General features: G+C 72.3%; 102 protein-coding genes, 2 tRNA genes, 1 other RNA gene and 1 pseudogene. 69 read left to right on the forward strand and 37 right to left on the reverse strand.

The genetic code is table 11. From position 1 onward, the window contains the following. Positions 1 to 50: 50 nt before the first annotated feature. On the reverse strand, positions 51 to 725 hold the full coding sequence (locus HUN59_RS07185; protein WP_174777949.1) for an NAD(P)H-binding protein: 675 nt from the start codon (positions 723 to 725) through the stop codon (positions 51 to 53). 36 nt (positions 726 to 761) lie between these two features. Here HUN59_RS07185 and ffs point away from each other — a divergent pair. From ffs to HUN59_RS07250, 13 genes are all read left to right on the forward strand, one after another. Beyond that, positions 762 to 858: signal recognition particle sRNA small type (gene ffs / locus HUN59_RS07190), an RNA gene on the forward strand. An 84-nt stretch (positions 859 to 942) separates the two neighbouring features. Further along, a complete protein-coding gene (locus HUN59_RS07195; protein ID WP_174777950.1) occupies positions 943 to 3,717 on the forward strand; it encodes a DNA polymerase III subunit gamma and tau in 2,775 nt (924 codons plus the stop codon). Further along, complete coding sequence (gene recR / locus HUN59_RS07200; RefSeq protein WP_058743291.1) at positions 3,717 to 4,316, forward strand: recombination mediator RecR; 600 nt, start codon at positions 3,717 to 3,719, stop codon at positions 4,314 to 4,316. The genes HUN59_RS07195 and recR overlap by 1 nt, the downstream gene beginning before the upstream one ends. Before the next feature lie 166 nt (positions 4,317 to 4,482). Then, entirely contained in the window at positions 4,483 to 5,748 is a 1,266-nt protein-coding gene (locus tag HUN59_RS07205; RefSeq protein ID WP_058743290.1) for an aspartate kinase, read from the forward strand. Positions 5,749 to 5,779: 31 nt separating this feature from the next. Next, a complete protein-coding gene (locus tag HUN59_RS07210) occupies positions 5,780 to 6,829 on the forward strand; it encodes an aspartate-semialdehyde dehydrogenase (RefSeq protein ID WP_174777951.1) in 1,050 nt (349 codons plus the stop codon). A gap of 112 nt (positions 6,830 to 6,941) precedes the next feature. Then, positions 6,942 to 8,429, forward strand: a complete 1,488-nt coding sequence (locus tag HUN59_RS07215; RefSeq protein WP_174777952.1) for a malate:quinone oxidoreductase — start codon at positions 6,942 to 6,944, stop codon at positions 8,427 to 8,429. Positions 8,430 to 8,480: 51 nt separating this feature from the next. Then, a complete protein-coding gene (locus HUN59_RS07220; protein WP_174777953.1) occupies positions 8,481 to 9,629 on the forward strand; it encodes an Rv2578c family radical SAM protein in 1,149 nt (382 codons plus the stop codon). 106 nt (positions 9,630 to 9,735) lie between these two features. Further along, positions 9,736 to 10,674, forward strand: a complete 939-nt coding sequence (locus HUN59_RS07225; RefSeq protein ID WP_217483629.1) for a hypothetical protein — start codon at positions 9,736 to 9,738, stop codon at positions 10,672 to 10,674. After that, positions 10,625 to 11,041 (forward strand): sensor histidine kinase, encoded by a 417-nt coding sequence (locus HUN59_RS07230; RefSeq protein ID WP_174777970.1) that lies wholly within the window; start codon positions 10,625 to 10,627, stop codon positions 11,039 to 11,041. The genes HUN59_RS07225 and HUN59_RS07230 overlap by 50 nt, the downstream gene beginning before the upstream one ends. Beyond that, positions 11,038 to 12,237, forward strand: coding sequence for a hypothetical protein (locus tag HUN59_RS07235; protein WP_174777955.1), 1,200 nt, complete (start codon positions 11,038 to 11,040; stop codon positions 12,235 to 12,237). The genes HUN59_RS07230 and HUN59_RS07235 overlap by 4 nt, the downstream gene beginning before the upstream one ends. Beyond that, a complete protein-coding gene (locus tag HUN59_RS07240) occupies positions 12,224 to 12,925 on the forward strand; it encodes a response regulator transcription factor (protein WP_229666641.1) in 702 nt (233 codons plus the stop codon). The genes HUN59_RS07235 and HUN59_RS07240 overlap by 14 nt, the downstream gene beginning before the upstream one ends. After that, positions 12,925 to 13,551 carry a thymidine kinase gene (locus HUN59_RS07245; protein ID WP_174777956.1) on the forward strand — a complete coding sequence of 209 codons (627 nt, stop codon included), beginning with the start codon at positions 12,925 to 12,927 and terminating at the stop codon, positions 13,549 to 13,551. Before HUN59_RS07240 ends, HUN59_RS07245 begins: the two co-directional genes overlap by 1 nt. A gap of 91 nt (positions 13,552 to 13,642) precedes the next feature. Then, positions 13,643 to 14,686 carry an LLM class flavin-dependent oxidoreductase gene (locus HUN59_RS07250; RefSeq protein ID WP_141862216.1) on the forward strand — a complete coding sequence of 348 codons (1,044 nt, stop codon included), beginning with the start codon at positions 13,643 to 13,645 and terminating at the stop codon, positions 14,684 to 14,686. Between the two features lie 148 nt (positions 14,687 to 14,834). On the opposite strand, the gene HUN59_RS07255 is transcribed toward HUN59_RS07250, so the two are convergent. The 5 genes from HUN59_RS07255 to HUN59_RS07275 all read right to left on the reverse strand — a co-directional run bounded on the left by HUN59_RS07255 (position 14,835) and on the right by HUN59_RS07275 (position 20,379). Continuing rightward, the gene (locus HUN59_RS07255) at positions 14,835 to 15,467 is read right to left on the reverse strand and encodes a response regulator transcription factor (protein WP_174777957.1); all 633 of its coding nucleotides are present in this window, start codon (positions 15,465 to 15,467) and stop codon (positions 14,835 to 14,837) included. Then, complete coding sequence (locus HUN59_RS07260) at positions 15,464 to 16,492, reverse strand: sensor histidine kinase (protein WP_174777958.1); 1,029 nt, start codon at positions 16,490 to 16,492, stop codon at positions 15,464 to 15,466. Before HUN59_RS07260 ends, HUN59_RS07255 begins: the two co-directional genes overlap by 4 nt. Before the next feature lie 200 nt (positions 16,493 to 16,692). Continuing rightward, positions 16,693 to 16,766 (reverse strand) — tRNA-Pro (locus HUN59_RS07265). Between the two features lie 104 nt (positions 16,767 to 16,870). Beyond that, the gene (locus HUN59_RS07270; protein WP_174777959.1) at positions 16,871 to 17,827 is read right to left on the reverse strand and encodes a metallophosphoesterase; all 957 of its coding nucleotides are present in this window, start codon (positions 17,825 to 17,827) and stop codon (positions 16,871 to 16,873) included. Continuing rightward, positions 17,824 to 20,379 carry a transglycosylase domain-containing protein gene (locus HUN59_RS07275; protein ID WP_174777960.1) on the reverse strand — a complete coding sequence of 852 codons (2,556 nt, stop codon included), beginning with the start codon at positions 20,377 to 20,379 and terminating at the stop codon, positions 17,824 to 17,826. The genes HUN59_RS07270 and HUN59_RS07275 overlap by 4 nt, the downstream gene beginning before the upstream one ends. A 50-nt stretch (positions 20,380 to 20,429) precedes the next feature. Between HUN59_RS07275 and HUN59_RS07280 the strand changes: the two genes are divergently transcribed. Then, positions 20,430 to 20,588, forward strand: coding sequence for a DUF4177 domain-containing protein (locus HUN59_RS07280; RefSeq protein ID WP_111227112.1), 159 nt, complete (start codon positions 20,430 to 20,432; stop codon positions 20,586 to 20,588). Then, positions 20,585 to 21,046 (forward strand): RidA family protein, encoded by a 462-nt coding sequence (locus HUN59_RS07285; RefSeq protein WP_174777961.1) that lies wholly within the window; start codon positions 20,585 to 20,587, stop codon positions 21,044 to 21,046. Before HUN59_RS07280 ends, HUN59_RS07285 begins: the two co-directional genes overlap by 4 nt. A gap of 85 nt (positions 21,047 to 21,131) precedes the next feature. Here the strand turns inward: HUN59_RS07285 and acs are convergent, their stop codons facing one another. After that, entirely contained in the window at positions 21,132 to 23,084 is a 1,953-nt protein-coding gene (gene acs / locus HUN59_RS07290) for an acetate--CoA ligase (RefSeq protein WP_174777962.1), read from the reverse strand. 622 nt (positions 23,085 to 23,706) lie between these two features. Between acs and HUN59_RS07295 the strand changes: the two genes are divergently transcribed. The 13 genes from HUN59_RS07295 to HUN59_RS07355 all read left to right on the forward strand — a co-directional run bounded on the left by HUN59_RS07295 (position 23,707) and on the right by HUN59_RS07355 (position 37,309). Continuing rightward, positions 23,707 to 24,720: a TadA family conjugal transfer-associated ATPase gene (locus tag HUN59_RS07295; protein WP_174777963.1), complete on the forward strand. Its 1,014-nt coding sequence runs from the start codon at positions 23,707 to 23,709 to the stop codon at positions 24,718 to 24,720. Next, the gene (locus tag HUN59_RS07300; RefSeq protein ID WP_174777964.1) at positions 24,717 to 25,649 is read left to right on the forward strand and encodes a type II secretion system F family protein; all 933 of its coding nucleotides are present in this window, start codon (positions 24,717 to 24,719) and stop codon (positions 25,647 to 25,649) included. Before HUN59_RS07295 ends, HUN59_RS07300 begins: the two co-directional genes overlap by 4 nt. Before the next feature lie 99 nt (positions 25,650 to 25,748). Further along, positions 25,749 to 25,946 carry a DUF4244 domain-containing protein gene (locus HUN59_RS07305; protein ID WP_174777965.1) on the forward strand — a complete coding sequence of 66 codons (198 nt, stop codon included), beginning with the start codon at positions 25,749 to 25,751 and terminating at the stop codon, positions 25,944 to 25,946. Positions 25,947 to 25,956: 10 nt separating this feature from the next. Next, the gene (locus HUN59_RS07310) at positions 25,957 to 26,262 is read left to right on the forward strand and encodes a hypothetical protein (protein ID WP_144804296.1); all 306 of its coding nucleotides are present in this window, start codon (positions 25,957 to 25,959) and stop codon (positions 26,260 to 26,262) included. 470 nt (positions 26,263 to 26,732) lie between these two features. After that, positions 26,733 to 29,522: a type I DNA topoisomerase gene (gene topA / locus HUN59_RS07315; RefSeq protein ID WP_174779415.1), complete on the forward strand. Its 2,790-nt coding sequence runs from the start codon at positions 26,733 to 26,735 to the stop codon at positions 29,520 to 29,522. Then, on the forward strand, positions 29,519 to 30,193 hold the full coding sequence (tmk, locus tag HUN59_RS07320; RefSeq protein WP_174777966.1) for a dTMP kinase: 675 nt from the start codon (positions 29,519 to 29,521) through the stop codon (positions 30,191 to 30,193). Before topA ends, tmk begins: the two co-directional genes overlap by 4 nt. Before the next feature lie 25 nt (positions 30,194 to 30,218). Next, complete coding sequence (locus tag HUN59_RS07325; protein ID WP_058741671.1) at positions 30,219 to 31,361, forward strand: DNA polymerase III subunit delta'; 1,143 nt, start codon at positions 30,219 to 30,221, stop codon at positions 31,359 to 31,361. A gap of 144 nt (positions 31,362 to 31,505) precedes the next feature. Continuing rightward, complete coding sequence (locus HUN59_RS07330) at positions 31,506 to 32,147, forward strand: TetR/AcrR family transcriptional regulator (protein ID WP_174777967.1); 642 nt, start codon at positions 31,506 to 31,508, stop codon at positions 32,145 to 32,147. 44 nt (positions 32,148 to 32,191) lie between these two features. Next, positions 32,192 to 32,267 (forward strand) — tRNA-Thr (locus tag HUN59_RS07335). Positions 32,268 to 32,480: 213 nt separating this feature from the next. Continuing rightward, positions 32,481 to 33,551: a Gfo/Idh/MocA family protein gene (locus HUN59_RS07340; RefSeq protein WP_174777968.1), complete on the forward strand. Its 1,071-nt coding sequence runs from the start codon at positions 32,481 to 32,483 to the stop codon at positions 33,549 to 33,551. An 11-nt stretch (positions 33,552 to 33,562) separates the two neighbouring features. Next, a complete protein-coding gene (gene dacB / locus HUN59_RS07345; RefSeq protein WP_174777971.1) occupies positions 33,563 to 35,050 on the forward strand; it encodes a D-alanyl-D-alanine carboxypeptidase/D-alanyl-D-alanine endopeptidase in 1,488 nt (495 codons plus the stop codon). Between the two features lie 100 nt (positions 35,051 to 35,150). After that, a complete protein-coding gene (locus HUN59_RS07350) occupies positions 35,151 to 35,771 on the forward strand; it encodes an isochorismatase family protein (RefSeq protein ID WP_174777972.1) in 621 nt (206 codons plus the stop codon). A 68-nt stretch (positions 35,772 to 35,839) separates the two neighbouring features. Then, positions 35,840 to 37,309 carry an NAD-dependent succinate-semialdehyde dehydrogenase gene (locus HUN59_RS07355; RefSeq protein WP_174779416.1) on the forward strand — a complete coding sequence of 490 codons (1,470 nt, stop codon included), beginning with the start codon at positions 35,840 to 35,842 and terminating at the stop codon, positions 37,307 to 37,309. A gap of 4 nt (positions 37,310 to 37,313) precedes the next feature. Here the strand turns inward: HUN59_RS07355 and HUN59_RS07360 are convergent, their stop codons facing one another. From HUN59_RS07360 to HUN59_RS07400, 9 genes and pseudogenes are all read right to left on the reverse strand, one after another. Beyond that, positions 37,314 to 39,170 (reverse strand): ABC transporter ATP-binding protein, encoded by a 1,857-nt coding sequence (locus tag HUN59_RS07360; protein WP_174777973.1) that lies wholly within the window; start codon positions 39,168 to 39,170, stop codon positions 37,314 to 37,316. 225 nt (positions 39,171 to 39,395) lie between these two features. Continuing rightward, entirely contained in the window at positions 39,396 to 40,793 is a 1,398-nt protein-coding gene (locus HUN59_RS07365; RefSeq protein ID WP_174777974.1) for an MFS transporter, read from the reverse strand. 253 nt (positions 40,794 to 41,046) lie between these two features. Then, a pseudogene (ribA, locus tag HUN59_RS07370) lies at positions 41,047 to 41,670 on the reverse strand (GTP cyclohydrolase II); the annotation flags it as partial. 29 nt (positions 41,671 to 41,699) lie between these two features. Continuing rightward, on the reverse strand, positions 41,700 to 42,767 hold the full coding sequence (gene ribD, locus HUN59_RS07375; RefSeq protein ID WP_174779417.1) for a bifunctional diaminohydroxyphosphoribosylaminopyrimidine deaminase/5-amino-6-(5-phosphoribosylamino)uracil reductase RibD: 1,068 nt from the start codon (positions 42,765 to 42,767) through the stop codon (positions 41,700 to 41,702). A 100-nt stretch (positions 42,768 to 42,867) separates the two neighbouring features. Beyond that, positions 42,868 to 43,449 (reverse strand): GNAT family N-acetyltransferase, encoded by a 582-nt coding sequence (locus HUN59_RS07380; protein WP_174777975.1) that lies wholly within the window; start codon positions 43,447 to 43,449, stop codon positions 42,868 to 42,870. A 2-nt stretch (positions 43,450 to 43,451) separates the two neighbouring features. Then, positions 43,452 to 44,462, reverse strand: coding sequence for a tryptophan--tRNA ligase (gene trpS, locus HUN59_RS07385; protein WP_174777976.1), 1,011 nt, complete (start codon positions 44,460 to 44,462; stop codon positions 43,452 to 43,454). Positions 44,463 to 44,497: 35 nt separating this feature from the next. Further along, the gene (locus HUN59_RS07390; RefSeq protein ID WP_114849865.1) at positions 44,498 to 45,340 is read right to left on the reverse strand and encodes an exodeoxyribonuclease III; all 843 of its coding nucleotides are present in this window, start codon (positions 45,338 to 45,340) and stop codon (positions 44,498 to 44,500) included. Between the two features lie 152 nt (positions 45,341 to 45,492). Then, complete coding sequence (locus HUN59_RS07395; protein WP_058742743.1) at positions 45,493 to 45,765, reverse strand: HPr family phosphocarrier protein; 273 nt, start codon at positions 45,763 to 45,765, stop codon at positions 45,493 to 45,495. 75 nt (positions 45,766 to 45,840) lie between these two features. Continuing rightward, positions 45,841 to 46,611, reverse strand: coding sequence for a DeoR/GlpR family DNA-binding transcription regulator (locus HUN59_RS07400; protein WP_058742742.1), 771 nt, complete (start codon positions 46,609 to 46,611; stop codon positions 45,841 to 45,843). 249 nt (positions 46,612 to 46,860) lie between these two features. Here HUN59_RS07400 and ptsP point away from each other — a divergent pair, with 249 nt between their 5' ends. From ptsP to HUN59_RS07445, 9 genes are all read left to right on the forward strand, one after another. Then, positions 46,861 to 48,516, forward strand: a complete 1,656-nt coding sequence (gene ptsP, locus HUN59_RS07405) for a phosphoenolpyruvate--protein phosphotransferase (RefSeq protein WP_174777977.1) — start codon at positions 46,861 to 46,863, stop codon at positions 48,514 to 48,516. Between the two features lie 74 nt (positions 48,517 to 48,590). Beyond that, entirely contained in the window at positions 48,591 to 50,144 is a 1,554-nt protein-coding gene (locus tag HUN59_RS07410; protein WP_174777978.1) for a PTS mannitol transporter subunit IICB, read from the forward strand. 74 nt (positions 50,145 to 50,218) lie between these two features. Next, positions 50,219 to 50,656: a PTS sugar transporter subunit IIA gene (locus HUN59_RS07415; protein WP_022907882.1), complete on the forward strand. Its 438-nt coding sequence runs from the start codon at positions 50,219 to 50,221 to the stop codon at positions 50,654 to 50,656. Then, a complete protein-coding gene (locus tag HUN59_RS07420; RefSeq protein WP_174777979.1) occupies positions 50,653 to 51,816 on the forward strand; it encodes a mannitol-1-phosphate 5-dehydrogenase in 1,164 nt (387 codons plus the stop codon). Before HUN59_RS07415 ends, HUN59_RS07420 begins: the two co-directional genes overlap by 4 nt. A 287-nt stretch (positions 51,817 to 52,103) precedes the next feature. Next, positions 52,104 to 53,036 (forward strand): NADP-dependent oxidoreductase, encoded by a 933-nt coding sequence (locus tag HUN59_RS07425; RefSeq protein ID WP_174777980.1) that lies wholly within the window; start codon positions 52,104 to 52,106, stop codon positions 53,034 to 53,036. Between the two features lie 94 nt (positions 53,037 to 53,130). Continuing rightward, positions 53,131 to 53,760, forward strand: a complete 630-nt coding sequence (locus tag HUN59_RS07430) for a DUF805 domain-containing protein (RefSeq protein WP_174777981.1) — start codon at positions 53,131 to 53,133, stop codon at positions 53,758 to 53,760. Between the two features lie 63 nt (positions 53,761 to 53,823). After that, entirely contained in the window at positions 53,824 to 54,354 is a 531-nt protein-coding gene (locus HUN59_RS07435; RefSeq protein WP_174777982.1) for a DUF805 domain-containing protein, read from the forward strand. Further along, on the forward strand, positions 54,351 to 55,085 hold the full coding sequence (locus tag HUN59_RS07440; protein ID WP_174777983.1) for a DUF805 domain-containing protein: 735 nt from the start codon (positions 54,351 to 54,353) through the stop codon (positions 55,083 to 55,085). The genes HUN59_RS07435 and HUN59_RS07440 overlap by 4 nt, the downstream gene beginning before the upstream one ends. A gap of 94 nt (positions 55,086 to 55,179) precedes the next feature. Then, positions 55,180 to 55,458 carry a DUF4190 domain-containing protein gene (locus HUN59_RS07445; RefSeq protein ID WP_058742736.1) on the forward strand — a complete coding sequence of 93 codons (279 nt, stop codon included), beginning with the start codon at positions 55,180 to 55,182 and terminating at the stop codon, positions 55,456 to 55,458. 110 nt (positions 55,459 to 55,568) lie between these two features. Here the strand turns inward: HUN59_RS07445 and HUN59_RS07450 are convergent, their stop codons facing one another. From HUN59_RS07450 to HUN59_RS07475, 6 genes are all read right to left on the reverse strand, one after another. Continuing rightward, on the reverse strand, positions 55,569 to 56,213 hold the full coding sequence (locus HUN59_RS07450) for a TNT domain-containing protein (RefSeq protein WP_167510101.1): 645 nt from the start codon (positions 56,211 to 56,213) through the stop codon (positions 55,569 to 55,571). A 70-nt stretch (positions 56,214 to 56,283) separates the two neighbouring features. Then, entirely contained in the window at positions 56,284 to 57,057 is a 774-nt protein-coding gene (locus HUN59_RS07455) for a succinate dehydrogenase iron-sulfur subunit (protein WP_058742734.1), read from the reverse strand. Next, positions 57,057 to 58,865 carry a succinate dehydrogenase flavoprotein subunit gene (gene sdhA / locus HUN59_RS07460; RefSeq protein ID WP_058742733.1) on the reverse strand — a complete coding sequence of 603 codons (1,809 nt, stop codon included), beginning with the start codon at positions 58,863 to 58,865 and terminating at the stop codon, positions 57,057 to 57,059. Before sdhA ends, HUN59_RS07455 begins: the two co-directional genes overlap by 1 nt. Before the next feature lie 41 nt (positions 58,866 to 58,906). Then, on the reverse strand, positions 58,907 to 59,353 hold the full coding sequence (sdhD, locus tag HUN59_RS07465; protein ID WP_058742732.1) for a succinate dehydrogenase, hydrophobic membrane anchor protein: 447 nt from the start codon (positions 59,351 to 59,353) through the stop codon (positions 58,907 to 58,909). A gap of 21 nt (positions 59,354 to 59,374) precedes the next feature. Beyond that, positions 59,375 to 59,824 (reverse strand): succinate dehydrogenase, cytochrome b556 subunit, encoded by a 450-nt coding sequence (sdhC, locus tag HUN59_RS07470; protein ID WP_083520082.1) that lies wholly within the window; start codon positions 59,822 to 59,824, stop codon positions 59,375 to 59,377. Positions 59,825 to 59,901: 77 nt separating this feature from the next. Continuing rightward, on the reverse strand, positions 59,902 to 61,140 hold the full coding sequence (locus tag HUN59_RS07475) for a glycosyltransferase family 4 protein (RefSeq protein ID WP_254630019.1): 1,239 nt from the start codon (positions 61,138 to 61,140) through the stop codon (positions 59,902 to 59,904). 187 nt (positions 61,141 to 61,327) lie between these two features. Here HUN59_RS07475 and HUN59_RS07480 point away from each other — a divergent pair, with 187 nt between their 5' ends. From HUN59_RS07480 to HUN59_RS07555, 16 genes are all read left to right on the forward strand, one after another. Continuing rightward, entirely contained in the window at positions 61,328 to 62,443 is a 1,116-nt protein-coding gene (locus tag HUN59_RS07480) for a mannose-1-phosphate guanylyltransferase (protein WP_174777985.1), read from the forward strand. Positions 62,444 to 62,674: 231 nt separating this feature from the next. Continuing rightward, positions 62,675 to 65,020: an alpha/beta hydrolase gene (locus tag HUN59_RS07485; protein WP_174777986.1), complete on the forward strand. Its 2,346-nt coding sequence runs from the start codon at positions 62,675 to 62,677 to the stop codon at positions 65,018 to 65,020. Positions 65,021 to 65,317: 297 nt separating this feature from the next. Next, positions 65,318 to 65,659: a hypothetical protein gene (locus HUN59_RS19365; RefSeq protein ID WP_217483630.1), complete on the forward strand. Its 342-nt coding sequence runs from the start codon at positions 65,318 to 65,320 to the stop codon at positions 65,657 to 65,659. 71 nt (positions 65,660 to 65,730) lie between these two features. Continuing rightward, the gene (locus HUN59_RS07495; protein WP_174777988.1) at positions 65,731 to 66,204 is read left to right on the forward strand and encodes a hypothetical protein; all 474 of its coding nucleotides are present in this window, start codon (positions 65,731 to 65,733) and stop codon (positions 66,202 to 66,204) included. A 265-nt stretch (positions 66,205 to 66,469) separates the two neighbouring features. Beyond that, on the forward strand, positions 66,470 to 67,543 hold the full coding sequence (locus tag HUN59_RS07500; protein ID WP_058742724.1) for a BMP family lipoprotein: 1,074 nt from the start codon (positions 66,470 to 66,472) through the stop codon (positions 67,541 to 67,543). An 82-nt stretch (positions 67,544 to 67,625) separates the two neighbouring features. Beyond that, on the forward strand, positions 67,626 to 69,146 hold the full coding sequence (locus HUN59_RS07505) for an ABC transporter ATP-binding protein (protein WP_144804266.1): 1,521 nt from the start codon (positions 67,626 to 67,628) through the stop codon (positions 69,144 to 69,146). Positions 69,147 to 69,195: 49 nt separating this feature from the next. Beyond that, positions 69,196 to 70,575, forward strand: coding sequence for an ABC transporter permease (locus tag HUN59_RS07510; RefSeq protein ID WP_217483631.1), 1,380 nt, complete (start codon positions 69,196 to 69,198; stop codon positions 70,573 to 70,575). After that, positions 70,572 to 71,858, forward strand: coding sequence for an ABC transporter permease (locus tag HUN59_RS07515; protein ID WP_174777989.1), 1,287 nt, complete (start codon positions 70,572 to 70,574; stop codon positions 71,856 to 71,858). Before HUN59_RS07510 ends, HUN59_RS07515 begins: the two co-directional genes overlap by 4 nt. 19 nt (positions 71,859 to 71,877) lie before the next feature. After that, the gene (locus tag HUN59_RS07520) at positions 71,878 to 72,390 is read left to right on the forward strand and encodes a cytidine deaminase (RefSeq protein ID WP_174777990.1); all 513 of its coding nucleotides are present in this window, start codon (positions 71,878 to 71,880) and stop codon (positions 72,388 to 72,390) included. A gap of 1 nt (position 72,391) precedes the next feature. Then, the gene (locus tag HUN59_RS07525) at positions 72,392 to 73,681 is read left to right on the forward strand and encodes a thymidine phosphorylase (RefSeq protein WP_174777991.1); all 1,290 of its coding nucleotides are present in this window, start codon (positions 72,392 to 72,394) and stop codon (positions 73,679 to 73,681) included. Between the two features lie 38 nt (positions 73,682 to 73,719). Next, positions 73,720 to 74,832: an adenosine deaminase gene (locus HUN59_RS07530; RefSeq protein ID WP_174777992.1), complete on the forward strand. Its 1,113-nt coding sequence runs from the start codon at positions 73,720 to 73,722 to the stop codon at positions 74,830 to 74,832. A 3-nt stretch (positions 74,833 to 74,835) separates the two neighbouring features. Next, positions 74,836 to 75,282 carry a PTS sugar transporter subunit IIA gene (locus HUN59_RS07535; RefSeq protein ID WP_058742376.1) on the forward strand — a complete coding sequence of 149 codons (447 nt, stop codon included), beginning with the start codon at positions 74,836 to 74,838 and terminating at the stop codon, positions 75,280 to 75,282. Next, positions 75,279 to 75,557, forward strand: a complete 279-nt coding sequence (locus HUN59_RS07540; RefSeq protein ID WP_058742375.1) for a PTS sugar transporter subunit IIB — start codon at positions 75,279 to 75,281, stop codon at positions 75,555 to 75,557. The genes HUN59_RS07535 and HUN59_RS07540 overlap by 4 nt, the downstream gene beginning before the upstream one ends. Positions 75,558 to 75,589: 32 nt before the next feature. Further along, positions 75,590 to 76,417, forward strand: coding sequence for a purine-nucleoside phosphorylase (locus HUN59_RS07545; protein ID WP_058742374.1), 828 nt, complete (start codon positions 75,590 to 75,592; stop codon positions 76,415 to 76,417). Next, positions 76,414 to 78,045: a phospho-sugar mutase gene (locus HUN59_RS07550; RefSeq protein ID WP_174777993.1), complete on the forward strand. Its 1,632-nt coding sequence runs from the start codon at positions 76,414 to 76,416 to the stop codon at positions 78,043 to 78,045. Before HUN59_RS07545 ends, HUN59_RS07550 begins: the two co-directional genes overlap by 4 nt. A gap of 261 nt (positions 78,046 to 78,306) precedes the next feature. Then, complete coding sequence (locus HUN59_RS07555) at positions 78,307 to 79,260, forward strand: hypothetical protein (protein WP_174777994.1); 954 nt, start codon at positions 78,307 to 78,309, stop codon at positions 79,258 to 79,260. A 101-nt stretch (positions 79,261 to 79,361) separates the two neighbouring features. Here HUN59_RS07555 and HUN59_RS07560 read toward each other — a convergent pair whose 3' ends face one another. Both HUN59_RS07560 and HUN59_RS07565 read right to left on the reverse strand, forming a co-directional pair. Continuing rightward, on the reverse strand, positions 79,362 to 81,140 hold the full coding sequence (locus tag HUN59_RS07560; RefSeq protein ID WP_114849624.1) for an acetyl/propionyl/methylcrotonyl-CoA carboxylase subunit alpha: 1,779 nt from the start codon (positions 81,138 to 81,140) through the stop codon (positions 79,362 to 79,364). Positions 81,141 to 81,219: 79 nt separating this feature from the next. Beyond that, positions 81,220 to 82,017 carry a Maf family protein gene (locus tag HUN59_RS07565; protein WP_174777995.1) on the reverse strand — a complete coding sequence of 266 codons (798 nt, stop codon included), beginning with the start codon at positions 82,015 to 82,017 and terminating at the stop codon, positions 81,220 to 81,222. Positions 82,018 to 82,031: 14 nt separating this feature from the next. Between HUN59_RS07565 and HUN59_RS07570 the strand changes: the two genes are divergently transcribed. The 4 genes from HUN59_RS07570 (at position 82,032) to HUN59_RS07585 (ending at position 86,442) form a co-directional block, all read left to right on the forward strand. Then, positions 82,032 to 83,291 (forward strand): class I SAM-dependent RNA methyltransferase, encoded by a 1,260-nt coding sequence (locus HUN59_RS07570; RefSeq protein ID WP_174777996.1) that lies wholly within the window; start codon positions 82,032 to 82,034, stop codon positions 83,289 to 83,291. A 128-nt stretch (positions 83,292 to 83,419) separates the two neighbouring features. Beyond that, on the forward strand, positions 83,420 to 84,136 hold the full coding sequence (locus tag HUN59_RS07575) for a response regulator transcription factor (RefSeq protein WP_058742367.1): 717 nt from the start codon (positions 83,420 to 83,422) through the stop codon (positions 84,134 to 84,136). 3 nt (positions 84,137 to 84,139) lie between these two features. Then, positions 84,140 to 85,381 (forward strand): sensor histidine kinase, encoded by a 1,242-nt coding sequence (locus tag HUN59_RS07580; protein ID WP_174777997.1) that lies wholly within the window; start codon positions 84,140 to 84,142, stop codon positions 85,379 to 85,381. Beyond that, positions 85,378 to 86,442, forward strand: coding sequence for a hypothetical protein (locus HUN59_RS07585; protein ID WP_174777998.1), 1,065 nt, complete (start codon positions 85,378 to 85,380; stop codon positions 86,440 to 86,442). The genes HUN59_RS07580 and HUN59_RS07585 overlap by 4 nt, the downstream gene beginning before the upstream one ends. A 455-nt stretch (positions 86,443 to 86,897) precedes the next feature. On the opposite strand, the gene HUN59_RS07590 is transcribed toward HUN59_RS07585, so the two are convergent. Both HUN59_RS07590 and HUN59_RS07595 read right to left on the reverse strand, forming a co-directional pair. Then, on the reverse strand, positions 86,898 to 87,155 hold the full coding sequence (locus HUN59_RS07590; RefSeq protein WP_174777999.1) for an acyl-CoA carboxylase subunit epsilon: 258 nt from the start codon (positions 87,153 to 87,155) through the stop codon (positions 86,898 to 86,900). Next, positions 87,152 to 88,747: an acyl-CoA carboxylase subunit beta gene (locus HUN59_RS07595; RefSeq protein WP_058742365.1), complete on the reverse strand. Its 1,596-nt coding sequence runs from the start codon at positions 88,745 to 88,747 to the stop codon at positions 87,152 to 87,154. The genes HUN59_RS07590 and HUN59_RS07595 overlap by 4 nt, the downstream gene beginning before the upstream one ends. A gap of 74 nt (positions 88,748 to 88,821) precedes the next feature. On the opposite strand from HUN59_RS07595, the gene HUN59_RS07600 reads away from it, so the two are divergent. Genes HUN59_RS07600 through HUN59_RS07610 form a run of 3 tightly spaced genes read left to right on the forward strand, consistent with a single transcriptional unit; the run spans position 88,822 to position 91,559 of the window. After that, on the forward strand, positions 88,822 to 89,676 hold the full coding sequence (locus tag HUN59_RS07600; RefSeq protein ID WP_174778000.1) for a biotin--[acetyl-CoA-carboxylase] ligase: 855 nt from the start codon (positions 88,822 to 88,824) through the stop codon (positions 89,674 to 89,676). Positions 89,677 to 89,680: 4 nt separating this feature from the next. After that, positions 89,681 to 90,199: a PH domain-containing protein gene (locus tag HUN59_RS07605; protein ID WP_058742363.1), complete on the forward strand. Its 519-nt coding sequence runs from the start codon at positions 89,681 to 89,683 to the stop codon at positions 90,197 to 90,199. A gap of 52 nt (positions 90,200 to 90,251) precedes the next feature. Next, the gene (locus HUN59_RS07610) at positions 90,252 to 91,559 is read left to right on the forward strand and encodes a UDP-glucose dehydrogenase family protein (protein ID WP_174778001.1); all 1,308 of its coding nucleotides are present in this window, start codon (positions 90,252 to 90,254) and stop codon (positions 91,557 to 91,559) included. Between the two features lie 41 nt (positions 91,560 to 91,600). On the opposite strand, the gene HUN59_RS07615 is transcribed toward HUN59_RS07610, so the two are convergent. Further along, positions 91,601 to 92,095 carry a GtrA family protein gene (locus HUN59_RS07615; RefSeq protein WP_174778002.1) on the reverse strand — a complete coding sequence of 165 codons (495 nt, stop codon included), beginning with the start codon at positions 92,093 to 92,095 and terminating at the stop codon, positions 91,601 to 91,603. A gap of 129 nt (positions 92,096 to 92,224) precedes the next feature. Here HUN59_RS07615 and HUN59_RS07620 point away from each other — a divergent pair, with 129 nt between their 5' ends. Next, positions 92,225 to 93,361 carry a 5-(carboxyamino)imidazole ribonucleotide synthase gene (locus HUN59_RS07620; RefSeq protein WP_174778003.1) on the forward strand — a complete coding sequence of 379 codons (1,137 nt, stop codon included), beginning with the start codon at positions 92,225 to 92,227 and terminating at the stop codon, positions 93,359 to 93,361. A 79-nt stretch (positions 93,362 to 93,440) separates the two neighbouring features. After that, positions 93,441 to 93,908, forward strand: a complete 468-nt coding sequence (gene purE, locus HUN59_RS07625) for a 5-(carboxyamino)imidazole ribonucleotide mutase (protein ID WP_174779418.1) — start codon at positions 93,441 to 93,443, stop codon at positions 93,906 to 93,908. Here the strand turns inward: purE and HUN59_RS07630 are convergent. The 3 genes from HUN59_RS07630 to HUN59_RS07640 form a co-directional block, all read right to left on the reverse strand. Continuing rightward, positions 93,905 to 94,579: a hypothetical protein gene (locus tag HUN59_RS07630; RefSeq protein WP_174778004.1), complete on the reverse strand. Its 675-nt coding sequence runs from the start codon at positions 94,577 to 94,579 to the stop codon at positions 93,905 to 93,907. The genes purE and HUN59_RS07630 overlap by 4 nt on opposite strands. A gap of 48 nt (positions 94,580 to 94,627) precedes the next feature. Beyond that, positions 94,628 to 95,770: a glycosyltransferase family 4 protein gene (locus tag HUN59_RS07635; protein WP_174778005.1), complete on the reverse strand. Its 1,143-nt coding sequence runs from the start codon at positions 95,768 to 95,770 to the stop codon at positions 94,628 to 94,630. A 67-nt stretch (positions 95,771 to 95,837) separates the two neighbouring features. Then, on the reverse strand, positions 95,838 to 96,884 hold the full coding sequence (locus HUN59_RS07640) for a lysylphosphatidylglycerol synthase transmembrane domain-containing protein (RefSeq protein WP_174778006.1): 1,047 nt from the start codon (positions 96,882 to 96,884) through the stop codon (positions 95,838 to 95,840). A gap of 29 nt (positions 96,885 to 96,913) precedes the next feature. Between HUN59_RS07640 and HUN59_RS07645 the strand changes: the two genes are divergently transcribed. Beyond that, positions 96,914 to 98,092: a glycosyltransferase gene (locus tag HUN59_RS07645; RefSeq protein WP_174778007.1), complete on the forward strand. Its 1,179-nt coding sequence runs from the start codon at positions 96,914 to 96,916 to the stop codon at positions 98,090 to 98,092. Here the strand turns inward: HUN59_RS07645 and HUN59_RS07650 are convergent. Genes HUN59_RS07650 through HUN59_RS07680 form a run of 7 tightly spaced genes read right to left on the reverse strand, consistent with a single transcriptional unit; the run spans position 98,056 to position 106,544 of the window. Further along, on the reverse strand, positions 98,056 to 99,660 hold the full coding sequence (locus HUN59_RS07650; protein ID WP_174778008.1) for a hypothetical protein: 1,605 nt from the start codon (positions 99,658 to 99,660) through the stop codon (positions 98,056 to 98,058). The two genes, HUN59_RS07645 and HUN59_RS07650, sit on opposite strands and share 37 nt — an antisense overlap. After that, entirely contained in the window at positions 99,657 to 100,637 is a 981-nt protein-coding gene (locus HUN59_RS07655) for an NAD-dependent epimerase/dehydratase family protein (protein WP_174778009.1), read from the reverse strand. Before HUN59_RS07655 ends, HUN59_RS07650 begins: the two co-directional genes overlap by 4 nt. Continuing rightward, entirely contained in the window at positions 100,634 to 101,485 is an 852-nt protein-coding gene (rfbD, locus tag HUN59_RS07660) for a dTDP-4-dehydrorhamnose reductase (RefSeq protein WP_174778010.1), read from the reverse strand. Before rfbD ends, HUN59_RS07655 begins: the two co-directional genes overlap by 4 nt. Next, positions 101,482 to 102,468 carry a dTDP-glucose 4,6-dehydratase gene (gene rfbB / locus HUN59_RS07665; protein WP_174778011.1) on the reverse strand — a complete coding sequence of 329 codons (987 nt, stop codon included), beginning with the start codon at positions 102,466 to 102,468 and terminating at the stop codon, positions 101,482 to 101,484. The genes rfbD and rfbB overlap by 4 nt, the downstream gene beginning before the upstream one ends. Further along, a complete protein-coding gene (locus HUN59_RS07670; protein WP_174778012.1) occupies positions 102,465 to 104,081 on the reverse strand; it encodes a glycosyltransferase family 39 protein in 1,617 nt (538 codons plus the stop codon). Before HUN59_RS07670 ends, rfbB begins: the two co-directional genes overlap by 4 nt. Next, entirely contained in the window at positions 104,078 to 105,610 is a 1,533-nt protein-coding gene (locus HUN59_RS07675) for a glycosyltransferase family 39 protein (protein ID WP_174778013.1), read from the reverse strand. Before HUN59_RS07675 ends, HUN59_RS07670 begins: the two co-directional genes overlap by 4 nt. After that, positions 105,603 to 106,544 carry a glycosyltransferase family 2 protein gene (locus tag HUN59_RS07680; RefSeq protein ID WP_174778014.1) on the reverse strand — a complete coding sequence of 314 codons (942 nt, stop codon included), beginning with the start codon at positions 106,542 to 106,544 and terminating at the stop codon, positions 105,603 to 105,605. Before HUN59_RS07680 ends, HUN59_RS07675 begins: the two co-directional genes overlap by 8 nt. Before the next feature lie 127 nt (positions 106,545 to 106,671). Here HUN59_RS07680 and HUN59_RS07685 point away from each other — a divergent pair, with 127 nt between their 5' ends. The 6 genes from HUN59_RS07685 (at position 106,672) to HUN59_RS07710 (ending at position 114,513) form a co-directional block, all read left to right on the forward strand. Then, on the forward strand, positions 106,672 to 107,778 hold the full coding sequence (locus HUN59_RS07685) for a hypothetical protein (protein ID WP_174778015.1): 1,107 nt from the start codon (positions 106,672 to 106,674) through the stop codon (positions 107,776 to 107,778). Positions 107,779 to 107,852: 74 nt separating this feature from the next. Next, complete coding sequence (locus HUN59_RS07690) at positions 107,853 to 109,460, forward strand: DUF2142 domain-containing protein (protein WP_174778016.1); 1,608 nt, start codon at positions 107,853 to 107,855, stop codon at positions 109,458 to 109,460. Between the two features lie 5 nt (positions 109,461 to 109,465). After that, entirely contained in the window at positions 109,466 to 111,061 is a 1,596-nt protein-coding gene (locus tag HUN59_RS07695; RefSeq protein WP_174778017.1) for a DUF2142 domain-containing protein, read from the forward strand. Continuing rightward, positions 111,043 to 111,651, forward strand: a complete 609-nt coding sequence (locus HUN59_RS07700) for a dTDP-4-dehydrorhamnose 3,5-epimerase family protein (protein ID WP_174778018.1) — start codon at positions 111,043 to 111,045, stop codon at positions 111,649 to 111,651. Before HUN59_RS07695 ends, HUN59_RS07700 begins: the two co-directional genes overlap by 19 nt. A gap of 10 nt (positions 111,652 to 111,661) precedes the next feature. Continuing rightward, entirely contained in the window at positions 111,662 to 112,525 is an 864-nt protein-coding gene (gene rfbA / locus HUN59_RS07705) for a glucose-1-phosphate thymidylyltransferase RfbA (RefSeq protein ID WP_058741225.1), read from the forward strand. Continuing rightward, the gene (locus HUN59_RS07710; RefSeq protein ID WP_174778019.1) at positions 112,525 to 114,513 is read left to right on the forward strand and encodes a CgeB family protein; all 1,989 of its coding nucleotides are present in this window, start codon (positions 112,525 to 112,527) and stop codon (positions 114,511 to 114,513) included. The genes rfbA and HUN59_RS07710 overlap by 1 nt, the downstream gene beginning before the upstream one ends. Positions 114,514 to 114,552: the final 39 nt, after the last annotated feature.

Genomic DNA, 114,552 nt, shown 5'->3' on the forward strand with positions numbered 1-114,552 from the left:
GTTCAGGGGCGTCGAAGCAGCGCGGGGGCGTCTCGTTCGTGCGGATCGGGTCAGCCGAGGGCGTGCAGGGCGGCGGGGATCGGTGTGTTGCCGCTCGTCACCTCGAACTGCACGCCGACCGCAGAGTCGTCGAGGAGCGCGTGCAGCACGACCGCGGCGACGTCCGCACGGGGGATCGACCCGCGCGGCACCGTGCGCCCGACGGCGATCGTGCCCTGCGGCGGTGTGTCGAGGAGCGCACCCGGACGGACGATCGTCCAGCGCAGGTTCCGCGCGCGGATGTTCGCGTCCGCCTCGGACTTCGCGCGCAGGTACACCTGGAAGACGTCGTCCTCGGAGCGGGCGGGCACGACCGCGCGCTCCGGGTCGTACGAGTCGGCCGCCATCGCCGAGATCATCACGTAGCGGTCGATGCCCATCCGCTCGGCGGCGTCGGCCAGGAGCAGTGCTGCGTCCCGGTCGACGGTCTCCTTCCGCTCCGCACCGCTGTTCGGGCCGGCACCGGCCGCGAACACCACCGCGTCGACCCCGCGCAGGCGCAGGGCGAGTTCGTCGTCGTCGACCTGCTCCAGGTCCACGACCAGCGCGGTGGCACCCTGCTGCTCCACGTCGGCGCGGTGCGCGGGGTTCCTGATGACGGCGACGGCGTCGTGGCCGGCGTCGGTGACGAGGCGGGCGAGGAGCAGGGCGATCTGTCCGTGTCCTCCGGCGATGGCGATCTTCATGTGTCCGATACTGCCCGTCGCGTCCGGTAGACTTCCGGAGGCTCCTCACGTGACGCCATCCAGGCCAACTCCCCCAGGGCGGAAACGCAGCAAGGGTAACCGGGCTCTGGCGGGTGCGTGAGGAGTCTTCTTCGTTCCCGGAGGGCTCTCGGACGGCCCCGTCCACAGCCTCGGTGCGACGGCTGGTGGTGTCGGCCGTCCCGGCTACCCTTGGTCCGTGGTCACCGCCCTGTATCGCCGTTACCGGCCCGAGAACTTCGCCGAGCTGATCGGGCAGTCGCAGGTCACCGACCCGCTGCGGACCGCGCTCCGGACGAACCGTGTCAACCACGCGTACCTGTTCAGCGGGCCACGCGGCTGCGGCAAGACGACCTCGGCCCGCATCCTCGCGCGCTGCCTCAACTGCGCCGAGGGCCCGACGGACACCCCGTGCGGTGTCTGCCCGAGCTGCGTCGAGCTCGCCCGCGGGGGCAGCGGTTCCCTCGACGTGATCGAGATCGACGCGGCGAGCCACAACGGTGTCGACGACGCCCGCGACCTGCGCGACCGCGCCGTCTTCGCGCCGGCGCGTGACCGCTTCAAGATCTTCATCCTGGACGAGGCGCACATGGTGACGCCGCAGGGCTTCAACGCGCTGCTCAAGCTGGTCGAGGAGCCCCCGGAGCACGTCAAGTTCATCTTCGCGACGACCGAGCCCGAGAAGGTCATCGGCACCATCCGGTCGCGGACCCACCACTACCCGTTCCGTCTCGTGCCGCCGGCCACGATGCTCGAGTACGTCGAGCAGCTCTGCGCGCAGGAGTCCGTGTCGGTCGCGCCGGGCGTCCTGCCCCTGGTGGTCCGGGCCGGTGGCGGATCGGTGCGTGACACCCTGTCGCTGCTCGACCAGCTCATGGCGGGGAGCGAGGACGGCGCCATCGCGTACGAGCGTGCCGTCGCCCTGCTCGGCTACACCGACGCGGCACTGCTCGACGACGTGGTCGACGCGCTCGCCGTCGCGGACCCGGCATCGGCGTTCGCGGCCATCGACCGCGTCGTGCAGACCGGTCAGGACCCGCGACGCTTCGTCGAGGACCTGCTCGAGCGGCTCCGTGACCTGATCGTCGTCGCCGCCACGAACGAGAGCGCGGCGGCGGTCCTGCGCGGCATCTCGCCCGAGGAACTCGACACCATGACCCGCCAGGCCGGGGTGTTCGGGGCAACGGCGCTGTCCCGGGCGGCGGACATCGCGAACCGCGCCCTGACGGACATGACCGGTGCGACCTCACCGCGGCTGCACCTCGAGCTGATGACGGCGCGCATGCTCGTGCCCGAGGCCGACGACACCCAGCGCGGGGCCCTCGCCCGTGTGGAGCGGCTCGAGCGCCGTGTCGGTGTCGGCGACGCGGGTGGACACCAGGGCGGTCCGACGGCGGACGCGGCTCCTGCCGCTCCGACCCGGACGGCGCCGCCTGCCGCTCCGCAGCGCACCGCAGCTCCGGCGCCCGCGTCGACCGGTTCGCCTGCGTCGACCGCTGCGCCCGCGCAGTCGGCGGCTCCTGCAGCGAGCCCGCGCTCGACCGGTGAGCCGTCGTCCGGCAACGGATCTGCCGCCCCCGGGGACGCCGTGCGTGACGCCGCCGCAGCGTGGGGAGCGGTCGCACCGAGCACCCCGCAGCCCGCGCAGCAGCCGCACGCCGAGCGCCCGTCGACGGATGTCCCGGCCGCCCCGTCCGCTCCGTCCGCTCCGTCCGGCACGGCCAACGCCTCGTCGACCGGGCAGGGCACGGCGGTCGGCGACGAGCCCGTGGTCCGTCCCATCGCGGCCGTGGGCTTCCAGCAGCTCCGCGACGCCTGGCCGCAGGTCGTCGAGCACGTGCAGAAGGCCCGTCGGTCGGCGTGGTCCGTGGTCGTCACGGCGCAGGTCACGGCCCTGCGTGAGGACGTGCTCACCCTGACGTTCCCGAGCCAGCAGGACGTGGCGTCCTTCAAGGAGATGTCCGATCCCGCGACGAGCGTCAGTGAGCTCCTCCGCTCGGCGATCATCGACGTCCTCGGACTCCGGGTGAAGTTCGTCGCCCGCGGGCCCGGGCAGCACCAGCAGCAGCAGCCGAACGGTCAGCAGCGGGCTCCGCAGCAGCAGATCCGGCAGCAGCAGGCCCCGCAGCAGGCGCAGCAGGCCCCGCAGCAGGCGCAGCAGGCGGCGGCGCCGGAGCGTCGTGCCCCCGAGCCGAAGCCCGAGCCCGAGGTCGCGGCGCCGCGGGCCCAGGCGCCGCAGGCTCCGGTGCAGCAGCAGGCGCCCCAGGCTCCCGCGGCACCGACTCCCGCGCCTCAGCCCGCGGCGACACCGGCACCGGCGTCCAGCAGCCCGGTCACCGACTGGGCGGTTGCCACCATCCCAGCGGCTGACCCGACGCCCGCACCCGCCGCCCCGGCCGGACGAGCGGAACCGAGCTGGTCGGCGCCCTTCGGCACGACGGACACCGGCGAGCCCGTCACCCCCGTCCCGGTCGTCGGCGACCCCGCCGCCGACGCAGCGCTCGCTGCGCAGCTGCGTCCAGCCTCGGCGCTCGGCGGAGGCGCCTCCGCGACGCCGCGCCCGCGTGCCGAGTCCGCCCCGGCCGCCGCACCGGCGGCAGCCGAGACGTCGGCGTCCGCACCCGCTGCGCCCGACACCACGGCGACCCGGTCCGACGTGCCCGTCGACGACTACCCCCTCGACGACGAGCCGTACGACGACGGCGCCCCGTTCCCCGACCCGGGCACCGGAGTGCCGGCCGCGGCGCCGACACCGCCCGCAGCGGCGTCCGGCCAGCAGCAGGGCGCTGCCCGACAGCAGGGCGCCGCCCAGCAGCAGGCCGCACCCCGACAGCAGGCCGCCCGGCCGCAGCCGACCACCACACCTCCGGCCCGTCGCGCCCCCGTCGCGGGACGCTACGGCGAGGCCGTCGTCCGTGAGATCCTCGGTGCCCAGTTCATCGAGGAGACCGCCCTGCACGAGGAAGGCGCCTGATGTACGACGGCATCGTCCAGGACCTGATCGACGAGTTCGGTCGCCTGCCCGGCATCGGCCCGAAGTCCGCGCAGCGGATCGCGTTCCACATCCTGCAGACCGAGTCGTTCGACCCGAGCCGCCTGGCGGAGCTCCTGGCCGACGTCAAGGAGAAGGTCCGCTTCTGCGAGGTCTGCGGCAACGTGACCGAGTCCGAGCGCTGCAGCATCTGCCGCGACCCCCGTCGTTCGCCGACCGTGATCTGTGTGGTGGAAGAGGCGAAGGACGTCGCCGCGATCGAACGGACGCGCGAGTTCCGCGGGCTCTACCACGTGCTCGGCGGTGCGATCAGCCCGATCGACGGTGTCGGTCCGGACGACCTGCGCATCCAGCAGCTCATGACGCGCCTGGCCGACGGCACGGTGGACGAGGTCATCATCGCGACCGACCCGAACCTCGAGGGCGAGGCGACGGCGACGTACCTGAGTCGTCTGCTCGTCCCGATGGGCATCCGGACGACGCGACTCGCGTCCGGTCTGCCCGTGGGCGGCGACCTGGAGTACGCCGACGAGGTCACACTCGGACGGGCCTTCGAGGGTCGTCGCCTGGTCGGCGGCTGAGCACGACGCCACCGGCCGGCACGCACCCGCCGCGCGGCTCCTCACGCCCAGCAGCACGCAGGATCCTTGCGTCCCACCCCGTTCCGACGCAACATCCGCGGAACACCCTCTACCATTGTCGAACCGCGTCACATCGCGGATCCGTCGTCCCCGGGAGTACCAAGCAGTGGCCTTGATCGTGCAGAAGTTCGGTGGATCGTCCGTCGCGGACGCCGAGAGCATCAAGCGCGTGGCGAAGCGGATCGTCCAGACGAAGAAGGCCGGCAACGACGTCGTCGTCGCGGTCTCGGCGATGGGCGACACCACCGACGAGCTCGTCGACCTCGCGCACTCGGTGACGCCCATCCCGGCTGGTCGTGAGCTCGACATGCTGCTCACGGCGGGGGAGCGCATCTCGATGGCCCTGCTCGCGATGGCGATCAAGAGCCTGGGCGTCGAAGCCTCGTCCTACACCGGTAGCCAGGCGGGCATGCTCACCGACGCCCAGCACGGCAAGGCCCGCATCGTCGACGTCACCCCGAAGCGCGTGCGCGAGGCGCTCGACGCCGGCCACGTCGCGATCGTCGCGGGCTTCCAGGGCTTCAACCGCACGACCGGCGAGATCACCACGCTCGGTCGCGGCGGCTCCGACACCACGGCCGTCGCCCTCGCCGCCGCGCTCGACGCCGACGTCTGCGAGATCTACACCGACGTCGACGGCATCTTCACCGCCGACCCGCGCGTGGTCCCGAAGGCCAAGAAGGTCGACCGGATCACGAGCGAGGAGATGCTCGAGCTCGCGGCCTCCGGCGCCAAGGTCCTGTACATCCGTGCCGTCGAGTACGCCCGTCGGCACGGCGTCACCCTGCACGTCCGCTCCTCCTTCAGCAACGCCGAGGGAACCATCGTCTACAACCCTGCAGAGGGGGAAACCGTGGAAGAACCGATCATCACCGGGATCGCCGGAGACCTCTCCGAGGGCAAGATCACCGTCGTCGGCGTGCCCGACACCCCGGGCAAGGCCGCCGAGATCTTCACGATCGTGGCCCGTGCCGGCGCGAACATCGACATGATCGTGCAGAACGTGTCCGAGGCCGTCACCGGCCGCACGGACATCTCCTTCACGCTGCCGAAGGACCAGGGCCAGGGCGTACTCACGGCGCTCGAGGTCGCGAAGGCCGACATCGGCTACGAGGGCATCCAGTACGACGACCAGATCGGCAAGCTCGCCCTCGTCGGTGCGGGCATGCGCACGAACGCCGGCGTCTCCGCCGCGCTCTTCCGCGCCCTGCACGAGGCGTCGATCAACATCGAGATGATCTCGACCTCGGAGATCCGCATCTCGGTCGTCACCCGTGCCGACACCCTGAACGAGGCGATGCGCGTCGTGCACGCGGCGTTCGGCCTCGACGCCGACCAGGAAGCCGTCGTCTACGCCGGCACGGGCCGCTGACCGCGGTCCCGCGAACGAGCAGGAGCACCACATGAGCACCACCGTCGCCGTCGTCGGCGCCACCGGTCAGGTCGGCGCCGTGATGCGTCGCCTCCTCGAGGAGCGCGCGTTCCCGGCCGACCGCGTCCGGTTCTTCGCGAGCGCCCGGTCCGCCGGCACCACGCTGCCGTTCCGCGGCGAGGAGATCGTCGTCGAGGACTCCGAGACCGCCGACCCGTCCGGCATCGACATCGCGCTGTTCTCGGCGGGTGCCACCGCCTCGCGCGCCCTCGCGCCGAAGTTCGCCGCTGCGGGAGCCGTCGTCGTCGACAACTCCAGCGCCTGGCGGATGGACCCGGACGTCCCGCTCGTGGTGAGCGAGGTGAACCCGCACGCCATCGACCAGGCGCCGAAGGGCATCATCGCGAACCCGAACTGCACGACGATGGCGATCATGCCCGTGCTCAAGGTCCTGGACACCGAGTCCGGTCTCCGCCGACTCGTGGCCACGACGTACCAGGCCGTGTCCGGGTCCGGGCTCGCCGGGGTCGAGGAACTGCTCGGCCAGGCCAAGGCCGCCCTCGAGCAGGACGCCGTGGCGCTGACCCACGACGGCTCGGCCGTGACCTTCCCGGAGCCGGTCAAGTACGTGCGTCCCATCGCGTTCGACGTCGTGCCGCTCGCCGGCTCGATCGTCGAGGACGGCGAGGGTGAGACCGACGAGGAGAAGAAGCTCCGCAACGAGAGCCGGAAGATCCTCGAGCTGCCCGACCTGCTCGTCGCCGGCACCTGCGTGCGCGTCCCGGTCTTCACCGGGCACTCGATCTCGGTGCACGCCGAGTTCGACCGTCCGCTCTCGCCCGAGCGCGCGACGGCGATCCTCGCCGAGGCGCCCGGCGTCGAGCTCGCCGACGTGCCGACGCCGCTGCAGGCCGCCGGGCAGGACCCGTCGTTCGTCGGCCGGATCCGGGCCGACCAGTCCGCGCCCGCCGGTCACGGCCTCGCGCTCTTCGTGAGCAACGACAACCTGCGGAAGGGCGCCGCGCTCAACGCGGTGCAGATCGCCGAGACGATCGTCGCCAGCCGCACCGTCGCCGCGTAGCGGCCGGGGAGGGACCAGAAGACGGACGGGAGGCACGTGGCGGGTTCGCCACGTGCCTCCCGTCCGTCTGTCGGTCGGCTCGCACCCGGCCGCACGCCGGTAGGATCGACGGGTGGCAGTGAAGCAGGTGGACCCCATCGACGTCGTCCTGGTCGGGGGAGGGATCATGAGCGCCACGCTCGGCGCGATCATCCACCGGCTCGAGCCCACGTGGCGCATCCGCGTGTACGAGCGGCTCGGATCGGTCGCGCAGGAGTCCTCGAACCCGTGGAACAACGCGGGCACCGGGCACTCGGCGCTCTGCGAGCTGAACTACACGCCCGAGCTGCCCGACGGACGGGTCGAGATCGCGAAGGCCGTCACGGTCAACGAGCAGTTCCAGGTGTCACGGCAGTTCTGGGCCCACCTCGTCGAGACCGGTGCGCTGCCGGAGCCCTCGAACTTCATCAACCCGACGCCGCACATCTCGTTCGTCTGGGGTGCTGACAACGTCGAGTACATGCGGAAGCGCTGGGAGGCGCTCAAGGACCACCCGCTCTTCGCGGGCATCGAGTTCTCGGACGACCCCGCGCAGATCCGGCAGTGGGCACCCGCGCTCATCCCGGGGCGCAAGAAGGACCAGCCGATCGCGGCGACGTACTCGGCCGCGGGCTCCGACGTCGACTTCGGGTCGCTGACGCGCCAGCTCTTCGACGAGCTCGAGATCGCCGGCGTCGAGTTCGAGCCGTCGCACCAGGTCCGGAAGATCACCCGCTCGACGGTGTCCGAGGGCTGGGTCCTCGACGTCCGCAACGAGATCGGTCGCTCCACGCAACGCATCGCGGCGAAGTTCGTCTTCGTCGGCGCGGGCGGCGGAGCACTCCACCTGCTGCAGAGGTCCGGCATCCCGGAGATCCGCGGGTACGGCGGGTTCCCGGTGTCCGGCGAGTTCCTCCGGACCGACGAGCCCGAGGTCGTGCAGAAGCACGCGGCGAAGGTGTACGGCAAGGCGAGTGTCGGCGCTCCGCCGATGTCCGTCCCGCACCTCGACACCCGCATCGTCGACGGCAAGGCGTCGCTCATGTTCGGCCCGTACGCCGGGTTCAGCCCGAAGTTCCTCAAGCAGGGCTCCGTGCTCGACCTGTTCCGCTCGATCCGACCGCACAACCTGCGTCCGATGCTCAGCGTCGCGTTCTCCAACTTCGACCTCGTCCGCTACCTCGTCGGGCAGCTGCTCGCGTCGAAGCAGACGAAGTTCGACGCCCTCCGCGAGTTCATGCCGACGGCCGAGCCGGACAACTGGCACCGGATCACCGCCGGGCAGCGTGTCCAGGTGATCAAGCCCGACCGCGAGAAGGGTGGCGTGCTGCAGTTCGGGACCGAGGTCATCACGTCGGCCGACGGGTCGATCGCGGGTCTGCTCGGTGCGAGCCCCGGGGCGTCCACCGCGGTGCCGATCATGCTGTCCATGCTGCAGCGGTGCTTCCCGGACCGCTGGGCAGGCTGGGAGCCGACGGTGCGCGAGATGGTGCCGACGTACGGCACGGACCTCGGCTCCGACCCGGCGCTCGCGGACGAGACCCTCGCGCGGACCGCGAAGGTGCTCGGGCTGCACCACTGACCCGGGCTCGCCCGGCTTGACCGCCGTTCGAACGTGTGTTCGAATGGCGGCATGCGGTGGAGTGGACAGGCGATCGACGCGGAGCGGACCGACGCGCTCCCGGGGCTCGCGTCGAACAGCGGGCTCGTTCGGAGCGTCACGACGCCGGAGTTCGCGGGGGTCACCTTCCACGAGGTCCTGGCGAAGAGTGCCCTGAACCGTGTGCCCAGTGCCGACGGTGCCGGTACCTACGGCTGGACGATCAATCCGTACCGCGGGTGCAGCCACGCGTGCGTGTACTGCTTCGCCCGGCCGACGCACACGTACCTGGAGTTCGACGGCGGCGCGGACTTCGACCAGCAGATCGTCGTGAAGACCAACGTCGCCGACGTGCTCCGCCGCGAGCTCCGCCGACCGAGCTGGCAGGGGCACCCGGTCGCCCTCGGCACGAACACCGACCCGTACCAGCGCGCCGAGGGCAAGTACCGACTGATGCCGGGCGTGATCCGTGCCCTCGCCGAGTCCGGGACGCCGTTCAGCATCCTGACGAAGGGCACGCTGCTCCGACGTGACCTGCCCCTGCTGGCCGAGGCCGCACAGCAGGTACCGATCGACCTGGCGATGTCGATCGCGGTGTACGACGACGCGCTGCAGCAGCAGGTCGAGCCGGGCACCCCGACGACGGCGGCACGGTTGGCGACCGTCCGGGCGATCCGGGACGCGGGCCTCGACTGCTCGGTGTTCCTGATGCCCGTGCTGCCGTTCATCACCGACACCCGGGCACACCTCGACGACGCGATCGGGCGGGCGGCCGCGGCTGGTGCGACGAGCGTCATGTACTCGGCGTTGCACCTGCGGCCTGGGGTCAAGCCGTGGTGGTTCGCGTGGCTGCAGCAGACCCGCCCGGACCTGGTCGCGCGGTACCGGTCGATGTACCTCGACAACACGTACGCCCCGAAGGACTACCGCCGGTGGCTCGCGGAGCGGGTCCGTCCCATCCTGCGCGCCCACGGGGTCGCGGTCGGTCGGGTCGACCCGGCGACCGGCTCGATGGGGTTCCGCGACCGCGAGGAACGGCTGCGCACGATCCCGACCGGGCGCACGGCCTCGCCGCTCGACGAGCAGTCGCGTCCGTCGGTGTCGCCGCTGCAGCGCGCGGACCCCGGCTGGGGGCATCGGACAGCCAGCGTCGGTGCGGCGTCCGGGCCGACCTTGTTCTGACGCGAGTGCGCTTCCGCGTTCGGGGGACACCGAGTGTCGGTGATCGGCGGTAACATCGGGCGGGTCGCCGAACGGTGCTCGTTTCGGGGTACACGACAGCCTCCCGATGGCCGTCGTCGGCGACACGACGACCCTCCGGAAGGACCCTCGACCCGTGCTCGGCATCCCCACGCACCTCGCGCCCCGCGTGAATGCCTGGTCGACCGTGCGCGCCTTCCACGCCGCCGCCGTCGGGTCCGTGGTGGCCGCGGCGGTCGTGCTGCTGCTCTACCGGCTGGCCGACCCGGACGTCCGGATCGTCGGCGCCGTGCTCGCCCTCGTGCCGATGGCCCTGATGATCGGCGTGCACGTGCAGTTCGGCACGTGGCGGTCGGCCGTGGCCTTCCTGCTCGTCGGCGGGGTGTCCGCGTGGTGGTTCGCGCTCGTCGTGCAGCGCGAGGTCCCGGCGGGCTGGGTGACGAGCTACCTGCTGTCGCTCGTGATCATCCCGCTCGTCCTCGTCGGTGGTGCCGGCGCGGTGGCCGGACGCGTCGTGCTCTGGTCGGTCGGCGGGTTCCTGGTCGGACGCCTCGCGACCTCGATCGCCGTCGCGCAGGTGGACGGGCCGCCACGGCCGCTCCTGCTCGCCTGGGTGACCCTCGGCTTCGTCGTTGCGCTCGTGCTCTTCACCAGCCGGAACACCGCACGGTCCGAGCGGGTCCAGCCCGAGCTGCTCCGCTCCGCGCGCGAGGAGCACGTCTCGGCGTACCGCGCCGGGGTCGAGGGCGCCGAGCACGGCGGTGTCACCCGTCACGTCGACCTGCAGGCCCTCGGCGCGGTGCTCGTCGACCATCGCCTCGAACGCGTCGACGGCGACGGCGGACGGCCGGTCCACGGTGGACCCGGACGGCGCGAGCCACTCCTTGCCGGTCAGCATCGCGACGTCGGACTCCACCGTGCGTGCGAGTTGCGGGTCCATCGGGCCGTCCGCCGTCGCCGTCGACGCGTTCGAGGCGATGGTCGACGAGCACCGCGCCGAGGGCCTGCAGGTCGACGTGACGGGTGACACCGCCGTGCTCGGCGCCCTCGACCACACCGCCTCGACCGCGCTGTTCCGCGCGGTCGGCCAGTGCCTCGCCAACGTCCGGAAGCACGCCGGCACCGACCGAGCCGAGGTCAGCGTCTTCGACGACGGTGCATCGTGCACGGTCATGGTTGTCGACGACGGCCGTGGCTTCGACGAGCAGGAGACCAGCCCGGACCGGATGGGCCTGCGCGGCTCCGTCCGCGAGCGCATCGCGCGCGTCGGTGGCGACGTGCAGGTCTGGTCGTCGCCCGGGTCCGGCACCAGCGTGATGATGACGGTGCCGCACGCCGCCGCCGCGGTCCCGGTCGCCGCCACGCTCGACGACGAATGGGGGACCGGCCGGTGAGCCGCGTCGACGACGTCCGGGCCCGCACCCGTGGCAGCCGCACGGCGCAGCAGTACGACCCGCTCGGCGCGATGGGGTCGCGTCCGCTCGCGATCGTCCTCGGCGCCGGTGGGGTCGCCTGGGCGCTGCTCGTGTCCGTGTTCGACCGGGACGTGCCCGGGAGCCCGACGCTCAGCGCGTTGACCATCCTGCTCCTCGCTGCGTCCGGCGCGGTCGTGTTCGTCGCCTCGTCGCCGTTCCGCGCCCCGTTCCCGCGGTGGGCGTTCGTGCTCCACGTCGTCCTACTCGCCGCAGCGACCGTCGCGAGCGTCGCGGCGCAGTGGGGCCCTGACCGCAGCGCCCTGAACGACTTCATGAGCCTGCTCACCGCGACCGGCATCGTGATGGCAGCGCCGTACCGACCGTGGCGGGACCTCGCCGTGGGCGGTGTGGTGCTGGCCGTCGTCGACGCCGGAGCGTGGGGCGCTGCCGCGACCGTGTTCCCGTACGGCGTGCCGGCGTCGGTCGCGGCGTTCCTCGCCGCCGCCCCGACGCTCGTGCTCACCACGGCGTCCGTGGTGTTCGCCGCGACCTTCGCAGGGCTCGCCGAGCGCGTCCAGATCCGGGCCGGGTCCTACTCCGTCGCCCGTGCGGAGCGGGACGGCATCGCCGCGAGCGTGCAGCACGACCGCTCGGTGGTCCTCGCCCGTGACGTCGCTCCGTTCTTCGCCGAGCTCCGCACGAGAGCGGCCATCACGGACGCCGACCGTGCGCGGGCCCGTGCGATCGCCGACGGCATCCGGCGGGCCATGGTCGCCGACGCCGACCGGACGTGGTTCGAGCACGCCGTGGTCGTGGACGGCGGGACGGCCAGCGCGATCGACGACCCGGACGGGCTGATCGCGACGCTCGACGCCGACCAGCGCACCGTCGTCCGGACGTTCCTGCGCGCGGCCCTCCGCGCGGCGACGGTCGACCCGGCCGGGTTCCGCGCCCGGGTCCGGCGGTCGGCGGACGACGACCCTCCGACGACCCCGAGCGCCACCGGAACCGGGACTGTCTCCGTCGCGCTCGACCTGGCCGTGGACGACTCCGACGTGGGCATCCACCGCACCTTCGACCCCTACCTCGCGGTCCTCCGCGTGACCTTCCCCGACCTCGACGTCGCCGTCCGGCCGTCGTCCCTCGCACTAAGGTTCTCCTATGACCAGCACTGACCCGAACCGGACCACGGAGGGCGTGCCCCCGCTCCCGCAGCCCGGCACCCGACGCGTGCGGCTGGCGATCCTCGACGACCACGAGGTGCTGCTCGACAGCCTCTCGAGCTGGATCGCCGTGAACGCCTTCGACTTCGACCTCGCGCTGACGGCCCACACCTGGCTCGAGATGGTGCACAGCGAGAACTTCCCGACCGACCTGGTCTTCCTCGACTTCCAGCTCAAGGAGCCGGTGTCGATCGAGGCACGCGTCCGCACCTGTCGCGCGGCCGGGGCGAAGGTCATCGTGCTGTCCAGCGTCGACAGCCGCGAGTCCCGCGACCGCGCCCTCGCCGCCGGTGCCGCGGCCTTCCTGTCGAAGTCGCTGCCGATGCGCGAGGTCATGGACGTGGCACGCGAGGTCATGGGCGTCTCGCGCGAGACCCCGCCGCAGCGTGACTGGCGTCCGCTGCCCACGGGCGCGAACGCGCACCAGCGGCCGAAGCTCAGCCACGGCGAGGAAGAGGCGCTGCGCCTGTACGTGTCGGGCTACTCGACGAACGAGGTCGCCGCGCAGATGAACGTGCAGTACGAGACGGCCAAGACCTACCTGCGCCGCGTGCGCGAGAAGTACAGCAAGGTCGGTCGTCCGGCGTCGAAGAAGTCCGACCTGATCCGTCGTGCGGCAGAGGACGGGTTCCTCGCGTAGTGGCGAAGCTCTACTTCCGCTACGGCGCGATGAACAGCGGCAAGAGCACCGGGCTCCTGCAGGCCGCCTACAACTACGAGGAGCGCGGGCAGCGCGTGCTGCTCGCGAAGCCGTCGGTCGACACCAAGGGTGACCGCGAGATCGTGTCGCGCCTCGGCGTCACCCGGTCCGTCGACGTCGTCTTCGCGCCGGACGACGACGTCCGCGCCGCCGTGGCGACCGCCGGAGCGGTGGACCCGGAGTCCGACCGGCTCGACGGCATGGTCCGGCCGCTCAGCTGCGTCCTCGTCGACGAGGCGCAGTTCCTGACGCCCCGCCAGGTCGACGACCTGCTCCGCATCGCCGTCCTCGACGACGTCCCGGTGCTCGCCTACGGCATCCGCACCGACTTCCGCACCGAGGCGTTCCCCGGCAGCGCGCGGCTGCTCGAGATCGCGCACTCCCTCGAGGAGCTCAAGACCATCTGCCGCTGCGGTCGCAAGGCGGTCTTCAACCCCCGCAAGGTCGACGGACACTTCGTCTTCGACGGCTCGCAGGTCGCCATCGACGGCGCCGGCGTCACCTACGAGGCGCTGTGCGCCAACTGCTACCTCACCGAGTCGGGCGGTCGCCTGGACGGCGACTGACGGACTGGAGGCTCGTGGCGGGCCCCGCCACGCGCCTCCAGTCCGTCCCGTGGCCCGGAATGCACGCGAGCCGGCGACCGTTGGTGCCCACATGAGCGACGCCACCGTGCACCTGTCCGTCCTGGACCTGGCCACCCGCGAGTACGGCCAGACGAACACCGAGGCCCTGCAGGGCACCATCGACACGGCGGTGCACGCCGAACGGCTGGGCTACGAGCGGATCTGGGTCGCCGAGCACCACGGCATGCCGGGCATCACCTCGTCGGCGCCCGCGGTGCTGCTGAGCGCCGTCGGCGCCGCCACCTCGCGGATCCGGATCGGCTCCGGTGGCGTGATGCTGCCGAACCACGCACCGCTCGTCGTCGCCGAGCAGTTCGGCACGCTGCGTGCACTGTACGGCGACCGGGTGGACCTCGGCATCGGCCGGGCGCCGGGCACCGACGGTGCGACCGCGATGGCGCTGCGCCGCACGGACCGTCTCGACGTGGACGACTTCCCGCAGCAGCTCGCTGACCTGATCGGCTTCTTCACGGGGATGGACGCCGAGAACCCGCTGTCGCGCATCCGTGCCGTCCCCGGGTACGGCGACGTGCCGGAGTTCTGGCTGCTCGGGTCCTCCGGGTACAGCGCCCAGGTGGCGGGGGCGCTCGGCGTCTCGTTCGCCTTCGCGCACCACTTCGCGTCGGACAACACCGAGGCGGCGCTCGCGCTGTACCGGGACTCGTTCCGGCCCTCGCGCTTCCGGCAGACGCCGAACGCGCTGATCGGCGTGCAGGTCGTCACCGACGAGGACCCCGCGGTCGTCGACGAGCAGAGCGCCCCGGGGATGATCTCGTTCATCCGGATGCGGCAGGGTGCCAAGCCCGAGCCGGTGTCGATGGACGAGGCCCGCGCGTACGAGTTCTCCGACCTCGAGCGGCGGTTCATCGCGGCACGCACGGAGCGCCAGGCGTACGGCTCACGTGAGCAGGTCGCGGCGAAGCTCAACGAGCTCGTGGCGTCCACGGGCGCGGACGGGGTGATCGTGGCGCCGGGGGCCGCCCAGGCGCGGTACCGGCACCAGGCGCTCGAGGTCGTCGCGTCGCTGCAGGCCGAGGGACGGCTCGTGCCCGCCGGGGTGGCTGCGGCGCGGTAGCCCGGGCTGCGGCTGTGGTGCCGCTGCGGCTGTTGCGGTGCCGCTGCTGCGGTGTTGACGGCCACTCTTCGCGCTCAGGGACACCTCACGCGCTCGCGATGCCGTGAGATGTCGCTGGGCGCGAACGATCGCTGGCTGGCTGTCCCGCTCAGGCGAGCAGGCCGAGGCGGTTCGCGGCGGCGATCGCGCCGACGCGGGTGCCGACGTCGAGCTTCCGGAACACGTTGTAGACGTGGCGCTTCACCGTGCCGATCGCCAGGCCGAGCTCCGACGCGATCTCGGCGTTCGACCGAGCGGCGGCGACGAGCCGCAGGACCTCGAGTTCGCGGTCGCTCAGGGGCGTGCCCGCCCGTGCCTCGGTGACGAGGTCGATCGGGAACGTCACCGGCGCGGCGTCGGTGCTCGTCGCCCGGACGATGCGGTCGACGAGCTCGCGGCTCGGGGTGTCCTTGGTGACGAAGTCCACGGCACCGGCGTCGAGGAGCGCCCGGCGCAGCACCGCGTCCCGGTGCATGGTCAGCACGACCACCCGGACGTGCGGGTGCCGCCGACGCACCGTCGCGATGGTCGTCCGCGCCGGTGGCCCGTCGAGCTCCACGTCCAGGAGCAGCACGTCGATCGCCGCGACCTCGGGGGAGTCCAGCACGTCGGACGGCCGTTCGCCGTGCGCGACGACGCGGATGGTCGGCACGGCGGACAGGATCGTGGCGAGTCCCTCGCGGAACAGCCGGTGGTCGTCGACGATCGCGACGTGCGTGATGCCCGGCCGCTGCCCGCTCACAGTGACCCCATGGGCACGACGAGCCGGACGGTGGTCCCGGCGCCCGGGGCGCTCTCGACGTCGAGTCGTGCGCCGAGGACGCCCGCGCGCTCGCGCATGGTGTGCTGCCCGAGCCGGCCCTCCGCCGCGGTCCCCGGCGTGAACCCGGGTCCGTCGTCCCGCACGGTCACCACGACCGTCGTGTCGGACCAGGCGAACGTCACCGTCCCCGTCGATCCCGGGGCGTGCTTGCGCCGGTTCGTGAGGGCCTCGAGCAGGATCGTCAGGGTCTCCTCGGCCTTCCAGTTCGGCAGGGCACCGGGCACGCCCGTCGTGGTGATCGTCAGCCGGTCGTCGCCGGGGAACAGGTCGTCGACGTGCCGTCGCAGGGCGTCGTCGAGGCGGTCGTCGCCGACCCGGGCGTGCAGGGAGACCGCGAGGTCCTGGACGTCCCCGAGCGCCGTCCGGAGCAGCCGCCCGGCCGCCTCGAGCTGCGCGGTGCGCTCGGAGGTCGGGGGGTCGGTCAGCAGGACCAGGTCGAGCCGCTGCAGCCCCGCGAGGACGCCGTGGGCGACCCGGTCGTGCAGGTCCCGGGCGATCTGGGTGCGGGAGTCGAGGTTGGTCGTCGTGACCCGCTGCCGCAGCGCCTCGGTGTACGCGATCGCCCCCGCCGGGAACCGGCTCCAGACGCCCGCGTGCAGGGCCCGGGTGGCGCGGAGGACCTCGTCGGTGGTGCTCGCACCGACCTCGGCGACGAAGACCGGCAGGTAGGCGTCGAAGAGCATCTCGGCGGCGAGCATGGCGCCGGCCGGGTGCTGGGCGTGCTCGGCGTGCAGCGCCCCGGTGGCGAGGTGCTCCGGGTCGAGGTAGCGGTCGCTGACGATGCTCGCGGTGCCGTCGCCCGCGGCGTACCGGGCGTGCGCGTCGGTGATCATCGAGGTCACGTTCTCGAGCAGGCTCTGCGCCAGCACGGGGTCGTCGGCGAGCTCCGGGAACCGGGACCCGATCTCGGTGAGGACGGCGGCGAGTTGCGGAGGGATCGTCATGACGCCTGCGAGCGTAGCGGGGGTCCGGCGCCGGGAGCGTGCCGCGGGATGGGCGTGTGCCCGGGGACACACGCCGTTGCGGCCGCGCAGCGGTCGAGGCTCGGCCAGGAGTCGAGGCTTGGACAGGAGTCGCCAGACAGAGCAAGAGGCCCTGGTTCCTTCGAACCAGGGCCTCCTGCGATTACTGTCTCAACACAGTGTCGGGGTGACAGGATTTGAACCTGCGACCTCCTCGTCCCGAACGAGGCGCGCTACCAAGCTGCGCCACACCCCGCGGTGTGATCACTCCGTTCCCGGAGCAACCCCAGAAGTCTATCCGATGTTCGGGGGTGCTCACGACCATCGGCGAGACGCCCGGGCGCGTCGTCGTGGCAGGGGTCAGTCGGTGCGTGCCGTGAGGGTCACGACGACGGCCTCGGGGCGGCAGGAGAAGCGGACCGGCGCGTAGATCGACGTCCCGATGCCCGCGGAGACCTCGAGCCACGACCAGTGCGCGCGGTGCTGCCACTTGTGCAGGCCGCTGACGTACCGCCGCGGCAGGTCGGAGTTCGTGACGAGGGCGCCGATGCCGGGGACCTGCACCTGCCCGCCGTGGGTGTGCCCGGCGAAGACGATGTCCGCACCCTGGTCGACGAAGGCGTCGAGCACGCGGCGGTACGGTGCGTGCGTGATCCCGATCGCGACGGGGGAGGGGCCGTCCTCGTCCTCGGTCCACGGCACGTCGCTGCGCATCTCGTCGACGTTGGTCGGCAGCAGGTCGAGCCGGTCCCAGCCGCGGTGCGCGTCCGACGTGCCGAACAGCTCGAAGCGCGACCCGCGGAGCTCGATCGCGTGCGCCTGGTCGTTGACGTCGAGCCAGCCGAGCGACTCGAAGAAGGCCGTCTGCCGGTCGATGTCGAGCGACACCGGCCGCCGGTCGGCGTGCATGCGGCTCGGACCGCCGAAGTACTTCAGCGGGTTGCGGGGCGACGGTCCGTAGAAGTCGTTCGACCCGTGCGCGAAGGCACCCGGGACGCCGCGGAACGGCTCGAGCGCGTACTCCACCGCGCTGTTCGCCGTGGCGTGCCCGAGGTTGTCGCCGGTGTTCACGACGAAGTCCGGCTCGACGAGCGACAGGTCGCGCAGCCACTGCTGCTTGTCGGCCTGCCACGGTGCCATGTGGATGTCGGACAGGTGCAGCACCGTCACGTCGCGGGAGCCGGGCGCGAGCACCGGCACGGTCTCCCACCGGATGCCGAAGCGGCGACGCTCGACGAGGGAACCCCACGCCGCCGTCGCCGCTCCGATGGTCGCACCCGCGGCGATGACGCCCAGCGCGGCGCGACCGCGACTCACTTGCAGTCCTTCGGTGCCTTGCCGTCCTTGTCCCCGAAGAGCTGGAGCGTCAGCGCCGTGCTCTTCGCGGTGGCGGTCCCGGCACCCGGGTCGACCGCGGCCACGGTGCACTCCTTGCCGCCCTTGACGTACTGGTCGGAGACGTTCACCGAGCCGAACCCGGCGTCACCGAGCGTGCTCCGGGCGTCCTGCAGGCTCTTGCCCGCGACCTCCGGAACGGTCGACTGCGAGCCGTCCGTCGTGTACACGGTCACCGAGGAGCCGGTGGAGAGCAGGGAACCGGCGCCGGGCGACGTCGAGGAGACCGTGCCCGCGGTGCCGGCGCCCGGCTGCGCACCGCCGTCGACGTACGTGAAGCCGGCGGACGACAGGATCGAACGGGCCTCGTCGGCGGTCTTGCCCGACACGTCCGGGACGGCGACGCTGTTGCCGCGGAGGGCGGTCTGCGACGGGGTCGGGAACGGGTCGGCCGGGTGCTTGGCGTTGATCGGGATCATCGCCTGCTGCCACACGTGCGCACGCTGCGAGGCGTAGGAGCCCCACCCGGCGCCGGGCAGGTAGTGGCGGAGGTTGTTCTTGCCACCGTCCGTGTTGCCCTGCCAGTACGCCGTCGCGACCTTCGAGCTCGCACCGACGAGCCAGATCTGGTCGGCGTCGTCCGTGGTGCCCGTCTTCGCGAACAGCTGCGTGCCGTCCGGGGTCTGGGCGCCGACGGCCGTACCCGAGGCGATCGTGCCGCGCATGGCGAAGGCCGCGGTCGCGGCGACGCTCGGGTCGAGCACCTGCTTGCACTGCTTCGGCTGGCCGCCGAGCGACTTGCCCTCGGCGTTCGTGATGTTGTCGATCGCGATCGGGGAGCAGTAGGTGCCGTTGTTCGCGATGGTCGCGTACGCGGACGCCATGGTGAGCGGCGCGATGTTGTTCGTGCCGAGGATCGACGACGGGTAGGCGTTCAACTCGGTCTTCTCGTCGGCGGAGTGCACGCCGAGGTCCTGCGCGGTCTGGCGGATGTCGCACAGGTCGAGCTTCGCGGCCATGGAGGCGAACGCCGCGTTCACGGACAGCGCGGTGGCGCGGGCGACCGTGAAGTTGCCGTTCTCACCCGCGGAGTCGTTCTTCGGCGCCCAGTTCGACGTGATGGTCGAGCCGCACTGCGTCCAACGCGACGTGTTGTGCGGGGTGCCGTTGACGCTCTCGTTCAGCCCGTGCCCGGCCTTCAGCCAGTCGAGGAGCGTGAACACCTTGTACGTCGAACCGACCTGGAAGCCGATCGAGCCGCCGTACTCCTTGTCGACCGAGTAGTTGATCGAGGTCGCCGTGGGCGGGGTCTGCAGGGACTGGTCGTAGTCCTTGTTCTGCGCCATCGTCAGGATGCGTCCGGTCGACGCCTCGACGGAGTTGAGGGCACCACCGAGGCTGAAGCGGCTCTCGGTGTTCGGGTCGTACGTGTTGAGCAGGTCCTTCTGCTGACCGTTCAGGTCGAGGTCGAGGGTGGTCTGCACTGTGTAGCCGCCGTTGCGCCAGGCGGTCGCGCGCTCCTTCTCGGTCGCACCGAGCTGGGACATCTGCTTGACGACCTTGACCGCGTAGTCGCAGAAGAACTGCGAGCCGTTGCCGGCCGCCGACTGGCAGCCCTGGTTCGGCTCCGTCAGGTGCACGTAGTCCGCGGGCTTCGAGGCGATGGCCGCGTCGAACTGCTCCTTGGTCAGGTGCTTCTGCGCGTACATCGACTTGAGGATGACGTCGCGACGGGCGACGTTCGCGTCGTAGTACTTGGGGTCGGACAGGTTCCGCGAGTTCGGCGACTGCACGATCGCGAGGATCGAGGCGGCCTCCTGCGGGGTCAGGTCCGTGGCGTTCTTGTTGAAGTAGTGCTGCGCGGCGGCCTGCACGCCGTACGTCTGGTCGCCGAAGTAGGCGATGTTGAGGTACCCGGTCAGGATCTCCTTGTGCGAGTACTTCTTCGCCAGACCGATCGCGAGCTTCATCTCCTCGAGCTTGCGGGGGATGGTCTGCTCGACGGCGTCGTTGTAGGCCTTCTCGCGCTCCTCCGGGGTGGGGAGCTCGAGCGCCTGCTGCATCTTGATGTTGCGCACCAGCTGCATGGTCAGCGTCGACCCGCCGCCGGACTCGCCGAGGCCGCCGGCGAGGGACCCCACGCCCGCACGCACCAGGGACGTCATGTCGACGCCGCCGTGGTCGTAGAAGCGCTTGTCCTCGCCGTCGATCGCCGCGTTCTTCAGCTGGTCGCTGATCTGGTCGAACTGCAGCTCCTGGCGATTCTGGTCGTAGACCGTCGCCAGGTGCACCGGCTGCCCGTTCGAGTACGCCAGGACCTCGTTGCGCTGCGGCAGGTCACCGATCTCGATGTACTCCGGCAGCGACTCGAAGACGCCGATCGTCGAGGTCGTCGTGACGCCGGCGACCGCGATCGCCGGGGTGACGCCGATCGTGACCAGCAGGCCGGCGAGCGCGCTGAAGCCGACGAAACCGACGAAGGCGCCGATCGCGGAGACGGGCTTGGTCCGCGAGGCAGACTTCTGGGCAGACATAGGATGCAGCCTAAACGACGCCCACGACTGAAAGGCTGGCAAGGAACCGCATGACTCGCTGGGAGTACTTCACCACGCCGTTGATGATCCACAACACCGCCGCCATCCTCAACGCCCACGGCGACGAGGGCTGGGAGCTGGTCCAGGTCGTCACCGGACCCGAGGGCGGACTGGTCGCCTACCTGAAGCGCCCGAAGGCCGACGCGTGAGCGTCGCGGACCGCCTCGCCGAGCTCGGGCTGACGATCCCCGCGGTCGCGGCGCCGGTCGCCGCCTACGTGCCCGCGGTCGTCACCGGCCGGTACGTGTACACCGCGGGACAGCTCCCCTTCGTCGACGGCGCACTGCCCGTCACGGGCAAGGTCGGGACGTCGGTCGACCCCGAGACCGCCACCGCGCAGGCGCGCGTGGCCGCGTTGAACGCGCTCGCGGCCGTCCAGTCGGTCGCCGGTTCCCTCGAGCGGGTCGCCCGGGTCGTCAAGGTGACGGTCTTCGTCGCCTCGGACCCGTCCTTCACCGGCCAGCCCGCCGTCGCCAACGGCGCGTCGACCCTGGTCGGCGAGGTCTTCGGCGACGCCGGCGTCCACGCGCGGAGCGCGGTGGGCGTCGCGGTGCTGCCGCTGGACGCGCCGGTCGAGGTCGAGCTGGTCGTCGAGCTGACGGACTGAACCACCCGCGCACCGCAGCCGGTGCGCCCACGTGAGCGGGGCCTCCAGTCAGGACGGACTGGAGGCCCCGCTCACGTTCCGTGCGCTACATCAGTTCCGCGATGGTCGCCATGATCGTCGGGTCGGCGAGCGTCGTCGTGTCGCCGATGCGGCGGCCCTCGGCCGCGTCGCGGAGGAGGCGGCGCATGATCTTGCCGGAGCGGGTCTTCGGGAGCTCCGGGACCACGACCACCTGGCGCGGCTTCGCGATCGCCCCGATGCGCTTGCCGACCCAGTCACGGAGTTCCTTCGCGACCGCGTCGCGGTCGACGCCCTCGGCCGCCTCGGCGCTGAGGATCACGAACGCGACCACGGCCTGACCGGTCGTCTCGTCGGCGGCGCCGACGACTGCGGCCTCGGCGACGCCCTCGTGCCCGACGAGTGCCGACTCGATCTCCGCGGTGGACAGGCGGTGACCGGAGACGTTCATGACGTCGTCGACGCGGCCCTGCACCCAGATGTCGCCCTGACCGTCGAGCCGCGCGCCGTCGCCCGCGAAGTAGCGGCCGGGGAGGCGCGACCAGTAGGTCTCGACGAAGCGGTCCGGGTCGCCCCAGATGCCGCGGGCCATCGACGGCCACGGGTCGGTGATCGTGAGGTAGCCGCTGCCACCGGGCGCGACGCGCTGGCCGTCCTCGTCGACGATCTCCGCGGTGATGCCCGGGAGCGGGGTCTGGGCGGCGCCCGGCTTGAGCTTCGTGACCCCCGGGAGCGCGGAGATCATGATCGCGCCGGTCTCGGTCTGCCACCACGTGTCGACGATGGGTGTGCGGTCGTGGCCGATCACCTGGCGGTACCACTGCCAGGCCTCGGGGTTGATCGGCTCGCCGACGCTCCCGAGCAGGCGGAGGGACGCCAGGCTGCGCGCCTCGGGGATCTGGCGTCCGGCCTTCATCGCGGCGCGGACCGCGGTGGGGGCGGTGTACAGGACCGTCACGCCGTACGAGTCGACGATGTCCCACCAGCGGCCGGGCTTCGGCTCGTCCGGGGTGCCCTCGTACAGGACCTGGGTGACGCCGTTGGCCAGGGGGCCGTAGACGACGTAGGAGTGCCCGGTGATCCAGCCGATGTCGGCCGTGCACCAGTAGACGTCCTTCTCCGGGTGCATGTCGAACACGTTGCGGTGCGTGTACGCCGCCTGCGTCAGGTAGCCACCTGACGTGTGCACGATGCCCTTCGGCTTCCCCGTCGTGCCGGACGTGTAGAGGATGAACAGGGGCGTCTCGGCGGGGAAGGCCTGCGGTTCGTGCTCGGCGGCGGCCTTCGCGATCTCGTCGTGCCACCACAGGTCGCGGTCGGTCCAGCCGACCTCGTTGCCCCCGCGCTTCACGACCAGCACGTGCTCGACGGTGTCCGTGCCGTCGCCGGCCAGGGCGTCGTCGACCGCGGGCTTGAGCGGCGAGACCGCTCCGCGCCGCCAGCCGCCGTCCGCGGTGACGACGAGCTTCGCGCCGGCGTCCTCGATGCGGGCGCGGAGGCTCTCGGCGCTGAACCCGCCGAAGACCACCGAGTGCACGGCACCGATGCGCGCGACGGCGAGCATCGTGACCACGGCCTCGGGGATGAGGGGCATGTAGACGACGACGCGGTCGCCCTGCTCGACGCCCAGGTCGGTGAGCATGTTCGCGGCGCGCTGCACCTCGGCGGTGAGCTCGGCGTAGGTGATCCGGCGGGTGTCGCCGGGGGCGCCCTCGAAGTGGATCGCCACGCGGTCGCCGTTGCCCGCGCGGACGTGGCGGTCCAGGCAGTTCTCCGCGACGTTGAGCGTGCCGTCGTCGAACCACTTGGCGAACGGCGCGCCCGACCAGTCGAGCGTCCGGGTGAACGGCGTCCGCCAGTCGAGCAGGTTCCGCGCCTGGTCCGCCCAGAACGCCTCGCGGTCGGCGGCGGCGGCCTCGTGCAGGTCCTCGTGCGCGACGGCGTCGGCGACGAAGTCGGCGGGGGGAGCGAAGGTCGGGCCGTCCTCGTGGCGTTCGTCGGCCTGGGTCGGAGTGGACATCGGTGTCCTTTCGCGTCGTTGCGGCAGGGGTGCTCGGTCGTCGGTTGCTGGTGCGGTCGGCGCCGGGTGGCGGTCGTCGGTTGCTGGTGCGGTCGGCGGTCGAGTGGGTGCAGACGGAGACTACCGCCGGGCGCGGACCGGAGGGTCGTCGTGACACGAGCCGGATCACGACCGGGGGTTGCCGAGCAGGCTCGTTCATGGGGTACAGTGGTTCCTACCGGGCTCGTTCCCGGTGGCACCGGTTCGGATTCCCCCCAATCCACCGATGTCCGGCGGCACCAGTTCCCCCCAACCGGTGCCGCCTCTTCTTTTTCCCCGACGGGTGTCGCGCATCCGTCCGGCGGCCCGTCGGGTGATCCCCGATCTGGTGCCGAACCGTGGACAGACCTGTCCATACCGGCGCGACACGCGTTCGATCGGTGTCGGGGCTCCGTGACCCCTCGTGAGACGGGTCAGGGCGGCTCGGTGCGGTGTTGCACCACCCCTGGACTCGCGGCATGGAACGGGGTACGGCTTTGTAGTTCGGGGTACAAAAGAGTCCGCTGGCCGGGATCGGCTCTGTTGTCCACAGAGCCGTTCGTCCGCGCGACGAACCACGGATGGTCGCCCTACCGTCCCCGTCATGCACCGACACCGAGCCGGGACCGATCCCTTCCTGCCGCACGTCGACCGGCCGGCGCACCGGCGTCGGGTGGACGCCGGTGTCTTCGAGGAGCTCGCCGCCCTCGTGGTCGACGCGGACACGACCGACGTCCTGGTCGTCGGCGGACGTGGCACGTGGGTCGACCGGGGGCGCGGACTCGAACGGGTCCCGCCTGCCCTGCCCGAGCGGCGCGTGCGGGCGCTGGCGACCGAGCTCGTCGCACTCGGCGACCGGCACGTCGACGAGAGCACACCGTGTGCGGACGTCCGGATCGGGGACGGCATCCGGGTGCACGTCGTGCTCGCGCCGGTCGCGGTCGACGGGACCGCGCTGTCCGTCCGCCTGCCGCGACCCGGTCGTCCGACCCTCGCCGACCTCGAGGGCCTCGGCGCGTTCCGGACGGTGCCACGTTCGGTGCTCGAGGACGCCGTCGCCGCTCGGCGGAACGTCCTGGTGACCGGCGCGACCGGCAGCGGCAAGACGACGATGCTCTCCGCGATGCTCGCCGCCGTCCCGCACACCGAGCGGATCGTGACCGTCGAGGACGTCGCCGAGCTCCGCGTGGACCATCCCCACGTCGTCGCGCTCGAGGCACGTCAGGCGAACGCCGAGGGGGCCGGAGCACTCGGTCTCGAGCGGCTCGTCCGCGAGGCCCTGCGGATGCGGCCGGACCGACTGGTGGTGGGGGAGTGCCGCGGAGCCGAGGTGCGCGAGCTCCTCGCCGCGCTGAACACGGGGCACGACGGTGGCGCCGGGACCCTGCACGCGAACGGTCTGGCGGACGTCGCGGCCCGGCTCGAGGCCCTCGGAGCGCTCGCCGGACTCGGGGTCACCGCCGTCGCCCGGCAGGTCGTCAGCGCGCTGGACCTCGTCGTGCACCTCGAGCGGCGGGCCGGGAAACGCATCGTCGCTGCGGTCGGGACGCCCGTCGTGGACGAGGGCGGTCGGCTCGCGACGCGACCGCTCCAGGGCACGGCACGCCGGCGCCGGTGACCGGTGGGGGCGCGGCCGGGCGCCGAGGCGCCGGTGCCTCGGCTCCGCGGTGGGTCGGCGGCGCGGCAGGGCGTCCGGCCGACGGTGCTGCGATCGCGCGTCTGATCGACCAGGTCGCGGTCCTGGTGGCTGCCGGCGTCCCACCGCCGCGCGCATGGACGCTGGTCGGCGGACTCCCCGACGGGGACGACCCGGCCTGGCACGACGTGCGGATCGTCATCGCGGTCGCCGAGCGCACCGGGGCGCCCGTGGCCGACGCGCTCCGGGCGCTCGCCGCGGCGATGCGTCGGACGGCGGCCTCGGACCGGGCGGTCCGGGTCGCGCTCGCGGGACCGCGGACGAGTGCCCGGGTGGTGTTGACACTGCCGGTGTTCGGCCTCGCGCTCGCGTCGGCGTGGGGAGCCGGAGCAGTCGAGGTGCTCGTGACCGGTCCGGTCGGCTGGTGCTGCACGGTGTCGGCCGCGATCCTCGTCCTGGCCGGTCGACGGTGGAGCGCCGGCCTCGTCCGCCGAGCGACGCCGGACGGCCGGGTCGCGGGGGTCCTGCTCGACGCCTGGGCGGTCGCGCTGTCCGGCGGAGGGTCGTGGGCCGCGGCCGCCACGACGGTGCGGGAGGTCCTCGCCGAGCAGGGCGGTGGTGCCCTGGCTCCGGCTCCGGCTCCGGCTCCGGCGGAGGCGGCGACCGAGCGCCGGCTCCGGGAGGTCCTGTCCCTCAGCCGTCGTGCCGGTGTGCCCGCGGCGGGGCTCCTCCGTGCCGCGGCCGAGGACGTGCGGGACGACGCCGCTGCCGCCGCGCTCGCCGAGGCCGAACGGCTCGGCGTGCGACTCGTCCTGCCCCTGGGGGTGTGCGTGCTCCCGGCGTTCGTGCTGGTCGCCGTCGTGCCGGTCGTCGTCGGTGTCCTCTCCTCCACCGTCGGGGGTCCGGGCTGACGCATCCACAGACCGCACGGTTCGCCCGTCCCGCAGCCGCCGCGGTCGCGAGGCTGGTCCCACGACGAGCGAGATGCCTCACAGAGAAAGGGGAACGACATGACCGACACCACGAGGGGCCACCGCCGCACGAGGCGCCGGCTGCGGCTCCGCGCCGACGACGGGTCCGCCACGGCCGAGTACGCGGTCGTCATCCTGGCCGCGGTGGCCTTCGCCGGCGTGCTCGTGGCCGTGATGCGGTCGGGCGAGGTCCAGCAGATCCTGACCGACCTCGTCCGCGGTGCGCTCACCTCGTGACGGCGGGAGCGTGACCGTGGAGTTCGCCGTGGCGCTGCCCGCCGTGGTCCTCGTGCTCGTGACGCTCGTGGCCGGGGTCGTCCTGGTCGACCGCGTCGGGAGCATGCAGGCCGCGGCGGGCGCCGCCGCACGGGCGCTCGGGCGGGGCGACCAGGCCGCGGCTGACCGGCTGGTGCGCGAGGGGGCGCCGGGCACGGTCGCGACCGTCCGGCACGCCGACGGCACGGTGTGCGTCGACCTGGCGGGGCGGACGGGCGGCCCGCTGTCCGCCGTCCCGCTGACCGCGACGGGGTGCGCGGCGGAGGCTGGTCGGTGAGCGGGCGCCGGGGGAGTCCGGTGCTCGGGTCGGACCGCGGTTCGGCGACGATCGTGCTGGTCGGGGTCGTCGCCCTCGTCCTGCTCGTCGGCTCGGTGGCGCTCGGCGCCGCGCGCGACCGGGTCCTGTCGACCCGTGCGGCGGCCACGGCGGACTCGGCGGCGATCGCCGCTGCCGGGGCCGCCGTCGGGCTCGTGGCCGGTGCGCCGTGCGCTGCTGCCGGTCGGGTCGCCAACGCGAACGCTGCGCGGCTCACCGACTGTCGGACGGCGGGCTCCGTCGCCCGGGTCGGCGTCACGGTCGGTTCCGGAGCTGTCGCCGTGGGCGCGCTCGCGGTGGCCGGTCCGCCCACCGGGTCGTGCCGACAGTGTGTGTATGGTGTGCACGTCGGCCCCCGGTCACCGTCGTCCCGGTCGTCCATGGTCCCTGTGCGGGACGGAGCCGGCGTGCACCATCGATCAAGGAGTCACGTGCCAGGCACGAAGAAGCTCGTGATCGTCGAGAGCCCCGCGAAGGCGAAGACGATCGCGCAATACCTCGGTGACGGATACGAAGTCCAGGCGTCAGTCGGACACATCCGCGACCTCGTCGAGCCCAAGAACCTGCCGGCCGAGCTGAAGAAGGGGTCGCTCGGCAAGTTCTCCGTCGACGTCGACAACGGCTTCGAGCCCTACTACGTGGTCTCCGACGCGAAGAAGAAGACGGTGACCGAGCTCAAGCGGGCGCTCAAGGACGCCGACGAGCTCTACCTCGCAACTGATGAAGACCGCGAGGGCGAGGCCATCGCGTGGCACCTCCTGCAGGTGCTCAAGCCCAAGGTGCCCGTGAAGCGCATGGTGTTCCACGAGATCACGAAGGAGGCCATCCAGCGCGCGCAGGAGGCCACCCGCGAACTCGACACCGCGCTCGTCGACGCCCAGGAGACCCGTCGAATCCTCGACCGGCTCTACGGGTACGAGGTCTCGCCGGTGCTCTGGCGCAAGGTCGGCCCCGGACTGTCCGCCGGGCGCGTGCAGTCCGCCGCCACCCGTCTCGTCGTGGACCGGGAGCGCGAGCGCCTGGCGTTCGTCTCGGCGAACTACTGGGACCTGACGGCGCGCTTCGAGAAGGTCGGCGACACCGCCTTCACCGCCCGGCTCGCTCGTCTCCAGGGCACCCGCGTGGCCTCCGGTCGCGACTTCGACGACCGCGGTGCGCTCAAGGGCGAGGCCGTCCGGCTGGACGAGGCGTCCGCCGCTGCCCTGACCCGCGTGCTCGAGCAGGCCGGCGACGCCGTCGTCCGCAGCGTCGACTCGAAGCCGTACACGCGCCGTCCGGCCGCGCCGTTCACCACCTCGACGCTCCAGCAGGAGGCCGCGCGGAAGCTCCGTTTCTCGGCCCGGCAGACGATGAGCGTCGCGCAGGGGCTGTACGAGAACGGCCACATCACCTACATGCGAACGGACTCGTCGTCCCTGTCGCAGCAGGCGATCACCGCCGCCCGGAAGCAGGCGTCGTCGCTGTACGGTCCGGAGACCGTCCCCGACAAGCCGCGCAGCTACGCCGGCAAGAGCAAGAACGCGCAGGAGGCGCACGAGGCCATCCGGCCCGCGGGCGACACCTTCAAGACCCCGTCCGAGATGGAGGGGGTGCTGCGCGGCAACGACTGGAAGCTCTACGACCTCATCTGGAAGCGCACGGTCGCGTCGCAGATGGCGGACGCCAAGGGCTCGACCGCGTCGGTCGTCCTCGGGATCACGTCGACCGAGCCCGTCACGGGCCTGGCGTCGACGGCGAACGGCACGGACGCGGAGTTCACCGCGTCCGGCACCGTGATCACCTTCCGCGGCTTCCTCAACGCGTACGAGGAAGGTCGCGACGAGGAGCGCCACGGCGGTGCCGACGGCGCGGACGCGAAGCTCCCGCAGATGGCCGAGGGGGACCACCTCGGCGTCAGCGAGGTCGACGCCAAGGGGCACGACACCTCGGCCCCGCCGCGGTACACCGAGGCGAGCCTGGTGAAGACGCTCGAGGAGCTCGGCATCGGCCGACCCTCGACGTACGCCGCGATCATCTCGACGATCATGGACCGCGGCTACGTGACCCAGCGCGGCAGCGCACTCGTGCCGAACTGGATCGCGTTCAGCGTGGTCCGACTGCTCGAGGACCACTTCGCCGACCTGGTGCAGTACGACTTCACCGCCGGGATGGAAGAGGACCTCGACCGGATCGCCAGCGGCGACGAGGACCGGGTCGACTGGCTCAAGGAGTTCTACTTCGGCGGCGGCGACCAGCGCGGTCTGCGCACCGTCATCGACAACCTCGGCGAGATCGACGCCCGGGACATCAACTCGGTCGAGCTCGCGCCGGGGCTCACGCTCCGCATCGGTCGGTACGGCCCCTACATCGAGGTGCCGGGCGAGGACCCCGAGAAGCCCCGACGCGTGAACGTCCCCGAGGACCTGGCGCCGGACGAGCTCACCGCCGAGAAGGCACAGGAGCTCGTCGACGCCCCGGTCGTCGGCGACCGCGTCGTGGGCATCAATCCGGAGTCCGGGAAGGAGGTCCTGGCGAAGGACGGTCGGTTCGGCCCGTACGTCACCGAGCGGAGCCCCGAGCCCGAGCCCACCGTGGACCCCTCGACCGGCGAGGTGACGGAGCCCGCCCCGGCCGAGGCCGCAGCAGCGACGACGACCGCAGCGGCGACGACCGCGACGAAGGCGCCGGCGAAGAAGACCACGAAGAAGGCCGCCGCGCCGAAGGAACGCACCGCGTCGCTCTTCAAGTCGATGGACCCGCAGACCGTCGACCTGGAGACCGCGCTGAAGCTCCTCGACCTGCCCCGTGTCGTCGGGAAGGACCCGGAGTCCGGCGAGGACATCACGGCGCAGAACGGCCGCTACGGTCCGTACATCAAGAAGGGCACGGACACCCGGACCCTGCCGAGCGAGGACGCGATCTTCGAGGTCGACCTACCCGGCGCGCTCGAGCTGTTCGCCCAGCCGAAGTACGGCGGCCGTCGGACCGCGAGCGCCGCGCTCAAGGAGTTCGAGGCGGACCCGGTGTCGGGCAAGCCGATCAAGGTGAAGGACGGCCGCTTCGGTCCGTACGTCACCGACGGGGAGACGAACGCCACGATCCCGCGTGGTGAGGACGTCGAGTCCGTCGACCACGCCCGTGCCGTGCAGCTCCTGGCGGACAAGCGTGCCAAGGGTCCGGTCAAGAAGAAGGCCCCGGCGCGGAAGGCCGCTCCGAAGAAGGCCGCCCCGAAGAAGCAGTGACCGACGGGACAGCGCCGCGCACAGCGGCGGACAGATCGCCGGCGCGCGGGTGGTTCATCACGCTCGAGGGCGGGGACGGTGTCGGCAAGACGACACAGGCCGCCCTGCTGACGGCGTGGCTCGAGGCGCGCGGCCGCACGGTCGTCCGGACCCGTGAGCCCGGGGGCACCGACCTCGGGCAGCGGATCCGCGAGATCGTCCTGCACGAACGCGGCCACGTCGCCCCGCGCGCCGAGGCCCTGCTCTACGCGGCCGACCGGGCGCACCACGTCGAGACCGTGGTGCGGCCCGCCGTCGCGCGCGGTGACGTCGTGCTGCAGGATCGCTACATCGACTCGTCGGTGGCGTACCAGGGCGTCGCGCGCGGCCTCGGCGCCGACCACATCCGGTCGGTGTCCGACTGGGCAGCCGACGGGCTCGTCCCGGACCTGACCGTCCTGCTCGACCTCGACGTCACGGTCGGACGTGCGCGGGTGGCAGCGGCCCGGGGCGACACGTTCGACCGGCTCGAGTCCGAGGCCGAGGCGTTCCACGAGTCGGTCCGGCAGGCGTTCCTCGCCATGGCGACGGCCGAGCCGGACCGGTTCCTGGTCGTCGACGCCGCCGAGGACCCCGACGCCGTGCAGCAGCGCATCCGTGCGGCCGTCGCTGCCCTGGTGCCCGCGGCGTGACGGTGGCTGCTGACAGGATGACCTCGTGAGCGTGTGGGACGGCCTGACCGGTCAGGACGAGGCGGTGGCTGCGCTGCGGTCCGCTGCCGAGGGGCCGGAGGACACCGGTGGCATGACGCACTCGTGGCTCATCACCGGCCCGCCCGGGTCCGGTCGGTCGAACGTCGCCGCGGCCTTCGCCGCCGCACTGGTCGGTGCTGGCTCCGACGACGACCACGCGCTCCGGCAGATCGCCGCGCGCACCCACCCGGACGTGTCCGTGCTGACCACCCAGCGGGTGATCATCACGATCGACGAGATCCGGCAGCTCGTGACGTCGTCGTACTACTCGCCGTCGGTGGGCCGGTACCGCGTCGTCATCATCGAGGACGCCGACCGCATGACCGAGCGGACCTCGAACCTGCTGCTCAAGGCGCTCGAGGAGCCCCCGGAGCGGACGGTGTGGATCCTCTGCGCCCCGAGCGAGGCCGACCTGCTGCCGACCATCCGGTCGCGCGTCCGGTCGGTGCGCCTCCGGGTGCCCGACGTCGCCTCGGTCGCCGAGCTCATCGTCGCGCGCACCGGCGTCGACCGTGCCCTCGCGACGGATGCCGCACGCCAGGCGCAGAGCCACATCGGGATGGCCCAGCGGCTCGCCACGAGCGAGGACGCCCGGAACCGCCGGCGGCGGACCCTGACCACCGTGCTCGGTGTGCGCTCCGTGGGCGACGCCGTCATGGCGGCGGCGGACCTGCTCGCGGTCGCGGACGAGGACGCGAAGGCGATCACCCAGCAGCGCGACGCCGAGGAACGGGACGCCGCCCTGCGGTCCCTCGGCATCGAGCCCGGCGGCACGGTCCCGCCCGCGCTCCGCTCGCAGCTCCGTGCCCTCGAGGAGGACCAGAAGCGCCGGGCGACGCGGAGCCTGCGGGACGGTCTCGACCGCATCCTGGTCGACGTCTCCTCGCTGTACCGCGACCTGCTCCTGCTCGGGCTCGGTGCTCCGGCGGAACCGGTGAACGAGACGATGCGGGACGAACTCGACCGGGCCCTCGGAGCGGTGCCACCCGCCGCCGCGCTCGAGGTCCTCGACGCGATCGCCCTCGCTCGGCAGCGGATCGCCGCCAACGTCGCCGCGCTCCTGGCGCTCGAAGCCCTCCTGGTCACGATCGCCCGCGCGACACGCTGACCAGCATCGCCCGCACGGCGGACCCCGCAGCGATCGCCCGCGCGACACGCTGACCGCCGCCGCCCGCACGGCGGACCCCGCCCCGATCCTCCCGTCCGTCCCCGGCCACACCTGCGCGACCGGCGCCCGTGAGAAGATCACCGCATGCCCGACGCCGCTCCCGGCCTGCGCGAGCGCAAGCGCCGCGCCACCCGCTTCGCCATCCAGCAGGCCGCCCTCCGGATCGCGATCGAGTCCGGCCTCGCCGCCGTGACGGTCGACGAGGTCTCGCGGCGCGCCGACGTGTCGCCGCGCACGTTCTTCAACTACTTCCCGAGCAAGGAACAGGCGCTCCTCGGCGACGACCCGACGCTGCCGGACGACGACGCCCTGGCGACGTTCCGCGCCGGCGGGCCGAGCGGAGACCTGCTCGGCGACCTGGGCACCCTGCTGGTGCACGCGACCGAGGAGCTCATCGAGGAGCGCGGCCTGCTCGAGGAGCGGCAGCAGGTGCTGCGCGCCGCGCCCGAACTGTTCAGTCGGCGGATGGCGTCGATGAAGGAGTTCCAGGCGCAGATCGAGGACGCCGTCGCCGCCCGACTCCGGACGACGGACCCCGCGTTGGCGGAGGCTGCGGACCCGGATGCGCTGCGGCGCCGGGCGAGACTGGCCTCGATCGTGGCGCTCGCGGCCCTGCGGCACGCCTGGTGGGAGTGGTCGGACAGCGCGACCGAGACGCACCTGGTGGACGAGCTGGAGCGGTCCTTCGCCGAGCTCGGGGCGCTCGTTTCGCGTTCACTCGTCTGAACCTGTATAGTCCTTACCCGTGCCACTCCGGCAACGGAGTGTCCGCCGCCTTAGCTCAGTCGGCAGAGCGATTCACTCGTAATGAATAGGTCGTCGGTTCGATTCCGACAGGCGGCTCCACCGAGAACCCCCGTCCTCCAGCAGGAGGCGGGGGTTCTCGCCGTTCCGGGCCGCAACGCCGGGTACGCCCGGGACCCGCCCGCCGGACGCGCCGGCCACACGCGGGCGCGTCCGCCGGACGCGCCGAGCCCGTGCGCGACACGACCCGTCCGCCGGACGCACCCACCCCGTCACACGACCGGCCGTCCCGGCGCCGACTGGTAGACAGGTCGCATGACGGTTCGCTGGGGAGTCATCGGCACGGGCGGCATCGCCCACTCGTTCGTGCGGGACTGCACCGCCGCCGGGGTCGCGTTCGTCGCGGTCGGCAGCCGCACGCCGGAGCGCGCCGAGGCGTTCGCCGCCGAGCACGGCATCCCGCGGGCGTACGGCTCGTACGAGGACCTCGTCGCCGCGGACGACGTCGACGCGGTGTACGTCGCGACCCCGCACTCCCGGCACGCCGAGGACGCCCTCCTCGCCGTCGCCGCCGGCAAGCACGTCCTCGTCGAGAAAGCCTTCACGATCACCGCCGACGAGGCCCGCCGTGTCGTCGACGCCGCCCGCCGCGTCGACGTCGCCGTGATGGAGGCGATGTGGACGCGCTTCCTGCCGCAGTCCGCGATGATCCGCCAGGTCATCGCCGAGGGGCGCATCGGTCGCCCCCGGGTGGTCGAGGCCACGCACCACCAGGCACTGCCGTCCGACCCGACGCACCGTCTCAACGACCCCGCGCTCGGCGGGGGCGCGATCCTGGACCTCGGCGTCTACCCGATCTCGTTCGCGGTCGACGTGCTCGGCGTCCCGACGGCGGTCACCGCGGCGGGCACGCTGAGCGACCAGGGCGTCGACACGCAGATGGGCGTCGTGCTCACGCACGAGGGCGGCGCGCAGTCGATGCTCCACTTCGGCCTGGACCTGCGGAGCCCGAACACCGCGTCGATCATCGGTGAGGACGGCCGCATCGACCTCGACGCGACCTGGTACACCCCGACGACGTGGCGGATCCGGGACCGGGACGGCGTCGTGGTCGAGGAGTTCGACGGGCGCGAGGAACTCGCCGGCTACGGGCACGAGGCCCGCGCCTTCGAGGCGATGATCTCCTCCGGCATGCACGAGGGCGGTCCGATGGACCCCGAGGAGACCGTCGCGATCATGGCCGTGATGGACGAGGCCCGTCGCCAGGTCGGCGTCCGCTACGCGGCCGACGGCGACGGCGACACCGCTGCTCCCTCGGATGCGACGACCGAGCGTGGACGGTCGGTCCCGGGATCCGGTCTGGAGGCTCCTCCCGCAGTTCCGTAGGATCGGTCGCGATGTCCGACCAGCAGCCCTCGTCGCAGTCCGTCGCCGACCGCCTCCGTCACGCGGTCGCCGCCGTCCGCGGGTCCGTCACCCGCCGTCCGGTGCCGTGGATCGCGGGCGCCCTGGCCGGTGTCCTCGTGCTCGGGTCCGGGGGAGCCGTCGCGATCGCGGCGGCGACCGCTCCGACCACGCGGTCGACGAGCGCCGCCGCGGTGCCGTCCGCGACGACGTCCCGGACGCCGAGCTCGACCCCCACCCCGACGCCCACGCCGGCCGGCCGCTCGGTGCCGCAGGACGTCGCCGGCCCGTCCGCCCTGCGGACGTGCACGATCGACGCCGCGGCCTCGGCGCCCGGCCTCGGCGACTTCGAGGGGTACGTGATGAACGCGGCGACCGGCGAGGTCCTGTTCTCCCGCAAGGGCGACCAGCCCGCGCAGACCGGCAGCGTGATGAAGACCCTCACGACGGCGACGGCCCTCGCGGTCCTCGGCGGCGACCACCGGATCCCGACGACGGTGACGAAGGAGCCGGACGGCACGATCGCGATCGTCGGTCACGGCGACCCGACGCTCTCGGTCGGCGGCGGCACGGTCTACCCCGGGGCGCCGACCCTGGCGCAGCTCGCCCAGCAGGTGAAGGCATCGCTCGGTGACGCCCCCGTCACGACGATCGTCACCGACGACACCTACTGGAACGACGCCGACGCGTGGGATCCCACGTGGCCGGTGAGCGAGCGGACGATCGGGTACCAGCCCGAGGTCACGGCGCTCATGGTGGACGGCGACCGGGCGAACCCGGCGGCCGCGACCTCGCCGCGCTCCACCGACCCGGTCGGTCGCGCGGGTGCGGCGTTCCGGACGGCACTGGCGAACGCGGGCGTGGTCGGCGCTGGGAACGCCCAGATCGTCAAGCGGGCCACGACGAGCACGGACACGATCGCGACGGTCTCCTCGCAGCCCGTCTCGACGCTGATCGGGCAGATGATCCCCAACTCGGACAACACCCTCGCCGAGATGCTCGCGCGGATCTCGTCGAAGGAGTCCGGCGCCGACGGCTCCGCGGCCTCGCTCACCGGGGTCTACCAGAAGGCACTGGCGTCGTACGGGGTCGACCCGGCGGGCATCGTGATCAAGGACGGCTCGGGCGAGAGCGCGTCGAACGCGGTGTCGCCCGACTTCGTCGCCCACCTCATGGTCCAGGTCGCGGCCGGCGCGGAGGGCCTCGGGACCCTCGCGGAGTCGCTGCCGGTCGCCGGGCAGTCGGGGACGCTCGCGAGCCGGTTCACCGGGGCGAACGCCGTGGCGCGCGGCAAGGTGCACGCGAAGACCGGGTGGATCGACAGCGCGAACACCCTCGGCGGCTACATCGACGCGGCGGACGGCACCCGGCTGACGTTCGCGTTCTACGCGATCGGCTCGTCGCGGGCGGCGGCGCTCCCCGCGCTCGACGCCGTGACCGCGGCCACCTACTCGTGCGGTGGGCAGCTCACCGGGTCCTGATCCCGCGACGGACGCCGCCCTGTTCGCGCTCCGCTGAGTCCTGCGCGCGTCGCTCTCGCGGCCGACCGGGCTCGGAGGCGCCGGGTGCAGGATGGACGGCATGGCCAGGGCACTGCTCGTCGTCGACGTCCAGAACGACTTCACGGAGGGCGGTGCGCTCGGCGTCGCCGGCGGGGCCGCCCTCGCGGAGCGCATCACGGCGTTCCTCGGTCGGCACGCCGACGAGTACGACCTGATCGTCGGGTCCCGCGACTGGCACCACGGCGACGACGACAACGGCGGCCACTTCGCCGGCGCGGCGGGCCCGGACTTCGTCGACACCTGGCCCGTGCACTGCGTCGGCGGTACCGCGGGCGCCGAGTACCACCCGGCCCTCGACACCTCGGTCGTGGACGTCCACGTGTTCAAGGGGCAGGGCCGTCCCGACTACTCGGCGTTCCAGGCCGTGACCGAGGACGGCACCGCCCTGCCGGACCTGCTGGCGGAGCGCCGCGTGACGACGGTCGACATCGTCGGCATCGCGACGGACCACTGCGTCCGGGCCTCGGCGCTCGACGCCCGCGAAGCCGGCCTGGACGTCGCCGTGTACGAGGACCTGGTGGCGGGCGTCGACCCGGACCGGAGCGCTGCGGCGCTCGACGACATCCGAGCGGTCGGCGGACACGTCGACCGCAGCGACATGGACGAGGGGCTCGCGAACCCCGGAGGAGCAGTACTGTGACCGACACCACCAGCACCACCGACACCACCAGCGCCGGCACCGAGCACGACGGCGGTCCGACCACGACCGTGGCGGACGAGCACGTCCGCGTCACGGGGGTACCGACGGGCCTGTTCATCGGCGGGCAGTGGCGGGCCGCGAGCGTTGGCGCGACGTTCGCCGTCCGGGACCCGTCGACGGGGGAGGTCCTCGCCGAGGTCGCCGACGCCACACCGGAGGACGGCATGGCCGCCCTCGACGCCGCTGCCGCCGCGCAGGAGTCATGGGCCGCGACACCGCCCCGCACGCGGTCGGACATCCTGCGCCGGACCTTCGACCTGGCGCTGGAGCACGAGGACGACCTCGCCGCGCTCATGACCCTCGAGATGGGCAAGCCCATCGCCGAGTCGCGGGGCGAGGTGACCTACGGTGCCGAGTTCCTCCGCTGGTTCTCGGAGGAGGCCGTCCGGATCCACGGCGACTACCGCACGAACCCGGAGGGCACCGGCCGCGGGATCGTCCTGCGTCGGCCGGTCGGCCCGGTGTACGCGATCACCCCGTGGAACTTCCCGCTCGCGATGGCGACCCGGAAGATCGGGCCCGCCCTGGCCGCCGGCTGCACCGTGGTGCTCAAGCCCGCCGAGCTCACCCCGCTCACGACGCTGTTCCTCGTCGAGCTGTTCCGCCGTGCGGGGCTGCCGGACGGCGTGCTCAACGTCGTGCCGTCCCTCGACGCGAAGGGCCTGTCCGCGCCGATCCTCGCCGACCGTCGCCTCCGGAAGCTCACCTTCACGGGGTCGACCCCGGTCGGCTCGGCGCTCCTCAAGCAGGCCGCGGACACCGTCCTCAAGACGAGCATGGAGCTCGGCGGCAACGCCCCGCTCCTGGTCTTCGACGACGCCGACCTGGACCAGGCCGTCGAGGCCGCGATGCAGGCGAAGTTCCGGAACGTCGGCGAGGCCTGCACCGCCGCGAACCGCTTCTTCGTGCAGGAGGGCATCGCGGACGCCTTCACCGCGGCGCTCACCGCGAAGGTGGACGGGTTCCGCATCGGCCGCGGGACCGAGGACGGCACGACGATGGGGCCGCTCATCGACGACCGCGCGGTGGACAAGGCTGCGGCCCTGGTCGACGACGCCGTGCAGCGCGGTGCGCGGCTCGTCACCGGCGGGGAGCGGGTCGACCGGCCGGGGACCTTCTACGCGCCGACCGTCCTGGACGACGTGCAGCCGGGGTCCGACATCCTGACGACCGAGATCTTCGGCCCGGTCGTCTCGATCACCCGCTTCGCCACCGAGGACGAGGGCATCCGGCTCGCGAACGACACCGAGTACGGCCTGGTCGCCTACGCGTTCACCGGTGACTTCCGGCGGGGGCAGCGGCTGGCGGAGCGCCTGGAGACGGGGATGCTCGGGTTGAACACGGGCGTCGTGTCGAACGCCGCGTTCCCGTTCGGCGGGGTGAAGTCCTCCGGGCTCGGGCGCGAGGGGTCGCACGAGGGCATCGAGGAGTACTTGGAGTCGGTGTACGTCCTGACGCCGGACCCCTTCGCCGCCTGACGGCTCAGACCAGGAGCTGGTGCTTCGCCAGGTCCCGGTACAGCGGGGTGGACTGCACGAGCTCGGAGTGCGTGCCCGTGCCCACCACCCGGCCGTGCTCGAGCACCACGATGACGTCGGAGTCCACCACGGTCGACAGCCGGTGAGCGATGACGAGCAGGGTGCGGTCCTCGGCCACGGCGTCGATCGCGAGCCGCATCTTCTGCTCGTTCACCCCGTCGAGCGACGAGGTCGACTCGTCGAGCAGCAGGATCGGCGGCGCCGCCAGGAGCGCCCGGGCGATCGCGAGCCGCTGCCGCTCACCGCCGGAGAGCATCACGCCGTCCTCACCGACCTGCGCGTCGAGGCCACGCGGGTCGCGGTGCAGCACGTCGCCGAGGTTCACGGCCTCGAGCACGCGGACGCACTCGGTCTCGGACGCGTCGGGGGAGCCGAGCAGCAGGTTCGCCCGGATCGTGCCGGCGAGCACGGGGGCGTCCTGCTCGACGTAGCCGATCTGGGCGCGGAGCTCCGCGCGGTCCAGCCCGCGCACGTCGACCCCGCCGAGCCGGATGACACCGGAGGTCGGGTCGTAGAACCGCTCGATGAGCGCGAGCGTCGTCGACTTGCCGGCGCCCGAGGGCCCGACGAGCGCGACCCGGGCACCGCGCGGCACCCGGAAGGACACGTCGTCCAGCACGACGTCGTCCGCACCAGGAGCGCCATCACCAGCACCAGCACCAGCACCGCTACCAACGGCACCCGCACCCGCACCCGCAGCCCCGTCAGCGCCGGACGCGTCGGCGCCCCCCGCGTACCGGAACGTGACGTGCTCGAACGCGATCGCGTCGTCCGTCTCCGTCGCGGCGGCCACCCGCACGGCCCCGTCGTCCTGGTCCTCGGTCGGCAGGTGCAGGATCTCCTCGATGCGGCCGAGCGCGCCGAGCGCCTGCGCGACGGCCACCGCCGCGCCCAGGGCCTGCCCGAGCGGCATCACCATCATGAAGAGCAGCAGGATGAACGTGATGAGCGTCGCGATGGTGATCTGCCCGGCGGCGACCTGTGCCCCGCCGACACCGAGCACGGCGATGAACGCGACCTGCATGACGATGCTCGCGACCGGCACGACGAACGCCGACATCTTCGCGATGTCGAGGCCGCGACGGTAGGCCTCGGTCGCGTGGTCGTCGACCTCGCGGACCTCGCGGTCGGTGGCGCCGGCGGCGCGGATGGTCCGCACGGCCCCGATGCCGCGCTCGATCGCGGCCGTGAGGTCGCCGACCTTCTCCTGCGCCCGCTTCGACGCGATGCGGATGCGCCGGCTGAGCCCGCCGACGACGACGATCGCGACGAGGACGATGACGACCGTGATCCCGAGGAGGAGCGGGTCGATCACGGCCATCGCGATGATCGCGCCGATGAACGTGAGCGCGCCGCCGATCGACTCGATGAGCCCCTGCGTGAGCACCGCGCGCAGGAGCGTCGTGTCGCTCCCCACGCGGGAGACGAGGTCACCCGTGCGCCGCGTGTCGAACTCCGAGATCGGCAGGTTGAGGATCCGCGCGATGAGCTTGCGGCGCGTCGAGAGCACCACGCCCTCGCCCGCGCGTTGGAGCAGGAAGTGCTGGACGCCGTTCAGGAGTCCGGACACGAGCACGAGCGCCACGAGCACCCAGACGAGGACCGACAGGGTGTCGCCCTGCTGCACGGCCGTCACGACCTGGTTCACCAGGAGCGGCTGCGCGAGCGATGCGGCGGCTCCGAGGACGCTCAGCACGATGATCACGGCCATCGCGGGCTTGTTCTCGAACAGGTAGGTCAGCAGCCGTCCGAAGCTGGCGCGGGGCCCGTCGGACTTCTTGGCACGTGCGAAGAGACTCATCGTTCCTGGTTCCTGCCGCCCGTGCGGGAGGTGCTGGCGGCCGTCGTCCAGTCTCGCACCGACCGGTGGGTGCGCGCTGCGCGAGGACGGACGGGAGGCACGGTGCCAGCTGGCACACCTCCCTCGCAGGCTCGGTCGGCGCGCCCCGCGTGACGCTGACGCGTCACCGCTGAGCGGGGCGCGCTCCCGTCCGAAGTGGAGTCGCGTCAGCGACGTGTGGTCGCGTCATCGACGGGTGGCGGTCGCGTCCCCGTCCGCGAGGCCGGCCTGCTTGGTCTCGCGGACGAGCAGGAGGGCGACGAGCGTCACGACGGCGGCCCCGGTCAGGTACAGCCCGACGAAGAAGATGTTCCCGTCCGGCTGCCACAGCTGCAGCGCGATCGTCGGCGCGAGCGAGGCCCCGATGATCGACGCGATGTTGTACGCCAGCGCGGAGCCCGTGTACCGGACGTTCGTCGGGAAGAGCTCCGGCAGGAGCGCCCCCATCGGCCCGAACGTCAGGCCCATGAGCGACAGCCCGACGATCAGGAACGTCACGACGGTGATCGGCCCGGTGGCGGCGGCGAACCAGAGCTGGAACGTCAGGCCGAACAGGGCGATGCCGAGCGTGGTCGGGATCAGGGTGCGGCGGCGACCGTACTTGTCCGCGAGCCAGCCGGCGATCGGGGTGAAGATGCCGAAGAACACCACGCCGATCATGAGCAGGGTGAGGAACTCCCCACGGCTGTAGCCGAGCCCGAGCTTCTGCAGCGGTGCCGGCTCGGACGGGTTCGTGCCGTAGTTCAGCGTGAACGTCGTCATGAAGTAGAAGAGGACGTACGTGGCGACCATGCCGAACGTGCCGACGACGACGGCCTTCCACGACGTGCGGAACACCCGGCCGAGCGGGAGCTTCGCGACCGAGCCGCTCTCCTGGACACCGCGGAACACGGTCGACTCGACCAGCTTGAAGCGGACGTAGAGACCCACCATGACGAGCACCGCGGACAGCAGGAACGGGATGCGCCAGCCCCACGCCTGGAAGTCGGCGTTCGGGGTGCCGTCGGCGGCGGCGGGCATGGCGGCGTTGATCGCGATGAACAGGCCGTTCGCGAGCAGGAAGCCGATCGGGGCGCCGAGCTGCGGCATCGAGCCGAAGACACCACGCTTGCCCTTCGGGGCGTTCTCGGTCGCGAGCAGGGCCGCGCCGGACCACTCGCCGCCGAGGCCGACGCCCTGGGCGAAGCGCAGGACGGCGAGGAGCACCGGCGCCCAGATGCCGACGCTCGCGAAGGTCGGCAGGCAGCCGATCAGGAACGTCGCGGCGCCCATCACGAGCAGGGACGCGACGAGCGTCGCCTTGCGGCCGATGCGGTCACCGAAGTGGCCGAACAGGATCGACCCGACGGGCCGGGCGAAGAAGGCGAGGGCGAACGTGACGAACGACGACAGCTGCGAGGCCGTCGGGTCCTCGTTCGGGAAGAAGAGCGTCGGGAAGACCAGGACGGCGGCGGTCGCGTAGACGTAGAAGTCGTAGAACTCGATCGACGTGCCGACGAGGCTCGCGATGACGACGCGGGAGCGCGGGTTCTCGGCGGCCGGGGCCGGTGTGGTCGTGGACGTGGGTGCCGGTGCGGCGGACATGGTGCGGGGGACTCCGAGGGGAGCGCTCGGACGAGCGCGGCGGTGTGCCGAAGCTGCGGACACCGGCTGGTCCGCGCGGGGTGGCGCGGGCGTTGCCGGGTGCGTTCGGTGGTTGGGACCGCTCGTGACGGAGCACCCAGCGTACGACAGATGTCGCCCAGCTGCGAATCCACCGAGGATCGGCTGGCGCGGCGCTGGGGGGTCGCCCGCGCCGCGCATCGCCGCGCGGTCGTCCGCGCAGCCCTGCTCGTGGTCAGCTCGCGGCGCCGGCCTGCAGGTGCGCGGGGAGCTGGTGCCCCATCCGGTCGCGCTTCGTGTCGAGGTACCCGGCGTTCTGCGCGGAGACCCCGACGACGAGCGGGACGAGGGACTCGACGGTGATGCCGTGCTCCTCGAGCTGTCGGCGCTTCTCCGGGTTGTTCGAGAGCAGGCGGACGCTCGTGATCCCGAGGTCGGCGAGGATGCCGGCCGCGCCGCCGTACTCCCGCGAGTCGGCGGGGAGCCCGAGCGCCAGGTTCGCGTCGAGCGTGTCGAGGCCGTCCTCCTGCAGGCGGTAGGCCTTGAGCTTGTTGATGAGGCCGATGCCCCGGCCTTCCTGCCCGCGCAGGTAGACGACCACACCGCCCTCGGCGGCGATCGTGTCCAGCGCGGCGTCGAGCTGCGGTCCGCACTCGCACTTCAGCGAGCCGAACGCCTCGCCGGTCAGGCACTCGGAGTGCACCCGCACGAGCGCACCGGGGCCGGGCAGTGAACCGTCGTCGTCCGTCGCGATGATCGCGACGTGCTCCGCACCCGTGACGAGGTCGCGGTAGGCGCGCATCTGGAAGGTGCCGTGGGTGGTCGGGACGTTCGTCGCGACCTCGAACTGGACCGGGCTGCCCGGGGTGGGGGAGGTGAGTGCGTCGGTCATGGGGTGCTCCGGTCGTCGTGAGCCCCGTCGTCTCCGCGCTCGTCGACCGCCGTCGTCGGTCCGGTACCGGGCCGGGAACGGTGGGGTCGTGCGCGGACCAGCAGGTCGGGGCCGAGGCTGGTGGTCGATGTTACGTCCAACTGGTGACGCTCGCCGATGCTTCCCACCCCGACGTAGCCGAGGGCGGTCCGGGGACCTCCGAGCAGCACCGGGGCGAGGTAGACGAGCACCTCGTCGACGAGACCCGCGGCGATCAGCGCGGACGCGATCGTCGGACCCCCCTCGACGAAGACGGAGTGGACACCGTGGTCGCGCAGGCTGCGCAGGGCGGTGTCGAGGTCGTGCCCGGCGAGGGTCACGAGGCCGCGGGGGTGCCGACGGACGGCGGCGTCCTCGGGCACGGGGCGGTCGCCCAGGACGACCGGGAGCGGCTGGTCGGCGAGGAGCTCGCCGCCGTCGCCGCGGGCGGTCAGGCTCGGGTCGTCGGCGAGCACGGTGCCCGTGCCGACGAGGATGGCGTCGTGCGCGGCCCGCTGCTCGTGCACGTGCTGGCGGGCGGCCGCGCCGGTGATCCACTTGCTCGTGCCGTCGGCAGCCGCGGCACGACCGTCCAGGCTCGACGCCCACTTCACGGTGACCCACGGCCGCCCGGCGCGGACCGACAGCAGCCAGCGCTCGAGGAACGCCTCGGCCTCGTCCGCGAGGACGCCGGAGACCACCTCGACCCCGGCGGCGCGCAGGCGGTCGGCGCCCCCGCGCGCCTGGACGCCCGGGTCGTCGACGGCGTAGACGACCCGTGCGACGCCGGCCTCGATGAGCGCGACGGCGCAGGGCCCGGTGCGTCCGGTGTGGTTGCACGGCTCGAGGGTGACGACGGCCGTGGCGCCGCGGAGCTGCTCCGGCGACAGCTTGGCCATCGCGTCGACCTCGGCGTGCGGGGTCCCCGCGCCCTTGTGCCAGCCCTCGGCGAGGACGTCACCGGCGGGGGAGAGCACCACGGCGCCGACGCGGGCGTGGTCGCCGACGACGGGTCCGCGGGCCGCGAGGTCGAGCGCTCGCTGCATCGCACGGACCTCGGCCGGACGGGCCGGCGGGAGGGAGGACGTGGTCACGCTCCGACACTACCGACGGGAGCGTGGTGACGCGTCACCGACTTGTCCCCTGTCAGCGAACGACGCCGCCGTCACGGAAGGACGCGTCCGGCCAGGGGAGCGCCGACGCCGGGACGCCGTCCGCGCGACGGAGCCCGGTCCAGGCCGTCGTCGGCGCACCGTCCCGTGCGGGGATGCGGGCCGGACCGGTGCCGGTGAACGAGAACCCGGCCGAGCGGGCGACCGACGCCGACGCGGTGTTGCCCTCGTAGCACTCCCAGTACACGTCCGCCGCGCCCTGGGAGAACGCCCACCGGACGACCAGGTCGACGGCCTCGTGCATGAGCCCGGCGCCCCGGGCGTACGGCGCCAGCCAGAAGCCCAGGTCGCGGTGCTCGGTGCGGAAGGACACGACGCCCTCGAGCCAGGTCGACCCGGTACGGCGGATCGCCCAGGTGTACTCGCGGTCGGACGCCCACCCGGGGCCGACGAGGGCGTCCAGGAAGGTCCGTGCGTGCTGCTCGGTGTACGGCGTCGGCACGGTCGTCCACCGCACGACGTCGGGGTCCTGGCACGCCGCGGTGATCGCCGCCGTGTCGGACCGGGTCGGCAGGTCGAGCCGGACCCGGTCCGACGACAGCGTGACGGGCAGCATCGTCAGCCGCGGGTGCGGGGCACGAAGCCGATGCGGTCGTACACCCGGGCGAGCGTCGCCTGCGCGATGGACTCGGCGCGGTCGGCGCCGACCGCGAGCAGGCGGTCGAGCTCGGCGGGGTCGTCGAGTAGCTCGAGCGTGCGCGCCCGCACCGGCTCGAGCTCGGCGACGACGGCGTCGGCCACCGCGCCCTTGAGGTCCCCGTAGCCCTTGCCGACGAACTGCTCCTCGAGCGTCGCGACGGGCCTGCGCGTGAACGCGGACAGGATCGCGAGCAGGTTCGTGACGCCGGGCTTCGCCTGCCGGTCCGCCCGGATCTCGCGCTCGGTGTCGGTGACCGCCGACCGGATCTTCTTCGCGGTGCGCTTCGGGTCGTCGAGCAGGCGGATGAGGCCGTTGTCGGACGCGGCCGACTTGCTCATCTTGCTCGTCGGGTCCTGCAGGTCGTAGATCCGCGCGGTGTCCGTGCCGATCTTGGCCTCCGGTACGACGAACGTGTCCCCGAACCGGGAGTTGAAGCGGTTCGCCAGGTCCCGGGTCAGCTCGACGTGCTGGCGCTGGTCGTCGCCGACCGGGACGACGGCGGTGTCGTAGAGCAGGATGTCCGCGGCCATCAGGATCGGGTACGTGAAGAGCCCGACGGACGCCGCCTCGGCGCCCTGACGTGCCGACTTGTCCTTGAACTGGGTCATCCGGCTGGCCTCGCCGAAGCCGGTGAGGGTGTTGAGGACCCAGGCCAGCTCGGCGTGCGCGGGGACGTGCGACTGCACGAACAGCGTCGACTTCGTCGGGTCGATGCCCGAGGCGATGTACTGCGCCGCGGTCGCCCGGGTGCTCGCGCGGAGCTCGGACGGGTCCTGCGGCGAGGTGATCGCGTGCATGTCGACCACGCAGTAGATCGCGTCGTGGTCGTCCTGCAGGTCGCGCCACTGCATGAGCGCCCCGACGTAGTTGCCGAGGTGGAGGGACCCGGCGGAGGGCTGGATCCCGGAGAAGATGCGCGTCGTGGTCATGGGGGTGTCCTGGTGGTGCGGGGGTGAGAGGAGGGTCAGAGCTCGTAGTCGACGACCACGGGGGCGTGGTCGGACCATCGCTGGTCGTACGCCGCGGCGCGGTCCACCGTGTACTGCGCGACCTTCGCCGCGAGTTCGGGGGTCGCCACCTGGTAGTCGATGCGCCAGCCGCTGTCGTTGTCGAACGCCTGGCCGCGCCAGGACCACCACGTGTACGGGCCGTCGACGTCGCCGGCCTGCTCGCGACCGACGTCGACCCAGCCGAGTCCCGGCCCGGTCGAGCCGTCCGCACCCTCGACCTGCTCGCCGTCGGCGCCGAAGAACCGCGAGAAGTAGGCACGCTCGCGCGGGAGGAACCCGGCACGCTTGACGTTGCCCTTCCAGTTCTTGATGTCGCGCTGGTCGTGGCCGACGTTGAGGTCACCGACGACGACCGCGAGTGGGTTGTGCGCGCGGAGCGCCGGGAGCCGCTCGGTCATCGCGTCGAGGAACTTCCACTTCTCGTCCTGCTTCGGGGTGTCGACCTCGCCCGAGTGCACGTACGCCGACACGACCGTGACCGTGGCGTCGCCGACCTCGTAGTCGGCCTCGATCCAGCGGCCGGCCGAGTCGAAGTCGGCGGGGCCGAGCTCGACGCGGTGCAGGTGCGCGCGCTTCCGTGACGCGATGGCGACGCCCGCGCGGCCCTTCGCCGTCGCCGGGTCGTGCACGACGTCCCACTCGTCGCCGAGCAGCCCGGTCAGGTCGTCGGTGGACGCACGGACCTCCTGCAGGGCGAGGACGTCGACGTCGCGGGTGGCGAGCCAGTCGCCCATGCCCTTCCGGAACGCGGCGCGGACTCCGTTCACGTTGACGGATGCGAGGCGCAGGCGTGTCATGCCGACCACCTTATCGGCGGGCGCCGACGCGGCCGGTCCGGACCGCGGACGTGGTCGGGATGGAGACCGGGAGACGGACGGGAGGCCCGTGGCTGCGCAGCCACGGGCCTCCCGTCCGTCCGTCGGTCGCGTCGCGACCGCGACCTGCGCGCTCAGGCCGCGTCGTGGTCCGTCTGCAGGAACTCGACCAGGCTGTCGGCGGTCGCCTCGGCGTCGTCGCCGGACACCGTCAGGGTGACCTCGTCGCCGTTCTCGATGCCCAGGCCGAGCAGGGCCAGGATGCTGCCGGCGTTGCCGGACTTGTCGCCCTTGGCGATCGTCACCTGGTGGCCGGACGCCGTGACGGTCTGGACGAACAGCGAGGCGGGGCGGGCGTGCAGGCCGGACGCGCTGGCGACGGTGACGGTGCGGGTGGCTTCGGACATCGATGTACTCCTGTCGACGGGGTGGTGGCGCTCATGGTAGCGAGCGCCGGGTGGGACGGTCCTGGCGGCCGGACGTCAGTCGCGGCCGGGCCAGAAGACCTCGGTGCCGGCCGCCTCGACCTCGCGGACGAGGTCGGCGTTGACGGCGGGATCGGTGATGATCGTGTCGATCGCGGCGAGCGGGGCGACGCGGCCGAACTCCTCGCGTCCGAACTTCGTGTGGTCGGCGAGCAGGATGCTCCGGCGCGCGGACTTGATCATCGCGCTCTTCACGGCGGCCTCGGCCATGTTGTGCGTGGTGAGGCCGCGCTCGGGCGTGATGCCGTTGATGCTGATGAAGGCGACGTCGACGCTCACCATGCCGATGAGCTGGTGCGTCCACGTCCCGACGCCGGCGAGCGAGTCGCTGCGGATGTTGCCGCCGAGCAGGTGCAGGTCGATGCCGGGGCGGTTCGCCACGGCCATCGCGACGGGGAGCGAGTGCGTGACGACGGTCAGCCCCCGGTCGGTCGGGAGCATCTCGGCGAGGCAGATCGTCGAGGTCCCGGCGTCGATCATCACCGAGCCGTTCTCGGGCAGTTCGCCGAGGGCCGCCTCGGCGATGACCATCTTCTCGGCCTGGTTGATGCCGCCGCGGTCACCGACCCCCGGGTGCAGGGTGATCCGCTCGACCGGGATGGCGCCACCGTGCGCACGACGGACGAGGCCACGCCGCTCGAGGCTCGTGAGGTCGCGCCGGATGGTCTCGGGCGTGACGGCGAGGAGCTCGGCGAGGTCCTTGACGTCGACCCGGCCGTGCGCCCGCGCCTGCTCGACGATGCGCTGGTGGCGCTCTGGTGCGTACATGGACCTCGTCGTCTCGGTCGATCGGCGTGCTCGGAACAGAACGGACACGACCGGGCACGATCTCGACGGATCAGCGCGGATCGGTTCGTCCGTCAGACGCAAACGGGCATCTGTTTCTGCATTTTTATCCCCGGATGTGTTTGTTTGTCAACGTGGATCGGGGTAGTGTGACGTCACGCCGCCGCGGTCGAGCCCTCGTTCGTCGCGCGGCAGCCCCAAGCACCTCCGCGTGAGATGAAGGAGTCTCGAATGACCGAACTGCTCGGCACCGGCGTCGGCCGTGGCGTCGCCCACGGCCCCGTGCTCCGCATGGCGGACCCGCTCGGCGAACCGTCGACCGCCCCGCTCGAGGGTTCTGCGGACGACGCGAAGCAGGCCGTGCACGACGCGCTCGCCGTGGTCGCGGAGGACCTGAACAAGCGCGGGCAGCTCGCCGGCGGCGACGCCCAGGCCGTGCTCGAGGCGCAGGCGCTCATGGCGCAGGACCCCACGCTCCTCGACGACGTGCACGCCCGCATCGACGGCGGCACGAACGCCGAGCGTGCGGTGTTCGAGGCGTTCGGCCAGTTCCGTGACCTGCTCGTCGGCATGGGCGGCTACATGGGGGAGCGTGCCGCCGACCTCGACGACGTGGCGCAGCGCATCGTCGCGAAGCTCCGCGGCGTCCCCGCCCCCGGTGTCCCCGAGTCGGACACCCCCTTCGTGCTCGTCGCCCGCGACCTCGCACCGGCGGACACCGCACTCCTCGACCTCGACAAGGTGCAGGCGCTCGTCACCCGTGACGGCGGCCCGACCTCGCACACCGCGATCCTCGCCCGCGCCAAGGGCATCACGGCCATCGTCGGCGTCACCGGGGCCGACGCCCTGGCCGACGGCACCGAGGTCGTCGTCGACGCCGCCGCCGGCACCGTCGTCACCGAGCCGTCGGACGAGCTCGTCGCCGACGTCGAGCGCCGCATCGCCGAGCGCGCCGCCGCGGCGTCCGCGCCGCTCACCGCCGGTGCGCTCGCCGACGGGCACACCGTCCCGCTCCTGGCGAACCTCGGCAGCCCCGCCGACGCGGCCGGTGCCGTTGCTCTCGGTGCGGAGGGCGTGGGGCTCTTCCGCACCGAGTTCCTCTTCCTCGACGCGCCGACGGCCCCGACCGTCGAGCAGCAGACGGCGTCCTACCGCCAGCTGCTCGAGGCGTTCCCGGGCAAGAAGGTCGTCGTCCGCGCGCTCGACGCCGGCGCCGACAAGCCCCTGCCGTTCCTCACCGACAAGGACGAGGAGAACCCGGCGCTCGGCCGTCGCGGCCTCCGCGCCCTCCGGAACCACGAGGAGGTGCTGCGCGATCAGCTCACGGCCCTCGCGCAGGCCGACGCGGCGACCGAGGCCGACCTCTGGGTGATGGCCCCGATGGTCGCCGACGCCGAGGAGACCGAGTACTTCGTCGACCTCGCCCGCGACCTCGGGATCCGCACCGCCGGGGTGATGGCCGAGGTGCCGTCGCTCGCCCTGATGGCGGAGCAGGTCCTGACGCACGCCGACTTCGTGTCGATCGGCACGAACGACCTGACCCAGTACACGATGGCCGCCGACCGCATGCTCGGCACCGTCGCGTCCTACCAGGACCCGTGGCACCCCGCCGTCCTGCGCCTCGTCGCGCAGCTCGGCCAGACCGGGCAGGCCGCCGGCAAGGCGGTCGGCATCTGCGGCGAGGCGGCGGCCGACCCGCTGCTCGCCGTCGTGCTCGTCGGCCTCGGCGCCACCACCCTCTCGATGACCCCCGCGGCCCTGGCCGACGTGCGCGCCGAACTCGGCAAGCACACGCTCGACCAGGCCCGCGAGATGGCGAAGGCGGCACTCGCCGCGAGCACCGCGGCGGCTGCCAAGTCCGCCGCGGCCGCAGCGCACGCCGCCTAGCCGCAGCACCACCGCAGCACAGCAGCACCCCACACCCTCCACCACTGCAGCACCCATCACAGAAAGCCAGGCACATGACAACGTCGTCCGTTGCAGCGCCCGACGCTCCCGCGAAGTCGCGGGGCGGCGCACGCGTCGCCGTGCAGAAGTTCGGCACCTTCCTCTCCGGCATGGTCATGCCCAACATCGCGATCTTCATCGCGTGGGGCCTCATCACCGCGTTCTTCATCCAGACCGGCTGGACGCCCGTCGGCGTCCTCGGCGGCTTCGGTGAGACGAACGGGGTGGCGAACATCGGTCTCGTCAGCCCGATCCTGACCTACCTGATCCCGCTCGCGATCGCCTTCCAGGGCGGCCGGATGATCTACGAGACCCGCGGCGCGGTCGTCGGCTCGATCATGGCGATGGGCGTCATCATCGGCGCCAACGGCACGATCATGATCCTCGGCGCGATGATCTGCGGCCCGCTCGGCGCGTACCTCATCAAGCAGATCGACAAGATCTGGGACGGCAAGATCAAGCCGGGCTTCGAGATGCTCGTGAACAACTACGCGGCCGGCATCCTCGGCTTCGCGCTCGCGCTCATCGGCTTCTTCTGGCTCGCGCCGCTGTTCAAGCTCATCGCAGAGGGCCTCGGCGCCGCGGTGAAGTTCCTCGTCGACAGCTCGCTCCTGCCGCTCGCCAGCGTCATCATCGAGCCCGCCAAGGTCTTCTTCCTCAACAACGCGATCAACCACGGTGTGCTCGACCAGCTCGGCGCGCAGCAGGTCCAGCAGTCCGGCAAGAGCATCCTGTTCCTGCTCGAGGCCAACCCCGGCCCCGGTCTCGGCATCCTGCTCGCCTTCACCTTCTTCGGTGTCGGCATCGCCCGCTCGACCGCTCCCGGCGCCATCCTGATCCAGTTCTTCGGTGGCATCCACGAGATCTACTTCCCGTACGTGCTGCAGAAGCCGGTCCTGTTCCTCGCGGTCATCCTCGGCGGCGCCACCGGTGTCGCGACGAACGTCGCCTTCCAGTCCGGCCTCGTCGCCCCGGCGTCGCCCGGTTCGATCATCGCGGTGCTCACGGCGACGGCGAAGGACAGCTACGTCGGCGTCATCCTGTCGGTCGTCCTCTCCGCGGCGGTCTCGTTCGCGGTGGCCTCGTTCTTCCTGCTCGCCAGCCGGAAGCGCGACCTCGCCAACGGCGGTGGCGACATGACCGCCGCGATGGCGAAGCTCCAGGCCAACAAGGGCCGCGACGTCAACGCCGCGACCTCGGGCCTGCTCGGCAACAACGCGCCGCGCACGGAGGAGGAGACCGAGGCCGCCTTCGGCGGCGTCGGCTCCGGCACCGCGACGGCGACCCGCGTCGAGAACGTCGTGTTCGCCTGCGACGCCGGCATGGGCTCGAGCGCGATGGGCGCCAGCGTCCTGCGGAACAAGGTGAAGAAGGCGGGCATCGAGGGCGTCACGGTCGTCAACAAGGCGATCGCGAACCTCGACGGCACCGAGGACCTCATCATCACGCAGGAGGAGCTGACGGACCGCGCCCGGCAGAAGAACCCGAACGCCCAGCACGTGTCGGTCGGCAACTTCATGAACGCGCCGCAGTACGACCAGGTCGTCGACCAGCTCAAGAACCAGTAACAGCGTGCAGTATCGGAGGGGGCGGGCTCAGGTCCGCCCCCTCGACCACGTCCTCGAACAGCAAGGAGAACCCCATGCCCGTCCTGCAGGAGAGCCAGATCCGCATCCACACGGAGGACACCGCTCCGACCAAGTCGGAGGCGATGAAGGAGGCCGCCGAGATCCTGGAGGCTGCAGGCGCGGTCACGGCGGACTACTACCCGGCGATGCTCGAGCGTGAGAAGAGCGTCTCGACGTACATGGGCAACTTCCTCGCGATCCCGCACGGCACCAACGACGCGAAGGACGCGATCAAGTCGTCCGCGCTGTCGTTCATCCGCTACGCCACCCCGATCGACTGGGACGGCAACCCCGTGCGCTTCGTCGTCGGCATCGCCGGCGTGAACAACGAGCACCTCGACATCCTCTCCAAGATCGCGATCGTGTTCTCCGACGAGGACGAGGTCCAGAAGCTCACCGACGCCCCGGACACCGCGGCGATCCTGTCGATCCTCGGCGAGGTCAACGAGTGACCTCCGGCACGCGCACCGCGGTCCACTTCGGCGCCGGCAACATCGGGCGTGGTTTCGTCGGGCTCCTGCTCCACGAGGCCGGCTACGAGGTCGTGTTCGCCGACGTCGCCGCCCCGCTGATCGACGCCCTCGCGGCCGCGGACTCCTACACCGTGCACGAGGTCGGCCAGGGCGCCCAGGACCACGAGGTCACCGGGTTCCGGGCCGTCAACAGCGCCCAGGACGAGGCCGGCGTCATCGCCGAGGTCGCCGCCGCCGACGTCGTCACCTGCGCCGTGGGCCCGACGGTCCTGAAGTTCATCGCCCCCGTGATCGCCGCGGCGCTCCGGCAGCGCGACGCCGACGCGGCGCCGCTGGCCGTGATGGCGTGCGAGAACGCGATCAACGCCACCGACCGGCTGCGCGAGTTCATCGTCGACGCGCTGCCTGCCGAGTCGCGCGACGAGGCGCTGGCGAAGGCCGTCTTCGCGAACACCGCCGTCGACCGCATCGTCCCCGCCCAGCCCGAGGGCGCCGGCCTCGACGTCACGGTGGAGACCTACTACGAATGGGCCATCGACCGCACCCCGTTCGGCGGCTCCGAGCCCGAGATCCCGGGCGCCCACTACGTCGACGGCCTCGCGGCGTCGATCGAGCGCAAGCTCTTCACGGTCAACACGGGGCACGCCACCGTCGCCTACCACGGCTTCCTCGCCGGGGCGGACAAGATCTCCGACGCGATCGCGATCCCCGCGGTGCGTTCCGAGCTCGAGTCGGTCCTCGCCGAGACGAGCGACCTGCTCGTGCGCCGCCACGAACTCGACCCCGAGGTGCACCGCTCCTACGTCGAGGCGATCATCGGCCGCTTCGAGAACCCGCACCTGCCCGACACGGTCACCCGGGTCGGCCGGCAGCCGCTCCGCAAGCTGTCCCGCGACGAGCGCTTCGTCTCGCCCGCGGCCGCCCTGGCCGAGGACGGCACCGAGCCGACCGCGCTGCTCGACGCGATGGGTGCGGCACTGCGCTTCGACATCGCGGACGACGAGCAGAGCGTCGAGCTGCAGGAGCTGCTCCGTTCCGACCGCGCGGACGCGGACGTCGCGACCGAGATCACCGGGCTCGACGCGCAGCACCCGCTGCACGCCGCGTTCACCGAGCGGGTGCGCGCAGCGCGCGCCTGAGACGCGACCCCGGGACGGACGGGACGCGCGGTGCCGGCTGGCACCGTCCTCCCTCGCAGGCTCGGTCGGCGCGCCCCGCGCAACGCTTCGCGTTGCCCGGGAGCGGGGCGCGCCCGTCCGTGGTGGGTCCGGCCCGCCACCCGGGGCGAGCCGCTGCGCTCTCCGCGAGACGCCCCTTCGCCCGCGCGACGCCGCGTCGCCCGCGAGACGCCGCCGGATCCGGCGGTGTCTCGGCGACGGGGCGGTGTCTCGGTGGCGTCCGGGCGTCCCGGCGTAGCGTCAACGCCATGACGAAGCACTGGGTCGCCCCGCGGTTCGGCGGCAGCGAGGTCCTCGAGTACGTCGACACCGAGGTCCGCGCCCCCGGCCCGGGCGAGGTCACGATCGACGTCCGCGCGGCCGGCATGAACCCCGCCGACACGAAGCACACCCGGCAGGGCGACCCGTCCGACCTGCCGATCCCGATCGGGTACGAGGTCGCCGGGATCATCAGCGCCCTCGGCCCGGACACCACGATCGTCTCGGGTGGGGGATCCGTCGGCGACGCGGTCCTGGCCTTCCGCGTCTCGGGTGGCTGGGCGGAACGGATCACGGTGCCCGCCGCCCACGTCTTCGCCAAGCCCACGTCCCTCGGGTTCCCCGAGGCGGCGAACCTGCTCCTGGCCGGCACGACCGCGGCCGACATGCTCCGCGTCACGCGCGCCGAGGGGTCGGACACCGTGGTCGTCCACGGTGCCTCCGGCGCCGTCGGGGTGAGCCTGCTCCAGCAGCTGCGGCTGCTCGGGGCGCGGGTCATCGGCACGGCCTCCGAGCGCAACGCCGACACCGTCCGCCGCTTCGGTGGCGAGTGGGTCACGTACGGCGACGGCCTGGAGGCGCGCATCCGTGCCCTCGCTCCGTCCGGTGTCGACGTGGCACTGGACTGCGTCGGGAGCGACGAGGCCGTGGACGTCTCGCTCGCGGTGGTCGCGGACCGGAGCCGGATCGTCACGATCGCCGCCTTCGGTCGCGCGGAGGCGGACGGCATCCAGGCCGTCGGCGGCGCGCAGCCCGAGAGCAAGGCGTTCCGGGACTCCGTGCGGCAGCGGCTCGTCGACCTGGCCGCGGACGGACGGCTGGTCGTGCCCGTCGCGCGGACGTTCCCGCTCGCCGACGCGCGGGACGCCGCCGAGGTGCTCGAGTCGCAGCACCCCGGCGGCAAGCTCGCGCTGGTGCCCTGACGCCGGTCGGTCGCCGCGGATCCGCCTGCAGGGGGACGTGGGGTGGTCCGGTGGGCTGCCAGACTCGGAGGGCACCGCGATCCGGGAGGACCCCATGAGCAACCAGGACCCCTACGGTCAGCAGCCACCGTACGGCCAGCAGCCATCGTACGGGCAGCAGCCGTCGTACGGCCAGCAGCCGTCGTACGGGCAGCAGCCGTCGTACGGGCAGCAGCCGCCGTACTCGCAGCCCCAGTACGGACAGCAGCCGCCGTACTCGCAGCCGCCGTACTCGCAGCCGCAGCACGGCCAGCGGCCGCCCGCGCCCGGTCGGGGGCAGGCCCCGCCGCTGTGGGCGCCGTGGTACGGCATCCCGTTCCACGAGGCGTTCACCCGCTTCTGGAAGAAGTACGTCCGGTTCGACGGCCGTGCAAGCCGCAGCGAGTTCTGGTTCTGGGCGCTCTGGTACGCGATCGGATCGGTGGTGGCGGGCATCCTCGGCGGCCTGCTCGACGGGCTGCCCTTCGTCTCGAACGCGGACGACGGCATCACGACGCTCTGGTCGCTGGCGTGCGCGATCGGCTTCGTCGCGCTGACCATGCGGCGCCTGCACGACGTGAACCTGTCCGGGTACTTCGCCCTCTTCTTCATCATCCCGCCGATCGGCGTGCTCTTCGCCCTGATCGTCGGACTGATCGGCACCGATCCCCAGGGGCAGCGGTTCGACCGACCCGATCAGGTGTGACATGCAGGCCGGTCGTTCTGGTTTGATCGTGGGGAACGCAGGACCGACCACGAGGGGGACACCGTGACACAGCAGCAACCAGGAGCGCCGTACCGTTCCGCGACCGAGCCGGCGTACGGCGGCCCAGCGGGTGAGCCGCCCATCTGGGCGCCCCGGTACGGAGCGTTGTTCGGGCAGGCGGTCGGACGCTTCTTCCGCAAGTACGCGACCTTCAGCGGTCGTGCGAGCCGCAGCGAGTTCTGGTGGGCGTACCTGGTGGTCGCCGGGGTGTCGTTCATCCTGGTGGCGGTCGCGATCGCCTACCGGGTCGCGACGGTCGAGTACCGGACCTACGACCTCGGCGGCGGCCAGGTCTACCAGGCGACGACCCCGCCGGGGCCGGTGTTCTGGTTCCTCCTGGCCCTGCCCGCGCTGTGGTGGCTCGCGACCATCGTGCCGACCCTTGCCCTCGGGTGGCGGCGTCTGCACGACGCGAACCTGCCCGGCGCGCTGTACCTGATCGCGGTGTTCGTGGGGATCGTGGGGATCGTCTTCGGTCTCCTGCCGTCGAACCCCGAGGGCGCCCGACACGACCGACCGGAGGCAGGACGATGACGAACGACCAGATTCCGCAGTGGGACAAGCCGGACCAGCCCGGCGACCAGCAGCCGCAGTACGGGCAGCCGCAGCCGTACGGGCAGCAGCCCCAGTACGCGCAGCCGCAGCAGCCGTACGGGCAGCCCCAGCAGCACGGGCAGCCGCAGCAGCCGTACGGGCAGCAGCCCCAGTACGGGCAGCAGCCCCAGTACGGGCAGCCCCAGGCCGGCCAGCCCTACCCGCAGTACGTCCCCGCCGGCCCGATCCCGCGGGACGCGAGCGGCGCCCCGCCCCTCTGGGCGCCCTGGTACGGCATCGGGTTCCTCGACGCCTTCACCCGGTTCTGGAAGAAGTACGCGCGGTTCGACGGTCGCGCCAGCCGCAGCGAGTTCTGGTACTGGTTCCTCGCGAACGCGATCATCTCGACGATCCTGTTCGGCGGCTACATCGCCGGCATGATCGCCTGGGCGGCGTCGTCCACGACGGTCGACGAGTACGGGCAGTCCTCGTCGAACGGCTCGATCCCGGTCGTCGGCATCCTGTTCCTGGTTCTGTACTTCGTGTGGTGGGCGGCGACCATCGTGCCGACCTTCGCGCTCGGGTGGCGCCGGGTGCACGACGCGAACCTCGCCGGACCCTTCTGGCTCATCTCGCTCGTGACCGGCATCGCGGCGATCGTGTTCGGTGCGCTCGAGTCGAACCCTGCGGGCGCGCAGTACGACCGCCCGGACGGCCAGCCGAAGGCCTGACGTCGCGCCGCGGACGGGACGCCCTGCCGCCGGTACATTGGTGCCGACCAGCCGCCCGGTCTGGTCCTGCAGCACTCTTCCCGAGGGGGACCCCATGACCACCGCCCAGCCGTACAAGCCCGCAGCGCCGGCATCCGACCGCTTCAGCGTCCTCGCGATCGTCGGGTTCGTCCTGGCCTTCGTCGTGAACATCGCCGGGCTCGTCGTGAGCATCATCGCGCTCGTCCAGCTCAAGCGTACCGGTGAGCGCGGTCGTGGACTCGCGCTGGCCGGCGTGATCATCAGCGCCCTGTCGATCGTGCTCAGCATCGTGTCGATGATCGTCGTGTTCTCCGCAGCGGCGAACATGCAGGGCACCACCGGCGGCTACTGAGCCGACACCCGCGCGACGGGCGGCTCCTGCGCCGACATCCGCACCACGACGAAGCGGCCCACCCCGTCAGGGGTGGGCCGCTTGGTCGTGCTCGAGCCGGGCGCCGCTGGTCAGACCACGCGGAGCCGGACGAGCGAGCCGTCGACGACGAGGTCGCGGATCGTGACCGACGGGTCCGCGGTCCGGAAGCGCAGCGCACCGCCGGGTTGGTCGAACCAGGGCTGCACGAACGAGACCTCGACCAGGAACGGCCGATCGACGACGTACCGGTGCACCTCGGGCGCCGCCGCGACGTGGGGCGGCAGGGAACGCTGGGGGAGCGGGGTGTCGAGCGGGTGCAGCAGGTACCCGTCCGGACCGCCGACGCGGTCGACGGGCACGCCCGCGGGGATCTGGATGCGCAGGCCCTGGTCGCCGGCCTGGGCAACCTGCTGCGCGAGCTGCGGGTACGTCGAGGCGGCACGGTCGCGGAGCCCGTCGAGCTCGTGGCGGGGGATGTCCCGCGGCGCCGGGAACGCGCGGTTCAGGAAACGCCGCAGCATCTCGACCGCATCGGCCTCGCCACGGGCGGTCGCGAGCCGACGCGCGGTGCCGTAGTCGACGACCTCGAGTGCGAAGTCGTCCGGCTGGTCTGCCGGCACGATGCGGAGCGCGCCCTCCACCGGCGGCTCGTGCAGTTGCTCTCCGGGGAGCTGCACGTACCGGACGGTGTAGCCGAGCTGGTCGAGGATGGGGCGGGTCTCCGCGAACGTCATGGCCGCGAGCCTACCGGGCGCCGACATGCCGTTCGCCGAGACCCCGCTGGGTGCTCGGTGAGCACCGACCTCACGCGCCGCCGCGCATGATCGCCTGCTTGACCTCGGAGATGGCCTTCGTCACCTGGATCCCGCGCGGGCAGGCCTCGGAGCAGTTGAAGGTCGTGCGGCAGCGCCAGACGCCCTCCTTGTCGTTGAGGATGTCGAGCCGCACGTTCGCGGCGTCGTCGCGGGAGTCGAAGATGAAGCGGTGGGCGTTCACGATGGCCGCCGGACCGAAGTACTGGCCGTCGGTCCAGAACACCGGGCAGGACGACGTGCACGCGGCGCAGAGGATGCACTTCGTGGTGTCGTCGAAGCGGGCGCGGTCCGCGACGGACTGCACGCGCTCCTTGCCCTTCTCCGGCTTGCTCGACGCCTGCAGGAACGGCTGGACCTCGCGGAAGGACTGGAAGAAGGGCTCCATGTCGACGACGAGGTCCTTCTCGAGCGGCAGGCCCTTGATCGCCTCGACGTAGATCGGCTTCGACACGTCGAGGTCCTTGATGAGCGTCTTGCACGCCAGACGGTTGCGCCCGTTGATCCGCATCGCGTCGGACCCGCACACGCCGTGCGCGCAGGAGCGGCGGAAGGTCAGCGATCCGTCCTGCTCCCACTTGATCTTGTGCAGGGCGTCGAGGATGCGGTCGGTCGGCAGCATCATGACGTCGAAGTCCTGCCAGCGCGGCTCGTCGTCGACCTCGGGGTCGAAGCGCCGGACGATCACCGTCACGGGAAACGATCCGGGAGGGGCGTCCTGCACGGTGTCGGTGCGGGGGGCGTCGGAGACCAGGGTGTCGGTCATCAGTACTTCCTCTCCATCGGCTCGTAGCGCGTCACCACGACGGGCTTCCAGTCGAGCGTGATGTGGTCGTCGGCGAGTGACGAGTGCGGGTCGCCCGTCAGGTACGCCATGGTGTGCTGCATGTAGTTCTCGTCGTCGCGCTTCGGGTAGTCGTCGCGCATGTGTCCGCCGCGGCTCTCCTTGCGGTTGCGCGCGGAGTAGACGACGACCTCGGCCAGGTCGAGCAGGAAGCCGAGCTCGACCGCCTCGAGCAGGTCGGTGTTGAACCGCTTGCCCTTGTCCTGCACGGCGACGTTGCGGAACCGGTCGCGCAGCTCGTGGATGGTCTCGGTCATCTTGCCGAGCGACTCGTCGGTGCGGAACACCTGCGCGTTCTTGTCCATCTCGTCCTGCAGCTCCTTGCGCAGCACGGCGATGCGCTCGGTGCCGGTGGATGAGCGCAGCTGCGCGAGCATGTCGCGGATCCCGGCGGCCGGGTCCTCCGGCAGGGGGAGGAACTCCGCGGTCTGGACGTACTCGGCCGCGTTGTTGCCGGAGCGCTTGCCGAACACGTTGATGTCGAGCAGCGAGTTCGTGCCGAGGCGGTTCGAGCCGTGCACGGACACGCACGCGCACTCGCCGGCGGCGTACAGACCGGGGACGACGGTGGTGTTGTCGTACAGGACCTCGGCCTTGACGTTCGTCGGGATGCCGCCCATCGCGTAGTGCGCGGTCGGCATGACCGGCACCGGCTCGACGACCGGGTCGACGCCGAGGTAGGTGCGCGCGAACTCGGTGATGTCCGGCAGCTTCGTCTCGAGGACCTCGGCACCGAGGTGCGTGCAGTCGAGCAGGACGTAGTCCTTGTTCGGGCCGGCACCGCGGCCCTCGGCGACCTCCTGCACCATGCACCGGGCGACGATGTCGCGGGGGGCGAGGTCCTTGATCGTCGGGGCGTAGCGCTCCATGAAGCGTTCGCCGGAGGCGTTGCGGAGGATCGCCCCCTCGCCGCGGGCGCCCTCGGTGAGCAGGATGCCGAGGCCGGCGAGGCCGGTCGGGTGGAACTGGAAGAACTCCATGTCCTCGAGCGGCAGGCCGGTGCGCCAGACGATGCCGACGCCGTCGCCGGTCAGGGTGTGGGCGTTCGAGGTGGTCTTGAACATCTTGCCGAAGCCACCGGTCGCGAAGATCACGGCCTTGGCGTGGAAGACGTGCAGGTCACCCGTGGCGAGCTCGTACGCGACGACGCCCGCCGGCTGCTTGCGCGTGACGCCGTCGTCGCCCGTGACGTCCACCATGACGAGGTCGAGCGCGTAGAACTCGTTGTGGAACTCGACGCCGAGCTTCACGCAGTTCTGGAACAGCGTCTGCAGGATCATGTGGCCCGTGCGGTCCGCGGCGTAGCAGGCCCGGCGGACCGGGGCCTTGCCGTGGTCGCGGGTGTGGCCGCCGAAGCGACGCTGGTCGATCTTGCCCTCCGGGGTGCGGTTGAAGGGCAGGCCCATGTTCTCGAGGTCGATGACCGCGTCGATGGCCTCCTTCGCCAGGATCTCGGCGGCGTCCTGGTCGACCAGGTAGTCGCCGCCCTTGATCGTGTCGAAGGTGTGCCACTCCCACGAGTCCTCTTCGACGTTCGCGAGTGCGGCGGCCATGCCGCCCTGCGCCGCGCCCGTGTGGGAGCGGGTCGGGTAGAGCTTCGAGATGACGGCGGTCTTGGCCTTCGGGCCGGCCTCGATCGCGGCGCGCATCCCGGCGCCGCCCGCGCCGATGATGACGATGTCGTGCTGGTGGTGGTGGACCGTGGTCTCGGTCGGGGTGTTCGCAGGCACAGGGGTCTTTCGTTCGGAGGAGGAGCGGTCGTCGGGGATCGTCAGCGCGCCGGGCAGAACGACGGCAGGTCCGCAGCGGCGGCGCCGGCGGGGCACGGGTCGAACGTCCAGCAGACGAGCAGCCCGAGCACGACGAGTGCGACGCAGGCGATGAGCACGGCGAGCAGCAGGGTCTTCCGGATCCCGGGCTTCGCGACGTAGTCGTTGATGATCGTGCGCATGCCGTTGGAGCCGTGCACCAGGGCGAGGACCAGCATGAGCGAGTCCCACACCTGCCAGAACGGGTTGGCCCACTTGCCGGCGACGAAGGCGAAGTCGATCTGCTTGACGCCTTCACCCGCGACCATGTTGACGAAGAGGTGGCCGAAGATGAGCACGACGAGCAGGACGCCCGAGGCGCGCATGTAGATCCACCCCCACTTCTCCCAGTTGGTGGTGCGGCGTGCGGCGCTGGCCGAGCGAGGCGGCTCGACGGTCTGTGTGGTCATGGTCGTCTCCCGTCCCTTCGCCTACTGGAAGTCCGCGACGAGGTTCATGAGCTGGCGCGGGAGGAAGCCCGCGATGAGGACTGCCCACACGACGATCACGATCCAGAACATGGCGCGCTGGTACTTCGGGCCCTTCGACCAGAAGTCCACCAGGATGATGCGCAGGCCGTTCAGGGCGTGGAAGACGATCGCCATCACGAGAGCGATCTCACCGAGGTTCATGATCGGCGTCTTGTAGGTCCCGATGACGGCGTTGTAGGCCTCGGGCGAGAGCCGCACGAGGGCCGTGTCGAGGATGTGCACCAGCAGGAAGAAGTAGATCGCGACGCCGGTGATCCGGTGCAGCACCCACGACCACATCCCCGTGGACCCGCGGTACAGCGTCCCCTCGAGCTTCCGGGACGCGCGCGGCGCATCGATCGTCACGCGCGGTTCGACCACCGTCGTCCCGCCTGCGGTCTGCTCGGCCATGAGCAAGTCCTCCCATAGGACGGGCTCGCCGATCGGCGAGCCCTTGCCGTTCGTGTTCGTGTGGAACACGACCCATCCTATGCGCCCGCGCTGACCTTCTCGTCCCGACCGGCCCGCGCGGTGCGCGTCAGGGCAGGCGGCGCGCCGATCGTCCGCGCCGTGTCGTGGTGCGCGAGGAGCTGGTCGCCGATGGCCTCCCACGTGGTGCCCTCGACGCGGAGCCGCCCGGCCGAGCCCATCCGCGCCGCGGCGTCCGGGTCGCCGACGAGCCCGAGCACCGCCCGGCGCAGTGCCTGCGGGACGTCCGGGTCGTACAGCTCGCCGTCGAGGCCCGGCGCGACGAGGTCGAGCGGACCGCCGGCGGCCGGTGCCACCACGGGCAGCCCGGTCGCGTGCGCCTCCTGCAGGGTCTGGCCGAAGGTCTCCGCGGGACCCGTGTGCACGAAGACGTCGAGCATCGCGTACGCGTCGGCCAGCGCGTCGCCCCGCAGCGGACCGGTGAACGTGACGTCGAGGTGCCGGAGCCGACGCTCCAGGTACGCGCGGGACGGGCCGCCCCCGGCGACGACGACCCGGATCCCGGGGAGGCCGCCGAGCTCGGCGAGTCGCTCGACCTCCTTCTCGGGCGCGAGCCGCCCGACGTAGCCGACGATCGTCTCGCCGTCCGGCGCGATCCGCCGACGCGCGGCACGCACCGACGCGCTGTGCCGACGGTCCGGGTGGAAGAGCGTCGTGTCGACGCCCCGCCCCCACCGCGTCACCCGCGGGACGCCGTCCTCGGCGAGCATCGCGGCGGTCGCGCTCGACGGCGCGAGCGTCAGCGACGCGCCGGCGTGGATGCGCCCGAGGATCTTCCGTACCAGCGGGACGGTCGCGGTCAGGCCGTTGCGGCGTGCGAACCCGGCCACGTCGGTCTGGAAGACGGCGACGGAGGGGATGCCGAGCCTCCCGGCCGCCGTGATGGCGCGTCCACCCAACAGGAACGGACTGGCGGCGTGGAGCACGTCGGCGCCGGAGGCGGCGAGGATCGTGTCGAGCACCGGGTGGGGGAGGGCGACGGGGAACTGGCGGTACGCCACCGCCGGGACGCGGTGGACGTCGAAGGAGCGGTAGCGCTCCACCTGCGTCTTCGAGCGGAACTGCGCGAGTCCGGGGGTGTCCGGGGCGATCACGACCGCGCGGTGCCCGCGGCGCTCCAGGTGGTCGAGGACCGCCAGGACGCTGGTGGTGACGCCGTTGAGGGTGGGCAGGAAGCTCTCGGTCACGACGGCCACGGTCCGTTGGGACGTGCCGCGCTCCACGCTGCGTGCGCTCATGGTGCGGCCCATGCTCCACGGGCGGCGTGACCGGGTGGTGCGGTCCGCGTGAACGCCCGGCAGGCAGGTGGTGAACACCCGGACGGGAGGATCGGGGCCCGGTCTGGTGCGCGGCGCGCGCTGGTGCGTCCGGGCACCCTGCGGGCGGCGTCCAGGTCGCGTCCGGTGGGACCGGTACGGTGAGCGCGTGGCAGACGCACTCGAGGACTTCTACGCGATCATCCCGGCGGGCGGCATCGGATCCCGGCTGTGGCCGCTGTCGCGCGCCGACGCGCCGAAGTTCCTGCACGACCTGACCGGCTCCGGCACCTCGCTGCTGCGGCAGACCTGGGACCGGCTCGCGCCGCTCGCCGGCGACCAGCGGATCATGGTCGTCACCGGCCGCGCGCACCGGGCGGCGGTCGAGGCGCAGCTGCCCGGCGTCGCGGACCACAACGTCGTGCTCGAGAGCGAGCCGAAGGACAGCACCGCGGCGATCGGCCTCGCCGCGGCGATCCTGCACCGCCGCGAACCGGACGTCGTCGTCGGGTCCTTCGCAGCGGACCACGTCATCGGCGACGAGCGCGGGTTCCGCCGCTCCGTCCGCGAGGCCGTCGTGGCCGCGCGCGCCGGGTACGTGACCACGATCGGCATCACCCCGACCGAGCCCGCCATCGGGTTCGGCTACATCCACGCGCACGGCGAGCCGATCGGCATCGAGGGTGCGCCGACCGCGCACGCGGTGCGCTCGTTCGTCGAGAAGCCCGACCTCGACACCGCCCGCTCCTACGTGGAGCAGGGGACCTACCTGTGGAACGCCGGGATGTTCATCGCGCGCGCCGACGTCCTGCTCGCCGAGATCGGACGGACCAAGCCCGAGCTGCTCGCCGGCATCGAAGAACTCGCCGCGGCGTGGGACACCTCGTCGCGCGGGGCGGTCGTCGACGCGGTGTGGCCCGAGCTCGAGAAGATCGCGATCGACTACACGGTCGCCGAGCCCGCGGCGGCAGCCGGCCGGATGGCGGTCGTGCCCGGGGACTTCGACTGGGACGACGTCGGCGACTTCGCGTCGCTCGCGAAGCTGCAGTCCGGCGGTCGGGCGAACAACCTCGCGGTGCTCGGGGACGGCGCGCGCATCCTCGCGGACTCCTCGAGCGGCATCGTCGTCTCGCACAGCCAGCGGCTCATCTCGCTGATCGGCGTCGAGGACATCGTGGTCGTCGACACCCCGGACGCGCTGCTCGTCACGACGAGCGCGAACGCGCAGCGGGTCAAGGGCGTCGTCGACGCGCTGAAGATCAGCGGCCGGGGCGACGTGCTCTGAGGCGTCGCTGACCTGGTGTACGGTGATGTTCCGGTCGCGGGGGCCGGGACGACTCGGGGGAGTGCTGATGGGGGACATCCGGTTCGACGCTGCGGATGCGCGTGCGCTCGCACGCGTTGCGCGACGAGCAGCCGACGCGTTGCGGGGGCCGGGGGTCCGCGGTCGGACGCCGTCGCATCCGCACTCGACGACTTCGAAGGGTCGTACGCCGAGCGGTTCCGGAGCGCCGCGGTGGTCGAGGCTGAGGACCGGGCGCGGTTGGCGGGGGTGCTGGTCGACCTCGCCGACCAGGTCGACGCCGAGGTCGCTGCTGCTGAGCGTGAACGGGAGCGGCAGCGTGACCACGCTGCGTGGAAGGCACGTGCCGCTGACCGGGAACGGGCGGCGTCCGTGGCCGAGGCCTTCGCCGGCGCTGCAGGGCGATCGCTTGTCGATGCGTGGGAGAACGTCACCGACCGCGAGCCGTCGACCGAACCCGGACCGAGGCCGGAAGTCGACGCCGAGTTCCGGGGACGCGAGCGTGCGCGCTACGGCGGCGGGGTGAGTCGTGGCAGGAGTTCTGCCGACCCGAGCGCGCTCCGGGCCTTCGTCACGACCCTTTCCGGACTGGACACCGGCGCGTCGGCCGACTCCGAGCGGGTGCGATCGGCATGGTCGTCGTTTCGGTCTTCCTGCGCCTGGGTCGCGGTCGACCGCGCGAGCATGCCGGCGGGCTTCGAGCGGTACGTGCGGGAGAACGACGAAGACCGGAGCTGGATCGGCAGGATCGCCGACGCCTTCGAGGTCGCCGGCGGCGGTGGATCGCTGTCGAACGTCGCCCTCGACATCGCCGCGACCGGACAGGCGGCGCCTGCCCTCCGGCAGCTGTTCGCCGACGGCCTGACGCCGGCAGAGGTCGCAGAGCGGTGGGGCGCGCTCGGGCTGACGACGGCCGACACCGGCGTGTTCGACGCGCTGCCGACGGACGTGCTCGCGCGACTCGGCAACCTCGAAGGTGCCCCGTACTGGGCGCGGAGCACTGCGAACTCGCTCGTGCTGAACCAGCGGCTCGTCGACGTGGAGCGCCAGATCGAGGAGCTGGAGGGGACAGTGGCAGCGGCTGGGGACGGCTCACGGGCGTTGGCCCGGGAACTCACGGCGCTGTACGCGGACCGCAAGGCCGTGCGCAACATCAACGCGGCGTTGACGAAGAAGGGTTCGGACGGCAAGCGCTTCCTCATTGCGCTCACCGGTGATCGACCGCCGCTGGCTGCCGTCTCGGTCGGCAATCTCGACCGCGCGGAGTCGGTGACCTGGGCTGTTCCAGGCATGAACACGACGTCTGCCGACATGACGATGTGGGCGAAGGGGGCGCAGAACATCTACCAGGAGCAGGCCCGTCGCCCGGGATCACCGACGCACGCGGTCGTCGCTTGGATCGGTTACGAAACCCCTGACGAGAAGGAGGTGCTGTTCATGGGCAAGGCGAAGGCGGGTGGCGCTCAGCTGGCGGACGCACTCCGCGGACTCGAAGCGGTGCGCGCGGGGCAGATGCCCGAGACGAACATCGTGGCGCATTCGTACGGCACGACGGCTGCTGCCGTCGCCCTCGCCGAGCAGGGTGTCCACGTCGATCGTTTCGTCGCATTGGGCTCGGCTGGACTTCCCGACGACCTGCGGTCGGCGTCCGACATCCACGCGGACCACATCTACGCGGCACGCGCGAAGGACGCGCCGACCGGCAAGCAGGGCGTGGGCGACGAGTGGGCCGAGTTCGGACGCGAACAAAGTTACGCACACCACGTCGACCCAACCCGCGATGTCTCCGGTGTGACTGTGTTCGGCGCGGACGGCACGACGGGGGCGGACGGGACGGATCTCGCCCCGGTGCTCCATCACGATCCCTTGAGGAGTGATCTCCACGGCTACCTCGATCGAGGGACCGAGAGTCTGCGCAACGTGGGACTCGCGACCACGGGCCGCGATGCCGAGCTCACACCGGCGACACCAGGATTAGAACCCGGAGAGCACCGAGAGGAGACGAATGTCTGCCGAGCTGACCGTGCGGCGCCGGACGAGCGTTGTTCTGACCCCCCTTGCTCTGATGATCCTCATCGGCGGTTGCACGCAGCACCCTTCGACGACTGCGACACCGACCGAGGAAGGAAGGACGGCCAAGGTGGACTCCGAGACTGCCCAGCGCAAGATGACCGAGATCGTCGACCGGACCGCTGCGGCGCTCGGGGGCGAGTGGGTCACCGCACAGGGGCCGGACTACGTCGACAGCTGCACGCTCCCGGACGGGGGAGAAGGAGCCAACTGGGTGTACCTGGTGACCAGGACGGACGAAGGCGGCGATCCGGACCACGACGCTGCGACGGTCACGGGCGCGTGGCAGTCCGCGGGCATGACGGTCGAACGAGTCGCAGATCCGGACGGCCCGGTGGTCGTCGGACGAGGTGGAGCGTCCACGGCCCTGGTCGATCTGTACGCGTTCCCGGGCAAGTACAGCTTGGAAGCCGAATCGCTCTGCTTCCCAGGGAGCGCCGACGAGATCGAAGAGCAGCAGAGCACCGGGTCCTGAGGCCAGGCGGTTGACTGCCCCGGGGCGAGCCCGCTGGCTGTACCGACCGCTCGATCGAAATGCTGTGACGCGGAGGTGGATGTCGTTGCTGCCTCCGACACCTGGAAGTCCGAACGAGGAAGCCCATGAACGCACGACACCTTGCCTGTCGCACCATCACGGCGACGGCGGCGCTCCTGACACTCGTCGTCGGGATCGCCGGATGTGCCGGGCAGCAGCGTGACACGACCAGACCGAGCGAGAGGACGCAGTCCGTGGACGCAGATACTGCAAAGCGAACCATGATCGACATCGTCGACTAGACGACCGCTGTGCTCGGCGGCGATCGGGAGATGCGTACGTCTCCCGACTACGTCGAAAGCTGCCAGCTGTCGAGTGACGAAGACGGAGCCCGGTGGGTGTACCGCGTTGCCCGATCAGGGTCCGGTGACGCTGATGCGGACGCTGCTGCTGCCTCGGACATCTGGACGTCCGCCGGTATGACCGTTGACCGACTTGCTGACACCAACGGGCCGGCGTTGGTTGCTCGCGGCGGCGATCGTGTCGAGACGATCCGTCTTTCCGCCTTCCCCGACAACTACCGCATCCAAGCGCTCTCGATCTGCTTCGCTGGCGACGCAGACGAGATCGAGGAGCGGCAGGCCGAAGCATGACGCGCCCTGCAGTGTCACCGCTGTCTCGGCCACGATCGACCGGCGCACGGAATGTCGCGACCGTCGTCGCCGTGTCCGCGGTCGCCGGACTGCTGACCGGATGCGTGCGCATCCCCTCGGACGCGCGGGTGACATCTGACGGCCCGGCGGCCGACGCCGGCAGCGCCGAGCAGCACATGATCGCGGCGGTGGACGACGCCACAGCCCGTCTCGGTGGGGTGTGGAAGCCCCGGACCGGCCCCGACTACGCCGAGGACTGTGTGTTGCCCGACGGCGAACAGGGCGCGCGCTGGCGGTACCTGACGGGCAGCGAGCTCGCGGGGGACCCGACGGCCGACGGGGCCCGGATGGCGGACCACTGGCGGGCCCAGGGGATGGAGGTCGTCGTCCGCGACTCGGAGGACGGCCCCGCGGTGTTCGGGAGCGGCGACGACATCGCCGGCATCAGCGTGTACGCGTACTCGGGGAACTCCACAGTTCAGGCCCTCTCACGGTGCTTCCCGGGCGACGCCGAACGGATCATGGAGCAGCTGTCCGACGAGTGATCGCTCCGCGGATGACGATTCCGTGCACGGCCCCCGATCCTCAGCGTCGGCTGTAGCGCTCCACCACGAAATCTCGCCGCGACCCCCGAAGTGGGGTCGACAGCGTGGCCTCCGGTTACGGGCCTGTTTCCACGGGGTCGCGATCCCGTAACTGATCCCAGCGGTCCCTCAGGGGCGTTCTGTACCGGCCCGACGGTCGTGTACTGTCGCCACGATCGCCCGGAACGCACGTGGTCCGGGCACCGCTCCCCGGAGGAACCAACCCGTGACATCTCGTACCCGCCAGGTCCTGCTCAGCGGCCTCGCCCTCGCCGGCACCGTGGCAGTCCTCGCCGGCTGCTCGGCCGCCCCGTCCGAAACCGCGACGTCGAAGAAGAGCGACTTCCGCCCCTGCATGGTCTCCGACGCCGGTGGCTTCGACGACAAGTCGTTCAACCAGCTCGGCTTCGAGGGCATGAAGGACGCCGCGGCCGACCTCGGTGCGACGTACAAGTCGGCCGAGTCGAAGGACGCCACGGTCTACGACTCGAACATCCAGCAGCTCGTCGGCCAGAACTGCAACCTCATCGTAACGGTCGGCTTCAACCTCGCCGACGCCACGAAGAAGCAGGCCGCGGCGAACCCCGACACCGACTTCGCGATCATCGACGACAACTCGATCGACGCCAAGAACGTCAAGCCGATCACGTTCGACACCTCGCAGGCGGCGTTCCTCGCCGGCTACGCGGCCGCGTCGTACTCGAAGTCCGGCGTCGTCGGCACCTTCGGCGGCATGCAGATCCCGACCGTCACCATCTTCATGGACGGCTTCGCGGACGGCGTGAAGTACTACAACGAGCAGAAGAAGAAGGACGTCAAGGTCGTCGGCTGGGACGTCGACAGCCAGAAGGGCTCCTTCACCGGTGGCTTCGACGCCGGCACGCAGGCGAAGGCCGTGGCGCAGACGCTCCTCGACCAGAACGCCGACGTGATCCTGCCCGTCGGTGGCCCGATCTACCAGTCGGCTGCCGAGGCGATCAAGGACGCGAACAACGGTTCGGTCCTGATCGGTGCGGACAGCGACCTGTACGAGGCAGACCCGCGCTACAAGGACATCGCGTTCACGTCCGTCGAGAAGGGCATGCGCCCGGCCGTCAAGGACGTCGTCGAGCAGGCCGCGGACGGCAAGTACTCGAACACCCCGTACGTCGGCACCCTGAAGAACGACGGTGTCGGCATCGCGCCGTTCCACGACTACTCGTCGAAGGTCGACTCCGGCCTGCAGGGCGAGCTGGACAAGATCAAGTCGGGCATCATCGACGGCTCGATCACGGTCGAGACCAAGGCGACCGTCAAGTAGCACGACCGATGCGGGCGGGGGACGAGTCCTCCGCCCGCATCGACGTGTCCACAGCACCACCGACAGGAACAGACCCCGGAACATGAAGCTCGAACTCCGTGGCATCACGAAGCGGTTCGGACCACTCGTCGCCAACGACCACATCTCGCTCACCGTCGAGCCGGGTGAGGTCCACTGCCTCCTCGGCGAGAACGGCGCGGGCAAGTCCACGCTCATGAACGTCCTCTACGGCCTCTACCAGGCCGACGAGGGCGAGATCCTCCTGGACGACGTCGTCCAGGACTTCGACGGACCCGGCGACGCGATGCGCGCCGGCATCGGCATGGTGCACCAGCACTTCATGCTCGTGCCCGTCTTCACCGTCGCCGAGAACGTCATGCTCGGCCAGGAGCAGACCTCCTTCGGCGGCCGACTCGACCTCGCCGGGGCCCGCGCCCGCGTTCGGGAGATCAGCGACCGCTTCGGCTTCGACGTCGACCCCGACGCCCGGGTCGAGGACCTGCCCGTCGGCGTGCAGCAGCGCGTCGAGATCATCAAGGCGCTGTCCCGCGACGCCAAGGTCCTGGTGTTCGACGAGCCGACGGCCGTCCTCACGCCGCAGGAGACCGACGAGCTGATGGGCATCATGCGCCAGCTCCGCGAGGCCGGCACCGCGATCGTCTTCATCACGCACAAGCTCCGCGAGGTCCGCGAGGTCGCCGATCGCATCACGGTCATCCGCCTCGGCGCCGTCGTGGGCGAGGCATCGCCGACGGCGACGAACAACGAGCTGGCCGCCCTGATGGTCGGCCGTGCCGTGTCGCTCGTGGTCGACAAGGCACCGGCGACCGGCGGGGACGACGCGCTCGTCGTCGAGCACCTGACGGTCACCGACCCCTCGGGCGTGGTCCTCGTCGACGACGTCTCGTTCACGGTCCGCCGCGGCGAGGTGCTCGCGATCGCGGGCGTCCAGGGCAACGGGCAGACCGAGCTCACCGAGGCGATCATCGGCCTCGAGCCCGTGCACGCCGGTCGGGTCACCCTCGACGGCAAGGAGCTCACCGGGCGCACCGTCAAGCAGGTGCTCGACGCGGGTGTCGGCTTCGTGCCCGAGGACCGCAAGGAGGACGGCCTGGTCGGCGAGTTCACCATCGCGGAGAACCTCATGCTCGACCGCGCCGACCACGACGAGTTCGTCCGCGCCGGCACGATCCGCTCCGCCGAGCGCGACGCGTTCGCGGACGAGAAGATCGCCGAGTTCGACATCCGCACGCCGTCCCGCACGACGGCGGCCGGCCGGCTGTCCGGCGGCAACCAGCAGAAGATCGTCCTCGCCCGCGAGCTCAGCCGCGAGCTCCGGCTCTTCGTCGCCGCGCAGCCCACACGCGGCATCGACGTCGGGTCCATCGAGTTCGTCCACAAGCGCATCGTCGCCACACGCGACACCGGCGTCCCGGTCATCGTCGTCTCCACGGAGCTCGACGAGGTCGTGGCGCTCGCCGACCGGATCGCGGTCATGTACCGCGGCGGCATCGTCGGCATCGTCCCCGCGGACACCCCGCGCGACGTCCTCGGCCTCATGATGGCCGGGGAACTCCCCGAAGGAACGGAACAGGTCGCATGATGGCCGCCGAACTCGCAGCAACCACAGCAGAAGGAACGGAGCTGGCAGCGTGAGCACCCCCACGCCGGACGACACGACGCGACCGGCGACCCCGGCCCCCGCGTCGGACGACACGACGCGACCGGCGACCCCGGCCACCACGCCCACCGACGACCGTCTGCAGGACACCGAGGCCACCCCGCACCTGATGACCGACTCCGCCGCCGACTCCGAGCGGCGCGCGGGCGGCGACCGGTGGCGGGCCGCGGCGCAGCAGATCGTGAACGGCTCCGTGCTCGTGACGGTCCTGGCCGTCGTCCTCGCCCTGGTGGCCTGCGGCATCCTGATCGCGGTCACCGACGAGAACGTCCGCACCGCCGCCGGGTACTTCTTCGCCCGGCCGACGGACACCCTGCAGGCGATCGGCACCTCGGTCGGCGGCGCCTACGCGTCGCTCTTCCAGGGCTCGGTGATCAACTTCGGGGCACCGTCCTTCGCGCAGGCCATCGTGCCGATCACGCGCTCGGTCGACTACGCCGTGCCGCTGATCGCCGCCGGTCTCGGCATCGCGCTGTCGTTCCGCGCCGGCCTGTTCAACATCGGCGGCCAGGGGCAGATCCTGATGGGCGCCGCGGCGGCCGGCTGGGTCGGCTTCTCGTTCGACGGCCCCGCCGCGCTGCACATCCCGCTCACCGTCCTCGCCGGCATCGTCGGCGGTGCGGTCTGGGGTGGCATCGTCGGCGTGCTCAAGGCCCGGACGGGTGCGAACGAGGTGGTCGTCACGATCATGCTCAACTACGTCGCGCTCTACCTGGTCAGCTTCCTGCTCCGCACCCCGGGTCTCCTGCAGGCCCCGGGGAGCGCGAACCCGATCTCGCCGGCGACGAAGGACAGCGCGGTCTTCCCGGCGCTCTTCGGTCCGCGGTACGGGATCAACCTCGGGTTCGTCGTGGCGATCATCGCGGTCGTCGTCGTGTGGTGGCTCGTGAACAAGTCGTCGCTCGGCTTCCGCTTCCGTACCATCGGCGAGAACCCCCGCGCGGCCCGTGTGGCCGGCATGAGCGTCCCCGCGCTCACGATCTGGGTGCTCGTGATCTCCGGCGCGCTCGTCGGCATCGCCGGCGCGTACCAGGTGCAGGGTGCGGTGACCTCGGGCTTCACGTCCGGGATCGACGCCGGCATCGGCTTCGACGCGATCACGGTCGCACTCCTCGGCCGCTCGAAGCCGTGGGGCGTGTTCTGGGCGGCGATCCTGTTCGGTGTCCTGAAGAACGGCGGCTACGCCATGCAGGCCGCGAACGGCATCCCGATCGACATCGTCGGCGTGATCCAGGCGCTCATCGTCCTCTTCATCGCCGCGCCGCCGCTCGTCCGCGCGATCTTCCGGATCCCGCAGCCGGGAGCCCGCCGCCGTGTCCGCAAGAACAGCAAGAAGGCGGTCGCCGCATGAGCACCATGACCCCCACCGCGGTCCCGGCCCTGCCCGCCGACCGTCCCGTCGAGACGACGCGCAGCTGGAAGACCCCGATCGCGTTCGGCGTCTTCACGCTCCTCGCCCTCGTCCTCTTCGGCTTCGCCCGACGCCCCGGCACCGCGACGTTCCGCCTGGCTTCGGCCGGCGACTTCTTCGCGCTGCCGAACGTCCCGCTGCCGGCCGCCGCCACCGGCGTGGTCGTCATCGTCCTGCTCGCCCTCGCCACCGTGTACGCGGTCGTCGAGACGCGCGGTGCCCGCCGGGTGCCCCTCTGGGTGACCGCGCTCTTCGCGCTGGTCTTCGTCGTCGGCTTCCTCAGCTGGGCCGTCGCCGGTGACTCGATCACCATCCCGGGCATGCTCGTCGGCGCCCTGAGCCTCAGCGTCCCGCTGGTGTTCGGTGCCCTCGGCGGTGTCATCTCGGAGCGCGTCGGCGTCGTGAACATCGCCATCGAGGGCCAGTTCCTCGCCGGCGCGTTCACCTCGGCGATGATCGCCTCGCTCACCGGCTCGGCGTGGGTCGGTCTCGTCGGCGCGCTCGTCGCCGGTGTCCTGGTGTCCTTCGTCCTCGCGGCGTTCAGCATCAAGTACCTCGTCGACCAGGTCATCGTCGGTGTCGTCATCAACGCGTTCATCTCGGGTCTGACCGGCTTCCTGTACTCGCAGGTCCTGTCGCCGAACCAGGGCACGCTGAACGTCGGCATCCGCTTCCCCAAGATCGAGATCCCGCTGCTCCACCAGATCCCGATCATCGGCCCGATCTTCTTCGAGCAGACCGTCGTGGTCTACCTGGCGTACGTCGCCGTCGCGGTCGTCACCTTCGGCCTGTTCAAGACCCGCTGGGGCCTGCGCCTCCGTGCGGTCGGCGAGCACCCGCAGGCAGCCGACACGGTCGGCATCAACGTCCCCAGGACGCGCTTCTGGAACGTCTCGATCGCGGGCGCCGTCGCCGGTCTCGGCGGTGCGTACTTCACGCTCGACGCCGCGGGCGGCTTCACGAAGGACATGACGGCCGGCGCGGGCTACATCGCGCTCGCGGCGGTCATCTTCGGTCGTTGGGACCCGATCCGTGCGACGTTCGCGGCGCTGCTGTTCGGCTTCGCCTCGAACCTGCAGAACACGCTCGCGGCGGTCGGTTCGCCGGTCCCGAGCGAGTTCCTGCTCATGCTGCCCTACGTGGTCACGATCTTCGCGGTCGCCGGCCTGGTCGGACAGTCGCGCGGGCCGGCGGCCGCCGGCAAGCCGTACATCAAGAGCTGACGGACGGGAGGCACGGGTCATGACCGACACGAACGCTGCGGGTGACCAGGCGGTCACCGCGACCGACGGGGCGGACGCCGCCCCGATCCTCCCGGCCGGTGCCGCCGACCCCGGGAACGACGCGGGCCGAGCGGTCGACTGGAGCGTGCTCCGGACCGCGGCCACGGCCGCGATGCGGCGCGCCTACGCGCCCTACTCGTCGTTCCCGGTGGGGGCCGCTGCCCTGACCGACGACGGCCGGGTCGTGTCCGGCTGCAACGTCGAGAACGCGTCGTACGGGGTCACCCTGTGCGCCGAGTGCTCGCTCGTGTCGCAGCTGCACATGACGGGCGGCGGCAAGCTCGTCGCGTTCACGTGCGTGGACGGCGACGGCGCCACCCTGATGCCGTGCGGTCGCTGCCGGCAGCTGCTCTTCGAGCACTCCGCCGAGGGCATGCTGCTCGAGACCGTCTCCGGCATCCGCACCATCGACGAGGTCCTGCCGGACGCCTTCGGGCCCCGGACCCTCGCCACCTACCAGGAAGAGCACTGACATGGCCGTCGAGCCGTTCGACACCGTCGACCTGATCCGCACCAAGCGTTCGGGTGACGCCCTCAGCACGCCCGAGATCGACTGGCTGGTCGACGCGTACACGCGTGGGTACGTCGAGGACCCGCAGATGGCGGCGCTCGCGATGGCGATCTTCCTGAACGGGATGGAGCGTCGGGAGATCAAGGACCTGACGCTCGCGATGATCGCGTCAGGGGAGCGGATGTCGTTCGGCTCGCTCGGCAAGACCACGGTCGACAAGCACTCCACCGGTGGCGTCGGGGACAAGATCACGCTGCCGCTCGCACCGCTCGTGGCGTCGTTCGGCGTCGCGGTGCCGCAGCTGTCCGGCCGGGGGCTCGGCCACACCGGCGGGACGCTCGACAAGCTCGAGTCGATCCCCGGGTGGCAGGCGTCGATCTCGAACGACCGGATGATGCAGGTGCTGTCGGACGTCGGTGCGGTCATCTGCGCCGCCGGTTCCGGGCTCGCCCCGGCGGACAAGAAGCTCTACGCGCTGCGGGACATCACCGGCACCGTCGAGTGCATCCCGCTCATCGCGTCGAGCATCATGTCGAAGAAGATCGCCGAGGGCACCGGTGCGCTGGTGCTCGACGTGAAGTTCGGCTCCGGGGCGTTCATGCCGACGTACGAGGCGTCGAAGGAGCTCGCGCAGACGATGGTCGACCTCGGGAACGACGCCGGGGTCGCGACCTCGGCGCTCCTGACCGACATGGAGGTGCCGCTCGGCCTGACGATCGGCAACGCGCTCGAGGTCCGCGAGTCCGTCGAGGTCCTGGCCGGTGGTGGCCCGGCCGACGTGGTGTCGCTGACGGTCGAACTGGCGTCGGAGATGCTGCGGCTCGCCGGTCTGCCGGACGCCGACCCGGCGGCCGCGCTGGCCGACGGCCGGGCGATGGACACCTGGCGCCGGATGATCGAGGCCCAGGGCGGCGACGCGTCCGCGACGCTGCCCGTGGCCCGTGAGCAGCACGTCGTCACGGCGCCCTCGTCCGGGGTCCTGACCGAGCAGCAGGCGCTGCCGTTCGGGGTCGCCGCGTGGCGCCTCGGCGCGGGTCGTGCCCGGGCGCAGGACCCCGTGCAGGCCGGTGCGGGCATCGAGCTGCACGTCAAGCCGGGCGACACGGTCACGGCCGGGCAGCCGCTGTGGACGCTGCACACCGACGAGCCGGCGCGGTTCGAGCGGGCGCTGGAGTCGCTGGAGGGCGCGTGGTCGATCGGGGAGACCGCTCCCGAGCGGGGCCCGATCGTGCGGGAGCGCATCACCGGTTGAGCGCGCGGAAGGTCGGGGCGCACCGATAGCCTGAGGGCATGAGCGCCGACGCCCCGACCTACCGCCTGCCCGACGCCGGGGCGGTCATCGACGACCTGCCCAAGGTCTCGCTGCACGACCACCTCGACGGTGGGCTGCGGCCCGCCACGATCGTCGAGCTCGCGGAGTCGGCGGGTGTCACGCTCCCGACCACCGACCCCGCGGCGCTCGGGGCCTGGTTCGCCGAGCAGTCGAACTCCGGCTCGCTCGTCGAGTACCTGAAGACCTTCGACGTGACCACCTCGGTCATGCAGACCGCGCCGCAGCTGCACCGCGTCGCGAAGGAGTTCGTCGAGGACCTCGTCGCCGACGGCGTGGTCTACGGCGAGGTCCGGTGGGCCCCGGAGCAGCACCTGCGCGGCGGCCTGACGCTCGACGAGACCGTCGAGGCGGTCCAGGCCGGCATCGCCGAGGCGGTCGACGCCGCCGGCGGGTCGATCCGCGTCGGACAGCTCGTCACCGCGATGCGGCACGCCGACCGGTCCCTCGAGATCGCGGAGCTCGCCGTGCGGCACCGCGACCGCGGCGTCGTGGGCTTCGACATCGCGGGGGCCGAAGCCGGGTTCCCGGCGTCGAACCACCGTCCCGCGTTCGAGTACCTGGCATCCGAGCTCTTCCCCGTGACGGTGCACGCCGGCGAGGCCGACGGGCTCGCCTCGATCCGCTCGGCGCTCGTCGACGGCCGGGCGCTCCGCCTGGGCCACGGCGTCCGGATCTTCGAGGACGTCACGCTCTCCGACGCCGGGGACGGCTCGACCCTCGCCGCGCTCGGCGAGGTCGCGTCGTGGGTGCGCGACCGGGAGATCCCGCTCGAGGTCTCGCCGTCGTCGAACCTGCAGACCGGCGCGATCGCGGCGTGGGGCGACGACCTCGCCGACCACCCCTTCGACGTGCTGTACCAGCTCGGCTTCCGGGTCACGGTGAACACCGACAACCGCCTGATGAGCGGCACCACGCTCACGCGCGAGCTGGCCCTGCTGGCGGCGACGTTCGGGTACGACCTCGACGACCTCGCCGCGTTCCAGATCAACGCCGCGCTCGGCTCGTTCCTGCCGCTGGAGGACCGCGAGGAGATCATCGCGACCATCACGGCCGGTCACCAGGAGGCCTAGGACATGCCGTTGCCGCCGCTGCCGGACCCCGCCGTCGTGCTCGGGGCGTCCGCGTCGTCGTGGCGCGCGGCGCTCCGGCTCGCCGGCGACGCCCTCGTCGCCTCCGGTGCCGCCACCGACGCCTACACCGAGGCGATGACCGACCTGGTCGACGAGCACGGTCCGTACATCGTGATCTCGCCCGGACTCGCCTTCGCGCACGCCCGGCCGGGGCCGGCGGTGCTCCGTGACGGGCTCGCCGTCGTGACCCTGCGGGAGCCGGTGGCGTTCGGCCACCCGCACAACGACCCCGTCTCGGTCGTGCTCGGGCTCGCGGTGGCCGAGGTCGGCACGCACCTCGAGTCGATCGGCGAGATCGCGAACCTGTTCAACGACCCGACCGTCACCGGGCGCATCGCGGCGGCGACGTCCGCGGCCGAGGTCCGGGCGATCATGGGAGCACCCGCGTGAAGATCGTGACCATCTGCGGCGCCGGGATCGGCTCGAGCGGCATCCTCAAGGTGAACGCCGAGAAGGCCCTCGACGCCCTCGGACTCGCCGCCACGGTCGAGGCGGCCGACGTCGCCTCGGTGCGGGACGTCGCCGAGGACGCGAACGTGATCCTGACGAGCGCGGAGTTCGTCGAGGCGATCGGCGACACATACGCCGAGGTCATCGTCATCCGCAACCACTTCGACCAGGGCGAGATCACCGCCGCCGTGGACCGGGCGCTCGGGGAGCACTGAGCCGGTCCGTGCCCGCCCTCTAGAGTTGGGGCATGAGCACGGAGAACCCGCTGAACGACCCCGCCGCCGACCCGTTCGAGGTCGCCCGCGACGCCGCCGCCGTCATCGCCGACCGGTCCGGCATCGAGCGGCACGACATCGCCCTGACCCTCGGCTCCGGGTGGGGCAAGGCCGCCGACGTCCTCGGCGAGACGGTGTCCACGATCGACGCGGCCGACGTGCCCGGCTTCAGCGCCTCGGCGGTGCCCGGTCACTCCGGCACGGTCCGCTCGATCCGTCTGCAGGACGGCCGGCACGCGCTGGTCATCGGCGCCCGGACGCACTACTACGAGAACCACGGCGTCCGCCGGGTCGTGCACAGCGTCCGGACGGCCGCGGCCACGGGTGCGTCGATCATGGTGCTGACGAACGGGGCCGGCGGCATCAAGGAGCACTGGACGCCCGGCACCCCGGTCCTCATCAGCGACCACATCAACCTGACCGCCGACAGCCCGCTCGAGGGCGCCACGTTCGTCGACCTGACCGACCTGTACTCGGCACGGCTCCGCGCCGTCGCGAAGACGATCGACCCCTCGCTCGACGAGGGCGTCTACACGCAGTTCCGCGGTCCGCACTACGAGACCCCGGCCGAGGTGCAGATGGCGAAGACGATCGGCGGGCACATCGTCGGCATGTCGACCGCGCTCGAGGCCATCGCCGCGCGCCAGGCGGGCATGGAGGTGCTCGGCTTCTCGCTCATCACGAACCTCGCCGCCGGCATCCAGAAGACCCCGCTGTCGCACGCCGAGGTCCTCGAGGCCGGCAAGCAGGCCGAGCCGGTCATCGCCGACCTGCTCGCGCGCGTGGTGGCGGCCCTGTGAGCGTCGTCGACACCGCCCGCGCCTGGATCGAGCAGGACCCGGACGACGAGACGCGCGCCGAGCTCCAGCGGCTCGTGGACGCCGGGGACACCGACGAGCTGACCGCGCGCTTCGCCGGACGGCTGGCGTTCGGCACGGCGGGGCTCCGCGCCGAGCTCGGTGCCGGCCCGCTCCGGATGAACCGCGTGGTGGTCACCCAGGCCGCGGCCGGTCTGGCACGGTTCCTCGTCGACACCGGCCGGGACCGCAGCGTCGTGATCGGCTACGACGGTCGGGTGAACTCGGACGTCTTCGCGCGGGACTCCGCCGAGGTGATGCGCGGCCTCGGACTCGAGGTCACGCTGCTGCCCTCCGCGCTGCCCACCCCGGTGCTCGCGTTCGCGGTCCGGCACCTCGGTGTCGGCGCCGGTGTGATGGTCACCGCGAGCCACAACCCGCCGCGGGACAACGGCTACAAGGTGTACCTCGGCGGCGACGACGACGGCTCGCAGATCGTGCCGCCGGTCGACGGGGAGATCGCCGCGGCGATCGACGCCGTCGCGGCGGGCGACGTCCGCGACCTCGTCCGCGCGACCGACTACACCGTCGCGGGTCCGGAGCTGGCCGCGGCGTACGTGACCGCGACGGCCGCGACGGTGCCGGCCACGATCCTCCCGTCCGATGCCCAGCCGACGGTGGTCTACACGGCCATGCACGGGGTCGGGTGGGAGACCGCGCGGGCGGTCTTCGCCGCGGCGGGCTTCGCGGAGCCGGTCGTCGTGCCGGAGCAGATCGAGCCGGACGGGGCGTTCCCGACGGTCGCGTTCCCGAACCCGGAGGAGCCGGGCGCGATGGACCTGGCGATCGCGCAGGGCGTCGCCGTCGGCGCGGACCTGGTGATCGCGAACGACCCGGACGCCGACCGGCTCGCGCTCGCGATCCCGGACGGCGCGGGTTCGTTCCGACGCCTGTCCGGCAACGAGGTCGGGTGGCTCCTCGGGTGGCGTGCGGCCTCCCGCGCGGCGGCCGAAGGGCGGACGGGCACGCTCGCCGCGTCGATCGTGTCGTCGCCGGCGCTCGCCCGCGTGGCCGAACGGTACGGGCTCGGCTACCGGGACACCCTGACGGGCTTCAAGTGGGTCTCGCGGGTGCCGTCGCTGGTGTTCGGCTACGAAGAAGCCTTGGGCTACCTCGTCGACCCCGACGTCGTGCGGGACAAGGACGGGATCTCGGCGGCGCTGTCGCTGCTCGACCTCGCCGTGTCGCTCGCTGCGGACGGGCAGACGGTGGCCGACCAGCTCGACGCCTTCGCGGCCGAGTTCGGGGCGTTCGCGTCCGGGCAGGTCGCCACGCGCGTCGACGACCTGTCGCGCATCGGGACGATCATGGCCGCGCTCCGGTCCACCCCGCCGACGACGCTCGGCGGACGGGCCGTCGAGACCGTGACCGACTACGACGCGGGGGTCGAGGGCTTCCCGCCGTCGGACATCCTGCGCTACGACCTGGACGGGGGCGCGCGGGTGATCGTCCGCCCGAGCGGCACCGAACCCAAGGTCAAGGTCTACATCGACACGGTCGCGGACTCGCCCGCCGAGGCCCGTGCGCTCGTCGAGGCCCTCGCCGACAACGTGCGCCCGCTGGTGTCGTAGGGGGCGGGGCGGCCGCGGTCGGTCGGTCGGTCGGTCGCCGGCCGGGGTCGTCCGCACAACGCAAAGCACGCCGCGCCACGCGATCGCATGGCGTGGCGTGCTTCCCCTTGTGCAGGAGCAATCCGCACCATTGCCCGCGCGCACGGCGGCGGCACGAAGGCTCCCTCGCGACTCCTCCACAGCCCAGGTCTGCGGTTCCGGAGTCCACAAGGGAGTGCTGTGCGTCGCCGCGGACATCGGCGCGGTGCCACCGTCGTCTGCATGGCCAGACTCGAGATCGTCGTCGGTGGGGAAGCGGACCCGAGCGGGCGTCGCGGTCGTGGACACCGCGAGCGAGCTCTGCGCGGGGAGCTCGTCCGCGTCGGCCCGGGTCGGTTCGTCCTCGGCGACGAGTGGCGGCGAGCGACACCAGGTGAGCGCCACATCGCCCGGGTCAAGGCCGTGCACGACCGGCTCGCCCCTCGGCTGATCGTGTCACACGCCTCGGCCGCCGCGCTGCACGGGCTGCCGTGGCCTGGAGAGTTCCCCGACTTGGTCGAGGTGATCGATCCGTTGCGGTCGACGGGACAGACGCTGCGTTCCGTCTACAAGCGGCCCGGAGCCGGGCGACAGTTCCGCCTGGCCGAGATGACGGCCACGGGGCGTCGCCTGACGGACCTGGCGACCACCGCGGTCGACCTGGCCATCGCGTACCCGCTCCGGACGAGCGTGCCTGCCCTGGACGCGGTGCTCGCGAGGGGGACGGATCGCGAGCGACTCATCGCGGCACTCGTCGCCGCGCGGCCGGTGCGCCACCGTGCGCGGGCGGAGCGGGCAGTCGCGATCGCAGACGGACGATCCGGGTCTCCGGGCGAGTCGGTGGCTCGGGTCGCGCTCGACGAGGTCGGTGCCCCGCAACCCGAGCTCCAGCACCGGTTCGACGACGACGCGGGGCTGATCGGCTTCGTCGACTTCTGGTTCCCTGAGCAGGGCGTGGTGCTCGAGTACGACGGACGGGTCAAGTACACCGACCCGGCCCTCCGGCGGCCGGGTCAGACGGCGGCGGACGTCGTCGTGGCCGAGAAACGCCGCGAGGACCGGATCCGCCGGTGCCCGGGTGTCAACGGTTTCGGTCGGATCGGGCACGCGGAGACCAAGGACACCGAACTGCTGCGCGAGGTGCTCCGCTCATTGGGCGTCCCGACGACGCGCCCCCGGTTCACGACGGTCCGATGACGACCTTGGTGTCGCGTGCTGGTGCACAACGGAAAGCACACCGCACCGGGCCTTTCGGCGGTGCGGAGTGCTTTCGGTTGTGCGGAGCGAGCGCCCGCGGGCTACGCCAGCTCGAGCAGCACGTGGCCGGACGAGACCGTCTGGCCGACCGGGGCGTTGAGCCCCTTCACGACGCCGTCGCGCGGCGCCTGCACGGGCTGCTCCATCTTCATGGCCTCGAGGACGACGAGCAGGTCGCCCTTCACCACGGTGTCACCCTCGGCGACCGCGAGCTTCACGACGGTGGCCTGCATCGGCGACGTGACGGAGCCCGAGGACGCCAGGCCCCCACGGACCCCGGAGGACCGGCGCTTCGGCGGCGCGGACGGACCGGCGGGGCGACGTCCGGCGGCACCTGCAGCGCCACCGCCGACGATCGACGGCATGGTGACCTCGATGCGCTTGCCCTGGACCTCGACGACGACCGTGTCGCGCTCGGCGGGGGCGGGGAGCTCCTCGGTCGCGCCGGTCCAGGCCGGGATGTCGTTCTGGAAGTCGGTCTCGATCCACTGCGTGTAGACGCTGAACGGCGTCGCGTCGTCGGTGGCGAACGCCGGGTCGGACACGACCGCACGGTGGAAGGGCAGCACGGTCGGCAGGCCGGTGACCTCGAACTCGGCGAGGGCACGACGGGAGCGCTCGAGCGCCTCCTCGCGGGTGGCACCCGTGACGATGAGCTTCGCGAGCATGGAGTCGAACGAGCCGGACACGACGTCGCCGGACACGACACCGGAGTCGACGCGGACGCCCGGGCCCGAGGGGGCGGTGAAGGCGTGCACCGGACCGGGTGCCGGGAAGAAGTTGCGCCCGGGGTCCTCGCCGTTGATGCGGAACTCGAACGAGTGCCCGCGGGGCGCCGGGTCGGCGTAGTCGAGCGTGCCGCCCTCGGCGATGCGGAACTGCTCGCGCACGAGGTCGATGCCCGTCACCTCTTCCGAGACGCAGTGTTCGACCTGCAGGCGGGTGTTCACCTCGAGGAAGGACACCGTGCCGTCGGCGCCGATGAGGAACTCGCACGTGCCGGCACCGACGTAGCCGACCTCGCGCAGGATCGCCTTCGACGACTCGTACAGCCGCGTCTCCTGGTCGGGCGTCAGGTAGGGCGCCGGGGCCTCTTCGACGAGCTTCTGGTGGCGACGCTGCAGCGAGCAGTCGCGCGTGGAGACGATCACGACGTTGCCGTGCTCGTCGGCCAGGCACTGGGTCTCGACGTGGCGCGGCTTGTCGAGGTACTTCTCGACGAAGCACTCGCCACGGCCGAACGCCGCGATGGCCTCGCGCGTGGCGGACTCGAACAGTTCCTCCACCGACTCGCGGGAGCGGACGACCTTCAGGCCTCGGCCGCCGCCGCCGAACGCCGCCTTGATCGCGACGGGCAGCCCGACCTGGTCGACGAAGTCGAACACCTCGGACACGTCCTGCACGGGCTCGATCGTCCCGGGGGCGAGCGGCGCACCGACCTTCTCGGCCACGTGGCGGGCCGAGACCTTGTCACCGAGGCGCTCGATGGACTCGGGCGACGGGCCGATCCAGGTCAGCCCGGCGTCGATCACGGCGCGCGCGAAGTCGGCGTTCTCGGCGAGGAACCCGTAGCCCGGGTGCACGGCGTCGGCGCCGGACCGTCGGGCGACCGAGATGATCTTGTCGATGACGAGGTAGGTGTCGGCGCTCGTGGTGCCGTTCAGCGCGTACGCCTCGTCGGCGAGGCGGGCGTGGAGCGCGTCACGGTCCTGGTCGGCGTAGACCGCGACCGATGCCTTGCCTGCGTCGCGGGCCGCGCGGATGATGCGGACGGCGATCTCGCCGCGGTTCGCGATGAGGACCTTGCTGATACGGGGCATGGTAAGTCAGCGTATTCGTGCGACGGCGGCCCGAATTGACCGGCATCCACAAAGAACCGCGGCGAACAAGTGTGGATGTCTACATCGACCACAGGTCGTGCCACGCGACGCCGAACCCGCGGAGCAGCATCGACCGGAGCACCGGCAGCGACAGGCCCACGACGGCCGAGGGCGCACCGTCGATCCGGGTGATGTACGCCGCGGCCCGTCCGTCGATCGTGAACGCCCCCGCCACCTCGAGCGGTTCGCCCGTCGCGACGTACGCGTCGATCTCGTCCATCGACACGTCGTCGGCGAACGTGAGCACCGCGCTGTCGACCGCGACCACGCGGTCACCGGCGGCGACCAGCGTGGACCCACCGGGCGCGACCGCACCCAGGTGGCCGGCCGGTCCGAGCGGCCCGCCGTCCGACGGGTCCACCTGCCGGACGGGAGGCACGGTGCCGGCCCGCCCCGTGCCTCCCGTCCGGGACGCGGCCGGGTCCGCCGGCCGGTCGGCGCGACGGTCCACCACGCAGTGGCCGCTCCACAGGGTGCCGCCGCCGGCGGCGAGCATCTGCCGCCAGCGTTCGCGGGCGACCGCCGGCTCGTGCGGCTTGCCGTGCAGGACGCCGTCGACCTCGAAGGCGGAGTCGCCGCCGAACACGAACCCGTCGACGGGGGAGCCGGCGACCCGTGCGTCGGCGACCGCGCCGGCCTTGGCGACGGCGAGCATCGCGACGAGCTCGGGACCGGTGAGGTTCCGGCCCAGCGCAGCCGCAGCGGCGGCGACCGCGGCGTCCTCGTCGACGCCCGGGGCGACGAGGACCGGCTCGATGCCGGTCTGCGCCAGGAGTGCGCGGCGGGCGGGGGACGTACTCGCGAGGTACAGACGCATGGGAACATCGAACCATGGGTGAATCCGTCGGCAGGCTGCTCGAACTCGACGTCACCGGGATCGCCCACGGCGGGATCTCGGTGGCACGGCACGAGGGGCGCGTGGTGTTCGTCTCGGACGCCGTCCCGGGCGAGCGCGTCGTCGCCCGCGTGACCGAGGACCGCAAGAAGTCGTTCTGGCGCGCTGACACGGTGTCGGTCGTCACGCCGAGCGAGCACCGCGTGGAGCACGTCTGGCCCGAGGCCGCGCTGGACCGCGACCCGGCCGTGCGTGCGGGCGGTGCCGAGTTCGGACACATCGCACTCGCCCACCAGCGCACGCTGAAGCACGACGTGCTCGTCGACGCCTTCGCGCGCTTCGCCCGGACGGACCTCGTCGAGGCGCTCGGGCACGGCGTCGTGGTCGAGGCGGCCCCCGGCGACGACGCGGCGAACGGTCTCGGCTGGCGCACACGTGTCCGGCTGCACGTCGACGAGGACGGCACCGCCGGCCCGTACGCGTCCCGCTCGCACACGGTCGTGCCGGTGGCCTCGCTGCCGCTCGTCACCGACGTCGTGCAGGGGAGTGCACCGCTCGGCCGCGGGGCGCTGCCAGGCGCGTCGGTCGTGGACGTCCTCGCCCCGAGCGGTGCCGAGGGTGCCCGCCTCGTGATCGACACGCAGGCGCCGACCGTGGTGCGCGAGCTCGTCGGGGAGCGTGCGTTCGCCGTCGACGACACGGGCTTCTGGCAGGTCCACCGTCAGGCCCCGGCGGTGCTGACCGCGGCTGTTCAGGACCTGGTCGACCGCGACCGCGTCGACCCGGAGGGGCAGCACCTGGACCTGTACGGCGGTGTCGGCCTGCTCGCCGCCGCGCTCGGCGACGTCGTCGGGCCCAAGGCGCGCATCACGAGCGTCGAGAGCGCGCCCCGCGCGACGGAGCACGCGCAGGAGAACCTCGCCGAGTGGATCGGCGCCCGTGCCGAGACCGGCCGGGTCGACCGGTGGCTCGCGCGGACCGCCGCCGGTGCGTCCCGGCCCGAGCTGGAGCGCTTCCGCGCCGGCACGGTCGTGCTCGACCCGCCGCGCTCGGGCGCCGGGCGCGAGGTCGTCGTGCAGATCGCCGCGCTCCAGCCGGCGCAGGTCGTCTACGTCGCGTGCGACCCGGTCGCGTTGGCGCGCGACGTCGCGACGTTCGCGGACCTGGGGTACCGGCTCGAGGCGCTGCGGGCGTTCGACCTGTTCCCGCACACGCACCACCTGGAGGCCGTGGCGCGCCTGGTGCCGCTCGCCTGAGGTCGGGTGACGCCGGGTTGCGTGACGCGGTGCACAGGAACCCGGTGGCTGGGTGCATCCTGGGTATCCTTGGTCGGTGATCGCTCCCAGTATCAGGGGCTGGGCGCGCATCGGAACGAGAGGCCACCGTGGCAGCAGACACGAACACCAGCACCGGAGCGACCGGACTCGCGACCAGACCGGTCCGCGTCGCGATCGTCGACGACCACGAGTCCGTGCGACTCGGGATCCAGGCGGCGTGCCAGAACGAGGGCTTCGAGGTGGTGCTCACCGCCGCGAGCGTCCGCGAGTACATCGACCATCTCGACGGGCGTGAGGTCGACGTCGTCGTCCTCGACCTGTCGCTCGGCGACGGCTCGACCGTCACGGCGAACGTGAAGGGTGTGCAGGGCACCGGTTCCGCGGTCCTCGTGCACTCCATCGCCGACCGCGTGGCGAGCGTCCGCGAGGCACTGGCGGCAGGGGCCGCCGGCGTCATCCCGAAGTCCTCGGCGACGAAGACCGTGATGGCCGCCGTCGCGACCGTGGCACGCGGCGACGTCCTCAACAACCTCGAGTGGGCGAGCGCCATCGACGCCGACCGTGACTTCGCGAAGGCCCAGCTCGGCCGCCGGGAGCGGGAGATCCTGCACCTGTACGCGTCCGGCCTGCCGCTCAAGCTCGCCGCCCAGCAGCTCGGCATCGGGTACTCGACCGCGCGGGAGTACCTCGACCGCATCCGCGTGAAGTACGTCGAGGTCGGCCGTCCCGCGCCGACCAAGGTCGACCTGCTCCGTCGTGCGGTCGAGGACGGCATCCTGCCGGGCCTCGACTCGGGCATCGACCCCGACGCGGACGGTCGCTGACCCGTGGCCACCGCGGCCGAGCCCGCGCCGACGCTCGCCGAACCCGCGCCGTTCGGGGTCGACCCGGCGCGTGGCGTCCGGCCGTCGATCACGCAGGCATCGGTCGAGCGGGCGTTCGCGATCCTCATCGCGGTCGCCGCGATCGGCTTCGGGGCGATCAACGTCCCGAACGTGCTGCAGCAGCTCCCGTCGCTCGACCCGTTCTGGGGTCCGCTCGCGGCGGGGCTGCTCGGCGCGTCCTTCCTGTTCGTCGGGGTGTCGGCGTTCGCGCAGCGGCTGGCGCAGATCGCCCAGATCGTGTGTGCCCTGCTCTTCCTCGTCGTGCTGGTGACCTGGCCGCTCACGGTCGTGCACCCGCTCGAGGGGGCCGAGAAGCCGTGGCCGTGGTGGTTCTGCACCGTCGGCTCGACCGCGGCCGCGATGGGCTTCGCGCCGTGGCGGGCGATCGTCTACACCGCGCTCGTCCCCGCCGTGTACGCCTGGGTCGCCTTCTCGCCCCTCGGCGGGTCGGGTGGCCCGCAGGCGCTGCTCGACGGGGCCTTCACCATGATCCTCAGTGGCGCGGTGCTCGTGATCGCCGTCCTGCTGCGGCGCGCGGCGGCGGTGGACGTCGCCCAGGCCACCGCGGTGCGGCGGTACTCATCCGCGATCCGGGAGCACGCGACCGAGGTCGAGCGCGTGCAGGTCGACGCGATCGTGCACGACAGCGTGCTCACGACCCTGCTGTCCGCCGCGCGTGCCGAGACGCCCGAGGCCAAGGCCCTGGCGGCACGGATGGCCCGGAACGCGATCGACCACCTCGGCGCCGCGGCCGCGGACCTGCCCGGCGAGGCACCGCCTGTGTCCGTCCTCGAGCTCCGGGACCGCATCGTCGACGCCCTCGGCACCCTCAGCGCGCCGGTCACCGTGCGGGACGCCCCCGTCGGCGGGCTCCGGATGCCCGCCGTCGCCGCGGACGCGATCGCCTCGGCTGCACTGCAGGCCGCGGTGAACAGCGTGCAGCACGCCGGCGGACCGGACGTCCGGCGCTGGGTCTGCATCGAGCAGCGGGGCGCGTCGGTGCACGTCGAGGTCGGTGACGACGGCGCCGGGTTCGACCTCGCCGCCGTCCCGGCCGCCCGGCTCGGGGTCCGCCGCTCGATCATCGAGCGCGTGCAGGCCGTCGACGGCACGGCACTCGTGCTGAGCAACCCCGGCGCCGGCACTCGCATCCGCCTCGCGTGGAGCTCCGGAGGCCGCTCGTGAGGGTCTCGCTACCCGCCGGGATCGCGATCGGTCTCGCCGCGCTCTTCTCGCTGTTCCACCTCGTCCTCGCCCTGGCGTCGCTGCCACGGGTGAGCGACATCGGCCCGGTGCTCGCGTGCATGGCGCTCTACGCCGCCGCGAGTGCCGTCGCGATCTTCCTGCCGGGGCGGACGCTCCCGGTGTGGGCAGCGTGCTTCTCGCTCGCGACGGCGCTCGTCATGCCCGTGATCGAGGCGCCCGTCATCGACCTCGGGTCCGCGTCGACCTCCACCACGTGGTGGGTCGCGGCGGTCGGCACGCTCATGACGGTCCTGTCCGTCCGTGGGCGCCGCGCCTTCGCGTGGGTCGGCGTCGGGTTCCTGGCCGTGTTCGTCGTCGCGTGGGCGGGTCCCGGACCGGCGCTCAGCAGCCTCGGGGTCGTCGGGAGCCTGTCGTGGGTGGCGATCGCCACGGGCTTCGCGGTCGCCATGGACCGGGCGACGCGCGTGACGCGCGACTTCGTCCGGGCGGAGCAGGAGACCGCCGACTGGCAGGCGGCGCAGGACGCCCACGTGTTCGAGCGGCAGTTCCGGCTCAGCCAGACGACGCGGATGGCCCTGCCGATGCTCGAGCGGGTCATCGAGTCCGGTGGCGACCTCACCCCGGACGAACGCGACGAGTGCCTGCACCTCGAGCAGGCGATCCGGGACGAGATCCGCGGCCGGTCGCTCCTCTCCGACGACGTCCGCGACGAGGTGATGCGCCTCCGTCGCCGCGGCGCCACGGTGCAGCTGCACGACGACGGCGGTCTGGACGACCTGGAGATCGACGACCTGCGACGCGTGCACGCCCGGATCGCCGAGGCCCTGCGGCAGGCGCGGGAGGCCGACAACGTGATCGTGCGCACCGTCGCCGAGGGGTCGGACGCCGCGGTCTCGGTGGTGGGGCTCCGGCTCGACACCGCCGCGAGCGAGTCCGCCGCGCTCGGCGCCGGGCTCGACGACGAGGACGACGAGGACGAGGACGACTCGGTCGTCGTCTGGCTCGAGATCCCGCGGCACGAGACCCTCGACCAGCGCTGAAGCCGGAGGCCGGCACCGCCGGTGAGGACCGCATCACGGAAACGGGGAACGGGCCGGTCCGAGGACCGGCCCGTTCGCGACCCGAGCCTGAGCGACAACCCGAATATCGCCCTGGCTCGTAGCTGGTCGGCGGCGTCGTACCCTAGTCGGCCACCGACCTGCGATGTTCTTCGTAGAAGGACACCGAACACGCACTAGTGTGCCCGTCGCCGAGCGTCGTGTCAGTCGTCATTATGGGGGACAAATTCGCCCACGACGGGCCCGGGCGGGGCTGCGTGCCCCCCGTCTGCGGGCAGACCGGCCGCGACACCGTCCCGACCTGCCCAGCGCACCGCGGGGTGCGTGTCCGCGTGTCCGGGGACGGACAGGGGTACATCGTCGCCCGGATACCCCCGTCAGCACAAGACCCCTGCCGGTGAACGGCGGGGGTCTGTGGGTGGTCCGGACGGTGGCGGTCAGCGCAGGGACCGCGTCCACGCCCCGTGGCCGTGCGGCAGCGGCTGCCGCAGACCGGCGGCCGAGGCGTCCCACCCGGCGCGCGGGGAGACGGTGACCTCGGCGCGACCGAGCGCCGCGGCCTCGTCGGCCTGACGCTGCAGCACCGCGACGACCGCGGCGAGTTCCTCGGCCGAGGGGTCGCCGGACACGACACGGACGTCCGCGACGGTCGCCGGGGCGTCCGTCGGGACCGCCGCCGCGTGCTTGCCGCTCACAGCGGGATGTTCCCGTGCTTCTTCGGCGGCAGCGACGCGCGCTTGCCCCTGAGCGCCCGCAGCGCCTTGACGACGGACACGCGGGTGGCGTGCGGCTGGATGATGCCGTCGAGCTCACCGCGCTCCGCCGCCAGGTACGGCGACGCGACGTTGTAGGTGTACTCGTTCGCGAGCTTCGCGCGCACCGCGGCGACGTCCTCGCCGGACTCCTCGGCGCGCTTGATCTCCGCGCGGTAGAGGATGTTCACGGCGCCCTGACCGCCCATCACGGCGATCTCGGCGGTCGGCCAAGCCAGGTTGATGTCGGCACCGAGCTGCTTCGAGCCCATCACGATGTACGCGCCGCCGTAGGCCTTGCGGGTGATGACGGTGACGAGCGGGACGGTGGCCTCGGCGTAGGCGTAGAGCAGCTTCGCGCCGCGGCGGATGACGCCGGTCCACTCCTGGTCGGTGCCGGGCAGGTACCCGGGGACGTCGACGAGGGTCAGGATCGGGATGCCGAACGCGTCGCAGAACCGCACGAAGCGGGCGGCCTTCTCGCCGGCGTCGATGTTCAGCGTGCCGGCCATGGCCTGCGGCTGGTTCGCGATGATGCCGACCGTGCGACCCTCGACCCGACCGAAGCCGACGAGGATGTTCGGCGCGAAGAGCGGCTGCACCTCGAGGAACTCGCCGTCGTCGACGACGTGCTCGATGATCGTCGTGACGTCGTACGGCTGGTTCGTGGAGTCCGGGATGACGGTGTCGAGCTCGTGGTCCGCGTCGGTGGTCTCGAGCTCGGGCAGGACGTCGTACGCGGGAGCGTCGGAGAGGTTGTTGTCCGGCAGGAACCCGATGAGCGAGCGGGCGTAGTCGAGCGCGTCGGTCTCGTCCTCGGCCAGGTAGTGCGCGACGCCGGACACCGCGTTGTGGGTCTGCGCGCCGCCGAGCTCCTCGAAGCCAACGTCCTCGCCCGTGACGGTCTTGATGACGTCCGGGCCGGTGACGAACATGTGGCTCGTCTTGTCGACCATGATCACGAAGTCCGTGAGGGCGGGGGAGTACACCGCACCGCCGGCCGCCGGGCCCATGACGATCGAGATCTGCGGGATGACCCCGGACGCCTGGGTGTTCAGGCGGAAGATCTCGCCGTACTTGCCGAGCGCGACGACGCCCTCCTGGATGCGCGCGCCGCCCGAGTCGAGGATGCCGATGATCGGCACGCCGGTCTTCAGCGCGTGCTGCATCACCTTGATGATCTTCTCGCCGGCGACCTCGCCGAGGGAGCCGCCGAAGACCGTGAAGTCCTGCGCGTACACCGCGACGTTCCGGCCGTGGATCGTGCCGACACCGGTGACGACGGCGTCACCGTAGGGGCGCTTGGCGTCCATGCCGAACGCGGTGGTGCGGTGGCGGACGAACTCGTCGAACTCGACGAACGAGTTGTCGTCGAGGAGCTGCTCGATGCGCTCGCGGGCGGTGCCCTTGCCCTTCGCGTGCTGCTTCGCGATGGCGGCCTCGCCCGCGGCGGTCACGGCCTCGTGGTAGCGGTCGCGCAGGTCCGCGAGGCGACCGGCCGTCGTCGAGAGGTCGGGGGTGTCTCCTGTGGTCACCCGCTCACCCTACCGGCGGGCCGTACGGCCCCGGTTGGAGGACCCCCACGGTTCCTGCCCGTACATTTGCGTGCATGTCCACACCCGCGACGTCCGCCTTCCCGCGCTCCCGCGCCGCCGTCGAGGGCTCGGGTGGCACGTTCGCGGCGCCGGAGCGGACCGGCTCCACCAACACGGACCTGCTCGCCGTCGCCGCCGACCGGCCGCACGGCAGCGTCGTCGCGACGCTCGACCAGACCGCCGGCCGGGGGCGGCTCGACCGCAGCTGGTCCGCGCCGGCCGGGCAGACGCTCGCCGCGAGCCTGCTCGTCCGCGCCGACCTGTCGGACCGCGACCGCGGCTGGTTGCCCCTCGTCGCCGGGGCCGCGATGCGGACCGCCGTGTCCGCGGTGCTGCCGGGCGCGGACGACGCGGGGCGCGCCTCCCGTCCGACCGACCGGGTCCCCACGTCCGGTGCCCCGACGGTCGCGGTGAAGTGGCCGAACGACGTGCTCGTCGACGACCACAAGGTCTGCGGCATCCTCTGCCAGGTCGCGTCCGACGGCAGCGTCGTCGTCGGCGCCGGCGTCAACCTGACGATCCCCGCCGACGCGATGCCGACGCCGACCGCGACGTCGCTCGCCGTGGCGGGCGCGACCGACGGGGCGGCCGCGCTGGCCGACGCCGTCCTGTCCGTCTTCCACACGACCGTCCTGGAGGCGGTGGCCGCCCTGGTCGCCGGCGCTGCGGACGCGCAGGCGGTGCGGTCCGGCGTCCGTGCGGTGTGCGGCACGATCGGTCGCCACGTCCGGTTGGAGCTGCCCGACGGGACCGTCGTCGAGGCGGAGGCGACCGGCATCGACGACGACGGCCGGATCACGATCCGGGATCGGGACGGCCGCTCCAGGGGCGTCGCGGTGGGGGACCTCACCCACCTGCGGTATGCATGACGGCATGACCGCCGAGCCGCCGCCCGAACGCGTCGTCGCGCGGCTCCGGCCGCACGCACGGCGGCTCGTGCGCCCGGCGGTCTTCGTGCTCCTGGTCGCCGCGGCCGGGGGGTTCGGGTTCGGGGTGTTCCGCGCCCAGCTCGCCTGGGTCAACGTCGTGGTCGCCGCCGTCACCGTCCTGCTCGTGGTCCTGGGCGGGCTCGTCCCGCTGTTCCGGTGGATGTCCGAGCGGTACGTCGTCACCACCCGGCGGCTCGTCGTCGTGCACGGACTCGGCACCCGCACCCGGCGGGAGCTCCTGCACTCGCGCGGGTACGACGTCACCGTGCGCCGACGCGGACTGCAGGGCGTCTGGCGGTCCGGCGACGTCCTGGTGTTCCCCGGTGACGACACGCCCGTCGTGCTCGGGGACGTCCCGCACGCGGACCTGGTCGTCGCCGTGCTGCACGACCTGGTCGAGGCGCACGAGGCACGGCGCCGACACCGCGAGCCGGACTGGGACGACATCGTCGGCGGGTACTGACCGCCCGTTCGTCGAGGGGCACTCGTGTCTCGGCGTCCGGTACCGTCGACCCGTGCGTATCTCCGTCATCGGCTGCGGGTACCTCGGTGCCGTGCACGCCGCTTCCATGGCCAAGCTCGGGCACGAGGTCGTCGCGATCGACGTCGACCCCGGCAAGATCGAACGGCTCGCCGCCGGCGACGCCCCGTTCTTCGAGCCGGGACTCCCCGAGATCCTGGGCGAGGCACTGGCCTCCGGCCGCATCGAGTTCACGACCGACACGGCGAAGGTCGCGGGGTCCCAGGTGCACTTCCTCGCCGTCGGGACGCCGCAGGGCCCGACCGGCGCAGCGGACCTGACGTACGTCGACGCCGCGGTCGAGGCGCTGCTGCCGTACCTGTCCGCGGGCGACCTGGTCGTCGGGAAGTCGACCGTGCCCGTGGGGACCGCCGCGCGACTCGCCGCGCAGGTGTCCGACGCCGTCCCGGGTGCCACGCTCGTGTGGAACCCCGAGTTCCTCCGCGAGGGCTTCGCCGTGCAGGACACCATCTCGCCCGACCGCTTCGTGTACGGCGTCCCGGACGGTGCCGAGGGCGAGCGCGCCGTCGCCGTCCTCGACGAGGTCTACGCCCGGGCGCTGGCCGCCGGCACCCCGCGACTCGTGGTCGACATGCCGACGAGCGAGCTCGTGAAGATCAGCGCGAACGCGTTCCTCGCGACGAAGATCTCGTTCATCAACGCGATGGCGGAGATCGCCGAGGTCGCCGGTGCCGACGTCACCGCGCTCGCCGACGCGATCGGCCACGACGACCGGATCGGCCGCAAGTTCCTGAACGCCGGGCTCGGCTTCGGCGGCGGCTGCCTGCCGAAGGACATCCGCGCGTTCCAGGCCCGCGCCGACGAACTCGGCGTGGGGGAGTCGCTGGCCTTCCTCGCCGACGTCGACGCGATCAACCTCCGTCGTCGGGCGCACGTCGTCACGCTCGCGGGCGAGCTCCTCGGCGGGTCCGTCGCGGGGCGGCGCGTCGCGGTCCTCGGGCTCGCGTTCAAGCCGAACTCGGACGACGTCCGCGACTCGCCGGCGCTCGACATCGCGGCCCGGCTGACCGAACTCGGCGCGACCGTGGCCGCGTACGACCCGGCGGCGAACCACACGGCCGCGCGGGTGCACCCGGAGCTGACCTACGTCGACTCCGCGGTCGAGGCGCTGCGGGACGCCGAGCTCGTGCTCGTCCTGACCGAGTGGTCGGAGTTCCGCGAGCTCGACCCGACGGCGGTCGCCGAGCTCGTGGCCGCCCCGGTCGTGCTCGACGGTCGGAACTGCCTGGACCGCGACGCGTGGACGGCCGCGGGCTTCACCGTGCGGGGCATGGGGCGCTGAGCGCGCCCGACCGTCAGCGCCCGACCGTCAGCGCCCGACGGTCAGCGGGTGACGGTGCGGTCGTCGACGGTGTCGGCGACCGCTCCGTCCGTCGCTTCGCCCTCGCGGGCGACGCGGTCGGGGTGGTACACCCAGACCTTGTAGAGCCAGAACCGGAACGCCGTGCCGAGCACGAGGCCGATCACGTTGCCGGAGATGTTGTCGGCCAGGGCGGACGTGAACCCGAGGGCGTAGTGCGAGATCCCGAGGCAGCCGAGCGAGATCGCCATGCCGCCGAGGGACACGACGAGGAACTCGACGCCCTCCTTCGCCGCGACCGACCGACGCTGGTTCCGGAACGTCCAGTACCGGTTGCCCATCCAGTTCACGAAGATCGCGACGACCGTCGAGCAGACCTTCGCCCAGAACGGCCCGGAGTGGATCTCGTCCGGCGAGAACACCGTGGCGCGCAGGGCGTTGAAGACGGTGAGGTCGACCACGAAGCCCACCGCGCCGACGATGCCGAAGCGTGCCAGCTGTGCGATGAGTCGCCGCACGGGGCCTCCCGGATTCCGTAGAGTTGTACCGGCCGATCGAGTCGATCGGCGGGGCCGCAGTGTGGCCTCGGAAGAGTGTAGACGGGCGGCTCTGCCGGATCGCCCGGAAGCCCGGAAGGAACGTTCAGCATGGCGTTGCGTGTCGGTGTGGTCGGTGGCGGGCAACTCGCCAGGATGATGGTCCCCGCGGCCGTCGAGCTCGGACTCGACATCCGGGTGCTCGCAGAGGGGCCGGGCATGTCGGCGGCGATCGCGGCCACCGACGAGGGCGACTACCACGACGCCGCGACGGTCCTCGCCTTCGCGCAGGACGTCGACGTCGTCACCTTCGACCACGAACACGTGCCGCAGGAGGTCCTGCGCGCCCTCGTCGACGCCGGCGTGGCGGTCCACCCGGGTCCGTCCGCCCTCGCCGTCGCGCAGGACAAGATCACGATGCGTCGCCGGCTGAGCGAGCTCGGACTCCCCGTGCCCGACTGGGCTGCGGTGCACGACGCCGGCGAGCTCGCTGACTTCCTGGCCGACCACGGCGGTCGCGCGGTCGTGAAGACCCCGCGTGGCGGCTACGACGGCAAGGGCGTGCGGGTCGTCGCCGACGCCGCCGAGGTCGACGACTGGTTCACCGCCGTCGCCGAGGCCGCGGGCGACCAGGCGCTCCTGGTCGAGGAGCTCGTCCCGTTCACCCGCGAGCTCGCCCAGTCCGTGGCTCGGCGCCCCTCGGGACAGGTCGTCGCGTGGCCGCTCGTCGAGACCGTCCAGCGCGACGGCGTCTGCGCCGAGGTCCTCGCGCCGGCTCCGGCCTCGGCGGGGCACCTCGCCGACCTGACCGAGTCGATCGCGGTCCGCATCGCCGAGGAGCTCGACGTCACGGGCGTGCTCGCCGTCGAGCTGTTCCAGACGGCCGACGACCGCGTGCTCATCAACGAGCTCGCCATGCGTCCGCACAACACCGGCCACTGGTCCATCGACGGCGCGACGACGAGCCAGTTCGAGCAGCACCTGCGTGCGGTGCTCGACCTGCCCCTCGGCGCGACCGGGATGCACGCGCCCGCGGCCGTGATGGTCAACGTGCTCGGCGGACCGGAGGACGGCGACCTCGCAGCGCGGTACCCGGGCGCGCTCGAGGCGTTCCCCGAGGCGAAGTACCACTTCTACGGCAAGGCTCCGCGCCCGGGGCGGAAGGTCGGGCACGTGACGGTGCTCGGGGAGGACCTCGACGACGTCGTGTACCGGACGCGGGCCGCTGCGGCGCACTTCGACGACTGACCGGCGGAGGACCGAGGGCCGGCGCTAGGCTCGTCGCGTGACCGACGCCACCGCCACAGCCCCGCTCGTCTCGATCATCATGGGGTCGGACTCCGACTGGCCCACCATGCGCCCGGCCGCCGACATCCTCACGGAGCTGGGGATCGCGACCGAGGTGGACGTCGTCTCGGCCCATCGCACGCCCGACAAGATGACGCGCTTCGCACGCGAGGCCGCCGGACGCGGCATCCGGGTCGTCATCGCCGGAGCCGGAGGTGCCGCACACCTGCCGGGCATGGTCGCCTCGATGACGACGCTCCCCGTGATCGGCGTGCCGGTGCAGCTCGCGCGGCTCGACGGTCTCGACTCCCTGCTGTCGATCGTGCAGATGCCGGCGGGCATCCCGGTGGCGACGATGGCCATCAACGGTGCGGCGAATGCGGGCCTCCTGGCAGCGCGGATCATCGGGTCGGCCAATCCGGCGGTCGCGACGCGGCTGGCCGAGTACGCCGAGGGGCTTGAGCGGCTCGTCGAGCAGAAGGCCCGCGCGCTCCGCGAAGCGCGCTAACCCGCGACGGCGCCGGTGGTGCCGTCGACGGTGACGGTCTTCGTCGCGCCGCCCTCGGACAGCGTCGCCGTCCACACGGGCGCACTGCCCGACCCACCGAGGGTGAGGCTCACGAGCTGCGCGCCCGAGGCGCTCCCGGTCGCCGCGGCGGCAGCCGCTGCCGCATCCGTCCGGAGCGCTGTGATCCGGGCGACGTCGGCGGCCTTCGTCGCCGCATCGGCGTCCTTCGGGAACGGACCCGATGTCACGCGCCCGAGCGTGGCCGACACCACGGCCTGCGTCCGGGACCCGTCCGGACCCGCGACGACGACGGTCCAGAGGTCGCCGGTGCCGGCGAGCGAGACGACGGAGCCGCCCCCGGCGACCGCGATGCCCTGCTGTGTGATCGTGGACCAGTCGATGCGCTCCGGGGTCTCGACGCCGCTGCCGTTGCCCGTCCCCGGGCCGGTGCCGTCGTCGGCGGACCCGGTCTGGTCGTCGCTCGGGACCGCGGACGGGGAGCTGGACGACCCGGACCCGGTGGAGGGCGTCGCCCCGGCCGTCCGCGACGCCGAGGCCGACGCCGAGCCGCTCGGCGTCGGGCGGTCGTCACCCGAGCAGCCCGCCAGCAGGGTCGTGGTGGCGATCCCGAGGACGAGGGCACCGGTCAGCAGCGGCAGGCGAGGAGTCATGCTGCGATCCTCGCAGGCGCTCCGGCGCCCGTGCCGACGGACACGCGGTCAGAGGTCGGCGTGCAGCTGCCAGGTCTCGGCGGCGGAGTCCCGCCAGTCGAACATCCGGGCGCGGTCGGGTCCGGCGACGGCCAGCTGCGCGGCGAGCGTCCGGTCCTCGACGACCTGGTAGACGGCCTGGGCGAGCCGTTCCGCGTAGGACTCCCGCGGATCGCGTGCGACGGTGACCCCGGCGTCCGCCGCGACCTCGCGGACCGCGGCGTCGTCGGAGTGGATCACCGGGGTGCCGAAGCTCATCGCCTCGATGACCGGCAGCCCGAACCCCTCGGCCAGGCTCGGGAAGACGAACACCGTCGCCCGGTCGTACACGACCGCGAGGTCGGCGTCGTCGATCCGCCCGAGGACCTTCACGCGCTCCTGGGCGAGGCCGACGCGCTCCGCGGTCCCGTGCACGTCGACGTCGCCCCAACCGTCCGGGCCGGCGATCACGAGCGGGACGTCCTGCGGAGCGTGCTCGAGTGCCATCGCCTCGATCAGGTGGGCGAGGCCCTTCCGGGGCTCGAGCGTGCCGACCGCGAGCACGTAGCGTTCGGGCAGCCCCAGGCGCTCGGCGCGGAGGTCGGCGTCCACCGGGACCCGCAGCCGGCCGCTCGGTGCACCGCCGATCACCCGGAGCCGGTCGCCGAACGGGTGGACCGCGTCGAGATCGGCAGCGACCGCGTGGGTGGGGACGACGACGGCGTCGGCGTGCCGGAAGGCCCGCTTCACCATCGCACGGTGGAAGTGCACGCCACGCGGCGTGAGCGTCTCGGGATGCGTCCACGGCACCGTGTCGTGGACCGTGACGACGGTCTGGCGTCCCGGCTCGAGCGAACGGTCGTGCCGGACCAGCGGTGCCAGCACGCTCGGGGCGTGCACCATGCCGTGCGACGCGCCGTGCGCCAGCCCGCCCTGCCACGCCAGGGCGAGTTCGCGGCGGGGGAGTGTGAGGCGCTGCAGGTCGGCCAGTCCGGGCAGGAGCGTCCGGACGCGTTCGAGATCTGCGGGCGGCGCGGCGGAGACGATGCCCTCGACGTCGCACCCGGACGGCGCGGTCGCGATGAGCTGTCGGGTGAGTTCCTCCGCGTACCGACCGATGCCCCCGGGGACCGGGGCGATGACCTGGTCCACGATCACGCGCAGGGTGGTCATCTCGGGTGGCTCCTCGGGTTCGGCGTGCTGGGTCGAGGTGGTGCGCTCGACCCGTCCGCCGACGATATCAGTGCGTACCCGGACGCTCCCCGGCGGGCACGGCGGCCGCCGTGCTCCGCCGGTGCCGCTGGGCGAGCGCCGCCCCGACCGCGGCGAGCAGCACGTCCCCCAGCGTCATGAACACGCGGCTCACGACCGCGAGGGCGAGTGCCGCGCCGCCACCCGGCGGGACGACCGCGGCCAGCAGCAGGACCAGGACGCCCTCACGGGGCCCCAGGCCGGCGGGAGCGACGACCACGAGGAACCCGACCAGCCACGCCACCGCGTACGCCCCGGTCGCGACGGCGAACACCGAGGGCGAGTCGGCGCCGAACACGCGGAGGACGAAGGTCGCCTGCACGCCGTACGCGAGCCACATCACGACCGACCAGGCCATCGACCCGGCGGTCCCGGCCCACCCGAGCACGATGTCCTGCGGCGGTCGTCGGAGCAGGCGGAAGGCGAGGGCGATGAGCCGACCGAGCACCGGCGGGGTCAGGGCGACGAGTCCGACGACGACGACGATCGCGAGCCACCAGTAGTGCGCGAGGCCGTCGTTCGCGGAGGCGAGCAGGGCGACGATGCCCACGAGCGCGGCGGTCACCATGCTCACGAGCATCGACGCGAGCGACGCGACCGCGCTGCCGGTGCGCTGCAGCCCGTGGGCCCGGCCGAGCTCGGCCTGCGCGGCGATCGACCACACGCCCCCGGGGATGTACTTGCCGAGCTGTCCGACGAAGAAGATCGACGCAGCAGCAGCGAGTCGGACACGGAAACCGGTCGCGGCCATCATCGCCCGCCAGGACAGCATGTTCGCGACGAGCGCCACGAGCGTCGCGACGACCCCGACCGACACGGTGAGCGCGTCCAGCTTCGCGAAGTCGGTGGTGATGTCGTCCCACTGGCGCGCGACCCCGACCACGAGGAGCACCACCGCGAGGGCCGCGACCACCCACTTGACGACCGTCAGGACCCGCTCGCGGCGTCCGGCCCGAGGCACGACGGTGTCGGGTGCGGGCGGTGTGGGCGGTTCGGAGGGCGAGCCGGTCGACCCCGTAGGCTGTCGTGCGTCCATCGATCGACCACTCTAAGCGAGCGCGCCGCATGCCCACCGACCCAGCCCGCCCGACCCTGCTCGTCGCCGCGTCGACCTTCCCGGCCGAGGCCGGCGACGGGACCCCCGGCTTCGTGCTCGACCTGGCGTCCGCGCTGACGGACGAGTACCGCGTCGTCGTGGTCGCCCCGATGACCCGCGGCGCCCGGCGGCACCAGTGGATCGGCGACGTCGAGGTCCGCCGCTACCGCTACTTCCCGGCACGCTGGCAGGACCTGGCCGACGGCGCGATCGTGGACAACCTCCGCGCCGACCGCACGCGGTGGGCCCAGGTCCCCTCGTTCTTCCTCGCGATGGCGGCCGCGCTCGTGCGCGAACGCCGGCGCGTGCAGCCCGACGTCGCGCTGCTGCACTGGATCATCCCGCAGGGTGCCGTCGGGCGTCTCGTGCTCGGCGGCCTGCCGCGGGTCGTGACGACGCTGGGCGGCGACCTGTACGCCCTGCGCACCCCGGTCCTCCAGGCCGTGAAGCGTGCCGTCGTGCGGAACGCGGCCGCCGTGACCTGCATGAGCACGGACATGGCTCGAGAGCTCGCGCGACTCGGCGCGCGCGACGACCAGGTGCACGTCGTCCCGATGGGCGTCGACCTCGACCCGATCACCCGCGCCACGGCGACCGAGACCCGCGACCTGCGCCGGGTGCTGTTCGTCGGCCGGCTGGTTGAGAAGAAGGGCGCCGTCGTCCTGCTCGACGCGCTCGACCGGGTCGGGGCCCGTCCCGAGCGGACGGTCGTCGTCGGCGACGGACCGCTCCGCGCAGCACTCGAGTCCCGCGCCGGGTCGGGCGTCACGTTCGGCGGTGCGAAGGGCAAGGACGATCTGGCAGCCGAGTACGCCCGGGCTGGCATCGCCCTGTACCCGTCGGTCCCGGCCGCCAACGGCGACCGCGACGGTCTGCCGGTGGCTCTGCTGGAGGCGATGGCCGCCGGGTGTGCGGTCGTCGCGTCGGCGGTCCCCGGCATCGTCGACGTGGTGCAGGACGGCGAGAACGGCCTGCTGGTGCCCCCGGGGGACCCGGCGGCGCTGGCCACCGCGCTGGAGCGGCTGCTCGGGGACGCGGACCTGGTGCGCCGGCTCGGTGCGGCCGCGGCGCGCACCGCCCAGGCGCACACCGTGCCGGCGGTCGCGGACCGCTACCGGTCGCTGCTGCGGGAGGCGCGCGGGGTCTGAGCCGCGGACGCGCCGCGGTCCGGGCCGGACGTCCCGACCGTGTCCGCGGCGCGTGACGCGTCCGCGGCAGGTGTCGTGTCCGTGGCGATCGTCGCGCTCCTGGTGGGTGTCGCGTCCGTCGGCCTGCGCGCGTCGAGGAAGGCCGAGACCGCACAGCCGACCGCCGCGACGACGGACAGTGCGAACATCGCCTGCACGACACGCGCGGCGTGCGGCACGATCCCGACGACGTGCAGGTCGACGAGCGACCAGTACGGGATGAACGCGCCCGCGATCCACACGGTCACGAGGACTCCGGAGGTGCGACGCCAGCCCGTCAATCCGGCTGCCATCGTCATCGCGATGACGGGCAGGACCGTGAGGGCGTACCGCGTGTTCGCGGCACCGCCCCCGTGGACGTAGTCGATCTCGGTGACGCTGAGGAGCACGGTGACGACGACGAACATCGCCACGAGGAGCCCGAGGGCGGTCCGGTCCCGTCGTCGCTCACGGGCTCCGCTCCGGGTCGGGGCGGCGGACGGTGTGCGGCGCGCACGGACCACGAGCGTGACCCCGACGACGGCCGCGAGCACCATCGGGAGCACCATCAGGAACCACTGGGTCCGGTCCGTCTGCGGGAGGACACCGCGGTAGATGCCGTACAGCGACGTCCAGAAGGTCCCGTCGAGGGCGACCTCCCGGATCGGACGGACCACCCGGCCCATGTTCTCGATGCCCCAGTCGGCGTGCCTCCCGCTGAAGTTGCCCGAGGTCGCCTTGTTGTGCAGCCAGAACCAGCCGGACGCGGCACCGGCGGCCACCACCGGCAGGACCGCGGCGACGACCCGTGCCGGGACGCCGGAGAACCGTCCGAGCCGCACGTGCCTCGCCAGCGCCACCGCGACGACGAGCGCGACGAGCCAGAGCACGAACGACAGCCGCGTCGTCATACCGGCAGCGCCGACCAGCACCGCACCGACGAGCAGGCGGGGGCCGACGCCCGTCCGGAGGGCCGCGCCCGCGATGCCGCAGGCGAGCACCGACCACAGCACGAACAGCACGTCGTTGTAGATCGACCCACCCTGCTGCACGAGCATCCCGGCCATCGCGGTGACCACCGCGACGCCGCCGGGCAGTCGACGAGCACCCGGGAAGCAGCGCCAGGCGGCCCAAGCCGAGGCGACGACGACCGCGCCGGCCATCAGTCCGCTCACCAGGCGCCCGGCGATCACGGCCACGAGCGGGTGGCCCGCGTCCCAGATCGGACCCACGACGGGGGCGAGCAGCAGGTAGTAGAGCGGCGGGTGCTGCGAGACCCACTGCACCGGCGTGGTCGCGCCGAAGGGGGCGTGGTGCGTGATGCCCTGCTCGAAGACCGGCAGGTGCCCCTGCCACACGGACAGCACGTAGTCCAGGTGCGCCGGCTCGTCGCCACCGTTGAGCGGCGGGTACGTGAACGCGCGGGCGACGGAGGCCGCGAGCATGAAGACCGTCGCGGCGAGCACGGTCGGGCCTGCCCAGGGGTGGGTCCGGAACCACGTCCGGAGACGTTCCGTCCGGGAGCGGCGGGCTGCGGTGGCGGTGGTCATGCGGACTCTCGGTCGTCGGGGGTCGGGACGGGGCGGGGCGGTTCGGACCGAGCCGGCACCGCAGCGCGCACGGCGGCGACGGTGCGGCGGACGCCCTCGTCGAAGGACAGCTGGACGCGGTCGTCGACCTCCGGCAGCACGACCGACCGGAACCGCAGTCGTCGTGCCTGCGCGGCCGCGGAGCCGTGGTCCCCGGTCCGGACGTCGAGCGGTGCGCCGATGGCTGCCGTGACGGCCTCGACGACCTCGGTGATGGTGCGTCCCTGCTGCGACGCGAAGACCTTGACGACGGTGGTGCCGGCGGGCGTGGTCTGCACGGCTCGCAGGGCCTCGAGGACCATCTCCGCGGCGTCGTCGATGTACAGGTAGTCGCGCGTCGTGTCGAAGGGTACGTACACCGTGCTCGGCCGGCGCTCGAGGTGCGCCAGGGCGAGCTGTGAGACGAGCCCCTGCGGCTTCCGGAGGTTCGCCCCGGGGCCGTAGAGGTTGGCGATCCGTCCGATGAGCAGGCGCGCGCCGGTCGCGGCGGTCCAGCTCCGGAAGCGGTCCTCGGCGACGAGGCGGCTCGTCCCGTACGGTGCGAGCGGGCGGGGCACGGTGCGCTCGTCGAACGGTTCGTCGTCCGGAGCCGTCGAACCGGCGTACGTCGCGCCGGCGGACGACGCGAAGAAGACCGTCCCCGGCGCACGCGCGGGGGAGCCGTCCGAGAGCGCAGCGTCGAGGAGCAGCCGTTCGGTCTCGAAGGCGTCGTCGCCGCTGGCCACGATGCCGGTGCCCGCGCACCAGACCAGTCGCCACGGCGTGCTGCCCGAGCGGAGTGCGTGGACGGTGTCCCCGAGGACCCGGGCGGCGCGGTCGGGTTCTCTCCACGGGACCGAGGGGACGACGACCTGGTCGCCGGCGCGCCGGAGCGCGTCGGCGACCGCGGTCCCGAGGAACCCGCCGCCGCCCACCACGAGGGACGTCACGGAGGTCACGCGGTGAGCACGCCGTCCTGCGCCGCCGCGTGCAGCGCCTCGCGCCAGTCGCGCATCGGCGCGATGCCGGCTCGGGCCCACCCGTCGTGTCCGAGGACGCTGTAGGCGGGACGGGGTGCGGGTCGGACGAAGGCCGAGCTGTCGGTCGGCAGGACCCGCTCCGGGTCGAGGCCGACCTCGGTGAAGATCGCCTTCGTGAAGTCGAGCCAGGAACCCTGGCCGCCGTTCGTCCCGTGGTAGGTACCGGCCGGTGCGTCGGCGTCGAGCATCGCGACGATCTGTCGGGCCAGGTCCGCGGTCCACGTCGGCTGTCCGACCTGGTCCGTGACGACGCTGACCGTCTCGTGCGAGCCGGCGAGGCGGATCATGGTCTTCGCGAAGTTCGGACCGCCCGCGCCGTACAGCCATGCGGCGCGGACGATGTACGACGAGTCCGGCGCGATCCGCCGGACGGCGTCCTCGCCGGCCGCCTTCGTGCGGCCGTAGGCACCGATCGGATCGGTCGGCTCGTCCTCGGCGTAGGGGGACGTGCCGTTGCCGTCGAACACGTAGTCGGTCGACACGTGCACGAGCTTCGCGCCCGCGGCGACGGCGGCCGTGGCGAGGACCTCGGGCCCGCGCGCGTTGACCGCGAACGCGTCGTCCTCGTGCGACTCGGCGTCGTCCACCTTGGTGTAGGCGGCGGCGTTGATGACGACGTCGTGACCGGCGACGGCCGCGGCGACCGCATGCTCGTCCGTGACGTCGAGGTCGGCGCGGGACAGCGCGGTGACGTCACGCCCGGCCAGGGCCTGCTGCAGGTCCCGGCCGAGCATGCCGGCGGCGCCGGTGATCAGGTAACGGGTCATGCGAGGGCTGCGCGCTCCTTGAGGGGCTCCCACCACGCACGGTTGTCGCGGTACCACTGCACGACGTCGGCCAGGCCCTGCTCGAACGGCACCTGCGGCTCGTAGCCGAGCTCGGCCTGGATCTTCGAGATGTCGACGGAGTAGCGGAGGTCGTGGCCGAGGCGGTCCTGGACGCGGTCGACGTACGACCAGTCCTTGCCGGTGGCCTCGAGCAGCATGCCGGTGAGCTCCTTGTTCGTGAGTTCGGTGCCGCCGCCGATGTTGTAGACCTCGCCCGCGCGGCCCCCGACGAGCACCATCGCGATGCCGCGGGTGTGGTCGTCGACGTGCAGCCAGTCGCGGATGTTGTTGCCCTCGCCGTACAGCGGGACGTGCTTGTCGTCGATCAGGTTCGTGACGAACAGCGGGATGACCTTCTCGGGGAAGTGGTACGGCCCGTAGTTGTTCGAGCACCGCGTGATCGACACGTTCATGCCGTGCGTGCGGTGGTAGCTGCGGGCGAGCAGGTCGCTGCCGGCCTTGGACGCCGAGTACGGCGAGTTCGGCTCGAGCGGGCGGTCCTCGGCCCAGGAGCCCTCGCTGATCGAGCCGTAGACCTCGTCCGTGGAGACGTGCACGAAGCGCTCGGTGCCGTGGCGGAGCGCGGCGTCGAGCAGGCGCTGGGTGCCGACGACGTTGGTCTCGACGAAGATGCCTGAGTCGCGGACCGAACGGTCGACGTGCGACTCGGCGGCGAAGTGCACGATCGCGTCGACGCCCGGGACCACCTCGTCGAGCTTCGCGGCGTCGGTGATGTCGCCCTGCACGAAGGAGTAGCGGGGGGAGTCCGCGACGGGCGCGAGGTTCTCGAGGTTGCCCGAGTAGGTCAGGGCGTCGTACACGACGACGTCGGCGCCTTCGAGGCCCGGGTAGGCGTCCTGCAGCGTGCGGCGGACGAAGTTCGAGCCGATGAAGCCGGCCCCTCCGGTGACGAGGATCTTCACGCGTTGTTCCTTCTGGTCGGTTCGACGGTCGGCGGTGAGTCTAGCGGGGCCTCGGTCCGGCCAAGGCCCGGGGCCCCCGTCGGGCCCGGCTCGTCACCGGCGGCGACGCCGCCGGCGGTGGCGGTGCCGCTGGCGGTGGCAGTGGCGGTGGTGGCGGGCTCGGGGCGCAGCCGGGCCACCAGCACGACGAGGACGACCGCGGCGGCGAGGGTGACGACCGCGAGGACGGCCAACGGCCGGGTGCCGAGCGGCGTCGTGGCGGCGAGGGCCCGGTACCCGGCGATCGAGGGCGTCAGGCTGCCCTCCTGGTACGGGCCGGCGATCCCGACCGCGAGTCCGTACGCCGCGACGAGGAGCGATCCCACCGTCGCGACGATCGCTGCGACACGACGGTGTCGTCGGTGGTCGAGCAGCGTCGCCGCGCTGACCGCGAACGCTGCGGCGAGGGCGGGCGCGGCGACGAGCAGGACGCTGCCGTTGGCGGTCGCGATCTGGCCGTCCACGAGCGCGTTGCGCCAGGCGTACACCAGCGTGGCGACGACCACGAGCCCGGGCCACACGAGGACGGCCCAGGCCGGCCGGAGCGAACGGTCGCGGCGCAGGGCCGCCCAGGCGAGGACACCGAGCGACACGACGGACAGGCCGGTGACCAGGGGCGGGGTGAGTCCGTAGGTCTCGAGTCCGAGGGAGCCCCAGAACGAGCCGATCCCGCCCCGCCACTGCACGTCGAGGAAGGTACCGACGTTGAGCCCGCCGGGCACGTCCTCCGCCGGACTCCCGGTGTTCGGGGCACCGTCCGGCAGCCATCCGCTCCGGAGGCTCCGCCAGAACACCGCGCCGACGAGGGCACCGGCCAGCAGGGCGATTGCCGCGTCGACGAGTCGGCGGCGCAGCGGTCGGCGGGCGACGAGGAGCACCACGACGGCGAACACGAGCAGCAGGAGCCCGATCGCGTGCACGGTCGCGGTCACCCCGGCGACGACTGCGAGCCCCACCGACGCCCACCACGAGCGGTCGCCCGTGAGCACCCGTGCCGCCAGCCAGACGGCCACGGCCGCGAGCAGGACGAGTGTCGTCCACACCGTGACGGCCGCACCGAACTGCGCGGCCTTCGGGATCGCGAGCAGCACGACCGGGGCCGTGAGGGCGACCGCCCGCGAGGCGGTGAGCCGTCGCGCCGTCGCCCACACCAGGAGGGGGAGCGGCGCCATCAGCACGACGTCGACGAGCCGGAGCGCGAGGACGGCGAGGTCCCACCGCAGCGACTCCAGGTGCAGCAGCCGGAGCACTGCCCCGGTGGCCAGGAACCAGGTCTGCGGGTTCTGGGACAGCGGGTTCACGACGTCCGTCTCGCCCGGGTGCGCTGCGAGGACCGCGCCGAAGGTCGACCGGTCGAGCGGGTGGTCGACCACCCACCGGGACGCCGCGAGGGCGTGCATCGACCCGGGCGGCGGCCAGCCGAGACCCAGCGCGGAGCGGAACACCGCGTCCACCGTGTCCGTCTCGCCCGGCGCGCCGAACACGGGGGTCACGAGCGCCCACGTCGTCAGCACCGCGACCCAGACGAGGGTGACGGCGACGAGGACGGCGACGGTCGTCCGCACCCGGATCACGCGTCGACCCCGACCGGAGCGGGGACCGGGCGTGCGACGGGCCGGGTGACGCGCCGCGCGAGCGCGCCCGCCGTCACGGCGCCGACGACCAGCAGGACCACGAGCACCAGCACCACGCCGGGGGGCACCGGCCCCCGCTCGGCGAAGGCCTCCACGCCACCGGGGGTGACCAGGATCGTCCCGCCCTCCCAGCTGACGCGCCACTGGAACCACACGCCGTACACCGCGACGACCAGCGAGGTCACGACGAGTCCGGTCGCGAGTCGACCACGTCCGGCCTCGGTCCGGGGTAGCCGGCTCCATGCCAGCGCGCTGAGCGCGACGAGCGCGACGAGGGCCGGGAAGTAGTAGCGCCCCTGGGTGCCGTTGACGCCCGTGGTGCGCAGGTACGACGACCACGTGGTCGCCGTCTGCAGCAGCACGAGCAGGAGCGGCAACACCGCGAGGAGCAGGGCCGGGACGAACGTCCGGCCACGGCGGAACGCGAAGGCGACGAGCACGACGACGCAGAGCACCGTCGCGACGTCGCTCAGGAACGGGGAGACGGCGTGCCCGGCGTTGTGCCCGGTGCTGCCCCAGAAGGTGCGCGTGATGGTGTCCCAGCTCACCTGCGTGAACTCGGCGAGGTCGGGCCCGCGGCCGGGCGGGAAGCCCGCGGTCGAGCGGCCGACGAAGCCGTCCGGCTGGAGTCGGCCGAAGACCAGGACGTTCCGGATCCACCACCACCCGCCCACGAGCACCGTGCCGGCGCCGACGACCACCGTTCGGAGGACCGCCGACCGCCAGCCGGCCCGGCGTCCGGCGACCAGGACCGCGAGCAGGACGACGGGGACCGCGGGCAGGCCGGTGCCCTTCATCCAGACGAGCGCGCCGAGCAGCAGGACGAGCAGGACGAGGGTGCGGCGCCGGTCGTCGCCGGTGAGCACCCGGACGGTGACGAGGGTGACGAGCCCGGCGAGCAGCAGCACCGGGGCGTCGTTCGTCACGACGCTCCCGACCGCTGCGACCTGCGGGACGGCGAGCACCGCCGCGGCACCGACCACGGCGGCGCGGGGCGACCCGGTGAGCCGACGGACGGTCGCCCACGACACCACGGGCAGGGCGGCGACCACCGCGACGTCGAGGAACCGGACGAGCAGGAACGCATCGGACCACAGCAGGTCGCGGAAGCCGACCAGCCGGAGCAGACCGGCGCCGACGAGGTACCAGGTCGGCGGGTGCTGGGTCATCTGGTCGACCGCGTCGCTCGTGGCACCCGGGTACGCGCGGAGCAGGTCGCCCCAGGTCGCGGTGGCCGTGGACGGGGAGGTGATGCTCGCCTCGACGGCGTTCAGCACGTGCACGGTCCCCGGGGTGCCCCACCCGTTGCCGAGCGCGAGCTGCATCACGGCGTCGAAGTGCGCGAGTTCGTCGGCCGCGTCGTAGGGGCGCGTGACCACGGCGAAGCAGCACAGCACGACCACGAACACGAGGGTCACCGCGGCGACCGCCAGTGCCTCGCCCCGCGTGACAGGACGACGGTCAGTCACCGTAGCGTTGCAGCTTCTGCAGGTCGAGCTGTTCCTCGGCCAGGGTCCGGTTGAGGCGGGTGAGGTCCGCGACGACGCCGATCGTGATCGACAGCAGGGCCGCGATGACGAGCGTCACGCCGAGGATGAGCGACTGCAGGTGGTTGCCGCCGCTGTCCGTCCAGAGCAGCACCAGGTAGCGCACGAACGGGATGAGCCCGGCCAGGCCGAACACGGCGCTCACGCTCGCGAAGAGTGCCATCGGGCGGTACATCAGGTAGACGCGCGCGATCGCGGAGCCCGACTGGAACATGTGCTGCCAGATGTTCTTGAACAGGCGGGACTCGCGCGTCTTGGCGTTCGTCGTGATCGGGATGCTCGCGATGGCGAGCCGCTTGTAGCCCGCCTGCACGATCGTCTCCATGCAGTAGCTGAACCGGGTCACGATGTTCAGCCGGATCAGCGAGTACTTCGAGTAGGCCCGGAAGCCGCTCGCCGCGTCCGGCAGGTCGAGCCCCGCCGCCCGGCTGGCGACCCAGGAGCCGAACCGCTGCATGAGCTTCTTGAAGCCGGAGAAGTGCTCGATGGTGCGCGTCTGCCGGTCGCCGATCACGATCTCGGCCTCGCCGCGCACGAGCGGCTGCACGAGGTCCGCGATCTGCGCCTGCGGGTACTGGTTGTCGCCGTCCGTGTTCACGACGATGTCGGCACCGTGCAGCAGCGCGTAGTCCACGCCGTCCCGGAACGACCGGGCCAACCCCATGTTGCGCGTGTGCCGGACGACGTGCCGGACACCGTGCTCGCGGGCGACCTCGACGGTGCGGTCCGTCGAGCCGTCGTCGATGACGAGCACCTCGATCTCGTCGATGCCGTCGATCGAGGTCGGGATGGACTCGAGCACGGCGGGGAGCGTCTGCTCCTCGTTCAGGCACGGGATCTGGATGAAGAGCTTCACGGGATGCTGCGGTCTCGTTCTGTCGGGGGCGTTCGGCGCAGGGTCGCTGACGTGACGGACGGTCACGTGACCATCGACACCCTATGCGAATTCATCCGTCAGGAGGACGCCGTGCGAGGATGCGGCGGTGTCGTCCCTGCGTTCCCGCGTCGCCCGCCTGATCGGTCGGGGCGCTCGTCCCGCGCCGATGCCCGCCCGTCCCTCGCCCGTCGGGCCGCCCCTCGTCGGCTTCGTCGTGCACGGTGCCGGGGGTGTCCACCCGGCCTCCGCGCACATCCGCGTGACCGGCCGGATGTCTGCGCTCGCCGCGTCCGGCGCCGCGCGCGTCGCGCAGGTCGACCCGGTCCGGTGGGCGGACGGCACCGACACCGCACACCTGGACGCGATCCTCGTGCAGCGGGACGCCTTCCCGCTCACGTCGCTCGACGCCGCGCTGGCGCGCGCCCGGGCCGAGGGCACGCGGATCGTCGCGGAGGTCGACGACGACTTCTTCAGCCGGGAGGCGCGTGACCGGCTCGCGCAGGCGGAGTACGACCCGCAGCGTCTCGCCGCCGTCGACCGCCTGGTCCGGTCCGCCGACGCTGTCGTCGTGTCGACGGACGTCCTCCGAGAGGTGCTGGCCGCGGAGGGCGTCCGGTCGGTGGTCGTGCGGAACGCCGTGCAGCCGGGGCTGTGGTCGGTCGACCCCGTGCAGCCGGACGCCGACGGGCCGCGTCGCGTCCTCTACATGGGCACCGCGACGCACGGCGGTGACCTCGACCTGCTGCGGCCCGTCTTCGACGGGTTCGTCGACGACGACGACCGGCCCGTGCGGCTCGAGGTGGTCGGCGTGACCGCGGACGACCACGCCTGGTACGACCGTCTCGAGGTCCCGGCGGGAGCCACCCACTACCCGGACTTCGTCGCCTTCCTCCGCGCGAACACGCGCCGGTGGTCCGCCGGTGTCGCCCCGCTCACCGACAACCGCTTCAACGACGCGAAGAGCGACCTCAAGTTCCTCGAGTACACGATGCTCGGGCTGCCCTTCGTCGGGTCGGACCGGCCGTCCTACGCGGGGGTTGACGCGCACGGCGGTCTCCTCGCCGGCGACGACGTCGACGCCTGGCGCGGGGCGCTCCGCACCGCCTTCCGCGAGGGAGCGCAACGGGTCGACCGCGCGCGGGCGCACGTGACGGCCGCACGAGCCGTGGTCCCGGGCGCCGAACCGGAGTGGCGAGCAGCGCTCGGGATCTGACCGGCCGAGGCGGTATCGTCGTCGGGGTTGCCCGGCCGTCTCGGGTAGCCGAGCAGCGTCCAGCGAGGAGATCCGTGTCCGACACCGCCCCCACCCCGACGGCCGTCACCGAAGCAGCGGACACGACGCCGGGTACCGCGACCGCGACCTCGGCTCCCGCGGGCACGGCGTCGCACGGTGCGACCGCTGTGGACGAGTCCGGCCGGCGGGAGGGCGGACGGACGGCGCGGGCCTCCGGCTCGGCGGGTCGAGGCGCGCTCTGGCAGTACGTCGCGTTCCTGCTGCTCTTCGTGCTCGGCGGAGCGGCGTTCATCGCCGTCACACCCCCGGGGCTCAACCCGGACGAGCCGGCCCACGTCTACCGCGCCTACCAGGTCGCGCACGGCGGGCTCGTCGCGCAGGAGGCCGAGGGCATCGCGGGAATCCACGACGGCGACCCCGGCGGGTACATCCCGACCGCGTGGCCGAAGCTCTTCGCGGACGCGCACTTCACCCGCGGCTTCGAGGACGACACCTCGTTCCGGGACCTCGACTGGTCCGCGCTCGGGTCGATCCACGAGGACGGGTCCACCGCCTGGCAGACCTTCACGAACACCGTGCAGTACCCACCCGTCGCCTACGTCCCGCAGGCCCTGGCGATCCGGGTCGGGGAGGCCCTCGACCTCGGCGTCCTCGCCCAGCTCGAACTCGGTCGGGCGTTCGGGCTGCTCGCGGTGGCCGGCATCCTGTTCGCCGCGATCCGGCTGACACCCGTCGGACGGCTGGCGTTCTTCGCCGTCGCGCTCCTGCCCTCGGTGGTCGGGCAGGCCGCGTCGTTCAGTGCGGACGGCGTGACCATCGCGCTCTGCTTCCTGGCCACCGCGCTGGTCCTTCGCTGGGCACTGCGTCCCGCGGCGCCGACCTGGTGGCGATGGGTGGGCCTCGGCGTCCTGTTCGTCGCCATCGCCCTCGTGAAGCCGACCTACGCGCCGATCGCGGTCCTCGCCGCGGCGATCCCGGTGCTCAACCCCGCGGCGCGGCGGCTCTGGCACATCGTCGCGACCGGGGCGTCGATCGCCGTCGCGGCCGTCGTCACGCTCGGGTGGCTCCGCGCGACCTCGTGGGTCACCCAGGGCGTCAACCCGCTGAACCACCCCGACCAGCAGCGCGCCTTCCTGCTCGAGCACCCCCTGGTGTTCGTCAAGGCGGTGTTCCGGTCGATCGTCCTGGACTACCCGACCGGACTCACGACGCAGAAGGGCGAGATCTGGCGCGGCGTCTTCGGTTCCTTCTCGTGGCTGCGGGCCCCGCTGCCGATGGCGTTCGTCGTGCTGCTCGTCGTGGCGCTCGTGCTCGCCGTGCTCGTGGTCGAGCGACACGAGGTCCCGGCGGTCGTCCGGCTCCGGTCGGGCGTGCTCTGGCGAATCGTCGTCGTCGCCGCGATCGCGATCGTGGTCGCCGGGGTCTGCCTGGCGCTCTACGTCTACTACACGCAGGACCGGGGTCAGTGGTTGCAGGGGCTGCAGGGCCGCTACTTCCTGCCGGTCGTCCCGGCCCTGCTCCTGCTCTTCGTGGGCGGACGTCTGGTGTCCACCCGCGGCGTCCGGCCCTTCGTCTTCGCTGCCGCGGCGGTGTCGCTGGTCGCGGCGATCGTGACGATCGACCTGCACTTCTACCAGTCCGTCACGCCGTTCTTCGGGTGACGTCGATGAGGTCGGTGAGGTCGGTGCTCGGCCGCGTGCCCGCCGGGCTGCGACGGACCCTGACCACGCGCTCGACACTCGTGTTCCTCGGGGCCTGGGCGGCGCTGCTGCTCGTGTCGGTCGGATGGGTGGTGGCGAGCCCGCTGTCCTCCGGGCCCGACGAGAGCGGCCACGTCGCGAAGGCCGTCGGTGTGGTCCGCGGACAGCTCTGGGGTGCGCCGACGGACCGGCCCGGAGTCACGACGTTCCGGGTCCCCGCCGACGTCGGCGCGGTCGGTGGAGGGATGACCTGCTTCGCCGGTCAACCCGACCGGTGGGCGGCCTGTGCGCCGTCCCCGGACGGGTCCTCGACCGCCACCACGACCGTCACCTCCGGCGTCGGCTCCTACGACCCGCTCTACTACGCCCTGGTCGGGTGGCCGTCGCTCGTCCTGCACGGGGAGCACTCGTACCTCGCGATGCGGTTCCTGTCAGCGGTGCTCGGCACCTTCCTGCTCGCGATCGTGTTCTGGGTCGCCGCGCGGTCGACGCGGTCCCGGCTCCTCGCCACCGGCGCCGCCGTCGCGACGACCCCGATGGTGCTGTACCTCGGCGCGGTCGTCAACGCGAGCGGGCTGGAGGTGAGCGGCACCGCCGCCGTGACGGCCCTCGGGTGGTCGGTGCTGCACGGACGTGACCGGCCGGCGCGCAGCGAGACGGTGCTGCTCGCGGTCGCCGTCGTGCTCACCGCCAGCGCCAGGACGACCTCGCCGCTGTTCGTCGTGCTCGTGCTCGCAGCGCTGTGCTGCACGGTGCCGATCACGCGACTGCGTGCCGTCGTCACCGACCGTCGGGTGTGGGGCGCGGCAGCCGTCGCGGCGGTCCTGGTCCTGCCGGCGCTCGTCTGGACCGTCGCGGTCGCGCTCCCCGGCGGGTACATCCCCTCGTCCGATCCCGCGCGCCCCGGCCGGCGCGAGGCGGTCTGGCACTCGTTCTGGTCGCTCGGGGCCTACGGGCGCGGCATGATCGGCGTGCTGGGGTGGCAGGACGTCCAGCTCCCGGAGCCGGTCTACACCGGGTGGACCGCCGGCATCGGCGCCGCGGTCGTGCTCGGGCTCGCGCGGATCCGGCGTGCCTGGCTCCCGGTGCTGCTGCTCTCCGCAGGCGTGCTCTGCCTGCCCGCGGTCGTGCAGGCCGGGTCCGCTCACGAGTACGGGTACATCTGGCAGGGACGCTACGGCCTCCCGGTCCTCCTCGCACTCGTCCTCGTCGCGGTCGCGATGAGCGGTCGCACGACGTTCCGGACGGTCTCGCCGGTGCCGCTCACCGCGGTGCTCTGGACCGCGGCGGGTGTCGGCCAGGTGACGGTGTTCGTGATGGCGTACCACCGCTACAGCGTGGGCGTCGGCGGGCCGTGGGACGTGATGTGGCGCGGCGACGGGTGGCAGGCGCCGCACGGGTTCGCTCCGTGGCTCACCGCGGTGGTCGTCGGGTCGGTGGGACTGGTGGTCGTCGCGGTGCTCGCGGCACACCGACGCGGGACGGACGGTGCGTCCACCGTGGTCGACATCCCCGTGGACACGGGGGTTGCTAGGGTGTCCGGGTGCAGATCCGCGAACTGAAGATCCCCGGCGCGTGGGAGTTCACGCCCGTCCAGCACGGCGACGCACGAGGAGCGTTCCTCGAGTCGTACCGTGCCGACGTCCTCGAGGAGACCGTCGGTCACCCGCTGGACCTCCGCCAGGTGAACATGTCCATCTCGTCCGCGGGTGTCGCGCGGGGCATCCACTACGCCCTCGTCGCCCCGAGTCAGGCGAAGTACGTCACGGCCGTCCGCGGCGCGTTCATCGACTACATCGTCGACATCCGCGTCGGTTCCCCGACGTTCGGGCAGTGGGACGCCGTCCGGATCGACGACGTCGACCGCAAGGCCGTCTACCTGTCCGAGGGCCTCGGCCACGCGATCGTCGCGCTCGAGGACCGCTCGACCGTCAACTACCTGGTCAGCGCGCACTACGACCCGCAGCGCGAGAAGGGGATCACCATCCTCGACCCGACGGTCGGCCTCGAGCTGCCCGACGGCATCGGCGAGCCGGTCCTGTCCGAGAAGGACACCACCGCGCCGACGCTCGAGCAGGCCGCCGAGCAGGGACTGCTGCCGACCTACGAGGAAGCGGTGGCCTACACCGAGTCCCTCCGGACGAAGAAGTAAGGGGAGCTCGATGAAGGGCATCATCCTGGCCGGCGGTTCCGGCACGCGCCTCTGGCCGATCACCAAGGGCATCAGCAAGCAGCTCATGCCGATCTACGACAAGCCGATGGTCTACTACCCGCTGTCGACCCTGATGATGGCGGGCATCCGCGAGGTCCTCGTCATCACGACCCCGGAGTACAACGACCAGTTCCGCGCCCTGCTCGGCGACGGGTCGTCCCTCGGCATGGACATCCAGTACGCCGTGCAGCCGAGCCCGGACGGCCTGGCGCAGGCGTTCGTCATCGGCGAGGAGTTCATCGGCGACGACAGCGTCGCGCTCGTCCTCGGCGACAACATCTTCCACGGCACGGGTCTCGGCACGAACCTCCGGAAGAACACCGAGGTCGACGGCGCGACGATCTTCGCGTACCACGTCGCCGACCCGAAGGCGTACGGCGTGGTCGAGTTCGACGACTCCTTCACGGCGGTCTCCATCGAGGAGAAGCCCGAGCACCCGAAGTCGAACTACGCCGTCCCCGGCCTGTACTTCTACGACAACTCGGTCATCGAGATCGCGAAGACCATCGAGCCGAGCGCCCGTGGCGAGCTCGAGATCTCGACGGTCAACGAGCGCTACCTCGACGCCGGCAAGCTCGGTGTGCAGGTCCTCGACCGCGGCACCGCCTGGCTCGACACCGGCACGTTCGAGTCGATGATGCAGGCCTCCGAGTACGTCAAGGTGATCGAGGACCGTCAGGGCTTCAAGATCGGCTGCATCGAGGAGATCGCCTGGCGCAACGGCTGGATCGACGACGCGCAGCTCGCCGACCTCGCCGCGCCGCTCGTCAAGGGCGGCTACGGGGTGTACCTGCAGAACCTCCTGCAGGACTGATGCCGCGCACCGGGCTCGGCCGGCTGTTCGGCCGGCCCGGAGCGTCGCAGCGACCCGGCGGCGGCAGCTCGGCGCCTGACCGGACCACGGCTCCCGACGCGACCACGAGCGGGCCGCACCCGGACGCCGGAGCCGCCCCGCGCCTCCCGGTCGACACGACGTTCCCGGACCCGACCGCCGCGCCGGCACCGACCGCCGACGGCTTCGACGTCGTCGTCACCGTCGCCGAGTCCGCGTTCCGCTCCGGCGCGCACCGGCCGGCCGTCGACGGTGCGGCCGCAGCCGGCGCGCGCACGGTCGTCGTCAGCGTCCACGACGTGCACGCCGGCCCGACGAGCACCTACCCGCCGGTCGAGGCCGGTCCGGACCACCTGGTAGCCCGCGCGACGGTCGCGGCGACGTGGGGCGGTGCGGTCGCGGCCGCCCGGCCGCTCCTGACGAGCGCCGTCACGGTGGTGCAGGACGCGTCGATCGCGCTGCCGGCGGACGGCTGGCAGCGGTTGGTGGCGGCCGTCGGGACCCCCACCGACGACGGCCGGGAGGCACGGGTCGCCGTGGCCGTCGTCCGGACCGCCGACGACGTGGTCGCGAGCGCGGGCGCGGTGCTCGTCCGCGGGACGGCTCCCGTCGCGGCGCTGCTGCGCGGTCACCCGGCGGAGGACGCCGAGGTGCTCGCCGGAGTCACGGTGTTCGCGGCCGACGAGCCGTGCTTCGCGGTCCGCACCGCGGACCTGGCGGCGCCCGTGCCGACCGTCGACACACGGACCGCCGTCGCGCGGCTGACGCGCGACACCGCGGACGGCGCCGGTGGCGACTGCGTCGTGGTGCCGCTGGGTCGGGTGTACCGCACTGGTGCGCTCCGGGAGCGGCGCTACGACGGCGACGCGGCGGACGCCCTGGCGGTGTGGCGCGGCCGGCGGGACGACTCCGCGACGACCGCCCTGTCCCGGCTCGGCCTCGTCCCGGGCACGGGGGCGGCCGACGTCGCCGGCGCGCCGGTGGCCCTGCGCGAGCCCGTCGTGCGGGCGGAGCGCGGACCGGAGCGGATCGCGCTCGTCGACCGGGGCGAACGACTGCGCTGGTCCGTCCGCATCGCCGCGCACCCCGGACCCCGGGGCGACGACTGGGGCGACACGTTCTTCGCACGCGACCTCGCGGCGGCGCTCCGCGGGCTCGGTCAGGAGGTCGTCGTCGACCACCGCGAGTCCCACGTCCGCCCCGCGTCCGAGCACCTCGACGACGTCGCCCTGACCCTGCGCGGGCTCGACGACACCCCCGCACACCCGACGGCGACCAACGTCCTGTGGGTCATCTCGCACCCGGACCTCGTCACGCCGGCCGAGCTCGCCCGGTACGACCTCCGCTTCGCCGCCGGTCCGGTCTGGGCCGAGCGCACGGCCGCGACCACGGGCCTCGCCGTCGCGCCGCTGCTGCAGGCGACCGACCCGGCACGCTTCCACCCGGGGCCGGTCGACCCCGAGCACGCCGGACTCGACGTCGCGTTCGTGGGCAAGACCCGCGCGGTGTTCCGACCCGTGGTGCGGGACGCGGTGGACGCCGGTCTCGACCTGGCGGTGTGGGGCGAGGGCTGGGAGGGGCTGCTGCCGGACGGCGTGCACCGCGGGGTGTTCGTACCGAACGACGCGCTGCCCGCGCTCTACCGCAGCGCCCGGGTGGTGCTCAACGACCACTGGGACGACATGGCCCGCGACGGGTTCGTCTCGAACCGGCTGTTCGACGCGGCGGCTTCGGGTGCACTTGTCGTCACCGACGCGGTGCCGGGCGTCGAGGAGCTCTTCCACGGCGCGGTGCGGACGTACGGCTCGGTGGACGAGCTCCGTCGGACGGCGCAGCAGGGGGAGTCGACCTCGGCGGCCGAGCGAGCGGAACGCGGCGCGCGGATCGGCGCCGAGCACTCGTTCGCGGCGCGGGCTGCCGTCCTGCTCGACGCCGTGCGCCGGCAGCGGGGCGTGGCCGGAAGGCCGTAGCACCCCGGCTCTCGCCGGTGATGCTGGTGTCGCTGCCGG

The sequence above is a fragment of the Curtobacterium sp. Csp2 genome (genome assembly GCF_013347165.1).

Bases quoted from the DNA above. Each gene is read 5' to 3' on its own strand.
- HUN59_RS07185 (WP_174777949.1), bottom strand. From the start codon at position 725: ATGAAGATCGCCATCGCCGGAGGACACGGACAGATCGCCCTGCTCCTC.
- recR (WP_058743291.1), top strand. From the start codon at position 3,717: ATGTACGACGGCATCGTCCAGGACCTGATCGACGAGTTCGGTCGCCTG.
- HUN59_RS07210 (WP_174777951.1), top strand. From the start codon at position 5,780: ATGAGCACCACCGTCGCCGTCGTCGGCGCCACCGGTCAGGTCGGCGCC.
- HUN59_RS07220 (WP_174777953.1), top strand. From the start codon at position 8,481: ATGCGGTGGAGTGGACAGGCGATCGACGCGGAGCGGACCGACGCGCTC.
- HUN59_RS07225 (WP_217483629.1), top strand. From the start codon at position 9,736: ATGGCCGTCGTCGGCGACACGACGACCCTCCGGAAGGACCCTCGACCC.
- HUN59_RS07230 (WP_174777970.1), top strand. From the start codon at position 10,625: ATGGTCGACGAGCACCGCGCCGAGGGCCTGCAGGTCGACGTGACGGGT.
- HUN59_RS07240 (WP_229666641.1), top strand. From the start codon at position 12,224: ATGACCAGCACTGACCCGAACCGGACCACGGAGGGCGTGCCCCCGCTC.
- HUN59_RS07250 (WP_141862216.1), top strand. From the start codon at position 13,643: ATGAGCGACGCCACCGTGCACCTGTCCGTCCTGGACCTGGCCACCCGC.
- HUN59_RS07260 (WP_174777958.1), bottom strand. From the start codon at position 16,492: ATGACGATCCCTCCGCAACTCGCCGCCGTCCTCACCGAGATCGGGTCC.
- HUN59_RS07275 (WP_174777960.1), bottom strand. From the start codon at position 20,379: ATGTCTGCCCAGAAGTCTGCCTCGCGGACCAAGCCCGTCTCCGCGATC.
- HUN59_RS07280 (WP_111227112.1), top strand. From the start codon at position 20,430: ATGACTCGCTGGGAGTACTTCACCACGCCGTTGATGATCCACAACACC.
- acs (WP_174777962.1), bottom strand. From the start codon at position 23,084: ATGTCCACTCCGACCCAGGCCGACGAACGCCACGAGGACGGCCCGACC.
- HUN59_RS07295 (WP_174777963.1), top strand. From the start codon at position 23,707: ATGCACCGACACCGAGCCGGGACCGATCCCTTCCTGCCGCACGTCGAC.
- HUN59_RS07305 (WP_174777965.1), top strand. From the start codon at position 25,749: ATGACCGACACCACGAGGGGCCACCGCCGCACGAGGCGCCGGCTGCGG.
- HUN59_RS07330 (WP_174777967.1), top strand. From the start codon at position 31,506: ATGCCCGACGCCGCTCCCGGCCTGCGCGAGCGCAAGCGCCGCGCCACC.
- HUN59_RS07340 (WP_174777968.1), top strand. From the start codon at position 32,481: ATGACGGTTCGCTGGGGAGTCATCGGCACGGGCGGCATCGCCCACTCG.
- dacB (WP_174777971.1), top strand. From the start codon at position 33,563: ATGTCCGACCAGCAGCCCTCGTCGCAGTCCGTCGCCGACCGCCTCCGT.
- HUN59_RS07350 (WP_174777972.1), top strand. From the start codon at position 35,151: ATGGCCAGGGCACTGCTCGTCGTCGACGTCCAGAACGACTTCACGGAG.
- HUN59_RS07360 (WP_174777973.1), bottom strand. From the start codon at position 39,170: ATGAGTCTCTTCGCACGTGCCAAGAAGTCCGACGGGCCCCGCGCCAGC.
- HUN59_RS07365 (WP_174777974.1), bottom strand. From the start codon at position 40,793: ATGTCCGCCGCACCGGCACCCACGTCCACGACCACACCGGCCCCGGCC.
- ribD (WP_174779417.1), bottom strand. From the start codon at position 42,767: ATGCAGCGAGCGCTCGACCTCGCGGCCCGCGGACCCGTCGTCGGCGAC.
- HUN59_RS07380 (WP_174777975.1), bottom strand. From the start codon at position 43,449: ATGCTGCCCGTCACGCTGTCGTCGGACCGGGTCCGGCTCGACCTGCCG.
- trpS (WP_174777976.1), bottom strand. From the start codon at position 44,462: ATGACCACGACGCGCATCTTCTCCGGGATCCAGCCCTCCGCCGGGTCC.
- HUN59_RS07390 (WP_114849865.1), bottom strand. From the start codon at position 45,340: ATGACACGCCTGCGCCTCGCATCCGTCAACGTGAACGGAGTCCGCGCC.
- HUN59_RS07395 (WP_058742743.1), bottom strand. From the start codon at position 45,765: ATGTCCGAAGCCACCCGCACCGTCACCGTCGCCAGCGCGTCCGGCCTG.
- HUN59_RS07400 (WP_058742742.1), bottom strand. From the start codon at position 46,611: ATGTACGCACCAGAGCGCCACCAGCGCATCGTCGAGCAGGCGCGGGCG.
- ptsP (WP_174777977.1), top strand. From the start codon at position 46,861: ATGACCGAACTGCTCGGCACCGGCGTCGGCCGTGGCGTCGCCCACGGC.
- HUN59_RS07410 (WP_174777978.1), top strand. From the start codon at position 48,591: ATGACAACGTCGTCCGTTGCAGCGCCCGACGCTCCCGCGAAGTCGCGG.
- HUN59_RS07415 (WP_022907882.1), top strand. From the start codon at position 50,219: ATGCCCGTCCTGCAGGAGAGCCAGATCCGCATCCACACGGAGGACACC.
- HUN59_RS07425 (WP_174777980.1), top strand. From the start codon at position 52,104: ATGACGAAGCACTGGGTCGCCCCGCGGTTCGGCGGCAGCGAGGTCCTC.
- HUN59_RS07430 (WP_174777981.1), top strand. From the start codon at position 53,131: ATGAGCAACCAGGACCCCTACGGTCAGCAGCCACCGTACGGCCAGCAG.
- HUN59_RS07440 (WP_174777983.1), top strand. From the start codon at position 54,351: ATGACGAACGACCAGATTCCGCAGTGGGACAAGCCGGACCAGCCCGGC.
- HUN59_RS07445 (WP_058742736.1), top strand. From the start codon at position 55,180: ATGACCACCGCCCAGCCGTACAAGCCCGCAGCGCCGGCATCCGACCGC.
- HUN59_RS07450 (WP_167510101.1), bottom strand. From the start codon at position 56,213: ATGACGTTCGCGGAGACCCGCCCCATCCTCGACCAGCTCGGCTACACC.
- HUN59_RS07455 (WP_058742734.1), bottom strand. From the start codon at position 57,057: ATGACCGACACCCTGGTCTCCGACGCCCCCCGCACCGACACCGTGCAG.
- sdhD (WP_058742732.1), bottom strand. From the start codon at position 59,353: ATGACCACACAGACCGTCGAGCCGCCTCGCTCGGCCAGCGCCGCACGC.
- sdhC (WP_083520082.1), bottom strand. From the start codon at position 59,824: ATGGCCGAGCAGACCGCAGGCGGGACGACGGTGGTCGAACCGCGCGTG.
- HUN59_RS07475 (WP_254630019.1), bottom strand. From the start codon at position 61,140: ATGAGCGCACGCAGCGTGGAGCGCGGCACGTCCCAACGGACCGTGGCC.
- HUN59_RS07505 (WP_144804266.1), top strand. From the start codon at position 67,626: ATGAAGCTCGAACTCCGTGGCATCACGAAGCGGTTCGGACCACTCGTC.
- HUN59_RS07515 (WP_174777989.1), top strand. From the start codon at position 70,572: ATGAGCACCATGACCCCCACCGCGGTCCCGGCCCTGCCCGCCGACCGT.
- HUN59_RS07520 (WP_174777990.1), top strand. From the start codon at position 71,878: ATGACCGACACGAACGCTGCGGGTGACCAGGCGGTCACCGCGACCGAC.
- HUN59_RS07525 (WP_174777991.1), top strand. From the start codon at position 72,392: ATGGCCGTCGAGCCGTTCGACACCGTCGACCTGATCCGCACCAAGCGT.
- HUN59_RS07530 (WP_174777992.1), top strand. From the start codon at position 73,720: ATGAGCGCCGACGCCCCGACCTACCGCCTGCCCGACGCCGGGGCGGTC.
- HUN59_RS07535 (WP_058742376.1), top strand. From the start codon at position 74,836: ATGCCGTTGCCGCCGCTGCCGGACCCCGCCGTCGTGCTCGGGGCGTCC.
- HUN59_RS07545 (WP_058742374.1), top strand. From the start codon at position 75,590: ATGAGCACGGAGAACCCGCTGAACGACCCCGCCGCCGACCCGTTCGAG.
- HUN59_RS07555 (WP_174777994.1), top strand. From the start codon at position 78,307: ATGGCCAGACTCGAGATCGTCGTCGGTGGGGAAGCGGACCCGAGCGGG.
- HUN59_RS07560 (WP_114849624.1), bottom strand. From the start codon at position 81,140: ATGCCCCGTATCAGCAAGGTCCTCATCGCGAACCGCGGCGAGATCGCC.
- HUN59_RS07565 (WP_174777995.1), bottom strand. From the start codon at position 82,017: ATGCGTCTGTACCTCGCGAGTACGTCCCCCGCCCGCCGCGCACTCCTG.
- HUN59_RS07570 (WP_174777996.1), top strand. From the start codon at position 82,032: ATGGGTGAATCCGTCGGCAGGCTGCTCGAACTCGACGTCACCGGGATC.
- HUN59_RS07600 (WP_174778000.1), top strand. From the start codon at position 88,822: ATGTCCACACCCGCGACGTCCGCCTTCCCGCGCTCCCGCGCCGCCGTC.
- HUN59_RS07605 (WP_058742363.1), top strand. From the start codon at position 89,681: ATGACCGCCGAGCCGCCGCCCGAACGCGTCGTCGCGCGGCTCCGGCCG.
- HUN59_RS07620 (WP_174778003.1), top strand. From the start codon at position 92,225: ATGGCGTTGCGTGTCGGTGTGGTCGGTGGCGGGCAACTCGCCAGGATG.
- purE (WP_174779418.1), top strand. From the start codon at position 93,441: ATGGGGTCGGACTCCGACTGGCCCACCATGCGCCCGGCCGCCGACATC.
- HUN59_RS07630 (WP_174778004.1), bottom strand. From the start codon at position 94,579: ATGACTCCTCGCCTGCCGCTGCTGACCGGTGCCCTCGTCCTCGGGATC.
- HUN59_RS07635 (WP_174778005.1), bottom strand. From the start codon at position 95,770: ATGACCACCCTGCGCGTGATCGTGGACCAGGTCATCGCCCCGGTCCCC.
- HUN59_RS07640 (WP_174778006.1), bottom strand. From the start codon at position 96,884: ATGGACGCACGACAGCCTACGGGGTCGACCGGCTCGCCCTCCGAACCG.
- HUN59_RS07645 (WP_174778007.1), top strand. From the start codon at position 96,914: ATGCCCACCGACCCAGCCCGCCCGACCCTGCTCGTCGCCGCGTCGACC.
- HUN59_RS07650 (WP_174778008.1), bottom strand. From the start codon at position 99,660: ATGACCACCGCCACCGCAGCCCGCCGCTCCCGGACGGAACGTCTCCGG.
- rfbD (WP_174778010.1), bottom strand. From the start codon at position 101,485: ATGACCCGTTACCTGATCACCGGCGCCGCCGGCATGCTCGGCCGGGAC.
- HUN59_RS07695 (WP_174778017.1), top strand. From the start codon at position 109,466: ATGAGGTCGGTGAGGTCGGTGCTCGGCCGCGTGCCCGCCGGGCTGCGA.
- rfbA (WP_058741225.1), top strand. From the start codon at position 111,662: ATGAAGGGCATCATCCTGGCCGGCGGTTCCGGCACGCGCCTCTGGCCG.
- HUN59_RS07710 (WP_174778019.1), top strand. From the start codon at position 112,525: ATGCCGCGCACCGGGCTCGGCCGGCTGTTCGGCCGGCCCGGAGCGTCG.